This is a genomic window from Arthrobacter sp. TMT4-20 (genome assembly GCF_054510775.1).
The window spans coordinates 115,343-206,234 of record NZ_JBTNDW010000005.1 but is presented as its reverse complement, the minus strand read 5'-3'; the positions used below and the strand labels follow the sequence as shown (position 1 = coordinate 206,234).

Here is a 90,892-nt window from a genome sequence, read left to right as displayed (position 1 = left end):
GGTGTTGGGCCTGACGGGGGACCCCCCTTCCTCCCCCCCAAACCCGCAGCGTTATCCGACTTGCCGGGCTCTGTTCACCCGCTATTGGCTTGATCTCTGCTTTGATGGAGGTCAATTAGGTTGTAAACGGTTACCGCCAGCTACCTAGAAGGTCACCATGAATTACCGGACGGCCGAACATCCTCGGCCGCAGCAGTTTATCCTCCACCTCAGCGACACTCACCTGCTCGGCGGGCCCGGGCCACTGTACGGGGCGGTGGATAGCGAAGCCCGGTTACGTCAGATCTTTTCCGAACTCGAGGGCTCTGGCGCCCGACCCGAGGCGTTGGTCTTCACCGGGGACCTGGCCGACAAGGGTGAAGCCAATGCCTACGCGAAGCTCCGCGCCATTGTTGAACCGGCGGCGGCCAAACTTGGCGCCGAGGTAATCTGGGCCATGGGCAACCATGATGATCGGGCCAACTTCAGGGTCGGTCTGCTCGACCAGGCACCAGACACAGCGCCAATCGACCGCAGCTACCTCATCAACGGGTTGCGCATCATCACCCTGGACTCGACGGTCCCCGGCCACCACCACGGCGAATTCAGCCACGAGCAGCTGGTGTGGCTCGCCAACGAGCTTTTGACCCCGGCGCCCAACGGCACGCTGCTCGCCCTGCACCACCCTCCGATTCCGTGTGTACAGGACCTATCGGTCCTGGTGGAACTCCGTGGCCAACGCCAGCTGGCCGACGTCGTCCGCGGCACCGATGTGCGCGGCATCCTGGCCGGGCATCTGCACTACTCGACCACCGCCACCTTTGCCGGGGTGCCGGTGTCGGTGGCCTCGGCCACCTGCTACACCCAGGATCTGGGGTACGACGGCGGCGGCACCCGCGGGCAGGACGGCGCCCAGGCCTACAACCTGGTGCACGTGTACGACGACACGATCGTCCACTCGGTGGTCCCGATCGGTGCCTACCGGCCCGTCGGGGAAACCGTGCCTCTCGTGGAAACACGCCGCCGGCTCGACGCCGCCGGGGTACGCATCGCCGAAGCGACCCCTCAGCGCCAGCTCACCGGAGCCTGAGCACCGGTTCGCTGGCCGACGGTCGGGTATCGCCTAAGCCCTTCTCAGCTCGACCCCCACCTCGCTCCGGCCCTCCACCTCGCGGTACCTACTTTTCCCAGGGCGCCTTGAGGGGGAAATACTTCTCCAGGAAGTCGGTGACCAGGTGCGCCCGCTCCTCCGCGGGAACCTCCGGGAAGCTCCCGTCATTAAGGCAGAAGAAGTCCGTATGCCGTTTATCCAGCAGCTTGTTCAGGCTGCGCAGCCCCGACCGCATGGTGGTGTCAATGTAGGCCACCTTGGCGGATTCCTGGGTGACGGCCCGGCCGGTCAGCAACGCGTAGTAGTGGTACAGCGAGTTGGTGACCGAAATGTTGTCCTTGGCACGGAACCGTGAGGCTGCGGTCGCGGAGAACTCGGCTGCGAACACCTCTTCCATTTCCAGCAGGACGCTGCGGCGCAAGGGTGCAGCCGTATGCTCAAGGTGTCGGGTGGTGATCCGGCCGAACCGGTCGTGCAGTAGCCTCCGGTTGACCCGCGCGGCGTTTTCGAAGCCGCTCCGTTCGGCGTCGTTGTCCCCCAACCCAATGCGGGTGTCAGCCTGGATGAACTTGGTAATCCCGCCGGGGGAGAAGAACATCTCGGGAGATACCGGACGGCCGAAGAACATGTCGTCGTTCGAATAGAGGAAGTGCTCCGACAAACCCGGAATGTGCTGCAGCTGGCTCTCGACCGCCTGCGAGTTGTGGGTGGGAAGCACCGACGTGTCCCTGAAGTGTTCCTCCGAGCGGACCAGCGTGACCGAGGGGTGATCGGCGAGCCACTCGGGGCACTCCGAATCGGTGGCGATGAAGATCCGCCGGACCCACGGCGCGAACATGTAGACCGATCGCAGGGCATATTTGAGTTCGTTGATCTGGCGGAACCTGGCCTCATGGTCGTCGCCTTCGCCCACCACTGCGTCCTTCATCCGGGCCGCCCTGGCTGCCTGGTATTCGGGCGAACTACCATCCACCCAGGAGAAGACCAGATCGATTTCGAAGTCGATATCCGTCGCATGGTCCGCGAACATGTTGTCGATGGTGGGCCACATCAGGCCGTGTCGCTCGACTGAGCCGCGGACCACCTCGGAGGAGGGGAGGGTCCGGCGGGTCAATGAATTCTCGACCGGCAGTTCGATGGTGTCGCCGTCGAGCTTCCAAAGTTCAATCTGCACACCGGCCGAGGGGCCGAAGGACAGGCCGCCGATCGGTTCAATCCGAGGGCGGAACAGTCGGAAGATCCGCGCTTTGCCGCTGTGGGAGAGGGAGCCATCGGTGACCAGCAGGGTGGTCCGGCGCTTCGTGTCGACGGTGCGCGAGTAAAACGGCTCGTTCTTGCAGGCGGTGACCAACGCCTCCCGGAGGCGTTCACGGAACTTGAGATCGATGGCGATGACTGGGCGCTCGTCATTTCCGCGCACCAACAGGTACTCGATGTCGGCGTCCTCAAGCGCGGCGCGGATGAACAGCAGGTCCTCGACCATGGCCTGGTGCGGCGTGGTGTTCTGGTTGATCAGCGTGAACCGGCGCTTGACGGTGGTGATGTCGGTGCGGTCGTTGAATCGTGCGACGGCGTCGCGCGACGCGGACTCAAGGACTTCGGCCTCATTGACCGGCTCCGGCGCGCCGAAGTAAATATCGTGTTGGGCGGCAGTGTCCGTAATGTGAGCCTCCAGAGGGTTGTCAGGTGTCTTAGCTCCATGATAAAGCCTGCCCACGACCGGGCAGACTTGTCTGGCTGGGCCTCTAGTAGGTGGAGTACAGTTCCCCGACACGCAGCTCGGTGTCCACCCGGTTGTCGATACCCGGCAGCGGGCAGGCCCACGCCTCGTCATAGGCGCACGACGGGTTGTAGGCGAAGTTCAGGTCGATGATCAGCCGTTCGCCGACAACGCCAAGGTGTGCACCCTTCACCGTGTCCAGCACGTAGCGGCCACCGCCGTAGGTCCCGCCGGCCGTGCCAGCAGACCCGTCGCGCAACGGCAGGAACAGCCCGCCGCCGTACGACGCGAGCCGCCATAGCGCCAGGCGTCCGACGCCGTCGAGCCCCACCGTGCCCAGCCGCTGGAAGGTCACCGTACCGTCCGTGCCGGTGGGGACGTCCATTTCCTCGCCCACGCCGTCGTCGTCGATCACTGCCTCGAACCGGTACTCCGGCTGGTACGGGGCCACCGCGAGACCGTCGAAGGCGGCCACAGCCGTCGCGTCGAGCGGGGAAGCGGGATGGCTGGCGAACAGCTTGTCCCGGCCCGCGCGCCACAGGTCATGCGCGGACGACGGCGAACCGGCCTGCGCGCTTTCGCGCACTTGCCCGTAGAGCTCGAATACCTGCTGACGCCAGTCAGCAATGTGCAGGGCCGTAGTAGCTGTAGGCATTTCACCAGCCTAGCGGTCGACGTCGGGCGGCCGTCATGGAAACTCCAAATACAGTTGCCCAGGCGTACTGTGTCATCTGTGGCAACCGGTATCTTCTTCATCGTTCTGTTCTCCATCCTGCTCGGAGCAATTGCCCAGCGGATCGCCGGCCTGGGTTTCGCCCTGCTCATCGCGCCGTTCCTGGTGATCATCCTGGGCCCGCATGAGGGAGTGGTGCTGGTCAATATTTGCGGGGTGGTGTCCTCGGCCCTGATTGTCGGCAGGGTCTGGAAGGACATCGACTGGAGCATGTTCCGGTGGATGGTCATCCCCTCCGTTTTCGGCTCGATTCCCGGTTCGATTGCCGCGGTGATGCTCCCCTCGGCCCCGCTGTCGGTGACGGTTGGCGGCGTTGTCCTGGTGGCGCTGTCGGTGTCGCTGGTGTTGCAGCGCTCGTCGGTGGTGGTGCGCGGCAATGCGCCGAAGGCAGTTGCGGGGTTCACCGCCGGCCTCACCAATGCAATGGCTGGTGTGGGCGGGCCCGCCGTCAGCGCCTACGCCCTGCTGTCCCGTTGGCCGCAACGCCCTTTCGCGGCAACTCTGCAGCCGTTTTTCGTGGTGATCGGGCTCATCACCCTCGCGGTCAAGCTCAGTCTTGACCCCACCGATGCCCCCGCCCTGCAATGGTGGATGTGGTCGGCGATCGGCGTTGTGATCGTCGTCGGAATCTTCGCCGGTGAGAAGCTCTCCCGGTTCATCAAGGACGACCATGCCCGGTTATTTGTGATTGTGATCGCTTTCTTCGGGGCCACGGCTGCGCTGGTCAAGGGATTGCTGGATCTCCTGCTCTAGGGCCGGGACCTGGCGCGGCTGAACCGGCGCGTGGCACCGAGTCGCTGAACGTCGGAGGCAGCTGCCGGTGGCACCATTGAAGAGATGAAACTTCCTCTCCGTGTGCCCGGTCGGCGTGCCCTGCCCATGCCCCTGTGGCTGCAGGGTGTGTTCGAGCTGGCCCAGGCAGCAGTGATTTCCGCTCTGTTGATCCTGGTTCCCCTGGCCGCCGTATGGCTGGCGGGTGGATTCGCCGATCGGACGCCTACCGGAATGCTGCAGTTGGGCGGCCAGGCGTGGCTCCTCATCCACGGAGTGCCTCTGGAAGTGACTTTCGCACCGGCCAACCCGGACGGTGTGGGAACCACCGGGATCCTCTCCATCGTGCCGTTGGGCCTGACCCTGATCCCGTTCCTGCTTGCCTGGCGGGCCGGTCGGCGTCTGGCGCGGGCCTCCTACTCCGATCAGCTGTGGCAGGCGCTCCTGGGTGCCCTCGGGATTTACGCGCTGGTGGGGGGCGGCGTTGCCTACCTCTGCGCTACGGCCGAAGCGACTGTCCCGCTTGCTGCGGGCGCCCTGATTCCCCTCTTGTCGGCCGGGCTGGGGCTGGTGATTGGCGCGTACCGCGAGGCGGGCGCGTGGAGCCGCCTGATCGGCGTCGACCGCGCCGCCTGGCTGGCGAAAACCAGCCAGAGCTCCCGGTGGGCCGGATCCTACGCCTGGGCCTGCCTGAGGTCCGGATTCCTTGCGCTGGTGGTGTCCCTGGGGTTATCGGCGTTACTGCTGGCCGTCACCCTCGGGCTGCGCTGGGCAGAAATGGCGACCGTCTATCAGCGCCTCGATGCAGGGATTGTCGGCGGGAGCGCCCTGACTCTGGCCCAGCTCGGCTTCCTGCCCAACCTGGTGGTATGGACCCTTTCCTGGGCTTCCGGTGCAGGGTTTGCGCTGGGGTCCGGCAGCGCCATTTCTCCGCTGACGACCAGCGCCGGACCACTGCCAGCCATTCCGGTCCTCGGCGCGGTACCGCCCGGCACCCTCGAATACGGGCTGGCGGCTCTCGCCATCCCGGTTCTGGCGGGGCTGCTGGCCGGCTGGTGGTTCTTCCGGGAAGGCGAGAACCACCTCGACGAGTGGCTGGAAATCAAGGTGGCAAGGCGGTGGGTTACGGCAAGTCTGTCGACCTTGGCGGCCGCCGCCCTGATCGGACTGACCGCCGGTGTTGCAGCCGGGGTGGTCGCATGGGTGTCTCATGCGTCGCTAGGCCTCGGCCGGCTGGTGGATTTGGGCCCCAACCCGCTGTGGGTGGGCCTGTTGATTGCCGGGGAGGTGGCTGTCGGCGTCGTCATCGGTTACGCGGCGGGGCCGTTGCTGGAGCGTGAAAAGCGCGCCTAGCCGGTGTCACTTCCCCCAAAGGAGTGGCTGCCCCGCAACCATGTCCCAAAAGAGTGGCTGACCCGCAACTATGTCCCAGAAAAGTGGCTGACCCGCAAATAAGTGGTGGCGCAACCACGCGGATGCGGTGCTGCCACTTTTCTGCGGCCGGCGGCGCCCAGACGGGGCGTGCGGCCGCGAGGCAAGGCCCCGGCGAGGCAAGGCCCCGGCCCGGCGTGGCCCGGCGAGGCAAGGCCCAGGCGAGGGCGGTGCCGCCTAGCCGGGACCCGCAAGGACCGGTCAGGAGTCGGGGAGGAGGCCACCCAGGTTGCTGAGCTCGTCCTGGCACGCGCTTTGTGCCGAGTGGGTCAGGGCGGTGCTCATGCATTCCTCGTACTCGGCGGTGACCGGCCAGAAGGCAACCTGGGCACCGGTCCCGAGGACCAGGAACGTCGTCGCCGCTAATCCGATCACCGTGGTGACGCGCAGCATCCCGGGAAGTTTGTCCCGCACCGCCCGCACCAGGGCGAAGATCCCGAGCACCAGGGCCGCCAGGCCGAAGACCAGCCCGAAGACCTTCCACGGCAGGGGGAGGGTCGCGGTGAGGACCGCGCCCAGCATCGCCAGCAGGAACCATCTGAAGTAGCTTCTCGTCCGGGCCAGCTCTTTTTCCTCGGGTGACCCAGCAGCGGGCGGAGCTGGCTTGGCGGGGCGGGGGCTGTCGGTCATGGTTTAACCCTAGGGTAGAGCGCAGCCTATGGTTGACCCATGCGCATCGTAGTCCTGGTTTCCGGTACCGGATCCAACCTTCAGGCGGTCATCGATGCCGTCAGCACCGGCTCCCTCGACCTCACCATCGCGGCCGTCGGCGCCGACCGGCACGGCACCTACGGGGTGGAGCGGTCAACAGCAGCGGGCATCGACGGGTTCGTGGTGGACTTCAAGTCCTTCGACCAGCGTGCCGACTGGAACGCGGCCCTGACCGAGAAGGTCGCCTCCTACTCCCCGGACTACGTGGTGTCCTCGGGGTTCATGCGGATCGTCGACCAGGGTTTCCTCGATGCGTTCCCCAACCGCTACCTGAACACCCACCCGGCCCTGCTGCCGAGCTTCCCCGGCGCCCACGGTGTCCGGGACGCGTTGGCCTACGGGGTGAAGGTGACCGGCTGTACGGTGATGATCGCCGACGCCGGCGTCGACACCGGCCCGATCCTCGCGCAGGCCGCCGTCGAGGTGCTCGACGACGACACCGAGGACACCCTCCACGAACGCATCAAGGTGAAGGAGCGGGCGCTTCTCATCGAGACCCTCCGTCAACTCGCACTGGACGATCGCTGAGATGGCCATCGTCGACAACGCTGTCTACCTGGAGGGTAAACGGCAAACAGACCCGGTTTCGCTGGCTGAAACCTTCGAGTTCATGCGATCCCTCGGCGGAATGGCGTGGATCGGTCTGTACCGGCCCGACGACGACGAGCTCGCCGCCGTCGCCGACGAATTTTCCCTCCACCACCTTGCGGTCGAAGACGCGATGGAGGGTCATCAGCGGTCCAAGCTGGAACGCTACGGATCCACGTTGTTTGTGGTGCTGCGGCCGGCCCGCTACCTCGACGCCGAGGAGAAGGTCGAATTCGGCGAGCTTCATGTATTTGTCGGTGCCGACTTTGTGGTGACCGTGCGGCACGCCGAGTCGCCGGATCTGGGCCGGGTCCGGCGACGGCTGGAGGAGACACCCGAGCTGCTGAAAATGGGGCCGTCAGCCGTGCTGTACGCGATCCTGGACGAGGTCGTCGACGAGTATGAGCCCGTGGTGAACGGACTTGAGAACGACATCGACGAAATTGAGAACGAACTCTTCGGCGGTGAGCCTGGTGTCTCCCGTCGCATCTACGACCTGCACCGCGAGGTGATCGAGTTTCAGCGTGCCACCCAACCACTGCAGTTCATGATGGAGAACCTGGAGCGCGGATCAGAGAAATATCATCTGGACCCGGAGATCAGCCGCCGGCTGGGCGACGTCCTTGACCATGTGATCCGGCTGGTCGAACAGGTCAACACGTTCCGTACCCTGCTGCAGAATGCCCTCACCGTTCACTCGACACTGGTGGCGCAACGTCAGAATGAGGAAATGACCCGGTTGACGGAGACGTCCCTGAGGCAGAACGAGGAAGTCAAGCGGATCTCCTCCTGGGCTGCGATCCTCTTCGCGCCCACCCTGGTCGCCGCGATTTACGGAATGAACTTCGATTTCATGCCCGAACTGCAGTGGGCGTTGGGCTACCCGTTTGCCCTGGTGCTCATGGTCGCCACCGGCGTGGGGCTGTATCTGGCGTTTAAGCGGAATCGCTGGTTGTAGCGCCTGCCGGCTTCACCTTATTGAGTGCAACGCCGCGGGTTTCCGGGGCGTTGCGTGCCATCCACAGCACGGCCAGCAGCACGAGCAGGCCGGTCGCCGCGAAGGTAAGCGGCAGGCCGAGGACCGGCCAGAGCAGCGAGCCGAAGATTAGTGGCACCAGGCCGGCTCCTACCCGGGACACGGTGGACGCCCAGCCGAACCCTGAGGCGCGCAGCTCGGTGGGGTACAGCTCCGACACATAGGTGTAGAGCACCGGGATGGCGACCTGGATCAGGAACCCGAACAGCAGCAGCCAGGCGGTGGCGACGGCGGGGAGTTCGACGGTGAGCGCGAAAATCACCAGCGCGACGGCGGACAGCGGACCTGACACGGCGAGGATCCACTTCCGTCCGACCCGTTCCACCAGCAACGCAGCGGCGACGACGCCGAAGAACCCCACCGCTGTCATTCCGGCGGTGGTGAGGAAAGCAACCGACTGTTCGTAGCCCGCCTGCACCAGAATCTGTGGCATCCAGGTCAGGGCCCCGTAATAGACCAGAAGGATGCTCAGGAACAGTCCCCAGGCGGCGAGGGTGATTCGCCAGTCGAACCGCCACAGGGCGGTGAGCTGGCCGGAGACCGAACCGATGGACAGCTTCGGTGTTTCTGCGGGGGAGGGTAGCCGCCAGGGGGTTGGCGTGGCGCCGGTGCGTTCCACCAGGTCGTTGATCACCGCTTCGGCCTCAGCCTGGCGGCCCTTCTGGACCAGGAAGAGCGGGGACTCGGGTACCGACCGGCGCACCCAGAACACCAGCAGGGCAGGCAGCACCATCACGAGCATCAGGTACCGCCAATCACCGAAGGCAGTCATCAGGAGCGCTGAGACCACCCCGCACAGGGCGGCCCCGATGGGCCACCAGGCATCCATGGCGGTCAGTACCCGACCGCGGTGTTTACGGGGGGTGAACTCGCCGACCAGGGCGTAGTCCACCGGGATGCAGCCGCCTAACCCGACCCCGGCCATGAACCTGAACACACAAAACCAGATGAAGTCGGGGGAGAACGCGCCCAGGACGGTGAAGATGGAGAAGATCAGCAGGGTGAGGGTGAACGCGCGTTTCCGGCCGATGATGTCCGCAATGGACCCCCAGGCGAACGCGCCGATGGCCATGCCGATGAGGTTGGAGGTGGCCACCCAGGCGGCTTCGCCGGGCGCCAGGTCCCAGTGGTCCGACAGCAACGGGATGAGGTACCCGTTCAGGGTGACATCCCACGCGTCGAACATGAAGCCGAGGCCGCCGATGAGGAAAATCTTCCCCTGTACCCTCCAGCGCCACGGCAGTTCCTGCACCACCTGGTCTCCGGTGGGTAGTTCAGTTTCGGTGCTCACGGGGAAACTGTACCGTCGGAGCCTCCCTTCACCAGAAACCCCCCTGCGTCGAGTCAACACATAGGACAGGTTTTCCGAGAAATTCCGGCTATTTGTGCCGACTCGCAGGCAGAGGCGGCCCGCAGCGCCCCGTGACTTAGAATGAAGTCGATCCCACCCGCAGCAAAAATCCTGGAGCCACCGCGTGACTTTGAACCATCTTGACCAAGTTCCCATCCGCCGGGCCCTGATCTCGGTGTACGACAAGACGGGGCTGGAGGAACTGGCCACGGGCCTGCACCGCGCCGGCGTCAGTATCGTCTCCACCGGGTCCACTGCGAAGCGCATTGCCGCGGCTGGCGTCCCCGTCACGGAAGTTTCTGAGCTCACCGGTTTCCAGGAATGCCTCGACGGCAGGGTCAAGACCCTTCATCCCCGTGTGCATGCGGGAATCCTCGCCGACCGGCGCCGCGATGACCACGTCGAGCAGCTCCGCGAGCTTGAGGTGGAACCTTTCGACCTGGTGGTCGTGAACTTGTACCCCTTCGTCGACACGGTGAAGTCCGGCGCGGCCGAGGACGACGTCGTCGAGCAGATCGACATTGGCGGCCCAGCAATGGTCCGCTCCGCCGCAAAAAATCACCCCTCGGTGGCGATCGTCGTGGATCCGGCACGGTACGGCGATGTGGTGGCTGCCGCCGACGCCGGTGGGTTCGACCTCAGCGCACGACGCCGGTTGGCTGCGCTCGCGTTCTCGCACACCGCCGCCTATGACAACTCGGTAGCGGCGTGGACGGCGGCCCAGTTCGGTGACGGAACCGACGACGGCGACACCTGGCCCGCGTACGCGGGCCTGGCCCTGGAAAGGTCGGAGGTCCTCCGGTACGGCGAAAACCCGCACCAGGACGCCGCCCTGTATGTGGAGAAGGGCGCCACTCCGGGCATCGCCCAGGCCGACCAGCTGCACGGCAAGGCCATGAGCTACAACAACTACGTCGACGCCGACGCCGCCCTGCGTGCCGCGTTCGACTTTGACCAGCCAGCTGTTGCCATCATCAAGCACGCCAACCCGTGTGGTGTGGCGGTCGGTGCGGCGGACGCGGTCGACCCCATCGCGGACGCGTACTCCAAGGCACACGCCTGCGACCCGGTATCGGCGTTCGGCGGGGTCATTGCCGCGAACCGGACGGTCACGGCAGCCATGGCCGCCGCGGTGAAGGACGTCTTCACCGAAGTGGTGATCGCCCCCGACTTCGAGCCCGAAGCGGTGACCATTCTCTCCGCCAAGAAAAACATCCGCCTGCTGACCCTGCCGGAAGGCTACCGGCGTGATCCGGCCGAGCTCAGGCAGGTCTCAGGAGGAGTGCTGGTGCAGTTGACCGACACGGTCAAGGCCGACGGCGATGCCCCCAACACGTGGACCCTCGCCGCCGGGCCGGCAGCCGACGAACGCACCCTCGCCGACCTCGCCTTCGCCTGGACCGCGTGCCGTGCCGCCAAGTCCAATGCCATCCTCCTCGCCGACGGCGGCGCAGCCGTGGGAGTGGGCATGGGGCAGGTGAATCGGGTTGATTCCTGCAAGCTCGCGGTCGAGCGGGCCAACACCCTGGCCGGTGACGGCGTCGACCGGGCCCGTGGCGCCGTAGCGGCGTCGGACGCGTTCTTCCCCTTCGCCGATGGCCTCCAAATCCTGCTCGACGCCGGGGTCCGCGCGGTAGTGCAGCCGGGCGGATCAGTACGGGACCAGGAAGTAGTGGACGCAGCAACCGCCGCGGGGATTACCATGTACTTCACGGGCACCAGGCACTTCTTCCACTAGCCGGCCCCACAGAGACAGGGCAAGGCGCATGGAGGTCGGATCGATTCTTACCCTCGCGGCGGGGATGGCACTGGCTGGGTCGGCCTTCGCCCCGGCAATCGCCCCGGGAACCCGGATGATCTCGGCCTTCCTCGGTCTTGCGTTATCCCTGCTCGCCGTCGTCACGCTGTTCCTCGGAGCCTCCCCGGGGCTGTTCCTGTGGGTCATTGCCGGCCTGTTTGCGGTCAGGAACTTCCGGGCAGCCGACCGGCACCGGAAGAAGGTGGACGCGGGCGTGGACCCGGCACGCCACCCCAACCTGAAGGACCTGCGCCAGGTCCAGTTACCCGCCTGGGCACCGAAGGTGCCCGGGCTGAGCGGCCCCGGGACCGCCGGGGTGACCCGGCAGGGGACGATGGGGGCACGTCAGCCGACCATCAGGCAGGGCCAGGCGGCTTCGTACCCCACTGCCGGGCAGGCGCCCGGGCACAATTCGGCGCCCGACACCCGCGGACTGCGGCCCGCCCCGGCCACCGACCGGTGGGGTAAACCCATTCCGCCCGGCTCCATGATGGACCGTTGGGGAAACATTGTGCCCACCGAGGGGCACCTTCCCGGTGAGCCCATTTAGGGCACCAATAGTGGCCTGTGGCATAGTTGAGCAGGATAAAACCAGTACAAATCACGGGCCGTGCTGCGTCCATCACAACGGCTGCCGGCCCACCACCGCAAGGAGACCGTGTGGCTGACGCGCCTGCAACAAAAATCAAGGTACAGGGTTCGGTTGTCGAACTCGACGGCGACGAGATGACCCGGATTATCTGGCAGTTCATCAAGGACCGCCTGATCAACCCCTACCTGGATATCGACCTCAAGTACTACGACCTCTCCATCCAGAACCGCGACGCGACCGATGACCAGGTCACCATTGACGCCGCAAACGCCATCAAAGAGCACGGCGTCGGCGTCAAATGTGCCACCATCACCCCCGATGAGGCCCGCGTCGAAGAATTCGGCCTGAAGAAGATGTGGGTTTCGCCCAACGGCACCATCCGCAACATTCTCGGCGGCGTCGTCTTCCGCGAACCCATCATCATCTCCAACATCCCGCGCCTGGTGCCGGGCTGGAACAAGCCCATCATTATCGGCCGCCACGCGCACGGTGACCAGTACAAGTCCACCAACTTCAAGGTGCCGGGCCCCGGCAAGGTCACCATGATGTTCGAGCCCGCTGACGGCTCCGAGCCAATGAAGTTCGACGTCGTCACCATGCCTGAAGAGGGCGGCGTGGCGATGGGCATGTACAACTTCAACGAGTCCATCCGCGACTTCGCCCGGGCGTCCTTCGCCTACGGCCTGCAGCGCCAGTACCCCGTGTACCTGTCGACGAAGAACACCATCCTGAAGGCCTATGACGGCCAGTTCAAGGATCTCTTCCAGGAGGTCTTCGACGCCGAGTTCAAGGACCAGTTCGAAGCGGCTGGCCTGACCTACGAGCACCGCCTGATCGACGACATGGTGGCTTCCGCCATGAAGTGGGAAGGCGGCTATGTCTGGGCCTGCAAGAACTACGACGGCGACGTTCAGTCCGACACCGTCGCCCAGGGCTTCGGCTCGCTGGGTCTGATGACCTCGGTGCTCATGACCCCAGACGGCAAGACCGTCGAGGCTGAAGCCGCCCACGGCACGGTGACCCGTCACTTCCGCCAGCACCAGCAGGGCAAGCCCACCTCCACCAACCCGATCGCGTCGATCTTCGCGTGGACCCGCGGGCTGATGCACCGCGGCAAGTTGGATAACACCCCGGAGGTCATCACCTTCGCTGAAACCCTCGAGGACGTGGTCATCAAGACCGTCGAGGCCGGCCACATGACCAAGGACCTCGCGGCCCTCGTCGGACCGGACCAGGCATACCAGACCACCGAGGAATTCCTTGCGACCCTCGATGACAACCTGAAAGCACGCCTGGGCTAGCACCCGCTCAGCAGACACGGAGAGACCCGGCGGAATTCCGCCGGGTCTCTCCGTGTCTGTGCCCGTGACTGTGCCCGGGGTGTCGGCTACGGGCCGCTACTCGCCGTCGTCGTTGGCGTAGCGCAGCCCCAGCTGGTTCCTGACCCCGTCCAGGAGCCGCATCGTGTTGAGGGTATCGGCCCAGGGCATGGTGGGTGACTCGGTCAGACCCTGCTGGATGCACCGGGTGGTTTCGCGCAGCTCGTAGACATAGCCACGACCGGCCTGCTCAAAGGTCTCCACCCGTTGCTCGCCCTGATGGGGGTGGATGGTCAGCTCCCGCGGGTTGTGCAGCACCGAGCCGGTCCGCAACCAGCCTGCCGAGCCCGACACGGTAGCCTGGCCCGGGCCGGAGGAGACGAGCGACGACGTCAGCTGAGCCTGGCCGCCGCCTTCGTAGCTGAGGGTGAGCGCGTTTTGGGTGTCGATGTTGTCGTCGTTCAGGGCGCCTGTTGCGGTCACTGCGGCGGGGAACCCCAGCGCGCCGAGGGCCCAGGTCAACGGATAGACGGTGAGGTCAAGCAGCGCCCCGCCGCCAGCAGCCGGGTCCCATAGGCGGTGGGTGCGCGAGTGGTCGGAGGGGAAGCTCAGATCGGCCTGGACCCACTGGATTTCACCGAGCTCGCCGGAATGAATGATCTCCCAGGCCCGGTTGACGCTCGGGAGGAAACGGCTCCAAAGGGCTTCCATCAGGAAAAGATTGCGGGTCCGGGCCAGGTCGATCAGCTCCGCGGCTTCCCGCGCGTTGACGGTAAAGGCCTTCTCGCAAAGGACGTGCTTGCCTGATTCCAGGGCCGCCTTGGCCACCTGGTAGTGCTGGGCGTGGGGGGTCGCGATGTAGACGACGTCGACGTCGGGGTCGTTGAAGAGCCGCTGGTACCCGGTCTCGCCGTCGGCGTCGTAATAGCTCGCCGCGAAACCGAACTCCTCAGCGAAGGCCCGGGCCGATTCCTGGGATCGGGAGCTGACCGCCTGCAAAACACTGTCCTCCAGCCCGGCAAGATCCTGGGTGACGTTGCCGGCGATGCGGCCGGTGGCGACGACGCCCCAGCGTAGTGGCTCGCCGGTGGCTGCGAACGGATCGGCGGCGTCGGGTGCGGCGCAGGGTGGCCGGGGGATTTGCTGGGCAGGTGTGTGGAGGTTCATCGTTCTATCTTTGCGTGGCTGAGGACAAAAAAGTAGCCCGGCCCATCCGGACCGGGCTACTTCAATCACATCGGTTACTCGTTGACGATCTCGGAGAGCGTTGGATCGTTCTCGTAGGCTTCGGCAGCGTTTTCCATGGTGACGATCTGTGGTTCGAGCAGGTACGCGGGAACAACCTTCACGCCGTTGTCGTAGGAGTCGGGATCGTTGATCTCGAGTTCCTCGCCTGCGCCCAGCCCCTGAACCATTTCAATGGCGTGGGAGACGAGGGCGCGGGTGTCCTTGTTGATGGTGGAGTACTGCTCGCCGGCCATGATGGAGCGAACCGACTCAACCTCGGAGTCCTGCCCGGTCACGATGGGCAGTTCCTTGCCGCTGGCCTGGACCGAGGTCAGGATGGCGCGGGCCAGGGTGTCGTTGGGGGACAGGACGCCGTGCAGTTCCTCGGAACCGTAGGTGCCGGTCAGGAGGGTATCCATGCGGGTCTGCGCGTTGCCGGCTTCCCAGCCCTGGGTGACAGCCTGGTTGAACTCGGTCTGACCGGAGGCGACGACGACGTTGCCGGACTCGATCTCTGGCTCGAGGATGCTCATCGCACCGTCGAAGAAGACCTGAGCGTTGGCATCATCGGGTGAACCAGCGAACAGTTCAATGTTGTAGGGACCTTCGCCGCGCTCGGCCATTCCGTCGAGCAATGCCTGGCCCTGCAGCTCGCCCACCTGGAAGTTGTCGTAGGCCACGTAGTAGTCAACGTCTTCCGTGTTCGTCAGCAGGCGGTCATACGCGATGACGGTGATGCCGGCTTCCTTGGCCTGGGCCAGCTGGGTTCCCAGCTGAGCGCCGTCAATGGCGCCAACAATCAGCACCTCGACGCCGTTGGTGATCATCGAGCTGATCTGGTTCTGCTGCTCGGAGACGCCACCGTTGGCGAACTGAACGTCGGGTTCATAACCGGCTTCGGTCAAGCCGTCGTTGAACAAGCCCTCAGCCAGAACCCAGTTCTCTGAAGTCTTCTGGGGCAGGGCGACGCCGATCGCTGCACCGTCCTCGAATCCTCCCTCACCCTCGGTTTCGGTCCCGGCGTCGCGACCGCAACCAGAGATGGCTAACGCTGAAATTGCGGCGATTGCCGCTAGTGATCGTGCGTACTTACGCATTGTTGCTCCTTTAGTGGACTCAATAACTTACTGCTGAAGTGTTGGTTAGGGTCAGCGGGCGGAAACGTCGTTGGAGATGACGGTCTCGGTGGCTGTCGGCAGTTCGGGTTTCCCCTTGTTGCCGAAATTCTTCATGATCATGCCGGTGATGGAGGGCTTGCCCTGGCTCTTGTTGTAGACGTCGAAGGCGACGGCGACCAACAACACGAGGCCCTTGATAATCTGCGTCAGGTCGGCGCCAACGCCGAGCAGCTGCAGGCCGTTGTTCAGGACCGCCATGACGAGCCCGCCGATCACGGATCCCACCACTGTGCCCACACCACCGGTCACTGCGGCGCCACCGATGAATACTGCGGCAATGGCATCGAGTTCCCAGCCGACGCCGTCGAACGGGCCTGACGCCGTGGAGCGTCCCACGAAGATCATGCCGGCCAGCGCCGCCAGGATGGACATGTTCATCATGACGAGGAAGTCGACCCGGCGGCTTCGGACGCCCGACAGCTTCGCTGCGTGGCGGTTGCCACCGACCGCGTATACGTGGCGGCCAATGATGGTCTTGGTTGAGATGAAGCCGTAGATGATGACCAGTGCGCCGAGGATCAGCCCGGGAACTGGGAATGAGGTGCCGGGGTTGCCGGTGGCGAACAGGTAGGTGGCGTACAGGATGACCGCCGAGAGCAGCGTCATTTTGACTACCGAGACCCACACCGGGGGAGCCTCGGCGCCGATCTTGGCGAAACGCTTGCGGGTGCGTACCTCGTTGTAGATCACCGCTGCGACGAGCGCGAAGCCGAGCAGCAGGGTGAGGTTGTTGTAGCCCAGATCCGGCCCTATTTCGGGCAGGTATCCGGCACCAATGAAGCGGAACTCCTGGGGGACGGGGACCGTGTTGGACTGCCCCACGAACTGGTTGGCGCCGCGGAAGAGCAGCATGCCGGCCAGCGTGACGATGAACGCCGGGATGCCGACATACGCCACCCAGAAGCCCTGCCATGCCCCGATCAGGGCACCCAGGAGCAGGCCGACGACGATACCCAGGTACCAGGGGAAGTCCCAGTCCCGCATCACCAGGGCGACGACAATGCCGGCGAACGCTGCGATCGAACCGACCGACAGGTCGATGTGGCCGGCAATGATCACCAGCACCATCCCGATCGCAAGGATCAGGATGTACGAGTTGCCGTTGAAAAGGTTCATCATATTGCCGGAGGTGAGCGTCTTGCCGCCGGTCATAATCTGGAAGAAAACGACCAGGGCGAGCAGGGCGAAGATCATCCCGAACTGCCGTGTATCGCCGCCAAAAAGTTGTTTGAGGGAGGTCATGGGGTGGGTCCTAAGAGCTAGGCAGTCTTCCTGCGGGCGGTCATAAGTTTCATCAACGATTCCTGGTCAGCTTCTCCGCGGGCTAGTTCCCCCGTGATGGCTCCCTCGAAGATTGTGTAGATACGGTCGGAGATGCCCAACAGTTCAGGCAGTTCCGAGGAGATGACGATGACGCCCTTGCCCTGGTTGGCAAGCTCCTGGATGATCCCGTAAATCTCGTACTTGGCTCCGACGTCGATGCCGCGGGTGGGTTCGTCGAGGATCAGCAGGTCGGGGTCGGTGAACATCCACTTGGCGAGGACCACCTTCTGCTGGTTCCCGCCCGAAAGCTTGGCCACTCCCTCGTTGACTGATGGCGTCTTTGTCCTCAAAGACTTGCGGTACTTCTCGGCGACGACAAATTCCTGGTCGTTATCTACCACCAGTCCGCGGGTGATCTTCTTCAGTGCCGCCGAAACCGTGGTGGTCTTGATGTCGTCGAGCAGGTTCAGTCCGAGTGACTTCCGGTCCTCAGTGACGTAGGCCAGCCCATGCTTGATGGCCGACGGCACCGATCTGAGGGTGACAAGCTCGCCGTCCTTGTAAATCTCACCCGAGATGAAGTTCCCGTAGGAGCGTCCGAAGATGGAGCGCGCCAGCTCAGTGCGTCCAGCACCCATCAGGCCGGCGAACCCCACGACCTCACCCCGACGGACTTTGAAGCTTGAGTCCTTGCAGACCAGCCGGTCCGCGACGGCCGGGTGGCCGACGGTCCAGTTGCGGACCTCGAAGAAGGTTTCGCCGATCTTCGGGGTGTGGTCGGGGAAGCGCGACTCAAGGGACCGGCCAACCATGCCGCGGATGATCCGGTCCTCGTCGACGCCGTCGTTCTTCACATGCAGCGTCTCGATGGTCTTGCCGTCGCGGATGATCGTGATTGAGTCAGCGATCTGTTCGATCTCGTTGAGCTTGTGGGAAATCATGATGCAGGTGATGCCCTTGGATCGCAGCCCGGCCATCAAATCGAGGAGGTGCTGCGAATCGGATTCGTTCAGGGCGGCGGTGGGCTCGTCGAGGATCAGGAGCTTCACGGATTTGCTGAGGGCCTTGGCGATCTCGACCAGCTGCTGCTTGCCAACGCCAATGTCCTTGACCGGGGTGTTCGCTTCTTCGCGAAGCCCTACCCGCGCCATGAGTTCAAGGGTCTGGGAGTTCACCGAGTCCCAGTTGATGACCCCGTTTCGGCTCGGCTCGTTGCCGAGGAAAATGTTCTCGGCGATGGAGAGTTCAGGGATGAGCGCGAGTTCCTGGTGAATGATCACGATGCCAGCTGATTCGCTGGATCGGATGTCCTTGAACTCCACTTCTTCGCCCTGGAAGATGATGCTGCCGTCATAGGTGCCGTGCGGGTACAGGCCCGAGAGGACCTTCATCAGGGTGGACTTGCCAGCACCGTTTTCCCCGCAGATCGCGTGGATCTCGCCAGCCTCGACGGTGATGGAGACCTGGTCGAGGGCCTTGACTCCCGGGAATTCTTTGGTGATGGAACGCATTTCCAGAATCTTGTGATGTTCCATACGCATCCTCCCTGGTGACGGCATTGGCTGTACCTGACCCCTAGTGGTCAGAATAGGAAGTTAACCCTGCCAAGCCGCTTGGAGTCAAGTCTTGAACACATAAGCAAATATATTGGTAGCTAAACGTTATGAAGGTGCGGTTGCGAGAGAACGACGGCGGCTCCTCCGAGGGCCTCAGTACGGTCCCCGAGGGCAGACATCAGTACGGTGGTGGACTCGCCGACCACTGGGACCGCGTTACGGAGGAGGCCCCGCCGGATCGGCTCCAGCAGGATGTCCCCAAGACTGGTGAGCGGCCCACCAATCACCACCAGTTCAGGGTTGATCAGGTTTGCTACGTTGGCGACCGCTTTGCCGAGGGCGAGGCCGGCGTCGTCAATCACTCGCAGCGCCGCCGTGTCGCCGGCCAGCACCAGGCTCAGCAGTTCGTCCACCGAGATGGGGCCGTCAGCGCGGCGGCTAAGCAGGTCGACCATGGTGCTGGTCGATGCGACCGTTTCGAGGCAGCCGCGGTTGCCGCACCGGCAGACGAGACCATGTTCAACGATGGTGCTGTGGCCGAGCTCGCCGGTGATGCCGACGTGGCCGTAGTAGACCGATCCGCCGAGGATCAATCCGGCGCCGATGCCCGAGCCGACCTTCAGGAACATCAGGTTGTCGACCGCACTGTGGGGCCCCCAGGTGACCTGGGCCAGGGCGCCGAGGTTGGCGTCATTGTCAATGAAGACGGGGAACCCGAGCCGCTCCCCGAAGGCGGCGAGGATGTTGATGCCAACCCATTCCGGGAGGATCGCACCCTGTACCACCGTGCCGGTGCGGCGGTCGATGGGGCCGGGGATGCCAACCCCGGCGCCGAGCACCGATGAGCGTGCGACGCCTGCCTTGAGGAGCAGGCGGTCGAGGAGCTGCTCGGCGGCGTCGAGCCCTTCCTCGGCGCAGTGGCCAAGGGGTAGGGCGATTGCCTCATCCTGAATTACCTGATAGTTCAGTCCGGCCAGGACAACTCGCACGTGGCGTCGGCCGATGTCGATGCCGACGGCCAGGGACCCATTGTCGTTGAGGATGACCGAGAGGGCGCGACGGCCTGAGCTGGTGGTTGGAGCTGTGGTGGCGAGGCCGGCGTCGACCATTGCCTTGACGATGTTCGAGACCGTTGCGGTGGAGAGCCCGGTTTGCCGGGCGAGTTCCGCCTGGGTCTGTGGGCCACCCACCAGGACACCGATGACACGCTGTTGGTTGCGTTGCCGAAGAGCCGACTGGGAACCCGGGCTTGGAGGATTCCCGTCGAAGTCACGCTTGGTGTTCGGGCGTCCTGCGGGCATGTACTACAGGGTGCTACATGCACCTCTTGTAGTCAAGAAGTTAACGCTGCACGGTGTGATTGAGCCAACACCTGATAGGACGAGGCATTCTCCTTGACAGCCTCGAATTCGCTGTCGGTAAGTTCACGACGCACCTTCGCGGGCACTCCCGCGACGAGGGAGCGGGGTGGCACCTGCGTCCCCTCGAGGACCACTGCGCCCGCAGCGACCAGTGAGCCAGCGCCGATGACCGCCCCGTTCATCACGGTGGCGCTCATCCCGATGAGGCAGTCGTCGCCGATGGTGCAACCGTGGACCACCGCGGAGTGGCCGATACTGACCCGGTTCCCAACGGTGGTGGGGAAATCCGGGTCAGCGTGCAGCACGACGTTGTCCTGCAGATTGGTGCCGTCGCCGACACGGATCGGCGCGGTGTCGCCCCGTACTGAGACGCCATAGAAGGCGCTGGAGTCCTGACCGAGCACCACGTCGCCGATGATCGACGCCGTCGGGGCAACGAAGCAGGACTCACTGATGGTGGGGGTTTTGCCGAAAATTTCGATGATATGGGCCATGGACCTCAGCCTAGCTGGCCGGGTCAACGGTGCCGCCGCGGTGAGCAACCTGGACAGGCTGGGTCCCGGTGAGGAGCCCCGTGTCCTAGTTGAAGACGATGGTCCGGCCGCCGTCGAGCAGCACCCGGTGCTCGGCGTGCCACTGCACGGCCTGGGTGAGGGTGCGGCCTTCGACGTCGCGCCCGATCGCCACAAACTGCTGGGCCGAACGGGCATGATCCACGCGGATGACCTCCTGCTCGATGATCGGCCCTTCGTCCAGGGCGGGGGTGACATAGTGGGCCGTCGCTCCGATCAGCTTCACTCCACGGGCGTGTGCCTGGTGGTAGGGCTTGGCCCCCTTGAAGGAGGGCAGGAACGAGTGGTGGATGTTGATCGCCCGTCCCACCAGTTCCGAGCACAGCCCATCGCTGAGAATCTGCATGTAGCGCGCCAGGACCACCAGCTCGATGTTGTGCTCGGCGATGACAGCGCGCAGGGCGTCCTCGGCCGCGTCCCGGGTGTCAGGGGTGACCGGGATGTGATGGAAAGGAATGCCGTAGAAGGCGGCGAGGTCGGCAAGCTCGGTGTGGTTCGAGACGATCGCCGGAATCTCGATCGGCAAGGTCCCTGAACGCTGCTGGAAGAGCAGGTCGTTGAGGCAGTGCGCCGCCTTCGACGCAAGAATCAGCGTCCGGGCGGGCGCGCCGTCGTCGTGCAGCGCCCAGGTCATGCCAAACGCTGTGGCAACCGGAGCCAAGTGAGCCTCCAAAGCCGTCCGCGGAGCTGCTGTGCTCATGGCTACCCGCATGAAGAAGGTCCCGGTGTCGGGGCTTCCGTACTGCTGTGATTCGGTGATGTTGCAGCCCGAACTCACCAGCGCTCCGGCAACCGCATGCACAATGCCGGGTTGGTCAGCGCAGGAGAGCGTCAGGATAAAGGAGGTCTGGGTGGTAGCGGAGTCAGTCACAAATCAAGCGTACTTCGAATGATCGGCCTGCCGGGATACACTCGGAAGTGCCGCGACTGGCGTCAGGTGGGTCACCATCAGGAAGCGGCATGCATCGTTATCTTCGGGCAATTTCTGGAAGACTCTTTCAGAAAGGCTCCGACGACGACGGCGCGCAGTGCCGACCACGGATCGCACGCCTGGGACGTCTGGTCAAGAATTTGCTTGATGACGCTTCAGTGTGGCCGGATATCGGAGCTGCTCGGAAGACTCAGCGAGTAACCTGACCTGTAGAAACGCATCCCACCCAGGAGTTCACTGTGACAACTTCGCACCTGCCCGCCACCGGATCCGCCACCTCGGCGGTCACCAACGCGCCCCTCTCCGAGATCGACCCGGAGATCGCAGCAGTCCTGACCGACGAACTTGCCCGCCAGCGCGACACCCTCGAGATGATCGCCTCCGAGAACTTCGCCCCGCGCGCGGTCCTTCAGGCGCAGGGGTCGGTCCTGACTAATAAATACGCCGAAGGTTATCCTGGCCGCCGGTACTACGGCGGTTGTGAGTACGTCGATGTTGCGGAGACCCTCGCGATCGAGCGGGTCAAGGCCCTGTTCGGCGCCGAGTTCGCCAACGTCCAGCCGCACTCCGGCGCGCAGGCCAACGCCGCTGCGCTCGCTGCGATGATCAAGCCCGGCGACAAGATCATGGGCCTGTCCCTCGCCCATGGTGGACACCTGACCCACGGCATGAAGCTCAATTTCTCCGGCAAACTCTACGAAGTTGCTGCCTACGGTGTGGAGGAAGATACCCACCGCCTGGACATGGACAAGGTCCGCGCGCAGGCGATCGCCGCGAAGCCGCAGGTCATCATTGCGGGCTGGTCCGCGTACCCGCGGCAGCTCGACTTCGCCGCGTTCCGGTCCATTGCCGACGAGGTGGGTGCACTCCTCTGGACCGATATGGCCCACTTCGCTGGCCTCGTCGCTGCCGGCCTGCACCCCAACCCGGTGCCGTACTCCGACGTCGTCACCTCCACTGTGCACAAGACCCTCGCCGGACCCCGCTCGGGCGTCATCCTGGCGAAGCAGGAGTGGGCGAAGAAGCTCAACTCTGCGGTCTTCCCGGGCCAGCAGGGCGGGCCGTTGATGCACGTCATCGCGGCGAAGGCGACGGCGTTCAAGATCGCTGGTTCCCCTGAATTCAAGGAACGCCAGGCGCGGGTCCTTGAAGGCGCCCGCATCATTGCCGACCGGTTGACCGCCACCGATGTGAGCGAGCACGGCGTTTCGGTGCTGACCGGCGGCACCGATGTCCACCTTGTCCTGGTGGATCTGCGCGCTTCGCAGCTTGACGGCCAGCAGGCCGAGGACCTTCTGCATTCAATCGGCATCACCGTCAACCGCAACGCGGTTCCGTTTGACCCACGCCCACCGATGGTCACCTCTGGTCTGCGCATCGGCACCCCGGCGCTGGCCACCCGAGGCTTCGGTGCGGAAGAGTTCACCGAGGTCGCGGACATCATCGCGACGGCGCTGAAGCCTGGCGCGGCTGCGGATGCACTGCGCGCCCGCGTGCTGGCCCTTACCGCCGACTTCCCGCTCTACCCCGAACACGAGCAGTGGTAGAAGACCTCCCGGAGGGCGCGCTGGACTCTGCTGCGGCCGCCTCGACTGACTACGACATCCCCACCAGCGAGTGCTGCTTCACCGGCTGCTGCGACCGCGGCAAAGCATTCGTCCTTGAGCAACTGGAAGCAGGCCACATCAGATGAGCCCTACCGCACAGATCCTCGACGGCAAGAAAACCGCCGCGGCCATCCGGTCCGAGCTGACCGACCGCATCGCCACGCTTAAGGAGCGCGGTATCACCCCCGGTCTCGGCACCGTGTTGGTGGGGGACGATCCCGGCAGTCACTCCTACGTCGCCGGAAAGCACCGCGACTGCGAACAGGTCGGCATCACCTCGGTCCGCCGGGATCTGCCCGCCGACATCTCGCAGGCGGACCTGGAAAAGGTCATCGATGAACTGAACGACGACGACGCCACCACCGGTTACATCGTCCAGTTGCCCCTGCCCAAACATCTCGATACCAACGCCATCCTCGAACGGATGGCGCCGGGGAAGGACGCCGACGGGCTGCACCCGGTCAACCTTGGCAAGCTGGTGCTGAACGTGGGCGCTCCGCTGGATTCGCCGCTGCCCTGCACCCCGCACGGCATCGTCGAACTACTCAGCCGGCACGGCATCAGCCTGAACGGGAAAAACGTTCTGGTGGTGGGTCGCGGGATCACCGTCGGCAGGCCCCTCGGCCTGCTGCTCACCCGCCGCGACATCAACGCCACGGTCACCCTGGCCCACACCGGGACCGTTGACCTGCCCCACCTGCTGCGGCAGGCCGACGTCGTGGTCGCTGCGGCGGGCTTCCCCGGCATGATCAAGGCGGTGGACCTGAGGCCCGAGGCGATCGTGCTCGACGTTGGCGTCACCCGCGTGGAAGACCCCGAGACCGGCAAGGCGAAGCTCACGGGCGACGTCGAACCAGCGGCCGCCTCGACGGTTGCCTGGCTCTCACCCAACCCCGGCGGTGTTGGCCCGATGACCCGCGCCATGCTGCTGGCCAACGTGGTGGAAGCCGCCGAGCGGCAGGCCGGGATCGCCGTCGCGCACTAAAACCAGGTACGCACGGCGCTGACCAGGTCGGGTGGAACCTCGGAAGAGTTCGGTCTGGTAGGAGCCCTTCACGGTCGCGGCCTGCAGCAGCTTTCCCGAAGCGTGGTGATAACCCCCGATGCCCTTTTCGTAGCCCGTTCCTGATGTCAGGCTGTGAGGGCGGTGCTGTGGGTGATTCGATCAAGGGTGGCGCCCCAACCATCTCGTGTGCCGCCATCGATGAGGTTCCGAACCTCTTCAGTTGGCAGGTGGTCGGGAAAGTTCACCGTGAACTCGAGTCGGGTGCCGTCCTGGGCATCCGTGAGGTTGACGCTCACGACGGGCGCCTCCCGCTGCTGGTCTCCCGCGAGGTCCGGCCACCCGCCGACGGCTCCCCACCGAAAAACTAGTCGTACGTCGGGAACGATTTCGAGATACTCCCCGCCGGTTGGGTAGTGAAGTTCCTCATTTACGACCATCTGTTGCCTCCATGCACCGCCCACCCGCAGATCGACCTCTATCGGGGACGATGGAGTGGGCATGGCCGGGTTATAGAACCAGGCGAGATGTTCCGAATCGGTCCAGGCTTTGAACACCAGGTGGCGGGGTGCTTGCAGATTGCGGGTCAGGGTAAAGCTTCGTTCTGTTTGTGTGTGGTGCGCCATCGGTCTTCCCTCAACTCGGATTGCAGGGCGGGAGCACTCCTAGGAGGCGACGACAAGATCTTGATGCCCGTCGAGGAGTTCACGCACGATGTCAAGGTGCCCGGCATGGACGGAGGTCTCCGTGAGTACCCGATAGATGATCTCGCGCCCATCAAGCATGGGTGGGCCTCCGTAGACATCTGCTGGGGGCACCCATCGCGGCGGGTCATCGAGGTTGACGCCAGCGAGGATTGTGTCGCTTTGAACGATCTCCCGCCGATAGGTGGTGATCGCCTCCGTCCCCGTCATCGGTTCCGCCGCCCATCCGTTATGGAGGTTTTGGATGGCTCTCCGGTCGCCGCCAAGGACGGCCGAAATCCAGAACATCTCATCATCGAATGCCAGATGATTCAGTAGCTGTCTCACGGACCAACCGGAAGGCACCATGACCCGGTGAAGTGCATCCTCTGGTAGCCCCTCGACAGCACGGAGCACATGCTCGCGGCCCGCCGTTAGCTGTGCGAGCAGTTGCGCGTCGCTCACAACCCGGGTTCATAACCGACGAGCCAGTGGAGTCCGTAGCGGTCAACGACCTGGCCGTCGGAGGCACCCCACGGCTTCGGGGTTAGCGGGTCGATGACCGACCCGCCATCAGCGAGCTTATCGAACCACTCATGCAGCACTGCCGGCTCGGCGGTACCCAACAACGAAAGCATCATCCCCTCGAACCGGACAGTCTTCCCGCCAGCCCCGGCGTCCGATCCGGCCAGAGCAACGACACCGCTCAGAACTCCGTGCGCGATAGCGTTTCCAGGCCCATCGCTACGACCGAAGTCTTCGTAGGTATGCAAGGCGAGTTCTCCACCGAAAACGTGCTTGTAGAAGCTCAAGGCTTCACGAGCGGTACCAGGGAAACTGACGTAGATCTGGGGCGCCGTCATGGGCATCTCCGAGATACGTCGAATGGGCGGGTGCGGGAGGAGTTCATGGTCTGATTCCTGACTGTCATCGGGTAGGGACACAGGTACGTCGGCGCCAATACGCACGTTTCGCCATCCTAGGCGAGGCTGATTGAGCTGAGTAGTAGGAGTTTCGATTTTTTCCTCCGCTGTGGGCGGTGGCGCGATTGCGACCCAATCATAAAGATTCTGGTTGGCTTTTCCCAATGGGACAAATCCCCTAGGCTGAGCAGGTGCCCAACTCAGTGACCCGCGATTACGTCATTTCCGCCCGACATCTCACCAAGCATTACGGTGACTTCGCCGCGGTCGATGACATTTCCTTCGATGTGCCGGCCGGTGAATCCTTCGGCCTGCTGGGACCCAACGGCGCCGGTAAATCCACCACCATGCGGATGATCGGCGGAGTGTCGCAGCGTACCTCGGGGTCACTGACCATCATGGGGCTCGACCCTGAACAGCATGGTCCCCAGGTGCGCGCCCACCTGGGTGTGGTGCCGCAGCAGGACAACCTCGACGAGGAACTCCGGGTCCGCGACAACCTGATCGTCTACGGGAGGTACTTCGGCTTGCCCCTGAGCTACCTCAAGCCCAAGGCGGACGAGCTGCTGGAATTCGCCCAGCTCACCGACAAGGCGAAAGCCAAGGTTGACTCGCTCTCCGGCGGTATGAAGCGCCGGCTCACCATCGCCCGTTCGCTGATCAACGAACCGAAGATCCTGCTGCTCGATGAGCCGACCACCGGCCTTGACCCGCAGGCGCGCCACATCCTCTGGGACCGGCTGTTCCGCCTGAAGGAATCAGGGGTCACCCTGATCCTGACCACCCATTACATGGACGAGGCGGAGCAGCTCTGCGACCGGCTCGTGGTCGTGGACAAGGGCAAGATCATGGCGGAGGGCTCGCCAGCGAAGCTGATCCGCGAGCATTCCACCCGCGAGGTGCTCGAGCTGCGGTTCGGTTCCGAGCGCAACACCACCGTCGCCGCTGAACTCCAGGGCATTGGCGACCGGCTGGAACCGTTGCCCGACCGCGTCCTTATCTACACGCACGACGGCGAAGCCGCCCTCGAGCAGGTCACCGCTCGCGGCCTGCACCCCATCACTTCCCTGGTCCGGCGGTCCTCGCTGGAGGACGTGTTCCTGCGCCTGACCGGGAGGAGTCTCGTTGACTGACCCGCCCAGCCCTGGCGCCGGCGTCGAGCCCGCCGCAACGCAGAAGGGCCCCACCAGCAAGACGGCGATCCAGCCGCCGACGACGACGCTACGCGCCCACGCACCGCAGGTCGCGGCCGACCGCGCCAAACGGTTCGGTTCCTGGTACTACGCCGAGCACGCCCTGCGGGTCATGAATGGGTACCGCTGGACCCTCCTCGCCTACAGCGTGGGCAACCCGGTGATGTACCTGTTCGCCATGGGGGTTGGCCTGGCCACCCTGGTGGACCAGAACAGTTCCGATGCGTTCGGTGGGGTCAGCTACCTCGCATTCATCGCACCGGCCCTGCTCGCATCCGCCACCATCATGACCGCCGCCACCGAGTTCACCTACCCGGTGATGGACGGTTTCAAGTGGCGGCGGGTCTACTACGGGCCGCATGCCTCACCACTCGGCGTCCACCAGATTGTCAACGGCTACATCATCGCCATCAGCCTGCGTCTGATCCTCATGAGCGCGATCTACTTTGGGATTGTCGCCGCCTTCGGTGCCTCGCCGTCGGGGTGGGGCTGGGTGGCCGTGCCGGTGGCTGTGCTCTGCGGTCTGTCCTTCGGGTTGCCGCTGATGGCGTATTCGGCCAGTGTGCAGGAAGACAAGGGGCAGTTCGCGTTAGTGATGCGGTTCCTGGTGACGCCCATGTTCCTGTTCTCGGGCACCTTCTTCCCACTCGACACGCTGCCGATCTACCTGCAGTGGATCGGCTGGATTTCCCCGCTCTGGCATGGGACGCAACTGGGCCGGATGCTCACCTACGGCTTCCCGGTGCCGATCTGGCTGGCCGTGATTCACGTGGTGTACCTGGTGGTGCTGGCCGTCCTCGGCTGGCGTCTGGCCCGCAGGACCTACGCACGGAGGTTGGGCAAGTGACCGAGAAGCTGACCCATTCCGCAGCGCCGTCGTCGGCTGACCCGCTGACCGACGCCGACTACCGCATCACCCCGCAGACCCGACGCTTCAGCGCCCTCTACTCCCGCAACGCGAAAGCGGTAATCGCGCGCGGGCTGCGCGCCACGAAAAGCAGTAACTGGCTGATCATGGTCTCGGGCTTCTTCGAGCCGGTGCTGTACCTGATTTCGATGGGGGTGGGCCTCGGCGCACTGGTGGGGACCGTCGTCGGGCCCGGCGGCGAGGAGATCAGCTACGCGGCCTACATCGCACCGGCGCTGCTGGCTGTCTCCGCGATGAACGGCGCCGTGTACGACTCCACCTGGAACGTGTTCTTCAAGATGAATTTCGCGAAGCTCTACCAGGGCATGCTGTACACGTCGCTCGGGCCGCTGGATGTGGCGATCGGCGAGATCTTCCTGGCGCTCCTGCGCGGCGCGATGTACGCCACCGGGTTCACCGCGGTGATGGGCATGATGGGCCTGATCACCACGCCGTGGGCGCTGCTGATGGTCCCGGCGTCGGTGCTGATCGCGTTCGGGTTCGCCTCCTTCGGGATGGGGATCACCAGCTATATGAAGACGTTTCAGCAGATGGACTGGATTAACTTTGTGATGCTCCCGATGTTCCTGTTCTCGGCGACGTTCTACCCATTGAGCGTGTACCCGCAGGGCATCCAGTGGTTCATCCAGGCGTTGCCGCTGTGGCATGGCGTCGAGCTGCTGCGCCAAATCAGCGTGGGCACCTTCACCGCCGCGACGAGCATCCACATCCTCTACTACCTGGTGATGATCCTGGTCGGCATGGTGCTGACCACCAGCCGGCTGCGGAAGCTGTTCCTGAAGTAGCAGTTTGCTGCTCGAAGGGGTTCCATCCCGGAGGGAGGCTGGAACATACTGGAGCATGATTGGAAAGTGGCAAGCCACCGTTTTCGACTGTCCAGACACCGATCGGCTCGCGTCGTTCTACGAGGACCTGCTCGGCATGATCAGGGTCCAGCACGACGACGACGGGTGGATCTCCATCGGCGATGCGCCGGACCGGCCCGCGCTCGGCTTCCAACGGGTGAGCGACTACACGCCGCCCCGCTGGCCCAGCCAGGACCTGCCGCAGCAGGTGCACCTCGATGTTCGGGTCGATGACCTGGACATTGCCGAGGCGAAAGTCCTGGCCTTGGGCGCCGTGAGCATGAACTCAGGCTCCAAAGCCCACCGGGTCTTCCTCGACCCGGCCGGGCACCCGTTCTGCCTCGTCAGCTGGTAACCAGGCCACCGAACTGGCTTACGGTACGAGAGTCGCGTAGACCACGTAGTTGTCGTCAAACTCGCCGGTCTCCGGGTTGTAGCCGTCGCAGGTGATCAGGCGCAGCTCGGCGGCGTCAGTATTTCCGTAGACCTCAAGGGTGGGGAAGTCGTCTTTCTGGTACTGCTCGCCGCGGTCGACGGCGAACACGGCAGTGCTCCCATCCTCGCGGACCACGTTGATCTCGTCGCCGGCCTGCAGGGCGCGCAGGTCGGCGAACACGCCTGGGCCGCCACCGGTCGCATTGACATGGCCGAGCAGGACGGATGGCCCCCGTTCGCCCGAGGTGGGGGACTGGTCATACCAACTCGCTGGCGCCCCAGGTCCATCGGGCGGCACCTCAAGGGAGCCGTTATCCCGGAGCCCGAGATGCAGCAGCTCGGATTCAGCGGCGATCGTGGGAATGTTGAACGACACCGGCTTGGACGCTTCAAGGACCGCGGGCAGCTCCGGGGTGGGAACTGCACTGGGGGCCTCTGACGCAGCAGAGGTAGGTGCCGGGCTGGAAGGCGTGGCGGTCGAAGGCGCAGCCGAGGACGACGCCGAAGGGCTCGGCGCGGCAGGCCCCGTGCCTTCAGGGGGTGTGTCGGCACCGCAGGCGGTAAGAATCAAAAGGGCGGTCGCCGCCGAGGCCACAAAGCCTCGACGACGACCGTTTTTAGCGCTGATCATGAAATCAGACTATTCCTTATGCGTTGTCTGCAGCGTTGCGGCGAACAACGTAGGTGCCACCAACGGCAGCAGCCAGAACGAGGCCACCTCCGAGGGCGAGCATGCCCATGTTGTTGGTTGACGTGGACTGTGCAACACCGGTGTCGGCGCCGCCCTCAGGCATTTCACCCATCTGTGAAGCGGTCACAACACCACAGAGTGCTGGTGAGGTGGCGCCCAGTGGAAGTGAAGGCTCGAGGTCCGAGGGAGCGTTGAAGGCCTCTTCGGAGCTTGACGTTGCTGGGTCCAGGCCGTGGATGACGACGACGGCGGTGCCGGCTTCGATGGCGTCGAGGGTCTCGGCGTTCATCTCGAAGGTGCGCTCGATGGAGTAGTTTCCACCCTGGCCGGCGAGCTCAAGGTTCAGGCCGGCAGCTGGGCTGGTGTCGCCGCTGGTGCCCAAAGTGGTCTGGATGCCACCGTAGGCGGCTGCGCCTTCGGTGGTGGAGAGGATGCCGTCACCATCGGCGTCATCGGCCATGGTGGGGCAGGTGCCCTGGGCGCCACCGTGGATGTGCTGTACGTGTGGGTACGGCGCATCCATGAAGGTTTCGCCGAGACCGGAGACCTGAAGGTTTACGGTGGCAGTCTTGTCATCGATGTCCATCGCGAACGTAGCGGTACCGGTGGTGCCGCTGAGCTGCTGGAAGTCGACCGTGTATGAGCCGTTGGCGTGGTCGGCCATTGCTGGCGCACCGGCCATGGCAACCATACCGAGGGCGAGGGTGGGGACTGCGAGAAGACGCAAGTTCTTATTCATGTGATTTTTCCTCCATAGAGCGAGTGTTAGCGCGCAATGATCAGCACACATACTAATACTTCGGAGTGGTGCCGATCACGGATGGGTGGGGAATAAAAATAAACTTTCGAGCCTGAGCGTTCGCCAACGGTGGAAGGTCATTCCTTCCCTGCCCCCATTTGCGAGAATGGGGGTATGAAGCCTCTTGGGAACCAGAAACCGTTCGAGTCCGGCACCCCAGCGGGAGCGGGTCGAGGCCTGAGCCTGCGCATGGGCACCATCGGGATGAGCATTATGTTGATCGTCTTCCTGGTGGCTGTGGTCTTTGCCGCCAACCAGAACGACGTCGTCGGATGGCTGGTTGCCATCATCTCGCTGGGCTGGCTCCTGGTCTTCAGCTTTGTGGTCTTCAGCCTCAGGACGGCAGCCCGCAATGCGGCGGCGCGGATCAACGAGGCCCAGCAGCAGTTCAACCGTGCCAACGGCATCCAGGATTCCACCAGCACCGGGGTGGTCGATGAGGCCACTTTGGCCCGCGACATGAAACTGGACCACAGCTTCAAAATTGTTCAGGTTCAGGTGCGGGTAATCCGGGACCATCTGGCCGCGGGGAAGTCCAGCGACGAGGAGACGGTGGGGCGGGCGCTCGAGACCATCGAGATCACGTCGCACAACGCCCGGTCGATGATGAAGAAGAACGATGACGGACCGGTGGAGGGCACCGTTGTCGACTGACAATGGCAACCAACGCCGCCTCTTTTTCGCCCTCATTCGTCAGAGCGCTCGGGTAGGGTGGAGCGGGTGAGTTCCACTGCAGCAACGACAGCTTTCACCGACGGGTTGTCCCGAGCCAACGGGTCACTCCTGCGCGTCGCCACGGTCAACGTCAACGGTATCCGTGCGGCCTACAAACGAGGCATGGCCGACTGGCTCGCGGAACGAGAGATCGACATCCTCTGCCTCCAGGAGGTCCGTGCACCCGACGACGTCCTCAGAGGGCTCCTTGGGGAATCGTGGCACATCCTGCATGCCGAAGCCGAGGCCAAGGGCCGCGCCGGAGTCGCGATCGCCTCGCGAATCGCACCGACCGCAACCCGCACCCATATCGGCGACGACTACTTCGCCAGCGCCGGGCGGTGGGTCGAAGCAGATTTTGATCTTGGGGGAGTAACCCTCACCGTCGTCAGCGCGTATGTGCACTCGGGTGAAGTCGACAGCCCCAAGCAGGACGATAAGTACCGATTCCTCGACGTGATTTCGGAGCGGCTGCCGGAACTGCGCCGCACCCGGGACCACACCCTGCTGGTGGGTGACCTCAACGTGGGGCACACCCAACTCGATATCCGCAACTGGAAAGGCAACGTGAAGAAGGCGGGTTTCCTGCCCGAGGAACGCGCCTACTTTGACCGGTTCTTTGATGACGAGTTCGGCTTCGTTGATGTGCACCGCCGCCTCGCGGGCGACGTCGACGGCCCCTACACCTGGTGGTCCTGGCGCGGTCAGGCGTTCGACAACGACACCGGTTGGCGGATTGACTACCACCTCGCCACCGAGGGCCTCGCTGCCGCTGCAGCAGATGCCGTCGTCGACCGTGCACCCTCGTATGACACGCGCTTCTCAGACCACGCTCCGCTGGTAGTCGATTACCGGCTCTAACTTTCAGGATTCTGTAACCATGACGACTACCACTAACGGTGCACGGCAGCGGGTGCTCTCCGGCATGCAGCCTTCGGGCGAGTCCCTCCACCTGGGCAACTACCTCGGGGCGCTGGTGCACTGGGTGCGGATGCAGGACGAGTATGAGGCAATCTACTTCATTCCCGACCTGCACGCGATCACGGTTCCGCAGGAACCGGGCGAGCTTGCAGAACGCACCCGCCGCACCGCCGCGCAGTACATTGCCGGCGGCGTCGACGTTGATAAGTGCACCTTGTTTGTGCAGTCACACGTGCCGGAACACGCTCAGCTCGGGTGGGTGCTGAACTGCATCACCGGGTTTGGCGAGGCGTCACGGATGACCCAGTTCAAGGACAAGTCACAGAAACAGGGCGCCGATGCGGCGAGCGTGGGGCTGTTCACCTACCCCATCCTTCAGGCCGCCGACATCCTCCTGTATCAGCCGGAGGGCGTGCCAGTAGGGGAGGACCAGAGGCAGCACGTCGAACTCAGTCGCGACCTGGCGCAACGGTTCAACTCCCGGTTCGGCGAAGCGTTCGTGGTGCCGAAGCCCTTCATCCAGAAGGAATCGGCGAAAATCTACGACCTGCAGAACCCCACGGCGAAAATGTCCAAGTCGGCCAGCTCGGCGACGGGACTGATCAACCTGATGGATGACCCGAAGGTGACGGCCAAGCGGATCAAGTCGGCGGTCACTGATACCGATACCGAGATCCGCTTCGATAAGGAAGCCAAGCCGGGCATCTCGAACCTTCTCACCATTTACTCGATGCTCACCGGCAAGACCATTGACGACGTCGTCGGGGACTTCCAGGGGCGGATGTACGGGCACCTGAAAACCGAGTTGGCGGACATCGTGGTGACCCGCCTTGAGCCGATCCGTCTCCGCACCGAGGAACTGCTTGCCGATCCAGCCGAACTGGACAGGCTCCTGGCCCGCGGTGCCGAGAAGGCACGCACCATCGCGTCAGCCACCCTCGCCGACGTGTATTCGAAGGTCGGCTTCCTCCCACCGCTGGGCGGTGCGCGCTAACCGCATGGACCAGCCGATCAGCTCCACCACTACCAGCCACCAGCAGGCACCGCCCGAGGGGATGGCCGTGCCACCGGCAGCCGGCGCCTCGCAGAGCTGCGTCGGTGTGGTCATCGCGGTACCTGAGCCGCTGGCGGCGGAGCTCGGACGCTGGCGCGCATCCTTTGGCGATCCGATGGCTGATCTCATTCCGGCCCACATCACCCTCGTGACAACCACCCCGGCAACGGACTGGGACGCAACCATCGAGCACGTCCGTGAGGTTGCCCGCGGACAGCACGCCTTCACCGTGACGTTGAAAAGTACGGGAACGTTCAGGCCCGTCTCCCCAGTGGTGTTCCTCAACCTGGAGGATGGCTTCGAGGATTGCGTGGACCTGCACACCAAACTCCAGCGCGGGCCACTGGAGCGGTCGCTGGAGTTCCCTTTCCACCCGCATGTGACGGTCGCCCACGATGTTAGTGTGGCGAGCATGGACGGCGCAGAGGCCCGGTTGAAGGGGTTCGAGGCTTCCTTCATGGTCCGTACTATGGGGTTGTATGAGCACGATTCGTGCGGTATCTGGCGACTGAGGGAAGAGCTAAGCTTTGGCCAAGATCAAAACCAGGGCGATCACCCCGGCTGAGACCGACTTCTACAACGAGCCTCGTCCGGCCGAGCTAACCCACCTCAAACTGAAGGTGATTGACGCCCGCCGCGATCTGGGCAAGGTGAAACGGCGGGGCACAACGGGTTTGCCACTGATAATGGCGACCATCAACTACCTCCTGGCGCGGATCTTCGTCCTCCGGCCAGTGCGGGTGTTCCATCTGTACGCGGTCCGGCGTGGTCCGCTCATGGCAGCGGGTATTGCGTACAGGCTGTTCTTTTCCATGGCATCACTGTTACTCGCCGGTTTCTCGATTCTCGGCCTGGTGGTCTCCGGGAATGCACCGCTGCAGAACCTGATTGTCGAAACGGTGAATTCGGCGGCACCGGGCATCCTCAAAATGGAGGAGGACGGTCCCGGTCTGGCCACCCCCGAACAGCTTTTCAATGCAGGGGATGGTTTGACCCTGACCCTGATCGTCTCCACGATCATCACGGCAATCACCGCCTTGGGCTGGATTGCCGGTGTCAGGCAGGCGATGAGAGGCATTTTCGCCCTCCCCCCAATCCCTAGACACCCCATCCTGATCCGGGTCCAGGACCTGGGGACGCTGCTCGTGTTGGGGGTAGCGATGATCCTCACCACGGTGGTTGGCCTGGTTGCCAACACCCTTCTGGACGTGGTGTTCGACTGGCTGGGGTTCGGCGACACCGGGCGGCCTTTCACGCAGCTCGCCGGGGTAGCCATCATGCTGGTCCTGGACTTCGCCGTGGCCGTGATCCTGTTCCGTCGTGCCTCGGGAATCAATCAGACACGGCGCCTGCTCATCCAGTCGTCGCTGGTCACCGCGGTTGGAAGCACCGTGCTGCGGACGTTCAGCACCCTGCTCCTCGGCAGCGTGGGTGGAGGCAACCCACTGTTGGCGCCCTTTACCGTCGTCGTCGGATTGTTTGTCTGGTTCTTCCTGCTCAGCCAGGTCTACCTGCTTGCTGCGGCGTGGGGCGCCATTGGCGCCGCCGACGCCGAAGCGGGGCTCGCTCCACGGCATGGCCGGTCGCTAAAGCAGCGCAGCCGCGTCGCAGGACGGCGGAAAGACTAGCGAGCCTGCGACGGGGGAGGAGGCCCCGTTAACCAGAAACGTCGGCCCGGTCACGCTGGGTAGCGCGACCGGGCCGACGTCGACGATCACCGCATAATGCGGGAGGTGACCAACTAGATCTTGCGGCTCAGAATGGCCTGCTTGACCTCAGCGATGGCCTTGGTGACCTGAATGCCACGGGGGCAGGCTTCGGTGCAGTTGAACGTGGTGCGGCACCGCCACACACCTTCCTTGTCATTCAGGATCTCGAGGCGCATGTCGCCGGCATCGTCGCGCGAGTCGAAGATGAACCGGTGGGCGTTCACGATCGCTGCTGGGCCAAAGTACTGGCCATCGGTCCAGAAGACCGGGCAGGACGAGGTGCACGCGGCGCACAGGATGCACTTGGTGGTGTCGTCGAAGCGTTCGCGCTCCTCGGAGGACTGCAGACGCTCCTTGGTGGGCTCGTGGCCGCGGTTGACCAGAAACGGCATGACCTCACGGAATGACTGGAAGAACGGTTCCATGTCGACAATCAGATCCTTCTCCACGGGGAGGCCCTTGATGGGTTCCACCAGGATGGGCTTCGACGTGTCGAGATCCTTCAGCAGGGTCTTGCAGGCCAACCGGTTACGGCCGTTGATCCGCATGGCGTCGGAGCCGCAGACCCCATGGGCGCAGGAGCGCCGGAAGGTTACCGTGCCGTCATGCTCCCACTTGACCTTGTGAAGGGCATCGAGCACGCGGTCCGTGCCGTACATGGTGAGGTTCCACTCGTCCCAGTGGGCCTCGTCCGAGACCTCGGGGTTGTACCGGCGGACCTTGAGCGTGATGTCGAACGTCGGAATTTCTCCGCCGCCGCCGATTCCCGGCGCGAGCTCGATTTTGGAGGCTGGTTCTCTTTCGACTGTTTCGGTGCTCATTAGTACTTACGCTCCATGGGCTGGTAACGGGTAAAGACAACCGGCTTGGTCTTCAGACGCACGCCGGATGTTTCGGTGGCCGTTGGATCTTTGTATGCCATCGAGTGGGTCATGTAGTTCTCGTCGTCCCGCTCGGGGAAATCTTCGCGGAAGTGGCCCCCGCGGGATTCCTTCCGGTGCAAGGCAGCGGCGGTCATGACCTTGGCCATGTCGAGCAGGAAACCCAGCTCGACGGCTTCCAGCAGGTCAAGGTTGAAACGCTTGCCCTTGTCCTGGACGGTGACGTGCTTGTACCGCTCTTCGAGACCATCGATGACGCTGAGTGCCTCCAGCAGGGTCTCCTCGGTGCGGAATACCTGGACATTGGCGTCCATGATGTCCTGCAATTCCTTGCGGATCTGCGCCACCCGTTCGCCACCCTCGGAGCTGCGCATCGTGTCCAGCAGCGACTGCGTTTCCGTGAGGGGGTTCTCGGGGATTTCGATGAAGTCGGCGGTCAGCGCGTATTCGGCCGCGTAGATCCCGGCACGCTTACCGAACACGTTGATGTCCAGCAGCGAGTTGGTGCCCAGGCGGTTCGAGCCGTGCACCGACACACACGCCACTTCACCGGCGGCGTACAGGCCCGGCACCACGGTGTCGTTGTCCTGCAGCACCTCCGCCTTGATGTTGGTGGGGATGCCACCCATCGCGTAGTGGGCCGTGGGGAACACGGGGACCGGCTCGGTGTACGGTTCCACACCCAAATAGGTCCGCGCGAACTCGGTGATGTCCGGAAGCTTGGCATCAATGTGAGCGGGTTCCAGGTGGGTGAGGTCCAACAGGACGTAATCCTTGTTGGGGCCGCAACCGCGGCCTTCCCGCACCTCGTTGGCCATGGAACGGGCCACAATGTCGCGGGGTGCCAGGTCCTTGATGGTGGGGGCGTAGCGCTCCATGAAGCGCTCACCCTCCGAGTTACGCAGGATCGCGCCCTCGCCGCGGGCAGCCTCCGAGAGCAGGATGCCCAGACCGGCCAGACCGGTCGGGTGGAACTGGAAGAACTCCATGTCTTCCAGGGGGATACCGCGGCGGAAGGCGATGCCCATGCCGTCACCGGTCAGGGTGTGCGCGTTGGAGGTGGTCTTGTAGACCTTGCCGACGCCGCCGGAGGCGAAGATGATCGACTTGGCCTGAAACACGTGCAGCTCGCCCGTGGCCAGATCGTAGGAGACAACTCCGGCAACCCTGGTCTGCAGCTTGGTCACGCCGTCGACAGTCACTTCCTCCTGAACGGTCAGGAGGTCGAGGACGTAGTACTCGTTGTAGAACTCGACGTTGTGCTTGACACAGTTTTGGTAGAGCGTCTGGAGGATCATGTGACCGGTGCGGTCAGCCGCGTAGCAGGACCGGCGGACGGGGGCCTTGCCGTGGTCACGGGTATGACCGCCGAAGCGACGCTGGTCGATCCGGCCTTCGGGTGTGCGGTTGAACGGCAGGCCCATCTTTTCAAGGTCGAGCACGGCGTCAATGGCTTCTTTTGCCATTACCTCCGCAGCGTCCTGGTCAACCAGATAATCGCCACCCTTGACGGTGTCGAAGGTGTGCCATTCCCAGTTGTCTTCCTCAACGTTCGCCAGGGCCGCGCACATGCCACCCTGCGCCGCGCCAGTGTGGGAGCGGGTCGGGTACAGCTTGGTCAGTACTGCCGTCTTCGCGCGCTGACCGGATTCGATGGCGGCGCGCATACCGGCGCCGCCGGCACCCACGATTACGACGTCGTACTTGTGGACCTGCATACGTGTTGTTCTTTCTGTTGTTACCGAACGGCCGCGCCGGCGGCCGGAAGCGTCGAGAGCCCTACGGGGCCGGGCAGTATGGCGCTACATGCGCCACGCCGTCGATCACGGGGCACGGATCGAAGGTGAAGATCACCAGGGTGCCGAGCACGATGATAACGACGGTGGAGGCGTAAAGAACGCTCTTGAGCCAGAACCGGGTGGAGTCCTTCTCGGCGTAGTCGTTGATGATGGTGCGTACACCGTTGGTGCCGTGCAGCATGGCCAGCCACAGCATCACCAGGTCCCAGATCTGCCAGATGGGACTTGCCCACTTGCCTGCGACGAAGCCGAAGTCGACACCCTTGATGCCGTCGCCGTCGATCAGCGAGGTCCACAGGTGGACGAAGATCAGCACCACCAGGATGACGCCGGAGACCCGCATAAACAGCCAGGCCACCATTTCAAAGTTGCCCTTGCTGGCACCAGTGCGCGTGTACTCGGGCGCAACGCGTCCCGAGCGGGGACTTTCAATTACTGGGTTAGTCATGGCTTAACCTCCGAAGACAACCGCGAGATGACGGATGGAGAACGCGACCATGGTGACTGCCCACAGCCCGACGACGCCCCAGAGCAGCTGACGCTGATACTTGGGGCCTTTTTTCCAGAAGTCGATCAGGATGACGCGCAGACCATTGAACGCGTGGAACACGATCGCTGCTACCAACCCAAGTTCGCCCAGGCCCATGATGGGGTTCTTATAGGACTCGATCACTGCGTCATAAGCCTCGGGGGACACGCGCACCAACGAGGTGTCAAGCACATGGACCAGGAGGAAGAAGAAGATCACTACTCCGGTAATACGATGGGCTACCCAGGACCACATGCCTTCACGGCCGCGATAAAGGGTGCCTGCTGGTGTCTTCGACACTGAAATAACCTCCCCTGCAACGCCCGGCGTTTGCGTGTCTGCCACGCAGGTAAGACGCCGATGCGAAAGCACTCTTCACTTGATCCTAATGTAGGCTCCGTCACCTGCGCAGACAATTTAGGCTTCCCTACGCTGTGACATTCTTAACAGGGGCTATGGTGGCGGGCCTCTTGACAGGCGCCGACCGGGTTAACGCACGCCGCGAACGCGTTGAGCCGCGAGAATTTTGTGGAGTGCACTACCGTGGAAACGATGACTACGCAAAGGGCTGGTGCCCAAAATCCAGACGAGGCGCTCCGACGTTTCTACGGCGTAATACCCGCCGGAGGGGTCGGGACGCGTCTCTGGCCGCTGTCGCGGGCCGCTGCTCCCAAATTCCTGCACGACCTGACCGGATCCGGCAGTACCCTGATCCGTGCCACCTACGATCGGCTCGGGCCCCTGACCGGGGACCGCATCATGGTGGTCACCGGGAAGGTGCACCGTCGCGCAGTTCTGAAGCAAATCCCGGAAATCCAGGACGCTAATCTGGTCCTGGAGAGTGAGCCCAAGGACTCCGCGGCGGCGATCGGCCTTGCTGCAGCGATCCTGTACCAGCGTGACCCCGAGATCATCATGGGCTCTTTCGCAGCCGACCAGGTCATCACCCCGGTCGAGGTGTTCCAGGAGGCAGTCCGCGAGGCGATCCACACCGCAGCGCAGGGGTATATCGTCACCATTGGAATCAAGCCCACCCTCCCCGCCACCGGATTTGGGTACATCAGGGCTGGCAGGAACCTCCACATCGAGGGTGCGCCCAGCGCCCACGCCGTCATTGAGTTCGTCGAGAAACCTTCCGAAGAGGTGGCGCGCGGCTACCTTGAGACCGGAGATTACAGCTGGAACGCCGGGATGTTCGTCGCCCCGGTGGCACTGATGCTCCGCCACCTGGAAGCGAACGAGCCCGAGCTCTACACCGGCCTGACCGAGATTGCCCGGGCCTGGGATACCCCATCACGGGTCGAGGTTGCCCGGCGGGTCTGGCCTACCCTCCCGAAGATCGCCATTGACTACGCTGTCGCTGAACCGGCCGCCGCTGCCGGCGACGTCGCAATGATTCCCGGGAACTTCAGCTGGGACGACGTCGGGGACTTCGCCGCCATCGGTCGCCTGAACCCGGCCATCGAAAACAGCAAGCTGACCGTGATGGGCGAAGGGGCCAGGGTGTTCTCCGACAACGCCTCGGGCATCGTCGTCTCGGATACCAAACGGGTGATCGCGTTGATCGGAATCGACGACGTCGTTATTGTCGACACCCCCGATGCCCTGCTCGTGACCACCAAGGAGCACGCCCAGGAAGTGAAAAAGGCCGTCGAGCACCTGCGCGCCAGCGGCGAAACCGACGTCCTGTAGCTCCACTGGGGTGCATCCGGACGCTTCATGCTGCCACACAGTTCTATGGTGTGGACCGGCTGTGGCTAGGCTGGAGTGGTGCAAACCAACCGCAGTGCGCCACCCGTTCCGTCAGCAGCCCCTCCCATCGGCGTGTGGCTTGCCCCCATGCTCGAGGAGCTGACCCGGTTCCGACGCGATCTGCACATGCACCCCGAACTTTCGCACAAGGAATACCGCACCACAGACCAGCTGGTCGAACGCCTGGCGGCGGCAGGGTTGGCGCCGCAGCGGCTCGAATATACGGGCCTCTACGTCGACATTGGTGAAGGCCCCATCCGCTTGGGGCTGCGCGCCGACATTGACGCGCTGCCGGTACTTGAAGAGACAGGGCTGCCGTACGCCTCGGCGTCGACCGGCATCGCCCACGCCTGCGGGCACGACATCCATGCGACGGTGATGCTCGGCGTTGCGCTGGTCCTGGCGAAAATGCACGACGACGAACCGCTGGGCGGCCGCATCCGAGTCATCTTCCAGCCTGCTGAAGAGATGATGCCCGGTGGTGCGCTGGAAGTCATTGAGCAGGGAGTGCTCGCCGATGTGCCCCGCATTGTTGCGTTGCACTGTGATCCCCACATCGACGTCGGCCTCGTGGGTACCCGGATCGGCGCGATCACCTCCGCGTCGGACACCGTCCGGGTGGAGCTCACCGGGAGGGGCGGGCACACCTCACGCCCCCATCTGACCGAGGACCTGGTGTTCGCGCTGGCGAACATTGCCGTGAACGTTCCAGCCGTACTGTCCCGCCGAATCGACGTCCGCAGCGCCGTCTCGGTGGTTTGGGGGCAGATCCACGCAGGCAGCGCACCAAACGCGATCCCCGGCCACGGTTTCATGTCCGGCACCATGAGGTGCCTGGACGGGGAGGCCTGGGAGGCTGCCGGTGATCTGTTGGACAGTACCGTTCGCCAGATCGCCGCGCCCTTCGGCGTCGACGTCCACCTGGAACACACCCGCGGAGTGCCGCCGGTCATCAACACCGAGGCGGAGACCGGCCTGCTCGAAGCGGCGGCCCGGGCAGAACTGGGGCCGGAGGCCGTCGTGCTCACCCCGCAGTCGATGGGCGGCGAAGACTTCGCCTGGATGACCCAGGCAGTGCCCGGCGCCATGATGCGTCTTGGCACACGGACCCACGGTGGCGAGACCTACGACCTGCACCGTGGCGATTACAATCCCGATGAACACGCCATCAGCTGCGGGGTCCGGGTGATGGCCAACGCGGCCCTCCGGGCCATCCGCGGCGTGAGGTACTAGGCCCCCTGGGATCGGGCCACCACCCGGGATCGATCCCGGGTGGTGGGGCCGGACGGAATAGAGCCGGTACGGGGCGGGTTACCCCCATGTGAGTACATCAGTGAATACCCGTCCGCCCCTGTCAGTCCTCGATCTCGCCACAGTGGGCGTCGGAAAGTCCTCCGGGCAGGCACTAGCCGACAGCACCACCCTTGCGCAGGCAGCCGACCGGTTGGGGTTCAGGCGCTTCTGGGTTGCCGAACACCACAACATGCCCGCCGTTGCGTCCACCTCCCCGCCCGTCCTGATGGCGCATCTGGCGTCAAGGACCGAGCGGATCCGGCTCGGCTCCGGGGGAGTGATGCTCCCCAACCATGCGCCATTTGTGGTCGCCGAGCAGTTCGCGCTGCTCGAAGCGCTCTACCCGAACCGGATTGACCTGGGCATCGGCAGGGCCCCCGGCACGGACCAGGCCACGGCGATGGCGCTGCGGCGGCAAGCCGGTGGTCTCGGCGTGGAAGAGTTCCCCCAGCACGTCCTCCAGGTAATGAGCCTGCTCGGCGACCACCGATCGCCGGATCAGGCGCTGAATCTGGTTGCAACGCCGTCGGCAACCAGTTCCCCCGAGGTCTGGCTGCTGGGCTCCAGCGGATATTCAGCGCAGCTCGCCGGCATGCTCGGCGTCCGGTACAGCTACGCCCATCACTTCGGCAACGAGGACCCGGCAGCCATCATGAACCTCTACCGGTCCAACTTCCAGCCCTCCCCGGTCCTCGATGAGCCGCACTCCATGCTGGCCACGTCGGCGCTCACCGCCGACACCGAGGAGGAAGCTCAATACCTGGCCGGCCCCGCCCGGATCATGGCGTTGGCTCTCCGTTCCGGGCAGCTGGGCCCGATCGTCTCCCCTGAAGCCGCCGCGGCCCGCGTTCTCACGGACCAGGAACTTATGGTGCTCGATCATCTCCCGGCCATCAAGGCAGTGGGCACACCGGCACAGGTGGTCCAACGCCTCGATGACCTGGTCCAGCGCACTGGGGTGAACGAGCTGATGGTCACCGGAACCACGTACGACGTCGCCTCCCGGATCTCCTCGTTGGAGGCGCTGAGCGCCGCGTGGTCCGAGAGTGTTTCCAACGCAATACCCGTTGGTAACAAATCCTGAACAATGTGATTTCCGTCGCCTGATTTGGTAGGTGCCGGGGCCGGCACGCCGCTAGAGTATGCTCATATCGTGCCGGCCCCGGCACGGCCCAGTGCCTACGAAAAATCAGTGAAAACAGAGCTCTGCACACGTTCGCGTGGTAACGGGCGGTCACTCATTGAGGTCTTCAGCCGTGGGGCCCATTTCTTTCTGGAGGAATTTTGAAGAACTCACAGCGCACCACTACGCGCCTCAACAACAAGACGGCCCTCTCAGCCGCGATGCTCGGTGTTTCGGCACTGCTGCTCGCAGGTTGCGGCGCGGCACCTGAAGACACCGCAGGCTCGGATGAGAGTGCCGAAGCAACTGCAGCCTCGATCGACTACACCGGTTGCATCGTCTCTGACCAGGGCGGTTTCGACGACGAGTCGTTCAACCAGTCCAGCTACGAGGGCATCACCGCTGCCCAGGAAAACCTCGGCATTGAGGTCCGCCAGGCCGAGTCGCAGGCCGAGACTGACTTCGGCCCCAACGTCAACTCGATGGTCACCGAGGGTTGCGACATGATCGTCACCGTCGGATTCCTCCTCTCAGCAACCACCGCCGAGGCAGCCGAGGCAAACCCTGACACCAACTTCGCCATCGTCGATGACAACCAGATCGAGTTGCCGAACGTCAAGCCCATCATCTACGACACGGCCCAGGCCGCCTTCCTCGCTGGCTACACGGCCGCTGGCACCACCGAGACCGGAACTGTAGCCACCTACGGCGGCATCCAGATCCCAACCGTCACCATCTTCATGGACGGTTTCGCCGATGGCGTTGCCTACTACAACGAGCAGAAGGACGCCGACGTCCAGCTGCTCGGCTGGGACAAGGAAGCTCAGACCGGCACCTTCACCGGCGACTTCGAGTCCCTCGCCAACGGCAAGACCAACACCGAAAACTTCATCAACGAAGGCGCCGACATCATCATGCCGGTCGCCGGTCCTGTTGGTGCAGGCACCATTGAAGCAGTCGAGGAAGCCAACGCCGACGGCGCCGACGCCAAGGTGATCTGGGTTGACTCCGACGGATTCCTGACCGTCAACGCCGGTAACGAGTACATCCTGACCTCGGTCATGAAGCTCATGGGCGAGGCAGTTGAAGAGGTTATCAGCACCGACGTTGATGACAGCTTCGACAACACCCCGTACGTTGGCACCTTGGAAAACGGTGGCGTGGCCCTCGCGCCATTCCACGATCAGGAGGACGCCGTGTCCGAGGAACTGATGGCCGAGTTGGAAGAGATCGAAGCCGGCATCATTTCAGGGGACATCGTTGTGGAATCTGAAGCCAGCCCACAGCAGTAACAGCTCCGGCATAACGCGCCGCCGCTCCGCGTGAGGATATACCGCACACGGACCGGTGGCGCGTTTTGCGTTTAGGCTGGTGACCAGCGAAATCTTATCGACCAGTTCAGCGGCTCCCTCCGCTGTTATCTGGTCCTGACCCAGAACAGGTGGTTGGAGTCCGTTGCTGCTCGAACTGCAGGGAATAACAAAGAGGTTTGGCACCCTGGTGGCCAACGACTCCATCGATCTGATCGTCAAACCGGGCGAAGTGCACTGCCTGCTGGGCGAAAATGGCGCAGGCAAGTCCACTCTGATGAATGTCCTCTATGGACTTTACGAACCTACCGAAGGCAGCATTCTGCTCGACGGCAAGGAAGTGACCTTTAATGGTCCGGGCGATGCGATGGCCGCGGGAATCGGCATGGTGCACCAGCACTTCATGCTGGTCCCGGTCTTCACCGTCGCCGAGAATGTGGCGCTCGGGGACGAGTTCACCCGCGCCGGTGGGATCCTCGATCTGGAGAAAACCCGTGCCAAGATCCGGGACATCTCCGAACGGTACGGGTTCGACGTCGACCCCGACGCCCTGATCGAGGACCTCCCCGTCGGCGTCCAGCAGCGGGTCGAGATCATCAAGGCCCTCGTTCGCAACGCGAGCATCCTGATCCTCGATGAACCCACAGCAGTCCTGACCCCCCAGGAAACCGACGAACTCATTGAAATCATCGGGCAGCTCAAAGCAGCAGGCACAGCCATTGTGTTCATCTCGCACAAGCTGCGGGAGGTCCGCGCCGTCTCCGACGTGATCACCGTGATCCGCCGCGGCGCGGTGGTGAGCAGCGTTGCACCGAGCACCAGCACCACCGACCTCGCGAACATGATGGTCGGCCGCCAGGTCAGCCTGAGCCTTAACAAGGCACCAGCGACCCCGGGAGAACGCACCTTCCAGGTCCGGAACCTCACGGTCCTGTCCGCCACCGGGCAGCGCCTGGTCGACGACGTCACGTTCGACATCGCCGAAGGAGAGATCCTTGCCGTCGCGGGCGTCCAGGGCAATGGGCAGACCGAACTGACCGAAGCGATCATGGGCCTGCAGCCCCATACCAGCGGCTCAATCACGCTCAAGGGCACCGAGCTGATCGGGATGAAAGCCAGCCAGGTGATCCGGCAGGGCGTCGGCTTCGTTCCCGAGGACCGCACGGTCGACGGGCTGGTCGGGAGTTTCTCCGTCGCCGAGAACCTGATCCTCAACTGGTACAACGAACCCCCCTTTGCCAAGGGCCTGGCCATGAAACCCGCGGTGGTGCAGGCCAACGCCACAGCGAAGATCGAAGAATATGACGTGCGTACCCAGTCAGCCGACTCTGCTGTGGGCACGCTGTCCGGCGGAAACCAGCAAAAGGTGGTGCTGGCACGCGAACTTTCACGGCCACTGCACCTGTTCATCGCTTCCCAGCCCACCCGGGGCGTCGACGTCGGTTCCATCGAGTTCCTGCATAAGCGCATTGTCCAGGAGCGCGACGGCGGCACCCCGGTGATGATCGTGTCCACCGAGCTCGACGAAATCAGTGAACTTGCTGACCGGATCGCCGTGCTGCATCGCGGAAAGCTGATGGGTGTGGTCCCCGGAGACACCACTCGTGACATCCTCGGATTGATGATGGCCGGAATGACGGCGGACGAGGCGTTTGGCCAGTCCGCAAAGGAGAAAAAATGAGTTCACAGTCGCAATCCGGCGATGCCTCACGCAGCGTCCTGCACCGGCTCATGGGCGGAAGCACACTGGTGGCACTGCTGTCGGTAGTGCTGTCGATCGTGCTCGGTGGGCTACTCATCGCAGTGACTGACGAGCGGGTCGCCGAGACGTCGTCGTACTTCTTCAGCCGCCCCGGCGACATGCTTTCGGCGGCCTGGGAAGCGGCCAGCGGTGCCTACATTGCCCTGTTCCAGGGCGCCGTGTTCAACCCTCGTGCCGATACCTTGGCCGGATCGATCCGGCCATTCACCGAAACACTCACCGTCGCGACCCCGCTGATCCTCGCCGGCCTCGGCGTGGCCATCGCGTTCCGCACCGGACTGTTCAACATCGGTGCCCAGGGCCAGATCATCATCGGCGCGACCTTCGCGGCCTGGGTAGGTTTCACCCTCGAACTGCCGCCAGGTATTCACCTGTTGATAGCAGTGCTCGCCGGGTTCATTGGTGGCGCGCTGTGGGGTTTCATCCCGGGCATTCTCAAGGCCCGCACCGGTGCCCACGAGGTGATTGTCACCATCATGCTCAACTATGTTGCCGTGTACCTGGTGGCCTACCTGCTATTCACACCGGCCTTCCAGAACCCCGGGTCGTCCAACCCCATCAGCCCCCGACTCGATGACTCGGCAATGTTCCCGCTGATCCTGGGATCCGGCTACCGATTGCATCTCGGTTTCCTCGTCGCAATTGCCGCGACCTACGGCGTGTGGTGGCTGCTGAACCGCTCAACCACCGGGTTCGAACTCCGTGCGGTCGGCGCCAACCCGCACGCCGCCCGTACCGCCGGTATCAGTGTGACCAAAGGGTACGTCGTGGTCATGATGCTCGCCGGCGGGCTTGCGGGACTTGCTGGCGTCGCCCAGGTCGCTGGCACCGAGAAGGTCCTCACGGGCGGTATCGCCGCCAGCTTCGGCTTCGACGCGATCACCGTCGCGCTGCTGGGCCGGTCCCACCCCTGGGGTGTCTTCTTCGCCGGGTTGCTGTTCGGCGCGTTCCGCGCCGGCGGGGTCCAGATGCAGACCCAGACCGGCACCCCCATCGACATTGTCCTGGTGGTGCAGTCACTGATCGTGCTGTTCATTGCGGCGCCGCCCCTGATCAAAGCCATCTTCAGGATCGACCAGAAAAAGAAGAAAAAGAAGTCCAACAAGCCTGACCGGTCCGAGGACATCACCACCCCAACTGCAGCTGGAGGCCTGGCGTGAGCACCGCAACAGAAGCGCGGCCCAAGAAGCAGGCGCCAGGCGCAACAGTGAGGAACTGGAAAGCGCCCATCGGGTTCGGTATCGGCGCCCTGGTCGCCCTGCTGGTGTTTGCCGCGGGTAGCCCCGCCCAGACGGCGGTCTTCCGTATCTCCGACGATTCGGACCGGTTCCGGCTGGCCGATGTCGCGTTGCCCGCAACAGCGGTGGGTTGGTTCACCGCCGTCGCACTGACCCTGCTCGCGGTCTACGCGTTCCTGCAGGTCAGGAACGGCCGAAAGCTCAACAAGTGGATCCCGATCATCTACGGTGTGCTGTTCATGATCGGTTTCCTCACCTGGGTGGTGGGAAGCGCCAACACTCCCAGCATCTCGCTGTCCGGCCTGATTGCGGGGTCGGTCACCCTCGCCATTCCGCTGATCTTCGGCTCCCTCTCGGGTGTCCTGTGTGAACGCGTGGGGGTAGTGAACATTGCGATCGAGGGTCAGCTGCTGTCCGGCGCGTTTGCGGCGGCAGTAGCAGCCTCGATCTCCGGCAACGCCTACGTGGGGCTGATCGCCGCTGCTTTCGCCGGAACCATGGTTTCCCTGGTCCTCGCGGTGTTCAGCATCAAGTATTTCGTGAACCAGATCATTGTCGGCGTGGTTTTGAACGTGCTGGTTTCGGGCCTCACCGGGTTCCTCGCCTCGACTCTCCTGAGCCGCGACCCCGGCGCGTTCAACTCGCCGCCCAGCTTGCCGGACATCAGCATCCCGCTACTCTCCGAACTTCCGATCATCGGTGCGATCCTGTTCAAGCAGAGCATCGTCGGCTACCTCATGTATGTGGCAGTGATTGTGATCTACATCGGGCTCTTCCACACCAAGTGGGGGCTGCGCGTGAGGGCCGTCGGCGAGCACCCGCAGGCAGCGGACACCATGGGCATCAAGGTCAACTCGACCCGATTCTGGAACGTGTTGCTCGGCGGAGCAGTGGCCGGGTTCGGTGGAGCCTTCTTCACCCTCGTCTCCGTGAGTGCTTTCTCCAGGGATATGACGGCGGGCGCCGGCTATATTGCCCTGGCCGCACTGATCTTCGGGCGGTGGAACCCAATCGGAGCGTTCTTCGCAGCACTCCTCTTCGGCTTCTTCACCAACCTGCAGTACGTGCTATCCATCGTCGGCACGTCAGTGCCGAGCCAGTTCATGGCCATGCTCCCGTACATTGTCACCATTCTCGCCGTCGCTGGACTCGTCGGACGTTCCCGGCCCCCGGCAGCCAGCGGCACCCCGTACATGAAGGAGTGATCGTGACCTCGACGGCCCCTGAACCGGACCGGATTCCCTGGGACCAGCTCACCCAGGCCGCAACCGAAGCGATGCGCCGCGCCTATGTGCCGTACTCCAGGTTCCCGGTCGGTGCAGCAGCCCTGACCGATGACGGGCGTATTGTCTCCGGGTGCAATGTAGAGAACGCCTCCTACGGGTTGACCCTCTGCGCTGAGTGCTCACTGGTGAGCCAGCTGCAAATGACCGGCGGCGGCAAGCTCGTCGCATTCAGCTGTGTTGATGGCGACGGCAACACCCTGATGCCCTGCGGGCGCTGCCGGCAGCTCCTGTACGAGTTCCGGGCGCCCGGAATGTTGCTCCTGACTGTCAGCGGCATCAAGACCATGGATGAGGTGCTCCCCGACGCGTTCGGCCCCGAGCACCTTGCCTGAAACTCACCCAGCGGATCCCATGCCCACCAAGACTTATGAAGTAAAGGACACCCCCACTCATGTCTGAGCAGTTCGACGCCGTCGACATCATCCGGATCAAGCGGGACAAAGGCACCCTCAGCCCGGCGCAGATCGACTGGACCATCGACGCGTACACCCGCGGTGCCATCGCCGATGAGCAAATGGCCGCCCTCAACATGGCAATCCTCCTTAACGGCATGAACCGTGAGGAAATCAGCCAGTGGACGACGGCGATGATCGCCTCCGGTGAGCGGATGGACTTCTCGTCGCTCGGCAAAGCCACCAGCGACAAACACTCGACGGGCGGCGTCGGCGACAAGATCACGCTCCCACTGGCACCCCTGGTCGCGGTCTTCGGGGTAGCAGTCCCGCAGCTCTCGGGGCGTGGACTGGGCCACACCGGGGGCACCCTGGACAAGCTGGAGTCCATCCCCGGCTGGCGCGCCGACCTGACAAACGACGAAATGATGCGCCAACTGGCCGACGTCGGAGCCGTGATCTGCGCTGCGGGAGCCGGTCTGGCGCCCGCCGACAAGAAGCTCTACGCGCTGCGTGACGTGACGGGTACGGTCGAAGCGATCCCGCTTATTGCCTCCTCAATCATGAGCAAGAAAATCGCCGAAGGCACAGGGTCGCTGGTGCTCGACGTCAAGGTCGGTAGCGGCGCGTTCATGAAGAATCTGGAGCAGGCCCGCGAGCTGGCGCGCACCATGGTCGCCCTGGGCCAGGACGCGGGCGTCAACACCGTTGCGTTGCTCACGAACATGGCGACCCCACTGGGCCTCACCGCAGGCAACGCCATCGAGGTTGAGGAATCGGTTGAGGTGCTGGCCGGCGGCGGCCCGCAGGACGTCGTCGAACTGACCGTCAGACTTGCGGAGGAAATGCTTGCCTGCGCCGGGGTGAAGGACGCGGATCCGGCCGCCGCGCTGCAGGACGGGCGCGCCATGGACGTGTGGAACAAAATGATCGAAGCCCAGGGCGGCGATCCCCGCGCAACCCTGCCGGTAGCCAAGGAATCCGAGACTATCTTTGCTCCCGCTGACGGGGTTCTGGTGGAACTGGATGCGCTGTCCGTTGGGGTTGCCGCCTGGCGCCTCGGCGCGGGACGTGCCCGTAAGGAAGATGCAGTGCAGGCAGGGGCCGGAATCCGGATGCACGCCAAGCCCGGTGCTCTGGTGCGGGCTGGCGAGCCGCTGATGACCCTGCTGACCGATACCCCCGAGAAGTTCGATCGGGCACGCGAGGCGCTCGACGGCGCCGTCGTCATTGCGCCCGAAGGATCCAGGCCCAATTATCAGCTGATCCTGGACCGTATCGCCGAGGCGTAACAGCCGCGCCGAGCGCGCCGCCGCCGGACTGTCCTGGCGGTGATGTCCCCCTGTGGGTGGATGCGGGCAGCCCAAAGATCAGCCGAACGGGCGACGCGGTCCGGGACCTCCTCGCCCTAACGTTGAGGTATCACGGCGACCGAACAACCTGGCCCGACCAACCTGGCCCGACCAACCGGGCATTGACACAACCGGGCCCTGACGCAACCGGCCTCAGCCCTGAGGGAAACAGGGGTTGTGTCAGGGGATCCACCCATGGCGGCGACCCTCGGCGGATGGCATCGTGATAACTGTCGGACAGTCAGCGAGGGCGGATAAGGGGGTAGATCGAACATGGACGCTGTCATCACAGCCCTGAACGCGGTCAGCACCTTCATCCTCAGCACCGCCGAGCAACCCTGGGTCTACCTCCTGGTGTTCATCTGCTGCACCGTCGACGGGTTCTTCCCGCCCTTCCCCAGCGAATCGGTGGTTGTCGGGCTCGCCTCACTAGTGCTCACCCAGGGTGTTCCCAACCCCTGGTTCCTGATAATTTCGGCGGGTCTCGGGGCGTTCATCGGCGACAACATTGCGTACGCGATGGGAAAAGCGATCGGCACCCGACGGTTTCGTTGGATGCGCTCGGCCCGTATGCAACGCTCCTTTGCCTGGGCCGGATATGAGCTGCAAAAGCGCGCTGCCTCACTGATCCTTGTGGCACGGTTCATCCCCATCGGGCGGGTGGCGGTGAACCTCACGGCAGGAGCCACCGGGTATTCACGCCGAAGCTTTGTTGGGCTCACCGCACTCTCGGCGGTGGTGTGGTCGACCTACTCGGTCGGCATTGGCGTCCTCGCTGGCTCCTGGTTCGAGCACAATCATCTGCTCGGCGTCATGGTAGCCATCGGGATCGCCGTCATTCTCGGGATCGTTGTGGACCGCATCATTGCAGCCGTCCGCGGCTCAACGCCGATGCGTCCCGAGCCGGCCAGGGTTCCCTCGGACAGCCAGTAACGGTGCCGTTCCTGAACGGGCGCCTCAGCGCTAGTCCCCACAAAGCACCTCGCGTAAGGTAAGTGAAGTGACTGAGCCAATAATCTCCCCAGCGACCGACCTCTCCTTCGACCTGCGGAGCCTGCCCAAGGTGTCCCTGCATGACCACCTCGACGGCGGCCTGCGCCCGTCCACCATCATCGAACTAGCCGAAGCGGTTGGCCACCAACTGCCGTCCACCGATCCGGTGGCATTGGGCGAATGGTTCAGGGAATCAGCCAACTCCGGTTCCCTGGTCCGCTACCTCGAGACCTTTGACCACACCATCGCTGTCATGCAGACCCGCGAAGGCCTGATCCGCGTAGCCCGCGAGTTCGTTGAGGACCTGGCCGACGACGGCGTCGTCTACGGCGAGGTGCGCTGGGCACCGGAACAGCACACCGCCAAGGGCCTCAGCCTTGACGAAGCCGTTGAAGCTGTCCAGCAGGGCCTCGACGAGGGCGTCGACGCAATCGTTGCCGGCGGCCGGGCCATCCAGGTGGGTCAGCTGATCACCGCCATGCGGCACGCAGACCGCGGCCAGGAAATCGCTGAACTGGCCGTTCGCCACCGCGACAAGGGCGCCGTCGGGTTCGACATTGCCGGCGCCGAGGACGGATTCCTGCCGTCCCGGTTCAAGGACGCGTTCACCTACCTGGCAGAACACCAGTTCCCGGTGACCGTCCACGCTGGCGAGGCCGCTGGTCTGGACAGCATCGTTGACGCCCTGGTTCACGGGCACGCGCTACGCCTCGGGCATGGGGTCCGGATCGCCGAAGACATCGAGATTGAATATGACGAGGACAGCGACGAGCCCGAACTCGGCGTCGTCACCCTCGGCCAGGTGGCCGCCTGGGTACGCGACCGCGGCATCGTCCTTGAGGTGTGCCCCTCCTCGAACCTCCAGACCGGAGCCATCGCAGCGTTCGGTGGGGACATCGCCAGCCACCCCATCGACCTGCTGTTCCAGCTGGGATTCAAGGTGACCGTCAACACCGACAACCGCCTGATGAGCGGTGTCACCCTGACCGACGAGTTCGAGCTACTCTCCGAAACCTTCGACTATGACCTGGACGATCTGCTGGAGCTGACCCTCAACGCGGTCAACGCAGCGTTCCTGCCACTCGAAGACCGCGAGGCGCTTGCCGACTACGTCACCGAAGGTTTTCTTCGCGCTGATGCCTGAGTCACCGCCGGGCTCCGCCTCGCCAGAAGGCCAGCATCCGCTGGACCGGCTGGTCGAGGTGGTAGCCCAGCTCCGGGAACACTGCCCCTGGATGGCTGAACTCACGCACGCTTCACTCGTCGAGTATCTGGTAGAGGAGTGCTACGAGCTGGTCGATGCGCTCGACGACGCCTCAAGCAGCGCTGCCAGTCTTGACTCAGCGGCCAACCTGCGCGGGGAACTGGGTGATGTGTTGCTGCAGGTGGTACTCCACGCCCAACTGCAGCGGGAGCACGGTCGTTTCGACCTCACCGACGTGATCGACGGTCTGACACGCAAGATGGTCCGTCGCAACCCCCACGTCTTCGCGCCCGACGGAACGCTGCGGCAGAGCTTTCCCTCCTCGATCGAATCGATCGTTGAGACCTGGCATCAGGTCAAACGTGCGGAGGAGCCCGGTCGGGTTGATCCGTTCCACGGAATACCCACGCACCTTCCCGCTCTGGCTCTGGCGGCCAAAACCCTGCGTCGGGCCGCTGATCCGCTGCCTGAGCCAGCCGCAGCGTTGGCGGGCGCCGAACCGCAAACCGAAGCCGAACTGGGGGAGCAGTTGCTCGAGGTGGTGCAGCGAGCCATCGCGAGCGGGCTCGACCCGGAGCGGGCGCTACGCTCAGCGGCACTCCGATTTCAGGAGCGCTCACGCACCAGTCTTCCGGAGGACATGAAAGGCGCTGCGACAGACGTTTCCACTAGGCTGGGATCGAACCCATCAACCGGTCAGGTTAGCCCTGACCGGACGCCTTGAGATTATTCACCCTAGAACCAAAGGAGCAATACATGGCCATCATCGACGCCATCCACGCGCGTGAAATCCTCGATTCCCGCGGCAACCCCACCGTCGAGGTGGAAGTACTGCTCGACGACGACACCTTCGGCCGTGCGGCTGTGCCCTCCGGTGCTTCCACCGGTGCTTTCGAAGCCAACGAACGTCGTGATGGCGATAAGGCCCGCTACCTCGGCAAGGGTGTTCTGCAGGCCGTCGAAGCAGTGATCGAGCAGATCCAGCCGGCGCTCCTCGGCTTCGATGCCACCGACCAGCGGGCCATCGACCAGGCCATGATTGACCTCGACGGCACAGAGAACAAGTCAAGCCTTGGCGCCAACTCGATGCTCGGCGTTTCCCTGGCCATCGCCCGCGCCGCCGCGGAGTCCTCCAAGCTGCCGCTCTACCGTTACCTCGGCGGCCCCAACGCCCATGTACTGCCCGTTCCGCTGATGAACATCCTGAACGGCGGCTCCCACGCCGACTCCGACGTCGACATCCAGGAGTTCATGATCGTTCCCCTGGGCGCCGAATCCTTCTCCGAGGGTCTGCGCTGGGGCGTTGAGGTCTACCACGAACTGAAGTCCGTGCTCAAGGAAAAGGGCCTTGCCACCGGGTTGGGCGACGAAGGCGGATTTGCGCCAAACCTGCCGTCCAACCGCGATGCGCTCGACCTGATCACCACAGCCATCGAGCGCGCCGGCTACACGCCGGGTCAGGACATTGCCCTCGCACTGGATGTAGCGGCTTCGGAGTTCTACACGGACGGCGCCTACCACTTCGAGGGGAAGACGTTGTCCTCCGCCGACATGAACACCTACTACGGTGAACTGGTGCGCGATTACCCGTTGGTTTCCATCGAGGACCCCCTGGATGAAGAAGACTGGGACGGGTGGAAAGCCCTCACCGAGCAGGTCGGCTCAAAGGTTCAGCTGGTTGGCGACGATCTCTTCGTCACCAACCCAGTGCGTCTCGCCCGCGGCATCGAAGCAGATACCGCCAACTCGCTGCTGGTCAAGGTCAACCAGATTGGAACACTGACCGAGACCCTCGATGCGATCTCCATGGCGCAGCGTGCTGGCTACACCACCATTACCTCGCACCGGTCAGGCGAAACCGAGGACACGACGATTGCTGACATCTGCGTCGCAACCAACGCCGGCCAGATCAAGACCGGCGCTCCGGCACGATCCGAGCGGGTGGCGAAGTACAACCAGCTCCTACGGATCGAAGAAGAGCTCGACGACGCCGCCCGGTACGCAGGGCGAGGCGCCTTCCCGCGTTTCAAAGCCTAGTTAGCAGCAGCGGCGGCTACCCTCGTAATAGGGACGGCTCACAGGCCACCAGTCCCGATACAGAGGATTTTGAGGAGTTTTGATGTCTACCCGCCGCCCCAAGGTGCCGCGCAGCGCTGGTCCTCAGGCGCCGCCGGCACCAGCACCCATCGACCGGCATGGGACACACGCCACGCCTACGGCGCGGCGAACACCCAAGAAGCCTGTCGCGGGTGCAGGCAAGTCCACCGCAGCCAAACCGGCTACACGCGGTGCGGGTCCGACCGGGAAACCGGCAGGACCCGCACCGCGTCCGGCGCCAACACCTCTGACCCCGTCAGAGGAACGGGCGAAGCAGCGGCTGCAACTCGCTGGCACCATCCGGCGGGCACGCCAACCGTTCCGGCGTGAAGCGCCAGCAATTGTGCCGGCCGAGGATGCCAAGCCCATTCCGGCCAAATCCTTCTCCGGTCGGCTCTTGGCGCTGGCGGTAGTGCTGGTGACCATCACGGTCCTCCTGGCGCCATCGGTGCGTACCTACCTGGTCCAGCAGGGCGAGCTCAACACTCTGCGGGACGAGATTGCCGCCCTGGAGGAAACCCAACTGGAATCCCAGCGGCAGCTCGCCCGCTGGGAGGACCCCGCCTATATCAAGGCCCAGGCCCGCGAACGAATTTTCCTGGTGATGCCCGGTGAGACCCGCTATGTGGTGGTCGGCGACACCGAACCAGGCGAAGAAGCAGTCGGCTCCTCCGGCGACGCCCCGCAGGATCTCCCCTGGGTCGATGCGCTCTGGGACTCCATTGAGCGGTCTGCAACAGACTCCTAGCGCCCGCACCCGCGCTCATCATTCCCGGTGCAGGTCCCGGAACACGGCACCTCATCTCCCTCCACGAACTTCAACCACGAAAGGTTGGGCCCCGATATGGACGCTGCACCCGGCACCGAGCTGACCACATCCGATCTGGAAACGCTCAGCCGCCAACTTGGCCGTCCCGTGCGCGACGTCGTCGAAATTGGTGCTCGCTGTGTCTGCGGCAACCCGCTGGTGGCGACCACCGCCCCCCGGCTGTCCAACGGCATCCCCTTTCCCACCACCTACTACCTGACGCATCCGGTGATCACTGCTGCGGTCTCCCGCCTTGAAGCGTCGGGCTTGATGGCCGAGATGACGGCACGGCTTGAACACGACCCGGGGCTCGCCGAGAAGTACCAGTCGGCGCACGAGCAGTACCTTCGTGTCCGTAAAGCCATCGGCGACCGGTCAGGGACGGGTCCTGTTCCGGAGATCGACGGCGTGTCAGCCGGCGGAATGCCCACCCGGGTCAAATGCCTCCACGTCCTGGTGGGACACTCACTGGCGGCCGGCCCGGGTGTCAACCCGCTCGGCGACGAAGCGGTTGAAGGTATTGCCCAGTGGTGGACCCGGGACACCTGCTACTGCTCCGGTGCCTGGGACACGGCCGGCTCGGCGCCGGACCGCGAACTCAGCCGGCACACCCGCACCCAGAACCTCAGCCCAGAGGAAATCGACGCGAAACGCGCCTCGCGTCGTGCGGCTGCCGACGCAGCTGAAGCGACGACGGCCAGCACCGGCACAGCACCCACCGGCACCGACGCAAACACGCCGGAGAAACCATGATCCGCACAGCCGCCATCGATTGCGGCACCAATTCCATCCGACTGCTGATCGCTGACGTGGACGACGACGGCAGGTCCCTCACCGACGTCGTGCGTCTCATGCGCGTGGTCAGGCTCGGGGAGGGAGTGGATACCACCGGGCGGTTGTCCGCGGCCGCGCTCGAACGCACCTTCACCGCGGTCCGCGAATACGCTGAACTTATCGGCCTGCACGGAGCCGACCGGATACGGTTCGTCGCCACCTCGGCGACCAGGGATGCCGAGAACCGCGAAGAATTCACCTCGGGCATCAGCGCGCTGCTGGGGGTAGCGCCGGAAGTGGTCAGCGGGGCTGAAGAAGCCGCACTGTCATTCGATGGTGCGCTGAGCGTGCTTCCCGCGGCGGCCTCCCCGGCCGATGAGTCGCTGGCGCTCGTCATCGATCTGGGCGGCGGAAGCACCGAATTCGTCGTCGGCACTTCTGCAGGGGTGACGGCCTCACGCAGCATGGATATGGGGTGCGTGCGATTCACTGAGCGATACCTGGCCGCAGACCCGCCCACTGTTCAGGAGATCGCGACCATGGAAACCGAGGTCCGACGCCTGATCGCCGAGGCTTCACAGGACGTGCCATTTAACCGGGTCAGCCGGCTGATAGGGGTGGCAGGAACCATCACCACCATCACCGCTCATGCGTTGGACCTGCCGGAGTACAGCTCGGCGGACATTCATGGCGCAGAACTGGACCAGGAGCGGGTCTGGCGGGCCTCCACCGAGCTGCTGGCAATGAGCAGGGAATCCCGCGCCGCCCTGCCGTACATGCACCCCGGCCGGGTGGATGTGATCGGTGCCGGCGCATTGATTTGGCGCACCATCACCGCCCACCTTGCCGATGCCACCGGGGGCAGGGTGAAAACCTCTGTCGCCAGCGAGCACGATATTCTTGACGGAATTGCCCTCAGCCAGAACAGGAAAACCACCCAGTGACCAACCCCAGCGGAGCTTTCAGCTCCCGGTTGCGAGCCACGGCTTGCCTGCTCGGTGTGGCTGTCGCAGCAGCACTCCTTCCTGCCCTCCCGGCTCAGGCAGATGACCTGCGGGAACGCGAATACTGGCTGGAAGACTACGGGATCGTCGAAGCCTGGGAAACCACCAAGGGCGAGGGAGTCCGGGTCGCTGTCATCGACAGTGGCGTAGACGGTTCACATCCCGATCTTGAGGGAGTGGTGGTAGGCGGCAGCGACGTTTCGGGGTCGGGGCAACCCGACGGTCAGCTCGGCATCGGCGAGGTTGCTGAGCACGGCACTCTCGTCGCCAGCCTGCTGGCCGGCCGCGGGCACCTGCCCGATCCTCCGCCCAGCCCCTCACCATCCGACGATGAAGATGCCGCTGACGAGTCGCCGTCGCCCGAACCGGTCGCTACGTCCGGCCCCGATACCTACGGTCGGGGATCGGACGGGATTGTCGGAGTGGCACCTGAGTCAGAGCTGTTGGCCGTGTCCGTCTGGATTGAAGGCGAAACCAAGGGACCCAATCCAGCGGGCATCAGTATCGACACCCAGATCCCGAACGCTGTGCGCTGGGCGGTGGACAACGGAGCCCAGGTGATCAACATGTCGCTTGGAAGCACCTCACCGACCTGGCCGGAGAGCTGGGACGAGGCCTTCCTTTACGCCGAGCAAAACGACGTCGTCATCGTCGCCGCCGCGGGTAACCGTGCGGGAGGCTCCCTGCAGGTGGGTGCTCCGGCGACCATGCCCGGCGTTCTCGCCGTCGCTGGTCTGGACCGGGAGGGCCAAGCGAGCCGCGAATCCTCATCCGAGGGAATCAGTATCGGGGTCGCTGCTCCTGCCGAGAACCTGGTGGGAGCCCTGCCGGGTGGGGTATACGCCGACTGGTCGGGCAGCTCGGGAGCTGCGCCTCTGGTCGCTGGAACCGCCGCGCTGATCCGTTCGAAGTACCCTGACCTCTCCGCGGCCCAGGTCGTCAACCGGATTTTGTTGACGGCCCAGGAGGCCGGCGCCGAGGGCGAGGAACGCGACACTATCTACGGCTACGGGATCCTCGACGTGGCAGCGGCGGTTAATGCCGAGATTGCCGTCCCCGAGGAAAACCTCCTGGGTTCGATGGCCGAATATATCGAGATCTACCGCAGAGGAGCTCCAGCACCCCCACCCGAGGCCGATGCTCCAGCCAGCAAACCCACGGCGGCTGATATCCCCGAGCCGGAGGTGCCGGTGGCCGAAGATGGCACTGGCACCTCCGGCGGGCTTCCCGCGTCGATCGTGCTGGGTTTTGGCGGCCTGATAGTGGTGGTCCTTGCCGCTGGGACCTTCGCAGTCGTCCGTGCGCGGAGGGCCGCTTTGTCCAACCCGATGGACGAGAATACCGACACGGATTCTCTGGAAGCGGCCGCCGAACCTCGGCCCTAGACACTGATCCTGTTGGCCGGGCTCAAGGCTCAACGTAAACTTAGTGAACTTTTTCACAAAGTCCGGTACCATCGAGGCATGGCACTGAATCAACAGTTCTCCGATCGTCCGCGCATTCTTGTAGTCGGTGGCGGCTACGTAGGTCTCTATGTGGCCCACAAGCTACAGAAGAAGATCAAGTCCCACGGTGGCATTGTCACCCTGGTGGACCCGCTGCCCTACATGACCTACCAGCCGTTCCTCCCCGAGGTGGCCGGTGGCAACATTGAAGCCCGCCACGCAGTGGTTTCGCACCGCACCCACCTCAAGCAGACCGAGCTGATCACCGGCAAGGTCACCGGCATCGACCACGCCCGCCGTACTGCAACGGTCGCCCCGGCTGACGGTAGCGAACCGTTCGAGCTGACCTACCGCGATGTCGTCGTCGCCGCCGGTTCCATCACCCGGACCTTCCCGATTGAAGGGTTGAAGGACCAGGGGATCGGCCTGAAAACCATCGAGGAAGCTGTCGCACTGCGCAACCAGATGCTGGAGCGGATCGAGACCGGCTCGCTGATGGCGGCCGGACCGGAGCGCGACCGTGCCCTGACCTTCGTTGTGGTTGGCGGCGGATTCGCCGGTATTGAAACCATCACCGAAATCGAGGACATGGCCCGGGCGGCGGTCAAGAAAAACGACCGGCTTGAGCACTCGGACCTGAGGTTCGTCCTGGTGGAAGCCATGGGACGGATCATGCCCGAGGTAACTGAATCCCAGGCGGTGTGGGTGGTCGCCCACCTAAGGTCCCGAGGAATTCAGGTCAAGTTGAATACCTCGTTGGCTAGCGCGGTGGATGGCCGGCTGAAGCTGATCAATATGCCGGACAAGACTCCAGCGGACGAGTTCGAGACTGACACCCTGATCTGGACCGCTGGGGTTCAGGCCAACCCGATGGTCAGGTCCTCTGACTTCCCGATCGACGAGCGTGGCCGTATTCGCGCCAACGCCGAACTGCGGATCACCGGTGACGACGGACCCCTTGAGGGTGCGTGGACCGCCGGCGATGTCGCCGCAGTTCCAGACCTCACCGGCGGCGGCGTCGGCGGATTCTGCGTTCCCAACGCCCAACACGCTGTGCGCCAGGCCAAACTCCTCGCGAAGAACATCTACGCGCAAAACAACGGCGTCGGCAGGGTCAAGGAATACAAGCACAAGAACCTCGGTGCTGTGGCTGGCTTCGGGCAGTACAAGGGTGTTGCCAACATCATGGGCTTCGGCATGCGAGGACTCCCCGCGTGGTTGGCTCACCGTGGCTATCACGGGATGGCGATGCCGATGTTCGAGCGTAAGTTCCGAGTGGTCTTCAACTGGATTCTGAGCTTCGTCTTCGGACGGGACACCACCCAGCTGATGGATTTGCAGACGCCCAAGCGTCAGTTCCGTGAGGCCGCGACGCCGCCGCCGAAGAAGGCTGAAGCTCCCTCCAGCGCCGGTGCAGCGAAAAGCGATTCCTATAGTGAGCCAGCCAGGAAATAGGTTCAGCTGACTGACTGGAACTAACGGCGGCACCGGCTCCTGGAGCGGGTGCCGCCGTTACTTCTTAACGGGAAGCGTGTGGAGGACGACCCCGCAGTTACGTGACCAGTCGCCGGGATGGATTGGCTCTGCTCGGACCACGTGTGGTGCAACGATCACGTAGGCTAGAGACGACGATTCAGCCCGTCACGCCCCAGTAGCCCAATGGCAGAGGCACCAGACTTAAAATCTGTTCAGTGTCAGTTCGAGTCTGACCTGGGGCACCATGAAGCCGCGTGTGCGAACGCGAAACTCCGGGTGGTTGTACCCCTCTGTGGCGAGCGTTACAAGGATGTGACCGTTTTTGCTTATTTTTGACACATTTTTGCATTAGCTTTTCTACATACCAGGAACACCTGGTGATCGCATCAAAGGCACAGAATGCCTTTCGGTCGAGGAGAAAACATACATGACTGCAACACGCAACTCCGTGCGGTTCGGCATTGGAAACAATGCACCTCGCGCGGCAAAGGTCGCTGCCTTGGGGCTGGGCATCGCGCTCTTTGCATCTGCCTGCGGCGGATCCACTCCTGAAGGAGACGGCGGCGAAACCTCAGCCGCCCCTGCCGCTGCAACTGGGCTCAGCTGCCCGGAGAGTCAGGGTGGCGAAGCGCCCGAGGCCAACCCGAAGGGGGACCCGTCCGCTGTTCCCGAGGCGACTACCACCTCCGACACACCACTGGTCCTGGGAACGCTCCTTCCAACCACAGGTGCTCTAGCGTTCCTCGGTCCGCCCGAAATTGCTGGCACCAACCTCGCCGTTCAGGAGATCAACGAGGCTGGCGGCGTGCTCGGCCAGGACGTCGAGATCATCCACCGCGATTCGGGTGACACGACCACCGACATTGCCACCCAGTCTGTGACGGATCTGCTGTCTCAGGACGTCAGCGCCATCATCGGCGCCGCATCCTCAGGTGTTTCACGAACCGTGATCAACCAGATCACCGGAGCTGGCGTGATCCAGATTTCGCCTGCGAACACTGCTCCCGACTTCACCGACTGGGATGACAACGGACTGTACTGGCGCACCGCACCTTCAGATGTGCTGCAGGGCCGCGTGCTCGGCAACTACATCATGGAATGTGGCGCCCAGACGGTCGGCATGGTCACCCTGAACGATGCCTACGGCACCGGGCTTCAGGGCTTCATCAGCGAGGCAGTTGAAGGAGCTGGTGGCCAGGTGGTCGCCAACGAGATGTTCAACGAGGGTGACTCACAGTTCAGCAGCCAGGTCGACGCAGTGGTAGCTACCGAGCCGGACGCCATCGTAGTCATCAGCTTCGACCAGGCAACCAGCATTGTGCCGCTCTTGACGGCCCAGGGCATTGATCCAAGCACCCTGTTCCTGGTGGACGGCAACACGGCCGACTACAGTGCAGATCTGGATCCAGGAACCATGGAAGGTGCTCAGGGAACCATTCCTGGCCCCTTCACCGGTGACGCCTTCCAGGAGGCATTGCTGGAAATCGATCCCGCCCTCACCAGCTGGAGCTATGCAGGTGAAAGCTACGACGCTGCGAATGTTGTCGCGTTGGCAGCTGAAGCAGCAGGTTCAACCGATGGTGCAGCAATTGCAGCCGAACTTCAGGGTGTCACCGGCGAAGGCGAGAAGTGCTACGACTTCGCGGCTTGCGTGACCCTTCTGCGCGACGGCGAAGACATCGACTATGACGGTATCTCCGGCCCGATCACCTTTGACGAAAACGGTGACCCAACCGAAGCCTTCATCGGGATCTATGCATTCGACGGCGACAACGTCCCGCAGCCGAGCCGTTCCGAAACCGGACAGCTCTAAGCGGTCTAGTCAGCCCAACTGATTCACTCGCACCACCAACGGCCGTTGCAACTCCCAGAACCTGGGAATTGCAACGGCCGTTTTGGTGAGCAACCCGGACAGCGGGGCATGTTTTCTCGCTGCCCACCGGACCGCCGCCAGCCGTCAGCCTGCAGCCGACCGTGTGGCCACCCGAACGACCCCAGTGCACTATAGGGAAGCCGCCTGTGCCCTACAGGGAGGCGTAAAGCTTCCCGGTGGAGGTTCGCCAGCCTCGACCGTCAAGAGGGCCGAGTTACCCATCTTCGGGTCTGTGATCGCCCGGGTTTTCCAGGCGAATGGCTCCACATAGGGCATGGCCCGCATGCCGGCGACGGTGCCCCGCATGAAGTCCTCGGTCTGCGCACTCGTGCAGGGCCCTCACCTTGCCGAGACAGCTGTCCACGTTCGCCCAGCCGTGACAATGCACGGTCATGAAATCCACCCGGAGCCCCTTGGCCTTGGCTATGGCCCAGAACTCCCTCAACAGGTGAGGACGCGCCCAACGCAAAACGCCCGGCTGGATTCCCAGCCGGGCGTTTAAGGTCCTGAGGAGCCTGCTAAGCCGTGTCGGCGAGGGTGCCCAGGTACAACTGGATCACCTTCGGATCCTTCATCAGCTCGCGGCCCGTACCCGTGTACGCGTCCTTCCCCTGATCGAGCACATACGCCCGGTCACAGATCTGGAGACACCGGCGGGCGTTCTGCTCGACCATGATCACCGAAACTCCCGCCCGGTTGATCTCATGTACCCGTAGGAACGTCTCATCCTGTTTCACTGGTGAGAGACCGGCTGAGGGCTCATCGAGCAGGAGTACTGCCGGGTCCATCATGAGCGCCCGTCCCATCGCCACCATCTGGCGTTCGCCGCCCGAGAGCGACCCGGCCCGCTGTGCCCGACGCTTCCCCAGTTCGGGGAACAAGTCAGCGACGAAGTCGAACCGCTTCTTGAAGTCCTTCGGCCGCTGGTACATACCCATTTCGAGGTTTTCCTCGATGGTCAGCGAGGCGAACACGTTGTTGTTCTGTGGGACGAACCCGACCCCCTGGCTAACCAGCTTGTTGGCCTTGAGCCCGGTGATGTCTTTGTCCCTGACCACCACAGTGCCGGAATGTACCTTCACCAGCCCAAACATGGCCTTGAGCAGCGTGGACTTGCCAGCGCCGTTGGGGCCGATGATGCCGATCAGCTCACCCGACCGTGCCTCAATACTGCAGCCGTTGAGGATGTTGACGCCCGGCAGGTAACCAGCCACCAGGTTGGTGACCTTGACCACCGATGTGCTGTTGTCCTCGCTCATTGTCGGGTCTCCTTGCTGTCCGGTGCGGTATCCGCCGTTGTGGCGGGACCAGTCTGGCCTGTGGGAGTGGTTTCGACTGGCGTGCCGTCCAGTTGGGTGCCACCGGGGTGAGCGAGGATCCCGGCGTCGGCGGTGCCGACGACGGACTCCTCGTCCTGGGCGAGCTCAACTTCAAGCATCTCGACGCCCTTTGAGTCGCCGAGGTCGACGTCGTGATGCGCGCCAAGGTAGGCATCGATCACGGCCTTATCCTTCATCACTATCTCGGGCGGCCCTTCGGCGACGATCCTGCCCTCGGCCATCACCACCACCCAATCCGCGATGTGACGGACCATGTGCATGTCGTGCTCGACGAACAGCACCGTCATTCCCTCGGCCTTGAGGTTCTTGATGTGGTCCAGCAGGGACTGAGTGAGTGCTGGGTTAACTCCAGCCATCGGCTCATCGAGCATGACGAGAACCGGTTTGACCATCAGGGCCCGCGCCATTTCGAGCAGCTTACGCTGGCCTCCCGACAGTGACGCCGCGTAGTCGTCCTTCTTCGCATCCAGTTTGAACTTGGCGAGGAGCACGTCTGCCTGCTCGGTGATTTCCTTCTCCCGCTTACCCCATAGCCCCTTGAACAGGGCCCGGGCGAGGCTCTCACCGGGTTGTGCCGTGGCGCCCAGACGCATGTTCTCCATGACGGTCAGCTTGCCCATCACCTTGGTGAGCTGGAAGGTACGCACCATCCCCATCCGGGCCACCTTGTAGGACGGCACCCCGGCGATGTCACGGTCGTCGAAACGCCACTGCCCGCTATTAGGGGTGTCGAAGCCGGTCAACAGGTTGAAGAGTGTGGTCTTGCCAGCACCATTGGGCCCGATCAGCGCAGTAATTTTGTTGCGGGGGACCTCGAGATAATCGACGTCGACGGCGTTCATCCCGCCGAATTGGCGGGTCACCTTCTCCGCGACCAGGATGGGGTCCCGTTTTTTGCAGCCTGGACCGGTCTGCCCGGTGGTGATGTCGCGGGAATCGGTCATGTAGTCCACCGGGGTTGAGCCGGCGGGTGCTGACTCCACAGCTCCGGGGGTGGCCGCACTGTGTTTGGGTGGACGCCCGTCCCCGGTGGTCGGCTGCGTCTCTAGTGGTTCAGTCATGCGAACGCCAGCTCCTTCTTGTTACCCAGGACGCCCTGGGGTCTGAACACCATTAGCAGCATCAACGCGACGCCAACGAGGATGTAGCGCAACTGACCTGCCTGCACGTTGGACAGGAAGGTGATGGCACCGATTTCAATTGCGCCGTAGAGCAGCCCCTGGGTCAGTGACAGCACCACCCAGAAGATCATGGCCCCGATCACCGGTCCAAGAACTGTGGCCATGCCACCGAGCAGGAGACAGGTGTACAGGAAGAACGTTAGCTCCGTGGCGTAGTTGGCAGGCTGTACCGCGCCGCGGGGGAGGGTGAAGATCATGCCCGCCAGGGAACCGAGGAGGCCACCGATAACCAGCGCCTGCATCTTGTACGCGTACACGTTCTTGCCCAGGGCACGAACAGCGTTCTCGTCCTCCCTGATCCCCTTGAGCACACGGCCCCAGGGGCTGCGCATGAGCAACCAGACGGTCAGGCAGGCGAGGGCCACAATGGTCCAGCCCACGATTCTGATCCACAGGTCACGCTCGTTCATCGCGATGGGTCCCACGTTGTAGGACCCCGGGGCCAACGGATTCAGCGCGAAGAAGCCATTCTCGAAGTTGGCGAGGCCGTTGGCTGAGCCCGTCACCTCGGTCAGCCCGTTGGTGGTCACGATGTACCTGACGATTTCCGCTGCGGCGATAGTGACGATCGCGAGATAGTCGGCTCGTAGGCGCAGGGTGGGAATGCCCAGGATGAGAGCGAAAAGCACGGAGGCCGTCAACGCCACCAGGACGGCGACTGGCAGGGGAGCGTCGAAAGTCAGGGTTGAAATTGCGTAGCCGTAGGCACCCACGGCCATGAAACCGGCCTGGCCGAAGTTCAGCAGTCCTGAATAGCCAAAGTGCACGGCGAGACCGAGGGCGGCCAGAGCATAAGCGGCGGTGGTGGGGCTGATCATTTCGCCGAAGGCGAGTGCAAGAATATTTCCGAAATCCATGATGTGAGCCCCTAACCGACGCGCTCTTTGCGGCCGAGGATACCCTGCGGCCGGAACAGAAGAACCAGAATCATGATCAGAAGCGCTCCCACATACTTAAGGTCGGCTTCCAGCCAGATGGTCGAGATTTCCACGAACAGTCCTACGATGATCGACCCGATGAGGGCACCGAACACGGTGCCCAGTCCACCGAGGACAACGCCAGCGAAGATGAGCAGCAGGATCTGCTGACCCATGTTGAAGGAGACGCCCGGACGGTAGTACGCCCAGAGGATTCCGCCGAGGGCTGCCAGCGCCCCGCCGACCATCCAGACAATCCGGATGACCCGGTCCACATCGATACCTGAAGCGGCAGCGAGGGCTGGGTTGTCCGACACCGCGCGGGTGGCTTTGCCGAGGCGGGTGCGCAGGAGGAGGAACCCAACCAACAGGATGATCACCAGGGAAATCAGCAACGAATTGAGGTTGTTCTGTGAAATGGAGACCGGTCCGAAGTCCAGCCGAGCGCTCTGGGCGCCAGGCAACTGCTGCGTGGCACCACCGAAATTGAACTGAATGATGTACCGGAGCGCCAGGGCGAGCCCAATGCTGACGATCATCATGGGAACCAGCCCGGTTCCGCGACGGCGCAGGGGCTTCCACAAACCAGCATCCTGGACCCACCCGAGGAGAGCACCAGCGACCACCGCCAACGGTATTGCCACGAAGATGGGCAACCCCAATGCGGCGAATCCGAAGGCAACTACCGCGCCAAAGGTAACCATCTCGCCGTGGGCGAAGTTGGTGAGCCCGGTTGTACCGAAAATCAACGACAGCCCGACGGCGCTCAGCGCGAGCAGCAGGCCGAAGCTGAGACCGGCGAGGGAGCGCTCCGCGAGGGTGTCCCAGAAGCTGGTGGTGGTTGTGACGATCCCCTCGCCGAACAGAAACAGTGTGGTGACGTTGGATGTGCCAGCAAAGGTGACTGTGCGCGGATTGGCCTGGCCTTCAGCCAGGGCCGCACCCTCGGGGAGGGTGTCAACTTCGAGGGTTACCTCGTAGGCACCCTGCTCGGGTACCCCGACGGACCAGGACCCGTTGGCTGCCGAAGTAGTCTCACCATCGAACCCGTTGCCCGATACCGAGATAGTAACGTCCGCGAGAGGGCCGTCGGCGTTCCGGAGAACACCACTGATCCGGTCAGTGAACTCCTGGGCAACGATCTGCCCGGGGAGATGCGTTGCGGCCAGTGTGCTGGGAGCTGTCGCGGGGGCCCCTGGGTGGTAGCCCTGGGCTGCGGGGGCGCTAAGCATGAGGACGGCGATGAGGCCGGTCGCGAAAACCAGCAGCCTCCTGATCCACGCAGGCGTCGGTCGGGTTATCAAGTTATGAACCTCACTATGGGGTGCCCCACCGGCGATCCGGTGGAGTAAGGACGGCTTGTGGCATACGTCTGGTGCCACATGTCTTGTGACACATGTCACCGAGTGTGAGTTCATGTTACCCGTGCCATGTTTCGACGGATACCCAAACGGCTACCGGCGGGTAGCGATTGGGTAACGACTGCTGGCGCCGCTGGCGCTGCAGGGAACAAAATGTCGGAAAAAGCGTTGACATTGATAAGGTTAAAATCACATTCATCCCCCATTGGAGGACAAGTTCACATGGCACTTGGCGGTAACCCGGTATTCAACGGAAAGAACTTCCGTACCGCTGCTCGCGGCAACACTCCGGCAGGGCAAGGCGCAACTGCGCTCGCCGGCCAAAGCGCAATGAGCACCACCCAGATGGAAGACCTGTACAACCAGCCATCAGCGGGGCCCTCGCAGACCGGACGGATGACCTTCGACGACGTGATCGTCAAGACAGTCCTCTCGATCGGCGTTGTACTGGTCGGTGCTGCTGTGCCAGCCTTCCTGCTCCCAGGGCTCGTGATGCCGCTGATGATCGTCGGTATGGTCGGCGGGCTGGTACTTGGACTGGTCAACGCTTTCAAACGGGAACCCGTCCCGGCGCTGATCCTGGCCTACGCATTCCTGCAGGGTCTGTTCGTTGGCGGGCTGACCATGGTGTTGGAGGCTCAGTTCCCCAACATCGCGCTGCAGGCCCTCGTGGGGACGCTCACCGTCTTCGCCATCACTTTGGCCCTGTTCAAGAGCGGCAAGGTGCGTGCCACACCCAAGGCGATGAAAATCTTCATGATCGCCATCCTCGGGTACGCAGCGTTCAGCCTGGTCAACCTCGGTCTGATGCTCTTTGGCGTTAGCGAAGACCCCTGGGGCCTGCGCACCGGAATCGAAATCGCCGGTATCCCACTCGGTGTCATTATTGGTATTTTCGCGATCGGGCTCGCCGCCTTTTCCCTCGTTATCGACTTCACGTCGATCAGCGACGGAGTGCGAAACGGTGCACCCCAGAAATACTCGTGGACCGCGGCCTTCGGCCTGACCGTCACGCTGATCTGGCTCTACGTGGAGTTCATTCGCCTCATCGCGATCCTGCGCGGCAGCGACTAAGTCCTCAGCATTTCGTAATCCTTCGACTTATGCCCGCAGCGATTGTTGCGGGCACAAGTGTTTAACAGCCCCCTGGACAGTCCGCCCAGTGCCGTTCGATTGGCAGTGGGCTGACCTTTAGTCACACGGGTCCAGCAGGCTGGACCCAGTGCTGAACGATCAGTGACGTGTGGAAAGATTGCACCATGATTCGCCCCCCTCAGCGGCAGACCCCGTCGGGTATTCAGGGCGCCCGCGAACAGGCCATGGGGCGGGCCCTCGTCAGGGATGTACCGTACGCGCTGAGCCTCTCGGCTGCGTGGGCATGGCGGGTCGGCTTGATCATCGTCGTGGCCGGGATGCTGATCTGGCTCCTCGGACACATCTCGCTACTCATTATCCCGCTCCTGCTCGCAGGGTTGTTGGCCAGCCTCCTGTTACCCGTGATGGGTTTGCTGCGGAAGGCGCGGGTCCCGAACGGTCTCGCCGTCGCCCTCACCGTCGTAGGGTTCCTGGGAGTGGTGGGCTCGATGGCAACGCTGGCGGGCCGGCAACTGGCTCTCGGATTTACCGATCTCTGGGATGAGGTGGTGGAGGGGATCCGGCAGGTCCAGACCTGGCTCCACGATGGGCCGCTGGGTCTCACCGACTTCCAGATAGACCAGTTCATCAGTGAGGGTGCCAGCGCCGTCCAGAACAACAGCGGATCGATCGTGACAGGCGTGATCTCTCTTGGGAGTAGCGCCGGCAGCTTCGCGGCCGGGGCGCTGCTGGCGGTCTTCGCCCTGATCTTCTTCCTCTTGGAGGGGGAGCGGATCTGGCGCTTCGTGGTTGGGCTGATGCCGCGTGACGCCCGAACAGCTGTCGACGGCGCCGGACGCCGTGGCTGGTCCTCAATGGCCAACTACGTTCGGGTGCAGATGCTCGTAGCGTTCGTTGATGCTGTGGGTATCGGAGTCGGTGCCGCCCTGATCGGGGTGCCGCTGGCGCTGCCGCTCAGTGTCCTGGTCTTCCTGGGATCCTTCATCCCCATCGTGGGAGCACTGTTCACCGGTTTGGTAGCGGTCCTGCTCGCACTGGTAGCCAACGGCTGGGTCAACGCGTTGATCATGCTCGCCATTGTGCTGGTCGTGCAGCAACTGGAAGGTCACGTCCTGCAACCGCTGATCATGGGACCCGCAGTGTCCCTCCACCCCCTGGCGGTGGTCCTCGCCGTCGCTGGCGGAACACTGATCGCTGGAATCCCCGGAGCGCTCTTTTCGGTGCCCCTCCTCGCGGTGGTGAACACAGTGGTGCGATATATTGCCGCGCGCTCCTGGGAGACAGACCCGGTCGTCGGCGGGATCCCGCCACCACCCGACGGCCTTCCGGAGCCTCCGGAGGACCCTCCCCTCAGCGACGACAACACCAACAACCACCCGACCCACACCACCACCCCAGATGACACACGAAAGGCCAACCAGTGACTGATCTTTTGGATCTCGCCGTGACGCTGGATGACGTCCAAGCCGCGCAGAAACTCCTTGACGGAGTCATCGCCCGCACCCCGATTGAGGAGTCCAGGGCGCTGGGGCGCCTGATTGGCGCCAATGTGTCGCTGAAGTGCGAGAATCTGCAGCGGGCGGGATCCTTCAAGATCCGCGGCGCTTACGTGCGGATGGCACGGCTCTCCGACGCCGAGAAGGCCAGGGGAGTGGTGGCCGCGTCGGCAGGCAACCACGCCCAGGGGGTGGCGGTTGCTGCCGCCCGGCTCGGCATCAAGGCGCGCATCTACATGCCATTGGGTGTCGCGCTCCCCAAGCTCGCTGCCACCCGCGGCCACGGCGCCGAAGTGGTCCTTCACGGGCACAACGTCGATGAAGCGCTCGCGGAAGCCAAACGGTACGCCGAGGAGACCGACACCGTATTCGTCCACCCCTTCGACAACGTCGATGTGGTCGCCGGTCAGGGGACCATCGGGCTGGAAATCCTCGAACAAGTGCCCGACGTCGACACCATCCTGATGGGGGTGGGCGGCGGTGGTCTGCTGGCTGGGGTCGCCGTCGCTGTCAAGGCCAGAGCGAGGGAGCTGGGCCGGGAGATCCGGATTATCGGGGTGCAAGCCGAAAACGCTGCGGCCTACCCGCCGTCGTTGGCGGCTGATGCGCTGGTACCGCTGACCAAGGTATCGACTATCGCCGACGGCATTGCCGTGGGCCGCCCCGGTCAGCTGCCCTTCTCGATCATCAAGGAACTGGTCGACGACGTCGTCACGGTCACCGAGGATTCACTGGCACGGGCGCTGATCTTCTTGCTCGAACGGTCAAAGATGGTGGTGGAGCCCGCGGGCGCGGTGGGGGTGGCGGCCCTGCTCGACGGCAAGCTCACCGAGAACGGCGCTTCCCCGGGAAATACGGCGGTCATCCTGTCGGGCGGGAACATCGACCCGATGCTGATGCTCAAGGTCATTCAGCGAGGACTCGCCGCCGCGGGCAGGTACCTGGTGGTGCGGATGCTCCTCGATGACAGGCCAGGCTCACTGGCCACGATTTCCCGGATCATCGCCGAATCCGACGCCAACGTGACCGGTGTCGATCACACCCGGGTGGGTGGATCCATCAGCATGGGAGATGTTGCGATCACCATCAATATGGAGACCAAGGGTGATGAACACTGCGATCTCATCCTCGGTAACCTGCGGGCCGAAGGATTCCAGCCCATGGTTATCGAAGGCTGAGTATGCTCGCCGAACGCGCCCGCAAAGGACTACTCACGGTCGGTGTGTTCGCGGCGCTGCTCTGGGCCATCCACCTGGTCAATGTGCTCACGGGCGCCCGACTGGTTGGCTGGCTGGGGATTGACCCGCGGGAGGTGTCGGGCCTCGACGGCGTCCTGTTCGCGCCGCTGCTGCACGCCGGGGTGGGACACCTCCTGAGCAACACGCTGCCGCTGCTGGTGCTCGGTTTCCTCACATTCCTTGAGGGAACACGTCGGTTCGCCATTGCCGTGGCGGCTAGCTGGTTGGGATCCGGGATCGGGGTGTGGATTTTCGGCGGCGGACTTACCATCGGCGCCTCCGGCGTGGTTTTCGGCCTGTTTGCCTACCTGATGGTCAGGGGCTTCTATAACCGCAGCCTGCGACAGATCCTGCTCGCGCTCGTGGTCTTCCTGATGTATGGCTCGATCCTGTGGGGAATCCTGCCCAGCGCGGGCTCCAACATCTCCTGGCAGGCTCACCTGTTCGGGGCGCTCGGCGGGGTGCTTGCTGCCGTGATACTGAAACGGCGGCCCGCCCCTGGTGGGACGGACCGCCGTCGGCAGTCAAAAGCCCGTTAAGGGCGTCAGAAAGGTCTTACCCTACGTACGGCTTGGCCGACAGGACCTCAACCTCAATCTCCTTGCCATTCGGCGCCGTGTAGGTGACTTTGTCACCGGCCTTCTTACCCTGGATGGCAGCTCCCAGCGGAGACTTCTCGCTGTAGACGTCAATGTCGGTGTCACCGGCAACTTCGCGGCTGCCGAGCAGGAACGTGGCGTCGTCGCCTGCGATCCTGGCGTGAACCAGCATGCCGGGTTCCACAATTCCGTTGTCTTCCGGGGCTTCGCCAACGTGGGCGTTCTCCAGCAGCGCAGTGAGCTGACGGATCCGGGCCTCTGACTTGCCCTGTTCTTCCTTGGCGGCGTGGTAGCCACCGTTCTCCTTGAGGTCACCCTCGGACCGTGCCTGTTCAATCCGGGCAACAACTTCGGTCCGGCCGGGACCGGACAAATGCTCCAGCTCGGCCTTGAGGCGGTCATAGGACTCCTGGGTAAGCCATGCGACAGGTGCACTGTTGGTGGACACGGGCATCTCCTTAGCTATGTCCGAAACCCGTTGATCGAGCGGTTTCGGCATGGTGACAGCCTGCACAACGAGATGTAAGCAGGCTTAGCAACAAATAAAGGCTCCACCCTTGGTGACCACATACACAGTTGATCACCGGTTGGGGAGAGCCGAACGTATTGTCCCCAGTGTAGACGCCCTGCCTCGGTAATCCCAAGGTAGGGCACGGGGGTAAAGGCCGAAATGTAGTGAAATCGAGACGTTCGGAATCTCCGGCAGGCCTATGCGGAACCGTTTTCCTCGATGACCCAGCAAGCGTTGACCCCGCCTGAGACACCCACGGATTCGGTGCGGATCTGGGCACGATGAGCTGTGGTGCGACCGCCGTCGGTCCCTTCATCGGCGCTATTGGGACCGATCTCCACGATTTCCCAGCCCACCACCGCGTAGGTTTCGCTCAAGACCTGCACGGCGCACTGCACCGTTGCGTCGGGGGCTTTGGTGACATCGAAGTCAACGTTGGCGTTCCCGGCGTCCTGAATGTTGAACCCGACGTCCTTGCTGGTTACCTCCGGGACGGAAGTCTGTACGGTGAACACACCGATGGTGACCACTGCTACGGCGAGGGCGCCCCAGATGATCCGCTTCTTCGTCCGCCCTGGTAATCCCGGCTTGGGGGTGCCGTAGCGATTGGCTACTCTTGATACTGGCGGTTGGTTGGTGTTCATCGGAAACCATTTTATCCCCGCCGGAATCTATTGCCTAAAGCGATAGCCGAACCCACAGGAGCAGTAGTTGCCCAGCCCGGAAAACCGTCCATCATTCAGCGCGTCGGCTCCTGGCGAGGGATTCCGGCTACTGGCAGTCCACGCCCATCCGGACGATGAGTCAAGCAAAGGCGCAGCCACCATGGCCCGGTACGCCGCCGCCGGCGTCGACGTGCTGGTTGCCACCTGCACCGGAGGGGAACGCGGGGACATCCTCAATGAGAAGGTCGCTGGCGATCCCCGAGCACTGCGGGACCTGGCTGGCCTGCGGCGGGTGGAGATGGCCGACGCGGCGCGAGCGCTGGGAATCCGCCAGCGCTGGCTGGGCTTCACGGACTCCGGTCTGCCCGAGGGCGACCCCTTGCCTCCGTTGCCGTTCGGGTGCTTCGCAGTGCAGCCACTGGAGCGTGCGGCGGCACCACTGGTCAAACTGATCCGTGATTTCCGCCCCCACGTCATCCTGAGCTACGACGAGAATGGTGGGTACCCACACCCGGACCACATCATGGCCCACAAGGTGGCCGTCGAGGCCTATCATGCAGCCGCCGACGCCGATCGGTATCCCGGCACCGGGGCCGCCTGGGCGCCGTCGAAACTGTATTACGACCGCGCGTTCAATCCCGAACGATTCCATGCACTGCACAACGCCCTCGAAGCTGCCGGCCTGCAGTCACCCTATGCCGCTCGGATCGCGGCGTGGCTTGAAGCCGACTCGGAAGGCCATCAGGCCCCGGCACCCACGCACAAGACCACTACCCAGATCGAGTGTGGAGACTTTTTTGAGCACCGTGATCGGGCGTTGCTCTCGCACCGGACACAGGTTGATCCGGATGGGTTCTTCTTCGCCGTGTCAGCAGACCTGCAGCGCGAAGTCTGGCCGTGGGAAGACTACTCATTGATCCACTCCCGGGTGGAAGCCAAACTGCCCGAAGCTGACTTCTTCGCTGGCGTAGAATAAGGAGGTGGGCCTTGCGGCCCACCGTTCCTTTCGAAAGTGGTGCATTGTGAATTACCTGCTCAACCTGGTGTCAACCGTGAGCCCTGTCCCCGATCAGGAGGATGGGCTCAGGCCGGGGCTGGATCCCAGCCAGGTGACGCCCGGTCTGCTGGGCTTCGTTTTCACCCTGTTGATGGTGATAGCTGTCATCTTCCTTATCCGCGACATGTCCAAACGGATCCGGAGGGTTCGGTACCAGGGGATGATGGACGAAGCCGCCGGTTCAGGCGGCCCCGAAACCGGTCCCAACGACGACCGTGTCCCTGGGGAACGTCGCGCCAATGACTCCGACTCGCGACCAGAGACGACGCCGGGAAACCGCTAGACCCTGTCGGCCTGGGTACTTGGGAGCCGACCCGCCGTCGTCCGGCCGGATAAACCGGTCAAGGCCCCTGGAGTGGATTCAGGACTGCGATGACGATAGCGATGAAATGAACGGTGAAGGCGGCAATGGTGAAGGCATGAAACAGTTCATGAAAACCAAACCATCTGACACTGAAGTTGGGGCGCTTGAGCGCATAAAAGACCGCGCCGGCAATATATAGGGCGCCGCCAATGATGATGAGTACTGTCGCAGGAACGCTCGCGGCCAGGAAATCCGGCAGGTAGAAGAGGGCGCCCAGTCCCAGCGCCACATAGACGGGCACATAGAGCCAGCGTGGTGCGTTCACCCAGAGCACCCGAAACAGGACACCAGCAATGGCGCCGGACCAGATCACCCACAGCAGGACAGCCGCCTTGTCGGGTTCCAGCAAGGCCCAGGCCAGCGGGGTGTAACTGCCGGCAATCACTAGCATGATGTTCGTGTGGTCAAGCCGCTTCAGGACCACCCTGGTTCGGTCGGTCCAGGTGCCGGTGTGATAGACGGCGCTGACGCCGAAGAGCAGCACCCCGGTCAGAGCATAGATGGCTGACGTGATCTTGCCGCCCGCCGTCGGGGCGATGGCAACGAGCACGATGCCGGCGGCCAGTGCCAGAGGGGTGGCCCCCGCATGTAGCCAGCCGCGCAACTTCGGTTTGAGGGTGCCTGGGAAGCTCGAGGTCATTGCATAATCCTAGCTGTCGACTCGCTATGTTACTCGACGGTAACCAGGCTGCGGTGAGGGATCTCGTAAACCACCCCGAGGCTGTTATCGGTGGAGCTGGTCCGTGGCTGTACCTTAGGAGTAGAGCTATCAGATTGGCGACCAACGGAAGAAGGATAGGTGAACCACCCAGTGAAGTTTCCAGGATTCGCCTATAACTTTTACGAACGCAAGCTCCAGCGGTCGCTGGATCCCGAAAGGATTCCGCATCACATCGGTGTAATGGTCGACGGCAACCGGCGGTGGGCCAAGTTAGCGGGCGCTCCGACCCGGGATGGACATCAGGCCGGTGCCGACAAGATCCACGAGTTTCTGGGCTGGTGCGAAGAGCTGGGCGTCGAGGTGGTGACGCTTTACATGCTTTCCACCGACAACATGAGCCGTTCCCCCGAGGAAATAGCGCAGCTATTGGACATCATCGCCAATACCCTCGATCGGCTGCGGGAGGGCAACCGGGTACGGGTGCAACCCGTCGGGGCGCTTGAACTGCTGCCCGACAACCTCTCGGACAAGCTGTGCTCGCTGGCCACACAGACCAGGGAAATTGACGGTCTGCACGTGAATGTCGCGGTGGGCTATGGGGGACGCCGGGAAATTGTCGACGCCGTCAAAGAACTACTGCTCGCCTCGGCAGCGCAGGGGCAGTCGCTGGAAGACGTTGCCACCGGTCTCACCGACCAGCAAATCTCCTCTTTCCTGTACACCCGCGGACAACCTGACCCCGACCTGGTGATTAGGACCTCGGGAGAGCAGCGGTTGTCAGGGTTTCTGATGTGGCAGAGCGCCTACAGCGAGTTCTACTTCTGCGAAGCGCTCTGGCCCGACTTCCGCCGGGTGGATTTCCTGCGTGCGCTCCGGGATTATGGGCGGCGCCAGCGGCGATTCGGCGGCTAAGGATTCAAGCGGAAGTTCACCTCGAATTATTCTTCGACACGCCGCGCCAAACTCTCGTGGGCCCGATGCCGGGCGTATTCTCGACACCATCAGGAGGCACCAGGGCCTTCTGATCGGGAGGCTACCGATGCAGCGAACAGTGCTCACCAGCACAGCGCGACGTCAGGGGAGGCCGTGCCAGGCCTCGCGGCCTCACTGTCTCACCCACCCCTTAACAAGTCGGGGATTGCACGCCCCGGAGTGGAGTCCACGTGGCCATATCTGACCCAACACAGAGTTCATTCGATTCAGGCCAGACCCTCCCCCCAGCACACGCCACCAAGGCTCGCAGTAGCACGGATGAAGAATTGATCCTTGCTGAGGCGGGCCTTTCGTCTGTTGAAAGCCTTGGTAGCCGAAGCTACGTCGTCGACACGTCGGTGCTGCTCTCGGACCCGCGCGCCATTATGCGGTTCGCCGAACATGAGGTGATCCTGCCGATCGTGGTGATCAGCGAACTGGAGGCCAAGCGTAACGACCCCGAGCTTGGCTATTTTGCGCGCAAGGCGTTGCGGTTGCTTGATGATCTGCGGGTCCAGCATCATGGCCTCAACCAGGCGATCCCTCTCGGGGAAGAGGGCGGAACGCTGCGGGTGGAGCTGAACCACATCTCGCCGGAGGTGTTACCAGCAGGATTCAGGAGCGGGGACAACGACTCGCGGATCCTCGCGGTGGCGAAGAACCTCTCCGATGAGGGCAGGAACGTCACAGTGGTGTCGAAGGACCTGCCGATGCGGGTCAAGGCATCGGCGATGGGTCTGAAAGCGGACGAGTACCGCAACGAGTTGGTGAAGGACTCGGGCTGGACCGGGGTAGCTGAGCTGGACGTCGCTGAAGCTGACGTCAACACGCTCTACGACCATCAGCCCGTGTTCCTTCCCGAAGCCGCTGAAATGCCTGCCAACACCGGTCTGGTCATGCACTCGGTCCGGGGGTCAGCGCTGGGCAGGGTGGGGGCGGACAAACAGGTGCGACTGGTGCGTGGTGATCGTGATGTGTTTGGACTCCATGGGCGGTCCGCCGAACAACGGTTGGCCATCGACCTCCTGATGGATCCCGAGGTGGGGATTGTTTCGATGGGCGGGCGAGCCGGCACCGGCAAATCGGCACTGGCACTGTGCGCCGGGTTGGAGGCGGTCCTGGAACGCCGCGAACACCGCAAGGTGGTGGTGTTCAGGCCGTTGTACGCCGTCGGCGGCCAGGAACTGGGCTATCTGCCCGGCAGCGAGAGCGAAAAGATGAACCCGTGGGCGCAGGCGGTCTTCGATACGCTGGGCGCGCTGGTGTCGCAGGAGGTGGTGGAGGAAGTGATGGATCGCGGAATGCTTGAGGTGCTTCCGCTAACCCATATTCGTGGGCGAAGTCTTCACGATTCGTTCGTCATCGTCGACGAAGCCCAGTCGCTGGAAAAGAACGTGCTGCTGACGGTGATGAGCAGGATTGGGCAGAACTCGCGCATTGTCCTGACTCACGACGTCGCGCAGCGCGACAATCTGCGGGTGGGGCGCCATGACGGGATCGCAGCAGTGGTGGAAACCCTCAAAGGTCACCCGCTGTTCGGCCACATCACCCTGACCAGGTCCGAGCGCTCGCCGATCGCGGCTCTCGTCACCGAGTTGCTTGAGGGCGCCGAAATCTAGTCAGTTCCCGCTGGGGGCAGGCGTCAGGCAGCAGCCGGGTCAGGACACGTTCCACGGGATGTGGGCGCTGACATCGGTGAGCTGGTTATCGGAGTCAACGAAGAGATCATCAACCATGTACTCGTCCACCCCGAGGACCCGCAGCCAGTGCCCACCCCCAGCGAACGCCCCGTCCAGGGCGAGGGTCGACACACAGATTCCTGTTCCGAGGTCAACTTTCACCTCGGTGCGACCACGACCGATCAGCGGGTAGCCGTCAGTGTGGGGTTTGTAGGTGAGGTTGGGGGTGGCAACGGCGCTGAGGACTGGCCGGCCCTCAAACTCCTCTTCGACGATGTTCTCCAGCTCCACCCGGTTGGCGAAGGGGGACTCGAAGGCCACCGGCGCGTCCCCAGCAAATTCGACCGGGTCCAGCATCGCGGCCCACCGCGGGTCGCCGAAGGCGGGTTCACCGTACGCGGCGTCCGGGCGGCGCAGCACGAAGCCGGCGTCGTTGTAGACGGGGGTGATCAGCCGTGGGGCAAGGAGCCAGGATTTCCTGGTGGCGCTGACGTAGAGGGCGTCCCGTGAGCCGGCAGTGCCAGTGGTGCTGTGGAGGAGGACGCCGTCGTTGTCCTCAACCCGGAGCGCCGCCGGCCGACGCAGCCAGGCCTTGAGTGGCCGGGTCTCTCCCTCGGATAGTCGCCACGCCACAGTGAAGCGCAGGGTCTCCCACTTCCAGGGGGATGACCTGCAGAGCGACCGGAAGGTGGCTGCTGGTGTTTCACTGTGAGTTGCTGACATGTCCACAGTCTAACCGCCGCCATTGGCCGGTTCGCAGGGGTCCAGTAGCTTGGATCCCATGACCGCCATCCTTGCCGGGTACTTCCAGGACCGACCCGTTGCCGGGCTCCTCCTTGGACTGGCGCTGGTCGTTTTTGGCGTGGTCGGAGTCCGGCTCAGCGTTGTCGATTTCCGTAGCCATCTGCTGCCAAACCGGATCGTCTTTCCGGCCTACCCCCTCACTGGTGTGTTGCTCGGCTCTGCGGCCCTGCTGGCCAGCGACGCAGGGCGGACGCTCACGATGGTTGGCGGGGCCGCCGTCCTCTGGCTGGCGTACTTCCTGTTGCGGGTGGTGTACCCGGCGGGGATGGGATTCGGGGACGTGAAGCTCGCCGGTTGGCTGGGGCTCTACCTGGGTTTTGTGGGCTGGGGCCAACTGCTGTGGGGGACCTTCGCAGCGTTTGGGCTCGGAGCGCTCTGGGGACTGGTCTTGATCCTCAGCCGCCGGGGCACACTCAAGTCGGCAATCCCGTTCGGGCCGTTCATGATTGCCGGAGCTGCGTTGGTCCTGGCCGTCCCCTCGCTAGGCTGATCTCATGCCTACCCCTGACTATGTCCTGTCCCTCCGCGAGAAGGTCGGGCATGAGCCCCTCTGGTTGCCCGGCGTCGGCGGCGTGGTGTTCGACGACGACGGGCGGGTGCTGCTCGGGAAGCGTTCCGACAACGGACAGTGGACGGTCATCACCGGGATGCTTGAGCCAGGTGAGGAACCGGCGGCCGGCATTGTCCGGGAGATCTTCGAAGAGACCGGCGTGCGAGCCCGGGTGGAGCACCTGATCCGGGTGGAGGTGGTGGGGCCCGTGACCTTCCCCAACGGGGACATCTGCACCTTCCTGACCACCGATTTCAGCTGCCGGTACGTCTCGGGAGAGGCCCTGGTGAACGACGACGAATCCACCGACGTCGGCTGGTTCCCCCTCGATCAGCTCCCGGAACTGAACGAACGCCACCGGCAGCTCGTCGAGGCGGCACTGACCGCCGACGGCGTCCCCCACTTCATTCGCTAGGGCGGCCAACCGGCGCAACAGAAACTGCCCCGAGGGTTAGATCCGCCGACTGCAAATCGGCGAACCTGACCCTCGGGGCAGTTTATGGCGTTCGGGGGTGGTGCTGGGCTACTGCGGAGGGCGGGTCATGGAGAGCACATCGAGGGAGTCGTCCAGCTGCTGCTCGGTGAGCTCCCCGCGTTCCACAAACCCGAGGGCGACGACGGCCTCCCGGACCGTGAGGCCCTCGGCGACGGCCTTCTTGGCGATCTTGGCTGCGTTCTCGTAGCCGATGTATTTGTTCAGCGGGGTCACGATCGACGGCGATGCCTCGGCCAGGAATCGGGCCCGCTCCTCATTGGCGGTGATGCCGTCGATCATCTTGTCGGCCATCACACGGGTGGAGGTGCTCAGCAGCCGCACCGATTCCAGCACGTTGCGGGCGATGACCGGGATGCCGACGTTAAGCTCGAACGCTCCGTTGGTGCCGGAGATGGCCACCGTTGCGTCATTGCCCATCACCTGGGCGCACACCATGATGACTGCCTCACAGATCACCGGGTTGACCTTGCCGGGCATAATCGACGATCCCGGCTGCAGATCGGGCAGCGCGATCTCGCCGAGGCCGGTGTTGGGCCCCGATCCCAGCCAGCGCAGGTCGTTATTGATCTTGGTCAGTGACACGGCGATGGTACGCAGCATCCCCGAGACCTCAACGAGCCCGTCACGGTTGGCCTGGGCCTCGAAGTGATCGCGTGCCTCGGTGAGGGGGAGCCCGGTGTCGCTGGCCAGCAGTTCGATGACCCGTGCAGGGAAACCGGCCGGCGTGTTGATGCCGGTGCCGACGGCCGTGCCACCCAGCGGTACCTCGGCCACCCGGGGGAGGGAAGCCTGGATGCGCTCGACGCCGTACCGCACCTGGGCGGCGTAGCCGCCAAACTCCTGGCCCAGGGTCACCGGCGTCGCATCCATCAGGTGGGTGCGACCGGACTTGACCACGGTCTTGAACTCGTCGGCTTTCCGTTCCAGCGATGCTGCGAGGTGTTCCAGTGCCGGGACCAGGTCCTTGGTCAGTGCCGACGCCGCGGCCACATGGACGGACGTTGGGAACACATCGTTGGACGACTGTGAGGCGTTGACGTGGTCGTTGGGGTGCACCGAGGTTTCGCTGCCCGCGGCGGCAAGGGCGCGGCTCGCCAGGGTGGCAATGACCTCGTTGATGTTCATGTTCGACGACGTGCCGGAACCAGTCTGGTAAATGTCGACGGGGAAGTCGCCGTCGTAGAGTCCCTGGGCCACCTCTTCAGCTGCGGCCTCGATGGCACGGGCGCGCTCGTCGTCGAGCACTCCCAGCTCGGCGTTGGCGGTCGCCGCAGCCTTCTTGATGCGGGCCAGCGCTTCGATGTGCGCGCGCTCAAGGCGGGTGCCGGAGATGGGGAAGTTTTCCACCGCGCGTTGGGTCTGGGCACGGTAGAGCGCGTTGACCGGAACCCGGACCTCGCCCATCGTGTCGTGTTCAATACGGAATTCGGCGTCGGATCCAGGCGATTGAGTCATGCGCCAATTCTCGCCGGTGGGGCTACAAGGCACCAAATCCTACAAGGCACCAAATCCGGAAACGATCTCAGCCTTGCCGTCCTCAAGCCGGTAGGTGACACCTATCACGGCTGTGGTGTCGTTCTCGACGGCGTCGGCGATGACCCGCGACGAATCGACCATGCGCTTGGAGGTCTGCTTGATGTGCTCAACGACCGTCGCGTTGATGTCCGTAACCCCGTTGCGTCGGGACGTGAGGACGGAGGGAGTGATCCGTTCCACCAGTTCGCGCAGGAAACCGGCGGGCATCTCCCCGGAGTCGATTGCGTCAATGGTCGCCGAGACGGCTCCGCAGCGGTCATGCCCAAGGACCACGATCAGCGGAACATTCAGCACGCTCACACTGAATTCCAGGGATCCCAGCACCGCGTCGTCGATGACCTGCCCCGCGGTACGCACCACGAAGATGTCGCCGAGGCCGAGGTCGAAAATGATCTCGGCGGCCAGCCGGGAATCCGAACAGCCGAAGATGACAGCGAAGGGGTGCTGGGTGTCAACCAAAGAGGCACGATGCAGCGCGTCCTGATTCGGGTGCGAGGAGCTGCCCGAAACAAAACGCAGGTTTCCGTCACGGAGGCGGGACCAGGCATCAACGGGGGTCAGTTCGTTATCCACGGCACAACCTTACGCCGGATCCAGCCCGCGATTGGACTCTAAGACGCGGCTAGATCGTCGAGGATTGCAGCGCCGAGTACGTCGAATTCAGCGAGATCGGCGGTACCGTTCAGAATCAGGGTGTACTCACCGGTCTCTGCGGTGAGGAAGGTGTCACCCGACGAACTGTCCAGCAGTTCCCAGTCGAGGGTGTCGATGGTGCGTTGGCCCGACACCTGGGCGCCGTCGAGCCGCTGCGCCGTCCAAGTGGGGTTGGCGTTGTCGGTCTGGGTGAGCTGGATGAACTGCCGCTCGGGGGTGAGATAGCCCACCTCCCAGAAGGGGACGCCGTCGCTGCCGCCGGTGTTCCAGCGGGCGAAGTTCGAGGTCCACCCTCCCGGCAGGTCGGGTGCCAGTGGAACATAGCCGGCAATATCCGCTGCCTCGGACGACACGTTCGGTACATCAATATCCCGGGCATAAGTCTCGGCCGTGTGGGTGGGATTGAACAGCAACACCGGCAGCACCAGGCCGAAGGTAGCCGCAATTGCTATCAGCATGCCGACGACTGTCGAGTTGGCGCGCTTCGCCTGCTTCGGCGTCAATACCGGCGTGACTGGCGGTTCAGTGTCGGGGCGCGCGTCGCCGTCGGTGGGGTGCTCTGTCGATCCGGGCTGGGGGGTGCTCACACATCCATTTTCCACCACTTGCGGGTGCGCACCTATTCGGGCCCCGCCGTCTCGTATCGTCGTCACGCATAGTGCGGGCAGACCAGCGGCCACTATGATTGCGGCAGGGGATAAGTCCCGCAGCTTTCGCCAGCAATGGCACAGCACCGCTTCGACGATGAGGATTGACGTGTCCAACAACGCCAAATCAGCCCAGTATTCAACGCTCTCCCGCTCGCTGGCGGTCGGCGACGACGAGCCGGACCGCAACCTCGCCCTGGAACTGGTCCGTGTGACCGAAGCTGCGGCCATCGCCGGTGGCCATTGGGTTGGGTACGGCGACAAGCTCAAAGCGGATGGTGCAGCAGTCGACGCCATGCGCTCGCTCCTGTCAACGGTCCACTTCAACGGCGTCGTGGTCATTGGTGAGGGGGAGAAGGACGAAGCCCCCATGTTGTTCAACGGCGAGCGGGTCGGAGACGGTAGCGGCCCCGAGTGCGACGTCGCTGTCGACCCGATCGATGGCACCCGCCTCACCGCGCTCGGCATCAACAATGCGATTGCGGTGCTTGCGGTCGCCGAGCGCGGCACCATGTTTGACCCTTCCGCCGTGTTCTACATGGAGAAGCTGGTTACTGGCCCGGAGGCCGCCGACATGGTTGATCTGCGCCTCCCCGTCAAGCAGAACCTGCACCTGATCGCCAAAGCCAAGGGCAAGTCGGTCAACCAGGTGACAGTGATGATTCTGGACCGCGACCGCCACCGTCCCCTGGTCGACGAAATCCGTGCCGCCGGTGCGCGCACCAAGTTCATCATGGACGGCGACGTGGCCGGAGCCATTGCGGCAGCCCGTGAGGGCACCGACGTCGACGCCCTGATGGGGATCGGCGGCACCCCCGAGGGCATCGTCGCTGCCTGCGCCATCAAATCGCTGGGCGGAGTGATCCAGGGCCGGTTGTGGCCCACCAGCGATGAGGAAAAACAGAAGGCCATCGACGCCGGTCACGACCTTGATCGGGTGATGTCCACCTCAGACCTGGTAACCAGTGACAACTGCTACTTCGCTGCCACCGGCATCACCGACGGCGATCTGGTGCGCGGTGTCCGTTACAACAAGGGTAAAGTCCTGACCCAGTCCATCGTGATGCGGTCCAAGTCGGGAACCATCCGCGTGGTCGACGGCGAGCACCAGGCCCACAAGTGGGAAAGCTACGCGCGTCTGAAGTAGGACGCCCGGCGGGTTCTCGATCAGCGCTAGGGTTGAGGGCATGACCCTTACTGTTGTGCAATGCGTCGACGAGTCCCGGTGGGACTCCGCTGTGAATGAGCTGCTGGGGCACCCCCAGCAGCTCTGGGGCTGGGGCAAGACCAAGGCCGCCCACGGGTGGAGCGTTGACCGGGTGCTGATGCAGGACGACGGCGTACTGGTGGGCTGCGCACAGGTGCTGCTCCGCAAGCTTCCCGTGCCGTTCAGGTCCTTGGCGTACTGCCCGCGCGGGCCACAGACAGTGCCGGGGCGCGAGGCCGACGTGCTGGGCGCGCTGGAAGTCTATGTCCGCCAGGCGCACCGGCCAGTGGCGTTGAGCATCGAACCCGACTGGGATGCCGATGCGGCTCCCGCCATGGCACTGCCGGCAGCCGGGTGGCGCAGCACCGCGAACACCATCCTGATCGGCCGTACCCTCATCCTCGACCTCACCCTCAGCGAGGATGAGCTGCTCGCCGGGATGAGCAAAAAGCACCGACAGTACATCAGGAAGTCCGGCCGGGAGGACCTCGAGTACCGGGAGGTGACCCGTGCGGAGTTGCCCCGGTGCCTTGCCGTCTATCGCCAGACTGCCGAACGGGCGGGGTTCGGCATCCACGAGGATCCCTACTATCTGGACATCTACGACAACCTTGGCAGCGCGTCGCCGGTGATCGCCGCTTTCCAGGGCGACGACGTCGTCGCGTTCCTCTGGCTGTCCGCCAGCGATCACACGGTCTTCGAACTCTATGGGGGGATGACTCCCGAGGGTGAACAGTTGCGCGCCAACTATGCCCTGAAGTGGTTGGCAATCCAGTCCATGAAGGAGCGCGGCGCGGTGCGCTACGACTTCAACGGGCTGCTCAACGACGGAGTATCCAAGTTCAAGATGGGCTGGGCCAAGCACGAGAACCAGCTGGCCGGAACCTGGGACAAGCCGCTCTCGCCCCTCTACCCCCTGTATTCCCGGGCAATGCCGTTGGCCCGGGACGGAGTGCGCCTCGCCCAGGCCACTGCAGCGAAGCTGAAGGCGAAGCTGCCGGGACGCTCCTAGGCTAGTTGGCGGTGACCTGACCGTCGGCCACGGCCCAGCGGGAGTCCAACCTGACATTCTCGAGCAGGCGGCGGTCATGGGAGACCAGGAGCAGCGCACCATCGTAGTTCTCGAGTGCTCCCTCCAGCTGTTCAATGGCCGGCAGGTCGAGATGGTTGGTGGGCTCGTCAAGCACCAGCAGGTTCACTCCGCGGGACTGCAGGAGGGCCAGCGCAGCACGGGTGCGCTCCCCGGGGGAGAGGCTGCCCACGGTACCGCTGACCTGGTCGGCCTTGAGCCCGAACTTGGCCAGCAAGGTGCGGACCTCAGCCCGGTTGAGGCTCGGGACCAGCGCTTCAAACGCATCGCCCAACGGTTCGGACTCCGCAAACACGCCGCGGGCTTGATCAATCTCTCCCACTGCGACGCTCGCGCCCAGCCCGGCGCCGCCGTCGTCGGGCACCAACTGACCCAGCAGCAGGGCCAGCAGGGTGGATTTCCCCGCACCGTTCGGCCCGGTAATCCCAATCCGGTCCCCGGCATTGACCTGCAGCGTGACCGGCCCGAGAGTGAACCCGCCGCGGCTGACGACCGCGCGGTTGAGGGTTGCCACCACCGAGCTGGAGCGCGGGGCGGAGCCGATGCTGAACTGCAGCTGCCATTCCTTGCGCGGTTCGGCCACCTGGTCGAGGCGGGAAATCCGCGATTCCATCTGCCGGACCTTTTGCGCCTGCTTCTCCGAGGATTCCATGCTCGCGCGCCGGCGAATCTTGTCATTGTCCGGGCTCTTCTTCATCGCGTTGCGGACGCCCTGGGAACTCCACTCCCGCTGGGTGCGGGCGCGGGAGACAAGGTCGGACTTCTTGTCGGCGAACTCCTCGTAGGCTTCCCGCGCATGACGTTTCGCGACGGCGCGTTCCTCAAGATACGCGTCGTACCCGCCGTCGTAGACGGCAACACTGCCCTGGGCCAGGTCAAGTTCCACCACCGTGGTGATGCAGCGGGCCAGGAACTCGCGGTCGTGAGAGACCAGGACAACACCGCCCCGCAGGCCCCGTACAAACTCCTCCAGGCGCGCAAGGCCAGCCAGATCCAGGTCATTGGTGGGCTCGTCGAGGAGCACGATGTCGAAGCGGCTGAGCAGCAGCGCCGCCAGCGCCACCCGGGCAGCCTGCCCGCCTGAGAGACCGGTCATCGGGGTGTCAGGTCCGAGCGTCAGGCCAAGCTCAGCCAGTACCTGGGGGACGCGGTCGGCGAGATCGGCGGCCCCACACGCCATCCAGTGGTCGAGGGCGGCCCCATAAGTGTCATTGGCTGCCTGGGTTCCGGAGGCCAGTTCGTCGGCGGCGGCTTCCATCGCCGCGGTGGCCGCCGTCGTTCCCGTCCGCCGACCGAGGTAGCCCCCGATGGTCTCGCCCGGAAGTCGTTCCTGCTCCTGCGGTAACCATCCGACAAACGCGTCAGTGGGGGTGGTGGTTACGCTGCCGCCGAGCGGGTCGTCGGCGCCGGCGAGGAGCCGGAGCAGCGTCGATTTACCCGCACCATTGGCGCCGACGACGCCGACGACGTCGCCCGGTGCCACCGTCAGATTCAGGCCGGAGAAAAGAGTGCGGTGGGCGTGGCCTCCGGAGAGGTCCTTCGCCACGAGGGAAGCAGTCACCCATCTATCTTAGGGACTCGGGCCGCAAGGGGCTGCGCTGCACCCCTGCGTCGCAGAAAAGTGGCTGGGCTACACTCCGGCCCGCAGATAAGTGGCTGGGGTGCAGATAAGTGGTGGGCCGACCACTCAGATGCGGGGAGGCCACTTTTCTGCGCCCCGGAGCCGGTGCAAGGTCCCAGGTGGTGGAGCTCAGCCGGCGAGAGTCACCGCGAAGGCGAGGGCGCCGTCGTCGTCCTGATCGGTGTCGGGCCCGGTACCGGCGGCGAGCTTGACCATGACGGGAGCCTCGTTGGCCGGGACGAAGGCACTGGAACCGCGAGGCACGAGCAGGTCGCCGCGAGGGGAGTCAAGGACGATGCTGCCCGAGACGGCCAGCACCAACACCGGACCGTTCTGGGCCAGGGGTACATCAGCGGAGGCCATTGAATCCGACCCGGCGCGGAGCTCAAGGCGTTGCAGGGCGAATTCGTCGAACGGCGGGCAGTACAGTTCCTGGCCAAGCCCCGTGTGCCGGACCTCGACGGCCGGCACGCTGACCGATTCGAAGCGCACCGTCTTCAGCAACTCGGGAACGTCAACGTGTTTCGGGGTCAGCCCACCCCGCAGCACGTTATCCGAGGCAGCCATCACCTCAATCCCCAGGCCGCTGAGGTAGGCGTGGACGTTCCCGGCCGGAAGGTAGATGGCCTGACCGGGATCCAACGACACCCGGTTCAACAGCAGGGCGACGAGGACGCCGGGGTCGCCTGGATAGTGGTCGGTGAGTTCGCGCACGGTCGCGGCGTCCCGGCCGGGTACCGATGCCAGCGCCGTCGCGACTGACTCGGCGGCCTGAGTGGCATCGGCCGTGGTCAGCAGACGGGTGAAGGCGCCACGGAGGGCCTCCCGCTGATCCGCTCCCCTGAGGTCGCTGACGACGTCGGCGAGTAGCGCGGGAGCGCTGGCCCCGGTTGCCTCGACGGCTGAGATCAACCGCTCGAACACGTCAGCGGCTTCGGACACGGGCCGGAACCCGCACAGAGCCTCAAACGGGGTGAGCGCCAAAATCATCTCGGGTTTGTGGAACCCGTCCCGGTAATTGCGGTGCGGAGCGTCGGCGGGTATGCCGGCAGCGTTCTCGGCTGCAAACCCGGCCGCAGCTTGGGTGCTGCTCGGGTGGACCTGAAGGGACAGCGGCGCCGCGGCGGCGAGGACCTTCAGCAGGAATGGCAGCCGGTCACCGAAACGCTGCACGGCTTCGTTGCCAAGCGCCCGCTCCGGGTCGGAGGCGATCAACTGGTCCAGGAGCTGGCGGGTACCGTCCTCCAGCACCACCTGGGAGGGTGAGTCTGGGTGGGCTCCCACCCAGAGTTCAGCTTCGGGCCCCCCCGAGGGGACCCGGCCGAGCAGCTCAGCGATAGCCGTCTCGGAGCCCCAGGCGTAGGGCCGCAGCGTGTTCTCCAGCAGGTACATGGCTGACTCGTTTCCTTAGGCGGGACTGCATTCCCCGTTGTTGTCCAACAGGGTGCTGAGGGTTGCAATATCCCCGATGGTGGCCAGCTGCTGCAGGTACTCTTCAGTAATTTCCGGGGCGGTCACCTGCGCGGGGACGATGGTTGGTTCCGCTGGTTTGAAGACCGACACCGCTGTGGCTGCCTCCAGTTCAGCTGGGACGGGTGCGTCTGCTGCCGGTTCGGCCCCGGTGGTTTCCGCCAGGGTCTGCTGCACCCGCTGATGGATTTCCTCGAACACCGGATAGGTGACGAAGTTGTCTGCCGCCGTGCCGAAGTCGGGTGGGCCGATAGTCAGGCGACGGGTTTCGTGGTTCTTCGCTTTCAGGGCAAGGTCGACGAAGCTCCCCAACTGGTCCAGGGGGATGTCGGTTTCGACGATGTCAGCGCCGGCACTGGCCAGATCCTCGAACCGGGTAAGGACGGTCGCCGGATCCAGTTGGGCGATCATGGCCTGCTGGACGCACTGCTGGCGGGCGATGCGGTGGTAGTCGGTGACGAACTCCCGGGATCGTGCGTACCAGAGCGCGTGGTACCCATCGAGGGTCTGCACACCGGGGGCAATCCACCCGGAGGGCGGATAGTGCCGGATCGGGTTGGTGCCGGGGATCTCTGCGGCGGTGATCGGAACCCACCCGCCAGCGTCGATGGTGATTCCGCCCATGGCGTCGATGACCTGGGAAAAGCCTTCCATGTCGACCAGGATGTAGGCCTGTACCTCGATCCCCAGGATGCCGCCGGCGGCATCCATCATCGCTTCCGCTCCCGGATCGTCGGACTCCGGGTAGAGGTCGGCATGGTCCTGGGCGACTATCGGGTAAAGGCTGTTGATAATGCATTCATCGCCGCAGTTGTACCCGTCCGGGTAGATCTGCCACAGGGGGGAATCCTCGGTGAACGGGGCATTCTGGAAGTTGCGGGGGATGCTGAAGGTCACTGTGGCCCCGGAAGACGCATCGACGCTGATCACCGAAATGCTGTCGGGCCGGCGTCCGGTCCGGTCCTCACCGGCGTCGCCGCCCATCAGCAGGAAGTTGTACCGCCCATCAACCGGATCGAATGCGGGCCCGGCCTGAAAGATGGAGCCGAAGGTGCCACGGCTCACATTGAGCAGATACGCGCCGTAGGCAAGGGATCCGCTGGTAACCACCATCAGTGCCACCAATGATCCGGCGACAACCGGACGCATAGATCGCTCCAGCAGAGGGGGCCTGATAATCCGCAGGGTGTTCAGGAAGAGAATGGCCCAGGACACGGCAAGTACCAGCAACACGATAATCAGGGCGAGTGACCACCACTGGTGGGTCACCGCGCTCACCAGTGCTGTCCGGTTGGTGACCGCGATAACGATAGCGGCCAACACCGCCAGCCAGACCGCGAAGGTCACCAGAAGCGCCCGCCGGCCCAAGCCCCGATCGCCGGCGACAATCTGCGCCGAGCCAGGAAGAACCAGGGTCAGCAACAGCAGGACGAAGGCGCGTTTGGTGCGTACCCTGGGTGTCGCTGACTCCGGGTAGCGAACCGGGTCGGTGAGCAACCATTGCCCCTCTGGGTCGGAAGCCTGGCTCATACGCCGCTCTCCTCGGGCAGGGTCGCTCGCGCCCGAAGGGCCGCACCCTTTTGAACGGCGGTCTCCCGCAAGCCGGCCGCAAAATCGACGAGCTCGCCCCGGAGGCGTTGCGCCAGGCTGTCCTCGCCGGCCGCAAGCATCCGCACGGCGAGCAGCCCAGCGTTGCGGGCACCACCAATCGAGACGGCGGCAACTGGCACTCCGGCAGGCATCTGAACGATCGACAGGAGGGAATCCATTCCGTCGAGGTACTTCAGCGGCACCGGCACGCCAATCACCGGCAGCACGGTCACCGAGGCCAGCATTCCGGGCAGGTGCGCGGCGCCGCCCGCACCGGCGATGATGACCCGCAGGCCCCGTTCCTGTGCCTGTTGCCCGTACGCGATCATTTCGGCGGGCATCCGGTGGGCTGAGACGACGTCGGCCTCGAAGGCGACCCCGAATTCGGTCAGGGCCTGCGCCGCCCCCTCCATGACCGGCCAGTCCGAATCCGACCCCATGACGAGCCCTACCAACGGATTATTCACGCGTTTTCCTTCCGGGTCTTTGAACTGGCGGGCCCATTCCGGAGAATAGCCGCAGTTCGCTCCGCCCGGTTCCGGACGGTTTCGAGGCTTTCGCCTGCCAGAGCCACTGCATTGACGTGGCCGATCTTGCGGCCGGGCCTCACATCCTTGCCGTAGGAATGAATTTTCGCAGCTGGTTCAGCCGCCAGGGCCGCGGGATAGGCGCTAAAGAGATCAACGTTGTCGCCACCGAGATAGTTCTTCATCACTGTCACGGTACCCAGCGTTCGGGTGTCGCCCAGGGGTAGGTCAAGGACCGCGCGAAGATGCTGCTCGAATTGTCCGGTGACTGAGCCGTCCATGGTCCAGTGGCCGGAGTTGTGCGGGCGCATGGCCAGCTCATTCACCATGAAGCCGGTATCGGTGCCCGGGGTCTGGAAGAGTTCGACCGCCATTACTCCGGTCACCCCCAACTCATCGGCGATTCTGAGCGCGGCCGCACCGATCGACGCCGCAAGGTCCGCGGGGAGGTCGGCAGCGGGCGCTATGACTTCATCGCAGACCCCGTCCACCTGGATCGAGTGAACGACCGGCCAGGCCCGGGAGGCCCCGGACGGGGTACGGGCCACCAGGGCCGACAGTTCACGGCTGAACTCGACCTTGGCTTCGGCGAGCAGCGGGCTGCCCTGGAACCACGCGGCGGCGCGGTCGGCGTCGGCCGGTGTGTCGAGGACCATGACGCCCTTACCGTCGTACCCACCGCGGGGGGTCTTCAGGACCACAGGCCACCCAATCCGGTCCCCGAAAACGCACAGTTCCTCGACCGAAGAGACCTCAGCCCACTCAGGATTGGGGAGCCCCATCCGGTCGATGGCGCGGCGCATCACAATTTTGTCCTGTGCGTGGGCGAGGGCCTCGGGCTGCGGTTGCACGTTGACGCCGTCGGACTGCAGCGCCCTGAGCAGGTCGCCGGGGACGTGTTCGTGGTCGAAGGTCAGCACATCCACACCGCTGGCAAAGTCCCGGAGATCGTCGAGGTTGCGGTAGTCACCAATGGTCGAGGAGGCGACAGCGGCTACCGCCGAGACGTCAGGGCCTTCGGCAAGGACACGGAGGGTGAAGCCGAGCTGGACAGCGGCGGGGGCCATCATTCGGGCTAACTGGCCGCCGCCAACTACGCCTATTACTGGGAAAGTCACGTATTCAGGGTACCCACTGCTCGGCGGTGCGCTGGTATGCGAAGCCTGCGCCGGGAGGGTTTCTAGGAATCTCCCATGCTTGACGGCTAAAATAACTCACTGGCCGTTATGCATGGAGCATGGTGGTACTTCATTCACGATTGCATGTCCGCGATCAAGGTGAACCAGTCATGCAACCGGACCGCGGAGGGTCATGTTTTCCAGAGTGGCAGAGCGTATCAGGGGCCTAGCCTCCCTGTTCTGGCGAGAGGTCGCCAAGTTTGGTGCTGTTGGCGGTGTGGCGTTTGTGATCGACAACGGACTGTTCTGGTACCTGATCCACGGCCCCATGGCAGACAGCGAGGTCAAGGCGCGTTTCGTCTCCGCGTCAGTCGCTACCGTTTTCTCCTGGATCGCCAACCGTTACTGGACCTTCAGGCGCCGCAGGCAGGCCAACCCGATGCGCGAACTGACCATGTTCGTGTTCATCAACGTCATCGGAATGGGAATCGCAGCGGGCTGTGTCTGGATCGCCAAGTATCCGCTCGACATCACTGACCGACCCACCCTGTTCTTTGCCGGGATCGTCGGCACGGTGCTCGCCACGATCCTGCGCTTCGTCGCCTACCGGTTCTGGGTGTTCAACGTCGAACTCGACGAGGACCCCGCCTTCAGCCACGACCGTGAACTCTTCGGCCACCCCGACGAAAGAAGCACTGATGGGCAAGTGAGCGAGACAAGCGGCGCTCCGGCGGGACCCAGGATTGTCGATTCGCTGGACAGCCCGTCGGGGGACCCTACCCTCCCACGCGATCAGTAACGCGCTCGCTAGCCAGCAGTTTCTCGGTCAGTTCGACACCCGGGTCGACGACGATCAAGGTGCCCCCGGTGGTCCAGCAGTGCACTGCTGCGGCCAGAGCCGTCTCCAGCGGCAGGTCTGCCGGCACCAGTAAAACGCCGGCGGGCGTCCAGCCGCAGGCGGAGGCGCGATCGAAGAGGACCTGCATGCCCAGCCCCATGCCATCCTGCTCCACGGCCAGCCGGTCTGCATCAGCTGGCGGAAGATCGAGGAACTCATCCCCATAGCTGCGGACCTCGGCGGCATAGTCGACCGCCCCGGCCGGGAGCTGCCCTGGCCACTTCAGGTCGAGCGCGCCGAGAGCTACCAGCACCAGAAGCTGGGTTGGTTCGGTTACCGTCGCGGCGTCGGAGGAACTCACCACTATGTCCACCGGCTGGTCCGATCCGGCGGAGCCGTCGACTGGTATGGCCCCTACCTGCCAGCAGGCCAGGGCCCATACGAGGGTTTTCCAATGGCCCGGCAGCTGCAGCGCAACCCGGGT

Annotated in this window: 89 protein-coding genes and 1 tRNA gene (1 of these 90 only partly in view); 53 read left to right on the top strand and 37 right to left on the bottom strand. The window is 63.9% G+C overall.

Annotated elements, in window-relative coordinates; all coding sequences use genetic code 11:
• Positions 1-157: 157 nt before the first annotated feature.
• Complete coding sequence (locus tag ACX80Z_RS07255; protein WP_459315407.1) at positions 158-1,069, top strand: phosphodiesterase; 912 nt, start codon at positions 158-160, stop codon at positions 1,067-1,069.
• 88 nt (positions 1,070-1,157) lie between these two features.
• Here the strand turns inward: ACX80Z_RS07255 and ACX80Z_RS07250 are convergent, their stop codons facing one another.
• Both ACX80Z_RS07250 and ACX80Z_RS07245 read right to left on the bottom strand, forming a co-directional pair.
• Entirely contained in the window at positions 1,158-2,807 is a 1,650-nt protein-coding gene (locus ACX80Z_RS07250; protein ID WP_019481960.1) for a stealth family protein, read from the bottom strand.
• A gap of 28 nt (positions 2,808-2,835) precedes the next feature.
• On the bottom strand, positions 2,836-3,465 hold the full coding sequence (locus ACX80Z_RS07245; protein ID WP_459315406.1) for a DUF1684 domain-containing protein: 630 nt from the start codon (positions 3,463-3,465) through the stop codon (positions 2,836-2,838).
• A 78-nt stretch (positions 3,466-3,543) separates the two neighbouring features.
• Between ACX80Z_RS07245 and ACX80Z_RS07240 the strand changes: the two genes are divergently transcribed.
• Positions 3,544-4,296 carry a sulfite exporter TauE/SafE family protein gene (locus ACX80Z_RS07240; protein ID WP_459304442.1) on the top strand — a complete coding sequence of 251 codons (753 nt, stop codon included), beginning with the start codon at positions 3,544-3,546 and terminating at the stop codon, positions 4,294-4,296.
• Between the two features lie 84 nt (positions 4,297-4,380).
• Complete coding sequence (locus ACX80Z_RS07235) at positions 4,381-5,667, top strand: cell division protein PerM (protein WP_019481964.1); 1,287 nt, start codon at positions 4,381-4,383, stop codon at positions 5,665-5,667.
• Between the two features lie 279 nt (positions 5,668-5,946).
• Here the strand turns inward: ACX80Z_RS07235 and ACX80Z_RS07230 are convergent, their stop codons facing one another.
• Complete coding sequence (locus ACX80Z_RS07230) at positions 5,947-6,375, bottom strand: hypothetical protein (protein WP_459315404.1); 429 nt, start codon at positions 6,373-6,375, stop codon at positions 5,947-5,949.
• Positions 6,376-6,414: 39 nt separating this feature from the next.
• Between ACX80Z_RS07230 and purN the strand changes: the two genes are divergently transcribed.
• Positions 6,415-6,984, top strand: a complete 570-nt coding sequence (gene purN / locus ACX80Z_RS07225; RefSeq protein WP_019481966.1) for a phosphoribosylglycinamide formyltransferase — start codon at positions 6,415-6,417, stop codon at positions 6,982-6,984.
• 1 nt (position 6,985) lies between these two features.
• Positions 6,986-8,002: a magnesium and cobalt transport protein CorA gene (locus ACX80Z_RS07220; protein ID WP_459315403.1), complete on the top strand. Its 1,017-nt coding sequence runs from the start codon at positions 6,986-6,988 to the stop codon at positions 8,000-8,002.
• Here ACX80Z_RS07220 and ACX80Z_RS07215 read toward each other — a convergent pair.
• Positions 7,980-9,371 carry an MFS transporter gene (locus tag ACX80Z_RS07215; RefSeq protein WP_019481968.1) on the bottom strand — a complete coding sequence of 464 codons (1,392 nt, stop codon included), beginning with the start codon at positions 9,369-9,371 and terminating at the stop codon, positions 7,980-7,982. The genes ACX80Z_RS07220 and ACX80Z_RS07215 overlap by 23 nt on opposite strands.
• Before the next feature lie 184 nt (positions 9,372-9,555).
• Between ACX80Z_RS07215 and purH the strand changes: the two genes are divergently transcribed.
• The 3 genes from purH to ACX80Z_RS07200 all read left to right on the top strand — a co-directional run bounded on the left by purH (position 9,556) and on the right by ACX80Z_RS07200 (position 13,122).
• Positions 9,556-11,169 (top strand): bifunctional phosphoribosylaminoimidazolecarboxamide formyltransferase/IMP cyclohydrolase, encoded by a 1,614-nt coding sequence (purH, locus tag ACX80Z_RS07210; RefSeq protein ID WP_459315402.1) that lies wholly within the window; start codon positions 9,556-9,558, stop codon positions 11,167-11,169.
• A 28-nt stretch (positions 11,170-11,197) separates the two neighbouring features.
• The gene (locus ACX80Z_RS07205; RefSeq protein ID WP_459315401.1) at positions 11,198-11,779 is read left to right on the top strand and encodes a hypothetical protein; all 582 of its coding nucleotides are present in this window, start codon (positions 11,198-11,200) and stop codon (positions 11,777-11,779) included.
• Positions 11,780-11,889: 110 nt separating this feature from the next.
• Positions 11,890-13,122, top strand: coding sequence for an NADP-dependent isocitrate dehydrogenase (locus tag ACX80Z_RS07200; protein ID WP_019481971.1), 1,233 nt, complete (start codon positions 11,890-11,892; stop codon positions 13,120-13,122).
• 96 nt (positions 13,123-13,218) lie between these two features.
• Here ACX80Z_RS07200 and ACX80Z_RS07195 read toward each other — a convergent pair whose 3' ends face one another.
• From ACX80Z_RS07195 to purU, 7 genes are all read right to left on the bottom strand, one after another.
• Positions 13,219-14,307, bottom strand: coding sequence for a Gfo/Idh/MocA family protein (locus ACX80Z_RS07195; RefSeq protein ID WP_459315400.1), 1,089 nt, complete (start codon positions 14,305-14,307; stop codon positions 13,219-13,221).
• A gap of 74 nt (positions 14,308-14,381) precedes the next feature.
• The gene (locus ACX80Z_RS07190; RefSeq protein WP_459315399.1) at positions 14,382-15,464 is read right to left on the bottom strand and encodes a substrate-binding domain-containing protein; all 1,083 of its coding nucleotides are present in this window, start codon (positions 15,462-15,464) and stop codon (positions 14,382-14,384) included.
• 51 nt (positions 15,465-15,515) lie between these two features.
• Positions 15,516-16,787 carry a multiple monosaccharide ABC transporter permease gene (gene mmsB, locus ACX80Z_RS07185; RefSeq protein WP_116778900.1) on the bottom strand — a complete coding sequence of 424 codons (1,272 nt, stop codon included), beginning with the start codon at positions 16,785-16,787 and terminating at the stop codon, positions 15,516-15,518.
• Positions 16,788-16,804: 17 nt separating this feature from the next.
• Entirely contained in the window at positions 16,805-18,343 is a 1,539-nt protein-coding gene (mmsA, locus tag ACX80Z_RS07180; protein WP_207771341.1) for a multiple monosaccharide ABC transporter ATP-binding protein, read from the bottom strand.
• 119 nt (positions 18,344-18,462) lie between these two features.
• The gene (locus ACX80Z_RS07175) at positions 18,463-19,665 is read right to left on the bottom strand and encodes an ROK family transcriptional regulator (protein WP_019481976.1); all 1,203 of its coding nucleotides are present in this window, start codon (positions 19,663-19,665) and stop codon (positions 18,463-18,465) included.
• Between the two features lie 32 nt (positions 19,666-19,697).
• Positions 19,698-20,219 (bottom strand): gamma carbonic anhydrase family protein, encoded by a 522-nt coding sequence (locus ACX80Z_RS07170; protein WP_116778902.1) that lies wholly within the window; start codon positions 20,217-20,219, stop codon positions 19,698-19,700.
• 85 nt (positions 20,220-20,304) lie between these two features.
• The gene (gene purU, locus ACX80Z_RS07165; protein ID WP_019481978.1) at positions 20,305-21,168 is read right to left on the bottom strand and encodes a formyltetrahydrofolate deformylase; all 864 of its coding nucleotides are present in this window, start codon (positions 21,166-21,168) and stop codon (positions 20,305-20,307) included.
• Between the two features lie 314 nt (positions 21,169-21,482).
• On the opposite strand from purU, the gene glyA reads away from it, so the two are divergent.
• Genes glyA through ACX80Z_RS07150 form a run of 3 tightly spaced genes read left to right on the top strand, consistent with a single transcriptional unit; the run spans position 21,483 to position 23,820 of the window.
• A complete protein-coding gene (glyA, locus tag ACX80Z_RS07160; RefSeq protein WP_459315420.1) occupies positions 21,483-22,775 on the top strand; it encodes a serine hydroxymethyltransferase in 1,293 nt (430 codons plus the stop codon).
• Positions 22,769-22,921 carry a hypothetical protein gene (locus tag ACX80Z_RS07155; protein WP_019481981.1) on the top strand — a complete coding sequence of 51 codons (153 nt, stop codon included), beginning with the start codon at positions 22,769-22,771 and terminating at the stop codon, positions 22,919-22,921. Before glyA ends, ACX80Z_RS07155 begins: the two co-directional genes overlap by 7 nt.
• Positions 22,918-23,820: a bifunctional methylenetetrahydrofolate dehydrogenase/methenyltetrahydrofolate cyclohydrolase gene (locus tag ACX80Z_RS07150; protein ID WP_459315397.1), complete on the top strand. Its 903-nt coding sequence runs from the start codon at positions 22,918-22,920 to the stop codon at positions 23,818-23,820. The genes ACX80Z_RS07155 and ACX80Z_RS07150 overlap by 4 nt, the downstream gene beginning before the upstream one ends.
• A gap of 146 nt (positions 23,821-23,966) precedes the next feature.
• Here the strand turns inward: ACX80Z_RS07150 and ACX80Z_RS07145 are convergent, their stop codons facing one another.
• Genes ACX80Z_RS07145 through ACX80Z_RS07135 form a run of 3 tightly spaced genes read right to left on the bottom strand, consistent with a single transcriptional unit; the run spans position 23,967 to position 25,384 of the window.
• The gene (locus tag ACX80Z_RS07145) at positions 23,967-24,464 is read right to left on the bottom strand and encodes an SRPBCC family protein (protein ID WP_459315396.1); all 498 of its coding nucleotides are present in this window, start codon (positions 24,462-24,464) and stop codon (positions 23,967-23,969) included.
• A 39-nt stretch (positions 24,465-24,503) separates the two neighbouring features.
• Positions 24,504-24,986 carry a mycothiol transferase gene (locus ACX80Z_RS07140; RefSeq protein WP_459315395.1) on the bottom strand — a complete coding sequence of 161 codons (483 nt, stop codon included), beginning with the start codon at positions 24,984-24,986 and terminating at the stop codon, positions 24,504-24,506.
• The gene (locus tag ACX80Z_RS07135) at positions 24,983-25,384 is read right to left on the bottom strand and encodes a VOC family protein (RefSeq protein ID WP_459315419.1); all 402 of its coding nucleotides are present in this window, start codon (positions 25,382-25,384) and stop codon (positions 24,983-24,985) included. Before ACX80Z_RS07135 ends, ACX80Z_RS07140 begins: the two co-directional genes overlap by 4 nt.
• 263 nt (positions 25,385-25,647) lie before the next feature.
• Here ACX80Z_RS07135 and ACX80Z_RS07130 point away from each other — a divergent pair, with 263 nt between their 5' ends.
• From ACX80Z_RS07130 to ACX80Z_RS07115, 4 genes are read left to right on the top strand one after another with little or no spacing between them, the layout of a single operon-like run.
• Positions 25,648-26,577 (top strand): ABC transporter ATP-binding protein, encoded by a 930-nt coding sequence (locus ACX80Z_RS07130; protein ID WP_459304472.1) that lies wholly within the window; start codon positions 25,648-25,650, stop codon positions 26,575-26,577.
• Positions 26,570-27,484 carry an ABC transporter permease gene (locus ACX80Z_RS07125; RefSeq protein WP_459315394.1) on the top strand — a complete coding sequence of 305 codons (915 nt, stop codon included), beginning with the start codon at positions 26,570-26,572 and terminating at the stop codon, positions 27,482-27,484. Before ACX80Z_RS07130 ends, ACX80Z_RS07125 begins: the two co-directional genes overlap by 8 nt.
• Positions 27,485-27,528: 44 nt before the next feature.
• Positions 27,529-28,350 carry an ABC transporter permease gene (locus ACX80Z_RS07120; RefSeq protein ID WP_026040971.1) on the top strand — a complete coding sequence of 274 codons (822 nt, stop codon included), beginning with the start codon at positions 27,529-27,531 and terminating at the stop codon, positions 28,348-28,350.
• A 55-nt stretch (positions 28,351-28,405) separates the two neighbouring features.
• A complete protein-coding gene (locus tag ACX80Z_RS07115; protein WP_019481989.1) occupies positions 28,406-28,765 on the top strand; it encodes a VOC family protein in 360 nt (119 codons plus the stop codon).
• Positions 28,766-28,783: 18 nt separating this feature from the next.
• Here the strand turns inward: ACX80Z_RS07115 and ACX80Z_RS07110 are convergent, their stop codons facing one another.
• Together ACX80Z_RS07110 and ACX80Z_RS07105 are read right to left on the bottom strand one after the other, a co-directional pair.
• Entirely contained in the window at positions 28,784-29,476 is a 693-nt protein-coding gene (locus ACX80Z_RS07110; RefSeq protein WP_165802627.1) for a class F sortase, read from the bottom strand.
• Between the two features lie 16 nt (positions 29,477-29,492).
• Complete coding sequence (locus ACX80Z_RS07105; RefSeq protein ID WP_019481991.1) at positions 29,493-30,275, bottom strand: CHRD domain-containing protein; 783 nt, start codon at positions 30,273-30,275, stop codon at positions 29,493-29,495.
• A 174-nt stretch (positions 30,276-30,449) separates the two neighbouring features.
• Between ACX80Z_RS07105 and ACX80Z_RS07100 the strand changes: the two genes are divergently transcribed.
• The 5 genes from ACX80Z_RS07100 to ACX80Z_RS07080 all read left to right on the top strand — a co-directional run bounded on the left by ACX80Z_RS07100 (position 30,450) and on the right by ACX80Z_RS07080 (position 34,652).
• Entirely contained in the window at positions 30,450-30,989 is a 540-nt protein-coding gene (locus tag ACX80Z_RS07100) for a hypothetical protein (protein ID WP_019481992.1), read from the top strand.
• A gap of 105 nt (positions 30,990-31,094) precedes the next feature.
• Positions 31,095-31,910, top strand: coding sequence for an exodeoxyribonuclease III (locus ACX80Z_RS07095; protein WP_459315418.1), 816 nt, complete (start codon positions 31,095-31,097; stop codon positions 31,908-31,910).
• 19 nt (positions 31,911-31,929) lie between these two features.
• On the top strand, positions 31,930-32,964 hold the full coding sequence (trpS, locus tag ACX80Z_RS07090) for a tryptophan--tRNA ligase (protein WP_459315393.1): 1,035 nt from the start codon (positions 31,930-31,932) through the stop codon (positions 32,962-32,964).
• Positions 32,954-33,589 (top strand): 2'-5' RNA ligase family protein, encoded by a 636-nt coding sequence (locus tag ACX80Z_RS07085; protein ID WP_459315392.1) that lies wholly within the window; start codon positions 32,954-32,956, stop codon positions 33,587-33,589. The genes trpS and ACX80Z_RS07085 overlap by 11 nt, the downstream gene beginning before the upstream one ends.
• On the top strand, positions 33,552-34,652 hold the full coding sequence (locus ACX80Z_RS07080; protein ID WP_459315391.1) for a YihY/virulence factor BrkB family protein: 1,101 nt from the start codon (positions 33,552-33,554) through the stop codon (positions 34,650-34,652). The genes ACX80Z_RS07085 and ACX80Z_RS07080 overlap by 38 nt, the downstream gene beginning before the upstream one ends.
• Before the next feature lie 113 nt (positions 34,653-34,765).
• Here ACX80Z_RS07080 and ACX80Z_RS07075 read toward each other — a convergent pair whose 3' ends face one another.
• The 4 genes from ACX80Z_RS07075 to sdhC all read right to left on the bottom strand — a co-directional run bounded on the left by ACX80Z_RS07075 (position 34,766) and on the right by sdhC (position 38,242).
• The gene (locus tag ACX80Z_RS07075; RefSeq protein WP_019483694.1) at positions 34,766-35,554 is read right to left on the bottom strand and encodes a succinate dehydrogenase iron-sulfur subunit; all 789 of its coding nucleotides are present in this window, start codon (positions 35,552-35,554) and stop codon (positions 34,766-34,768) included.
• A complete protein-coding gene (sdhA, locus tag ACX80Z_RS07070) occupies positions 35,554-37,332 on the bottom strand; it encodes a succinate dehydrogenase flavoprotein subunit (RefSeq protein ID WP_019483693.1) in 1,779 nt (592 codons plus the stop codon). The genes ACX80Z_RS07075 and sdhA overlap by 1 nt, the downstream gene beginning before the upstream one ends.
• A 61-nt stretch (positions 37,333-37,393) precedes the next feature.
• A complete protein-coding gene (locus ACX80Z_RS07065; RefSeq protein WP_019483692.1) occupies positions 37,394-37,861 on the bottom strand; it encodes a succinate dehydrogenase hydrophobic membrane anchor subunit in 468 nt (155 codons plus the stop codon).
• 3 nt (positions 37,862-37,864) lie between these two features.
• The gene (gene sdhC / locus ACX80Z_RS07060; protein WP_083850950.1) at positions 37,865-38,242 is read right to left on the bottom strand and encodes a succinate dehydrogenase, cytochrome b556 subunit; all 378 of its coding nucleotides are present in this window, start codon (positions 38,240-38,242) and stop codon (positions 37,865-37,867) included.
• Between the two features lie 252 nt (positions 38,243-38,494).
• Between sdhC and ACX80Z_RS07055 the strand changes: the two genes are divergently transcribed.
• From ACX80Z_RS07055 to ACX80Z_RS06960, 20 genes are all read left to right on the top strand, one after another.
• A complete protein-coding gene (locus ACX80Z_RS07055; protein WP_019483690.1) occupies positions 38,495-39,634 on the top strand; it encodes a mannose-1-phosphate guanylyltransferase in 1,140 nt (379 codons plus the stop codon).
• Between the two features lie 147 nt (positions 39,635-39,781).
• Positions 39,782-40,927 (top strand): amidohydrolase, encoded by a 1,146-nt coding sequence (locus ACX80Z_RS07050; RefSeq protein WP_459315417.1) that lies wholly within the window; start codon positions 39,782-39,784, stop codon positions 40,925-40,927.
• A 100-nt stretch (positions 40,928-41,027) separates the two neighbouring features.
• Positions 41,028-42,071, top strand: coding sequence for an LLM class flavin-dependent oxidoreductase (locus ACX80Z_RS07045; protein ID WP_019483688.1), 1,044 nt, complete (start codon positions 41,028-41,030; stop codon positions 42,069-42,071).
• A 200-nt stretch (positions 42,072-42,271) separates the two neighbouring features.
• Complete coding sequence (locus ACX80Z_RS07040; protein WP_116778913.1) at positions 42,272-43,402, top strand: BMP family lipoprotein; 1,131 nt, start codon at positions 42,272-42,274, stop codon at positions 43,400-43,402.
• 163 nt (positions 43,403-43,565) lie between these two features.
• On the top strand, positions 43,566-45,101 hold the full coding sequence (locus tag ACX80Z_RS07035; RefSeq protein ID WP_459315390.1) for an ABC transporter ATP-binding protein: 1,536 nt from the start codon (positions 43,566-43,568) through the stop codon (positions 45,099-45,101).
• A complete protein-coding gene (locus ACX80Z_RS07030; RefSeq protein ID WP_459315389.1) occupies positions 45,098-46,342 on the top strand; it encodes an ABC transporter permease in 1,245 nt (414 codons plus the stop codon). Before ACX80Z_RS07035 ends, ACX80Z_RS07030 begins: the two co-directional genes overlap by 4 nt.
• Positions 46,339-47,625 carry an ABC transporter permease gene (locus ACX80Z_RS07025; RefSeq protein WP_116778916.1) on the top strand — a complete coding sequence of 429 codons (1,287 nt, stop codon included), beginning with the start codon at positions 46,339-46,341 and terminating at the stop codon, positions 47,623-47,625. The genes ACX80Z_RS07030 and ACX80Z_RS07025 overlap by 4 nt, the downstream gene beginning before the upstream one ends.
• Positions 47,622-48,038 carry a cytidine deaminase gene (locus tag ACX80Z_RS07020; protein WP_459315388.1) on the top strand — a complete coding sequence of 139 codons (417 nt, stop codon included), beginning with the start codon at positions 47,622-47,624 and terminating at the stop codon, positions 48,036-48,038. Before ACX80Z_RS07025 ends, ACX80Z_RS07020 begins: the two co-directional genes overlap by 4 nt.
• Before the next feature lie 59 nt (positions 48,039-48,097).
• Positions 48,098-49,390: a thymidine phosphorylase gene (locus tag ACX80Z_RS07015; RefSeq protein WP_116778917.1), complete on the top strand. Its 1,293-nt coding sequence runs from the start codon at positions 48,098-48,100 to the stop codon at positions 49,388-49,390.
• 354 nt (positions 49,391-49,744) lie between these two features.
• Positions 49,745-50,383: a DedA family protein gene (locus ACX80Z_RS07010; protein ID WP_459315416.1), complete on the top strand. Its 639-nt coding sequence runs from the start codon at positions 49,745-49,747 to the stop codon at positions 50,381-50,383.
• A gap of 67 nt (positions 50,384-50,450) precedes the next feature.
• Complete coding sequence (locus ACX80Z_RS07005; protein WP_459315387.1) at positions 50,451-51,587, top strand: adenosine deaminase; 1,137 nt, start codon at positions 50,451-50,453, stop codon at positions 51,585-51,587.
• Positions 51,580-52,371 carry a MazG nucleotide pyrophosphohydrolase domain-containing protein gene (locus tag ACX80Z_RS07000; protein ID WP_459315385.1) on the top strand — a complete coding sequence of 264 codons (792 nt, stop codon included), beginning with the start codon at positions 51,580-51,582 and terminating at the stop codon, positions 52,369-52,371. The genes ACX80Z_RS07005 and ACX80Z_RS07000 overlap by 8 nt, the downstream gene beginning before the upstream one ends.
• 32 nt (positions 52,372-52,403) lie before the next feature.
• Entirely contained in the window at positions 52,404-53,684 is a 1,281-nt protein-coding gene (gene eno / locus ACX80Z_RS06995; protein WP_019483678.1) for a phosphopyruvate hydratase, read from the top strand.
• Between the two features lie 82 nt (positions 53,685-53,766).
• Positions 53,767-54,492 (top strand): FtsB family cell division protein, encoded by a 726-nt coding sequence (locus tag ACX80Z_RS06990; RefSeq protein ID WP_459315384.1) that lies wholly within the window; start codon positions 53,767-53,769, stop codon positions 54,490-54,492.
• A gap of 96 nt (positions 54,493-54,588) precedes the next feature.
• Entirely contained in the window at positions 54,589-55,305 is a 717-nt protein-coding gene (locus ACX80Z_RS06985; RefSeq protein ID WP_019483676.1) for a DUF501 domain-containing protein, read from the top strand.
• Positions 55,302-56,270 carry a Ppx/GppA phosphatase family protein gene (locus ACX80Z_RS06980; protein WP_459315382.1) on the top strand — a complete coding sequence of 323 codons (969 nt, stop codon included), beginning with the start codon at positions 55,302-55,304 and terminating at the stop codon, positions 56,268-56,270. Before ACX80Z_RS06985 ends, ACX80Z_RS06980 begins: the two co-directional genes overlap by 4 nt.
• Positions 56,267-57,715, top strand: a complete 1,449-nt coding sequence (locus ACX80Z_RS06975) for a S8 family serine peptidase (RefSeq protein WP_459315380.1) — start codon at positions 56,267-56,269, stop codon at positions 57,713-57,715. The genes ACX80Z_RS06980 and ACX80Z_RS06975 overlap by 4 nt, the downstream gene beginning before the upstream one ends.
• A gap of 78 nt (positions 57,716-57,793) precedes the next feature.
• Positions 57,794-59,230, top strand: a complete 1,437-nt coding sequence (locus tag ACX80Z_RS06970) for an NAD(P)/FAD-dependent oxidoreductase (RefSeq protein WP_019483673.1) — start codon at positions 57,794-57,796, stop codon at positions 59,228-59,230.
• Positions 59,231-59,420: 190 nt separating this feature from the next.
• Positions 59,421-59,496, top strand: a tRNA-Leu gene (locus ACX80Z_RS06965).
• Positions 59,497-59,678: 182 nt separating this feature from the next.
• Positions 59,679-61,064, top strand: coding sequence for an ABC transporter substrate-binding protein (locus ACX80Z_RS06960; RefSeq protein WP_459315379.1), 1,386 nt, complete (start codon positions 59,679-59,681; stop codon positions 61,062-61,064).
• Positions 61,065-61,642: 578 nt separating this feature from the next.
• Here ACX80Z_RS06960 and ACX80Z_RS06955 read toward each other — a convergent pair.
• From ACX80Z_RS06955 to ACX80Z_RS06940, 4 genes are all read right to left on the bottom strand, one after another.
• A complete protein-coding gene (locus tag ACX80Z_RS06955) occupies positions 61,643-62,383 on the bottom strand; it encodes an ABC transporter ATP-binding protein (protein ID WP_019483671.1) in 741 nt (246 codons plus the stop codon).
• The gene (locus ACX80Z_RS06950; protein ID WP_459315415.1) at positions 62,380-63,408 is read right to left on the bottom strand and encodes an ABC transporter ATP-binding protein; all 1,029 of its coding nucleotides are present in this window, start codon (positions 63,406-63,408) and stop codon (positions 62,380-62,382) included. Before ACX80Z_RS06950 ends, ACX80Z_RS06955 begins: the two co-directional genes overlap by 4 nt.
• A 113-nt stretch (positions 63,409-63,521) precedes the next feature.
• Positions 63,522-64,502: a branched-chain amino acid ABC transporter permease gene (locus ACX80Z_RS06945; RefSeq protein ID WP_019483669.1), complete on the bottom strand. Its 981-nt coding sequence runs from the start codon at positions 64,500-64,502 to the stop codon at positions 63,522-63,524.
• A gap of 11 nt (positions 64,503-64,513) precedes the next feature.
• On the bottom strand, positions 64,514-65,866 hold the full coding sequence (locus ACX80Z_RS06940; RefSeq protein ID WP_459315377.1) for a branched-chain amino acid ABC transporter permease: 1,353 nt from the start codon (positions 65,864-65,866) through the stop codon (positions 64,514-64,516).
• A gap of 279 nt (positions 65,867-66,145) precedes the next feature.
• Here ACX80Z_RS06940 and ACX80Z_RS06935 point away from each other — a divergent pair, with 279 nt between their 5' ends.
• The 4 genes from ACX80Z_RS06935 (at position 66,146) to ACX80Z_RS06920 (ending at position 70,291) form a co-directional block, all read left to right on the top strand.
• Positions 66,146-66,997, top strand: coding sequence for a Bax inhibitor-1/YccA family protein (locus ACX80Z_RS06935; RefSeq protein ID WP_024476355.1), 852 nt, complete (start codon positions 66,146-66,148; stop codon positions 66,995-66,997).
• Positions 66,998-67,242: 245 nt separating this feature from the next.
• On the top strand, positions 67,243-68,442 hold the full coding sequence (locus ACX80Z_RS06930; protein ID WP_459315414.1) for an AI-2E family transporter: 1,200 nt from the start codon (positions 67,243-67,245) through the stop codon (positions 68,440-68,442).
• Positions 68,439-69,692: a threonine ammonia-lyase gene (ilvA, locus tag ACX80Z_RS06925; RefSeq protein ID WP_019483665.1), complete on the top strand. Its 1,254-nt coding sequence runs from the start codon at positions 68,439-68,441 to the stop codon at positions 69,690-69,692. Before ACX80Z_RS06930 ends, ilvA begins: the two co-directional genes overlap by 4 nt.
• 2 nt (positions 69,693-69,694) lie before the next feature.
• Positions 69,695-70,291: a rhomboid family intramembrane serine protease gene (locus tag ACX80Z_RS06920; protein ID WP_459304417.1), complete on the top strand. Its 597-nt coding sequence runs from the start codon at positions 69,695-69,697 to the stop codon at positions 70,289-70,291.
• A 16-nt stretch (positions 70,292-70,307) separates the two neighbouring features.
• Here ACX80Z_RS06920 and greA read toward each other — a convergent pair whose 3' ends face one another.
• Positions 70,308-70,805, bottom strand: coding sequence for a transcription elongation factor GreA (gene greA / locus ACX80Z_RS06915; protein ID WP_035747584.1), 498 nt, complete (start codon positions 70,803-70,805; stop codon positions 70,308-70,310).
• Between the two features lie 254 nt (positions 70,806-71,059).
• Positions 71,060-71,506 (bottom strand): DUF4307 domain-containing protein, encoded by a 447-nt coding sequence (locus ACX80Z_RS06910; protein ID WP_243400612.1) that lies wholly within the window; start codon positions 71,504-71,506, stop codon positions 71,060-71,062.
• Between the two features lie 67 nt (positions 71,507-71,573).
• On the opposite strand from ACX80Z_RS06910, the gene mca reads away from it, so the two are divergent.
• A complete protein-coding gene (gene mca / locus ACX80Z_RS06905) occupies positions 71,574-72,503 on the top strand; it encodes a mycothiol conjugate amidase Mca (protein ID WP_459315375.1) in 930 nt (309 codons plus the stop codon).
• Between the two features lie 46 nt (positions 72,504-72,549).
• Positions 72,550-72,867 (top strand): hypothetical protein, encoded by a 318-nt coding sequence (locus tag ACX80Z_RS06900; protein ID WP_459315374.1) that lies wholly within the window; start codon positions 72,550-72,552, stop codon positions 72,865-72,867.
• A 58-nt stretch (positions 72,868-72,925) separates the two neighbouring features.
• Here the strand turns inward: ACX80Z_RS06900 and trhA are convergent, their stop codons facing one another.
• Positions 72,926-73,588: a PAQR family membrane homeostasis protein TrhA gene (gene trhA / locus ACX80Z_RS06895; protein ID WP_019483659.1), complete on the bottom strand. Its 663-nt coding sequence runs from the start codon at positions 73,586-73,588 to the stop codon at positions 72,926-72,928.
• A gap of 171 nt (positions 73,589-73,759) precedes the next feature.
• On the opposite strand from trhA, the gene ACX80Z_RS06890 reads away from it, so the two are divergent.
• Together ACX80Z_RS06890 and ACX80Z_RS06885 are read left to right on the top strand one after the other, a co-directional pair.
• Complete coding sequence (locus ACX80Z_RS06890; RefSeq protein WP_459315373.1) at positions 73,760-74,521, top strand: isoprenyl transferase; 762 nt, start codon at positions 73,760-73,762, stop codon at positions 74,519-74,521.
• A gap of 347 nt (positions 74,522-74,868) precedes the next feature.
• Positions 74,869-76,200, top strand: coding sequence for a PhoH family protein (locus tag ACX80Z_RS06885; RefSeq protein ID WP_019483657.1), 1,332 nt, complete (start codon positions 74,869-74,871; stop codon positions 76,198-76,200).
• 39 nt (positions 76,201-76,239) lie between these two features.
• Here the strand turns inward: ACX80Z_RS06885 and ACX80Z_RS06880 are convergent, their stop codons facing one another.
• A complete protein-coding gene (locus ACX80Z_RS06880) occupies positions 76,240-76,983 on the bottom strand; it encodes a hypothetical protein (protein ID WP_459315372.1) in 744 nt (247 codons plus the stop codon).
• A gap of 58 nt (positions 76,984-77,041) precedes the next feature.
• On the opposite strand from ACX80Z_RS06880, the gene ACX80Z_RS06875 reads away from it, so the two are divergent.
• Positions 77,042-77,554: a prepilin peptidase gene (locus ACX80Z_RS06875; protein WP_459315371.1), complete on the top strand. Its 513-nt coding sequence runs from the start codon at positions 77,042-77,044 to the stop codon at positions 77,552-77,554.
• A 4-nt stretch (positions 77,555-77,558) separates the two neighbouring features.
• Entirely contained in the window at positions 77,559-78,029 is a 471-nt protein-coding gene (locus ACX80Z_RS06870; protein ID WP_019483654.1) for an NUDIX hydrolase, read from the top strand.
• 108 nt (positions 78,030-78,137) lie between these two features.
• Here the strand turns inward: ACX80Z_RS06870 and ACX80Z_RS06865 are convergent, their stop codons facing one another.
• Genes ACX80Z_RS06865 through ACX80Z_RS06855 form a run of 3 tightly spaced genes read right to left on the bottom strand, consistent with a single transcriptional unit; the run spans position 78,138 to position 80,887 of the window.
• Entirely contained in the window at positions 78,138-79,565 is a 1,428-nt protein-coding gene (locus ACX80Z_RS06865; protein WP_019483653.1) for a class II fumarate hydratase, read from the bottom strand.
• Between the two features lie 39 nt (positions 79,566-79,604).
• On the bottom strand, positions 79,605-80,219 hold the full coding sequence (locus tag ACX80Z_RS06860; RefSeq protein ID WP_019483652.1) for a carbonic anhydrase: 615 nt from the start codon (positions 80,217-80,219) through the stop codon (positions 79,605-79,607).
• A gap of 38 nt (positions 80,220-80,257) precedes the next feature.
• The gene (locus tag ACX80Z_RS06855; protein WP_459315370.1) at positions 80,258-80,887 is read right to left on the bottom strand and encodes a DUF4245 domain-containing protein; all 630 of its coding nucleotides are present in this window, start codon (positions 80,885-80,887) and stop codon (positions 80,258-80,260) included.
• Between the two features lie 157 nt (positions 80,888-81,044).
• Here ACX80Z_RS06855 and glpX point away from each other — a divergent pair, with 157 nt between their 5' ends.
• Entirely contained in the window at positions 81,045-82,094 is a 1,050-nt protein-coding gene (gene glpX / locus ACX80Z_RS06850; RefSeq protein WP_035747578.1) for a class II fructose-bisphosphatase, read from the top strand.
• Between the two features lie 40 nt (positions 82,095-82,134).
• Positions 82,135-83,166 (top strand): lipid II:glycine glycyltransferase FemX, encoded by a 1,032-nt coding sequence (locus ACX80Z_RS06845; protein WP_459315369.1) that lies wholly within the window; start codon positions 82,135-82,137, stop codon positions 83,164-83,166.
• Between the two features lies 1 nt (position 83,167).
• Here ACX80Z_RS06845 and ACX80Z_RS06840 read toward each other — a convergent pair whose 3' ends face one another.
• The 5 genes from ACX80Z_RS06840 to ACX80Z_RS06820 form a co-directional block, all read right to left on the bottom strand.
• Entirely contained in the window at positions 83,168-84,805 is a 1,638-nt protein-coding gene (locus ACX80Z_RS06840; RefSeq protein WP_459315368.1) for an ABC-F family ATP-binding cassette domain-containing protein, read from the bottom strand.
• Between the two features lie 189 nt (positions 84,806-84,994).
• On the bottom strand, positions 84,995-86,257 hold the full coding sequence (manA, locus tag ACX80Z_RS06835; RefSeq protein WP_459315367.1) for a mannose-6-phosphate isomerase, class I: 1,263 nt from the start codon (positions 86,255-86,257) through the stop codon (positions 84,995-84,997).
• Between the two features lie 15 nt (positions 86,258-86,272).
• Positions 86,273-87,865, bottom strand: coding sequence for an LCP family protein (locus ACX80Z_RS06830; protein WP_459315366.1), 1,593 nt, complete (start codon positions 87,863-87,865; stop codon positions 86,273-86,275).
• A complete protein-coding gene (purE, locus tag ACX80Z_RS06825; protein WP_459315413.1) occupies positions 87,862-88,365 on the bottom strand; it encodes a 5-(carboxyamino)imidazole ribonucleotide mutase in 504 nt (167 codons plus the stop codon). The genes ACX80Z_RS06830 and purE overlap by 4 nt, the downstream gene beginning before the upstream one ends.
• A 23-nt stretch (positions 88,366-88,388) precedes the next feature.
• On the bottom strand, positions 88,389-89,570 hold the full coding sequence (locus ACX80Z_RS06820; protein WP_459304410.1) for a 5-(carboxyamino)imidazole ribonucleotide synthase: 1,182 nt from the start codon (positions 89,568-89,570) through the stop codon (positions 88,389-88,391).
• A gap of 193 nt (positions 89,571-89,763) precedes the next feature.
• Between ACX80Z_RS06820 and ACX80Z_RS06815 the strand changes: the two genes are divergently transcribed.
• Positions 89,764-90,369 carry a GtrA family protein gene (locus ACX80Z_RS06815; RefSeq protein WP_019483643.1) on the top strand — a complete coding sequence of 202 codons (606 nt, stop codon included), beginning with the start codon at positions 89,764-89,766 and terminating at the stop codon, positions 90,367-90,369.
• Here the strand turns inward: ACX80Z_RS06815 and ACX80Z_RS06810 are convergent.
• On the bottom strand, positions 90,347-90,892 hold the 3' portion of the coding sequence (locus ACX80Z_RS06810) for a TIGR03089 family protein (protein WP_459315365.1). The gene runs 183 nt beyond the window's last position; the window shows 546 of its 729 coding nt (coding positions 184-729); its start codon lies beyond the right edge, outside the window — the gene reads right to left on this strand; its stop codon occupies positions 90,347-90,349. The two genes, ACX80Z_RS06815 and ACX80Z_RS06810, sit on opposite strands and share 23 nt — an antisense overlap.

Bases quoted from the DNA above. Each gene is read 5' to 3' on its own strand.
- ACX80Z_RS07255 (WP_459315407.1), top strand. From the start codon at position 158: ATGAATTACCGGACGGCCGAACATCCTCGGCCGCAGCAGTTTATCCTC.
- ACX80Z_RS07245 (WP_459315406.1), bottom strand. From the start codon at position 3,465: ATGCCTACAGCTACTACGGCCCTGCACATTGCTGACTGGCGTCAGCAG.
- ACX80Z_RS07235 (WP_019481964.1), top strand. From the start codon at position 4,381: ATGAAACTTCCTCTCCGTGTGCCCGGTCGGCGTGCCCTGCCCATGCCC.
- ACX80Z_RS07230 (WP_459315404.1), bottom strand. From the start codon at position 6,375: ATGACCGACAGCCCCCGCCCCGCCAAGCCAGCTCCGCCCGCTGCTGGG.
- purN (WP_019481966.1), top strand. From the start codon at position 6,415: ATGCGCATCGTAGTCCTGGTTTCCGGTACCGGATCCAACCTTCAGGCG.
- ACX80Z_RS07220 (WP_459315403.1), top strand. From the start codon at position 6,986: ATGGCCATCGTCGACAACGCTGTCTACCTGGAGGGTAAACGGCAAACA.
- ACX80Z_RS07205 (WP_459315401.1), top strand. From the start codon at position 11,198: ATGGAGGTCGGATCGATTCTTACCCTCGCGGCGGGGATGGCACTGGCT.
- ACX80Z_RS07195 (WP_459315400.1), bottom strand. From the start codon at position 14,307: ATGAACCTCCACACACCTGCCCAGCAAATCCCCCGGCCACCCTGCGCC.
- ACX80Z_RS07190 (WP_459315399.1), bottom strand. From the start codon at position 15,464: ATGCGTAAGTACGCACGATCACTAGCGGCAATCGCCGCAATTTCAGCG.
- mmsB (WP_116778900.1), bottom strand. From the start codon at position 16,787: ATGACCTCCCTCAAACAACTTTTTGGCGGCGATACACGGCAGTTCGGG.
- mmsA (WP_207771341.1), bottom strand. From the start codon at position 18,343: ATGGAACATCACAAGATTCTGGAAATGCGTTCCATCACCAAAGAATTC.
- ACX80Z_RS07175 (WP_019481976.1), bottom strand. From the start codon at position 19,665: ATGCCCGCAGGACGCCCGAACACCAAGCGTGACTTCGACGGGAATCCT.
- ACX80Z_RS07170 (WP_116778902.1), bottom strand. From the start codon at position 20,219: ATGGCCCATATCATCGAAATTTTCGGCAAAACCCCCACCATCAGTGAG.
- ACX80Z_RS07150 (WP_459315397.1), top strand. From the start codon at position 22,918: ATGAGCCCTACCGCACAGATCCTCGACGGCAAGAAAACCGCCGCGGCC.
- ACX80Z_RS07145 (WP_459315396.1), bottom strand. From the start codon at position 24,464: ATGGCGCACCACACACAAACAGAACGAAGCTTTACCCTGACCCGCAAT.
- ACX80Z_RS07135 (WP_459315419.1), bottom strand. From the start codon at position 25,384: ATGACGGCGCCCCAGATCTACGTCAGTTTCCCTGGTACCGCTCGTGAA.
- ACX80Z_RS07115 (WP_019481989.1), top strand. From the start codon at position 28,406: ATGATTGGAAAGTGGCAAGCCACCGTTTTCGACTGTCCAGACACCGAT.
- ACX80Z_RS07110 (WP_165802627.1), bottom strand. From the start codon at position 29,476: ATGATCAGCGCTAAAAACGGTCGTCGTCGAGGCTTTGTGGCCTCGGCG.
- ACX80Z_RS07105 (WP_019481991.1), bottom strand. From the start codon at position 30,275: ATGAATAAGAACTTGCGTCTTCTCGCAGTCCCCACCCTCGCCCTCGGT.
- ACX80Z_RS07100 (WP_019481992.1), top strand. From the start codon at position 30,450: ATGAAGCCTCTTGGGAACCAGAAACCGTTCGAGTCCGGCACCCCAGCG.
- trpS (WP_459315393.1), top strand. From the start codon at position 31,930: ATGACGACTACCACTAACGGTGCACGGCAGCGGGTGCTCTCCGGCATG.
- ACX80Z_RS07075 (WP_019483694.1), bottom strand. From the start codon at position 35,554: ATGAGCACCGAAACAGTCGAAAGAGAACCAGCCTCCAAAATCGAGCTC.
- sdhA (WP_019483693.1), bottom strand. From the start codon at position 37,332: ATGCAGGTCCACAAGTACGACGTCGTAATCGTGGGTGCCGGCGGCGCC.
- ACX80Z_RS07065 (WP_019483692.1), bottom strand. From the start codon at position 37,861: ATGACTAACCCAGTAATTGAAAGTCCCCGCTCGGGACGCGTTGCGCCC.
- ACX80Z_RS07055 (WP_019483690.1), top strand. From the start codon at position 38,495: ATGACTACGCAAAGGGCTGGTGCCCAAAATCCAGACGAGGCGCTCCGA.
- ACX80Z_RS07050 (WP_459315417.1), top strand. From the start codon at position 39,782: ATGCTCGAGGAGCTGACCCGGTTCCGACGCGATCTGCACATGCACCCC.
- ACX80Z_RS07030 (WP_459315389.1), top strand. From the start codon at position 45,098: ATGAGTTCACAGTCGCAATCCGGCGATGCCTCACGCAGCGTCCTGCAC.
- ACX80Z_RS07015 (WP_116778917.1), top strand. From the start codon at position 48,098: ATGTCTGAGCAGTTCGACGCCGTCGACATCATCCGGATCAAGCGGGAC.
- ACX80Z_RS07000 (WP_459315385.1), top strand. From the start codon at position 51,580: ATGCCTGAGTCACCGCCGGGCTCCGCCTCGCCAGAAGGCCAGCATCCG.
- eno (WP_019483678.1), top strand. From the start codon at position 52,404: ATGGCCATCATCGACGCCATCCACGCGCGTGAAATCCTCGATTCCCGC.
- ACX80Z_RS06990 (WP_459315384.1), top strand. From the start codon at position 53,767: ATGTCTACCCGCCGCCCCAAGGTGCCGCGCAGCGCTGGTCCTCAGGCG.
- ACX80Z_RS06985 (WP_019483676.1), top strand. From the start codon at position 54,589: ATGGACGCTGCACCCGGCACCGAGCTGACCACATCCGATCTGGAAACG.
- ACX80Z_RS06980 (WP_459315382.1), top strand. From the start codon at position 55,302: ATGATCCGCACAGCCGCCATCGATTGCGGCACCAATTCCATCCGACTG.
- ACX80Z_RS06970 (WP_019483673.1), top strand. From the start codon at position 57,794: ATGGCACTGAATCAACAGTTCTCCGATCGTCCGCGCATTCTTGTAGTC.
- ACX80Z_RS06960 (WP_459315379.1), top strand. From the start codon at position 59,679: ATGACTGCAACACGCAACTCCGTGCGGTTCGGCATTGGAAACAATGCA.
- ACX80Z_RS06955 (WP_019483671.1), bottom strand. From the start codon at position 62,383: ATGAGCGAGGACAACAGCACATCGGTGGTCAAGGTCACCAACCTGGTG.
- ACX80Z_RS06950 (WP_459315415.1), bottom strand. From the start codon at position 63,408: ATGACCGATTCCCGCGACATCACCACCGGGCAGACCGGTCCAGGCTGC.
- ACX80Z_RS06945 (WP_019483669.1), bottom strand. From the start codon at position 64,502: ATGGATTTCGGAAATATTCTTGCACTCGCCTTCGGCGAAATGATCAGC.
- ACX80Z_RS06935 (WP_024476355.1), top strand. From the start codon at position 66,146: ATGGCACTTGGCGGTAACCCGGTATTCAACGGAAAGAACTTCCGTACC.
- ACX80Z_RS06930 (WP_459315414.1), top strand. From the start codon at position 67,243: ATGGGGCGGGCCCTCGTCAGGGATGTACCGTACGCGCTGAGCCTCTCG.
- ACX80Z_RS06920 (WP_459304417.1), top strand. From the start codon at position 69,695: ATGCTCGCCGAACGCGCCCGCAAAGGACTACTCACGGTCGGTGTGTTC.
- greA (WP_035747584.1), bottom strand. From the start codon at position 70,805: ATGCCCGTGTCCACCAACAGTGCACCTGTCGCATGGCTTACCCAGGAG.
- ACX80Z_RS06910 (WP_243400612.1), bottom strand. From the start codon at position 71,506: ATGAACACCAACCAACCGCCAGTATCAAGAGTAGCCAATCGCTACGGC.
- trhA (WP_019483659.1), bottom strand. From the start codon at position 73,588: ATGACCTCGAGCTTCCCAGGCACCCTCAAACCGAAGTTGCGCGGCTGG.
- ACX80Z_RS06880 (WP_459315372.1), bottom strand. From the start codon at position 76,983: ATGTCAGCAACTCACAGTGAAACACCAGCAGCCACCTTCCGGTCGCTC.
- ACX80Z_RS06875 (WP_459315371.1), top strand. From the start codon at position 77,042: ATGACCGCCATCCTTGCCGGGTACTTCCAGGACCGACCCGTTGCCGGG.
- ACX80Z_RS06870 (WP_019483654.1), top strand. From the start codon at position 77,559: ATGCCTACCCCTGACTATGTCCTGTCCCTCCGCGAGAAGGTCGGGCAT.
- ACX80Z_RS06865 (WP_019483653.1), bottom strand. From the start codon at position 79,565: ATGACTCAATCGCCTGGATCCGACGCCGAATTCCGTATTGAACACGAC.
- glpX (WP_035747578.1), top strand. From the start codon at position 81,045: ATGAGGATTGACGTGTCCAACAACGCCAAATCAGCCCAGTATTCAACG.
- ACX80Z_RS06845 (WP_459315369.1), top strand. From the start codon at position 82,135: ATGACCCTTACTGTTGTGCAATGCGTCGACGAGTCCCGGTGGGACTCC.
- manA (WP_459315367.1), bottom strand. From the start codon at position 86,257: ATGTACCTGCTGGAGAACACGCTGCGGCCCTACGCCTGGGGCTCCGAG.
- ACX80Z_RS06830 (WP_459315366.1), bottom strand. From the start codon at position 87,865: ATGAGCCAGGCTTCCGACCCAGAGGGGCAATGGTTGCTCACCGACCCG.
- purE (WP_459315413.1), bottom strand. From the start codon at position 88,365: ATGGGGTCGGATTCGGACTGGCCGGTCATGGAGGGGGCGGCGCAGGCC.
- ACX80Z_RS06815 (WP_019483643.1), top strand. From the start codon at position 89,764: ATGTTTTCCAGAGTGGCAGAGCGTATCAGGGGCCTAGCCTCCCTGTTC.